This is a genomic window from Bacteriovorax sp. As-1, assembly GCF_058446905.1.
On the sequence record NZ_CP184341.1, the window covers coordinates 1,881,645 to 1,995,021 of the forward strand.

The 113,377-nt window shown below is 38.3% G+C and carries 115 protein-coding genes, 1 tRNA gene, 2 pseudogenes and 1 riboswitch (1 of these 119 running past the window's edge); of the genes and pseudogenes, 75 read left to right on the top strand and 43 right to left on the bottom strand.

The window, feature by feature from the left end; genetic code table 11:
• From ACN20O_RS09470 to ACN20O_RS09485, 4 genes are all read left to right on the top strand, one after another.
• Positions 1 to 2,759, top strand: partial view of a tetratricopeptide repeat protein gene (locus tag ACN20O_RS09470; RefSeq protein WP_491633719.1) — the 3' portion only. Its footprint begins 133 nt before the window's first position; only the last 2,759 of its 2,892 coding nucleotides appear in the window; the start codon falls outside the window, past its left edge; the stop codon is at positions 2,757 to 2,759.
• Positions 2,756 to 3,685: a tetratricopeptide repeat protein gene (locus ACN20O_RS09475; RefSeq protein WP_102242068.1), complete on the top strand. Its 930-nt coding sequence runs from the start codon at positions 2,756 to 2,758 to the stop codon at positions 3,683 to 3,685. Before ACN20O_RS09470 ends, ACN20O_RS09475 begins: the two co-directional genes overlap by 4 nt.
• A gap of 3 nt (positions 3,686 to 3,688) precedes the next feature.
• Positions 3,689 to 3,964, top strand: a complete 276-nt coding sequence (locus ACN20O_RS09480; protein WP_491633720.1) for a hypothetical protein — start codon at positions 3,689 to 3,691, stop codon at positions 3,962 to 3,964.
• A 113-nt stretch (positions 3,965 to 4,077) separates the two neighbouring features.
• Positions 4,078 to 4,524 (top strand): hypothetical protein, encoded by a 447-nt coding sequence (locus tag ACN20O_RS09485; RefSeq protein WP_133566672.1) that lies wholly within the window; start codon positions 4,078 to 4,080, stop codon positions 4,522 to 4,524.
• On the opposite strand, the gene gmhA is transcribed toward ACN20O_RS09485, so the two are convergent.
• Together gmhA and trxA are read right to left on the bottom strand one after the other, a co-directional pair.
• Positions 4,521 to 5,099 carry a D-sedoheptulose 7-phosphate isomerase gene (gene gmhA, locus ACN20O_RS09490; RefSeq protein WP_102242071.1) on the bottom strand — a complete coding sequence of 193 codons (579 nt, stop codon included), beginning with the start codon at positions 5,097 to 5,099 and terminating at the stop codon, positions 4,521 to 4,523. The genes ACN20O_RS09485 and gmhA overlap by 4 nt on opposite strands.
• 3 nt (positions 5,100 to 5,102) lie before the next feature.
• Positions 5,103 to 5,426, bottom strand: coding sequence for a thioredoxin (gene trxA / locus ACN20O_RS09495; protein ID WP_102242072.1), 324 nt, complete (start codon positions 5,424 to 5,426; stop codon positions 5,103 to 5,105).
• A gap of 166 nt (positions 5,427 to 5,592) precedes the next feature.
• On the opposite strand from trxA, the gene ACN20O_RS09500 reads away from it, so the two are divergent.
• Both ACN20O_RS09500 and polA read left to right on the top strand, forming a co-directional pair.
• Complete coding sequence (locus ACN20O_RS09500; protein WP_102242073.1) at positions 5,593 to 6,096, top strand: RDD family protein; 504 nt, start codon at positions 5,593 to 5,595, stop codon at positions 6,094 to 6,096.
• 29 nt (positions 6,097 to 6,125) lie between these two features.
• Entirely contained in the window at positions 6,126 to 8,786 is a 2,661-nt protein-coding gene (gene polA / locus ACN20O_RS09505) for a DNA polymerase I (protein WP_491633721.1), read from the top strand.
• Here the strand turns inward: polA and ACN20O_RS09510 are convergent.
• Positions 8,778 to 9,188, bottom strand: coding sequence for an OsmC family protein (locus tag ACN20O_RS09510; RefSeq protein WP_491633722.1), 411 nt, complete (start codon positions 9,186 to 9,188; stop codon positions 8,778 to 8,780). The two genes, polA and ACN20O_RS09510, sit on opposite strands and share 9 nt — an antisense overlap.
• 172 nt (positions 9,189 to 9,360) lie before the next feature.
• On the opposite strand from ACN20O_RS09510, the gene ACN20O_RS09515 reads away from it, so the two are divergent.
• The 5 genes from ACN20O_RS09515 to ACN20O_RS09535 all read left to right on the top strand — a co-directional run bounded on the left by ACN20O_RS09515 (position 9,361) and on the right by ACN20O_RS09535 (position 13,061).
• Positions 9,361 to 9,648, top strand: a complete 288-nt coding sequence (locus ACN20O_RS09515; RefSeq protein ID WP_491633723.1) for a co-chaperone GroES — start codon at positions 9,361 to 9,363, stop codon at positions 9,646 to 9,648.
• A 33-nt stretch (positions 9,649 to 9,681) separates the two neighbouring features.
• On the top strand, positions 9,682 to 11,325 hold the full coding sequence (gene groL, locus ACN20O_RS09520; RefSeq protein WP_491633724.1) for a chaperonin GroEL: 1,644 nt from the start codon (positions 9,682 to 9,684) through the stop codon (positions 11,323 to 11,325).
• A 186-nt stretch (positions 11,326 to 11,511) separates the two neighbouring features.
• Positions 11,512 to 11,946 carry a hypothetical protein gene (locus ACN20O_RS09525; protein ID WP_491633725.1) on the top strand — a complete coding sequence of 145 codons (435 nt, stop codon included), beginning with the start codon at positions 11,512 to 11,514 and terminating at the stop codon, positions 11,944 to 11,946.
• Between the two features lie 253 nt (positions 11,947 to 12,199).
• Positions 12,200 to 12,625 (top strand): hypothetical protein, encoded by a 426-nt coding sequence (locus ACN20O_RS09530; RefSeq protein WP_491633726.1) that lies wholly within the window; start codon positions 12,200 to 12,202, stop codon positions 12,623 to 12,625.
• Between the two features lies 1 nt (position 12,626).
• Positions 12,627 to 13,061 carry a hypothetical protein gene (locus tag ACN20O_RS09535; protein WP_491633727.1) on the top strand — a complete coding sequence of 145 codons (435 nt, stop codon included), beginning with the start codon at positions 12,627 to 12,629 and terminating at the stop codon, positions 13,059 to 13,061.
• On the opposite strand, the gene ACN20O_RS09540 is transcribed toward ACN20O_RS09535, so the two are convergent.
• Positions 13,051 to 13,968: an alpha/beta hydrolase gene (locus tag ACN20O_RS09540; RefSeq protein ID WP_491633728.1), complete on the bottom strand. Its 918-nt coding sequence runs from the start codon at positions 13,966 to 13,968 to the stop codon at positions 13,051 to 13,053. The genes ACN20O_RS09535 and ACN20O_RS09540 overlap by 11 nt on opposite strands.
• A gap of 284 nt (positions 13,969 to 14,252) precedes the next feature.
• Here ACN20O_RS09540 and ACN20O_RS09545 point away from each other — a divergent pair, with 284 nt between their 5' ends.
• The 9 genes from ACN20O_RS09545 to ACN20O_RS09585 all read left to right on the top strand — a co-directional run bounded on the left by ACN20O_RS09545 (position 14,253) and on the right by ACN20O_RS09585 (position 21,439).
• Positions 14,253 to 14,594, top strand: coding sequence for a hypothetical protein (locus ACN20O_RS09545; protein ID WP_491633729.1), 342 nt, complete (start codon positions 14,253 to 14,255; stop codon positions 14,592 to 14,594).
• A gap of 83 nt (positions 14,595 to 14,677) precedes the next feature.
• A complete protein-coding gene (locus tag ACN20O_RS09550) occupies positions 14,678 to 15,490 on the top strand; it encodes a matrixin family metalloprotease (RefSeq protein ID WP_491633730.1) in 813 nt (270 codons plus the stop codon).
• A gap of 41 nt (positions 15,491 to 15,531) precedes the next feature.
• Positions 15,532 to 16,002 carry a hypothetical protein gene (locus ACN20O_RS09555; protein ID WP_491633731.1) on the top strand — a complete coding sequence of 157 codons (471 nt, stop codon included), beginning with the start codon at positions 15,532 to 15,534 and terminating at the stop codon, positions 16,000 to 16,002.
• Between the two features lie 19 nt (positions 16,003 to 16,021).
• Positions 16,022 to 16,435 (top strand): hypothetical protein, encoded by a 414-nt coding sequence (locus ACN20O_RS09560; RefSeq protein ID WP_491633732.1) that lies wholly within the window; start codon positions 16,022 to 16,024, stop codon positions 16,433 to 16,435.
• Positions 16,419 to 16,931, top strand: coding sequence for a hypothetical protein (locus ACN20O_RS09565; RefSeq protein ID WP_491633733.1), 513 nt, complete (start codon positions 16,419 to 16,421; stop codon positions 16,929 to 16,931). The genes ACN20O_RS09560 and ACN20O_RS09565 overlap by 17 nt, the downstream gene beginning before the upstream one ends.
• Positions 16,932 to 17,000: 69 nt before the next feature.
• The gene (locus ACN20O_RS09570; RefSeq protein ID WP_491633734.1) at positions 17,001 to 17,690 is read left to right on the top strand and encodes a hypothetical protein; all 690 of its coding nucleotides are present in this window, start codon (positions 17,001 to 17,003) and stop codon (positions 17,688 to 17,690) included.
• A gap of 59 nt (positions 17,691 to 17,749) precedes the next feature.
• Complete coding sequence (locus tag ACN20O_RS09575; RefSeq protein WP_491633735.1) at positions 17,750 to 19,378, top strand: ABC transporter substrate-binding protein; 1,629 nt, start codon at positions 17,750 to 17,752, stop codon at positions 19,376 to 19,378.
• A gap of 13 nt (positions 19,379 to 19,391) precedes the next feature.
• Positions 19,392 to 20,423, top strand: coding sequence for an ABC transporter permease subunit (locus tag ACN20O_RS09580; RefSeq protein ID WP_491633736.1), 1,032 nt, complete (start codon positions 19,392 to 19,394; stop codon positions 20,421 to 20,423).
• On the top strand, positions 20,420 to 21,439 hold the full coding sequence (locus tag ACN20O_RS09585) for an ABC transporter permease subunit (protein ID WP_491633737.1): 1,020 nt from the start codon (positions 20,420 to 20,422) through the stop codon (positions 21,437 to 21,439). The genes ACN20O_RS09580 and ACN20O_RS09585 overlap by 4 nt, the downstream gene beginning before the upstream one ends.
• Here ACN20O_RS09585 and ACN20O_RS09590 read toward each other — a convergent pair.
• Positions 21,436 to 23,247: a TonB-dependent receptor plug domain-containing protein gene (locus ACN20O_RS09590; RefSeq protein WP_491633738.1), complete on the bottom strand. Its 1,812-nt coding sequence runs from the start codon at positions 23,245 to 23,247 to the stop codon at positions 21,436 to 21,438. The two genes, ACN20O_RS09585 and ACN20O_RS09590, sit on opposite strands and share 4 nt — an antisense overlap.
• 21 nt (positions 23,248 to 23,268) lie before the next feature.
• Positions 23,269 to 23,343: riboswitch (adenosylcobalamin-variant (AdoCbl-variant) riboswitch) on the bottom strand.
• A 73-nt stretch (positions 23,344 to 23,416) separates the two neighbouring features.
• On the opposite strand from ACN20O_RS09590, the gene ACN20O_RS09595 reads away from it, so the two are divergent.
• The 3 genes from ACN20O_RS09595 to ACN20O_RS09605 are packed head-to-tail and all read left to right on the top strand — an operon-like array spanning position 23,417 to position 26,150.
• Positions 23,417 to 24,484, top strand: a complete 1,068-nt coding sequence (locus ACN20O_RS09595) for an ABC transporter substrate-binding protein (RefSeq protein WP_491633739.1) — start codon at positions 23,417 to 23,419, stop codon at positions 24,482 to 24,484.
• A complete protein-coding gene (locus tag ACN20O_RS09600) occupies positions 24,481 to 25,440 on the top strand; it encodes a FecCD family ABC transporter permease (RefSeq protein WP_491633740.1) in 960 nt (319 codons plus the stop codon). Before ACN20O_RS09595 ends, ACN20O_RS09600 begins: the two co-directional genes overlap by 4 nt.
• Positions 25,437 to 26,150: an ABC transporter ATP-binding protein gene (locus ACN20O_RS09605; protein ID WP_491633741.1), complete on the top strand. Its 714-nt coding sequence runs from the start codon at positions 25,437 to 25,439 to the stop codon at positions 26,148 to 26,150. Before ACN20O_RS09600 ends, ACN20O_RS09605 begins: the two co-directional genes overlap by 4 nt.
• A gap of 1 nt (position 26,151) precedes the next feature.
• Here ACN20O_RS09605 and ACN20O_RS09610 read toward each other — a convergent pair whose 3' ends face one another.
• Complete coding sequence (locus tag ACN20O_RS09610; protein WP_491633742.1) at positions 26,152 to 27,219, bottom strand: S1C family serine protease; 1,068 nt, start codon at positions 27,217 to 27,219, stop codon at positions 26,152 to 26,154.
• 69 nt (positions 27,220 to 27,288) lie between these two features.
• Here ACN20O_RS09610 and ACN20O_RS09615 point away from each other — a divergent pair, with 69 nt between their 5' ends.
• Positions 27,289 to 28,197 carry a phosphatidylserine decarboxylase gene (locus ACN20O_RS09615; protein ID WP_491633743.1) on the top strand — a complete coding sequence of 303 codons (909 nt, stop codon included), beginning with the start codon at positions 27,289 to 27,291 and terminating at the stop codon, positions 28,195 to 28,197.
• Here ACN20O_RS09615 and ACN20O_RS09620 read toward each other — a convergent pair.
• Complete coding sequence (locus tag ACN20O_RS09620) at positions 28,168 to 28,947, bottom strand: endonuclease/exonuclease/phosphatase family protein (protein ID WP_491633744.1); 780 nt, start codon at positions 28,945 to 28,947, stop codon at positions 28,168 to 28,170. The genes ACN20O_RS09615 and ACN20O_RS09620 overlap by 30 nt on opposite strands.
• 150 nt (positions 28,948 to 29,097) lie before the next feature.
• On the opposite strand from ACN20O_RS09620, the gene ACN20O_RS09625 reads away from it, so the two are divergent.
• From ACN20O_RS09625 to ACN20O_RS09635, 3 genes are all read left to right on the top strand, one after another.
• Positions 29,098 to 29,433: a hypothetical protein gene (locus tag ACN20O_RS09625; RefSeq protein WP_491633745.1), complete on the top strand. Its 336-nt coding sequence runs from the start codon at positions 29,098 to 29,100 to the stop codon at positions 29,431 to 29,433.
• Between the two features lie 20 nt (positions 29,434 to 29,453).
• On the top strand, positions 29,454 to 29,975 hold the full coding sequence (locus ACN20O_RS09630) for a hypothetical protein (RefSeq protein ID WP_491633746.1): 522 nt from the start codon (positions 29,454 to 29,456) through the stop codon (positions 29,973 to 29,975).
• Positions 29,976 to 30,102: 127 nt separating this feature from the next.
• The gene (locus ACN20O_RS09635; RefSeq protein ID WP_158649518.1) at positions 30,103 to 30,315 is read left to right on the top strand and encodes a hypothetical protein; all 213 of its coding nucleotides are present in this window, start codon (positions 30,103 to 30,105) and stop codon (positions 30,313 to 30,315) included.
• Positions 30,316 to 30,411: 96 nt separating this feature from the next.
• Here the strand turns inward: ACN20O_RS09635 and ACN20O_RS09640 are convergent, their stop codons facing one another.
• From ACN20O_RS09640 to ACN20O_RS09655, 4 genes are read right to left on the bottom strand one after another with little or no spacing between them, the layout of a single operon-like run.
• A complete protein-coding gene (locus ACN20O_RS09640) occupies positions 30,412 to 30,879 on the bottom strand; it encodes a hypothetical protein (protein ID WP_491633747.1) in 468 nt (155 codons plus the stop codon).
• Entirely contained in the window at positions 30,866 to 34,549 is a 3,684-nt protein-coding gene (metH, locus tag ACN20O_RS09645) for a methionine synthase (RefSeq protein ID WP_491633748.1), read from the bottom strand. Before metH ends, ACN20O_RS09640 begins: the two co-directional genes overlap by 14 nt.
• A 3-nt stretch (positions 34,550 to 34,552) precedes the next feature.
• Positions 34,553 to 35,500, bottom strand: coding sequence for a methylenetetrahydrofolate reductase (locus tag ACN20O_RS09650; RefSeq protein WP_102242102.1), 948 nt, complete (start codon positions 35,498 to 35,500; stop codon positions 34,553 to 34,555).
• A gap of 35 nt (positions 35,501 to 35,535) precedes the next feature.
• Positions 35,536 to 36,870 (bottom strand): ATP-binding protein, encoded by a 1,335-nt coding sequence (locus tag ACN20O_RS09655; protein ID WP_491633749.1) that lies wholly within the window; start codon positions 36,868 to 36,870, stop codon positions 35,536 to 35,538.
• Positions 36,871 to 37,020: 150 nt separating this feature from the next.
• Between ACN20O_RS09655 and ACN20O_RS09660 the strand changes: the two genes are divergently transcribed.
• From ACN20O_RS09660 to ACN20O_RS09730, 15 genes are all read left to right on the top strand, one after another.
• A complete protein-coding gene (locus tag ACN20O_RS09660; protein ID WP_491633750.1) occupies positions 37,021 to 37,908 on the top strand; it encodes an aldose 1-epimerase family protein in 888 nt (295 codons plus the stop codon).
• Positions 37,905 to 38,612, top strand: coding sequence for a peptide arginase family protein (locus ACN20O_RS09665; RefSeq protein WP_491633751.1), 708 nt, complete (start codon positions 37,905 to 37,907; stop codon positions 38,610 to 38,612). Before ACN20O_RS09660 ends, ACN20O_RS09665 begins: the two co-directional genes overlap by 4 nt.
• A 109-nt stretch (positions 38,613 to 38,721) precedes the next feature.
• Positions 38,722 to 39,915 (top strand): O-antigen ligase family protein, encoded by a 1,194-nt coding sequence (locus ACN20O_RS09670; protein ID WP_491633752.1) that lies wholly within the window; start codon positions 38,722 to 38,724, stop codon positions 39,913 to 39,915.
• Positions 39,912 to 40,961: a dTDP-glucose 4,6-dehydratase gene (gene rfbB / locus ACN20O_RS09675; protein WP_491633753.1), complete on the top strand. Its 1,050-nt coding sequence runs from the start codon at positions 39,912 to 39,914 to the stop codon at positions 40,959 to 40,961. The genes ACN20O_RS09670 and rfbB overlap by 4 nt, the downstream gene beginning before the upstream one ends.
• Positions 40,962 to 41,058: 97 nt before the next feature.
• Positions 41,059 to 41,934 carry a glucose-1-phosphate thymidylyltransferase RfbA gene (gene rfbA, locus ACN20O_RS09680; RefSeq protein ID WP_491633754.1) on the top strand — a complete coding sequence of 292 codons (876 nt, stop codon included), beginning with the start codon at positions 41,059 to 41,061 and terminating at the stop codon, positions 41,932 to 41,934.
• Positions 41,927 to 42,919, top strand: coding sequence for a phosphoglycerate dehydrogenase (locus tag ACN20O_RS09685; RefSeq protein ID WP_491633755.1), 993 nt, complete (start codon positions 41,927 to 41,929; stop codon positions 42,917 to 42,919). Before rfbA ends, ACN20O_RS09685 begins: the two co-directional genes overlap by 8 nt.
• A gap of 4 nt (positions 42,920 to 42,923) precedes the next feature.
• Positions 42,924 to 43,697, top strand: coding sequence for an HpcH/HpaI aldolase family protein (locus tag ACN20O_RS09690; RefSeq protein WP_491633756.1), 774 nt, complete (start codon positions 42,924 to 42,926; stop codon positions 43,695 to 43,697).
• Positions 43,697 to 44,575: an NAD-dependent epimerase/dehydratase family protein gene (locus tag ACN20O_RS09695; RefSeq protein ID WP_491633757.1), complete on the top strand. Its 879-nt coding sequence runs from the start codon at positions 43,697 to 43,699 to the stop codon at positions 44,573 to 44,575. Before ACN20O_RS09690 ends, ACN20O_RS09695 begins: the two co-directional genes overlap by 1 nt.
• Positions 44,559 to 45,245 carry an HAD family hydrolase gene (locus ACN20O_RS09700; RefSeq protein ID WP_491633758.1) on the top strand — a complete coding sequence of 229 codons (687 nt, stop codon included), beginning with the start codon at positions 44,559 to 44,561 and terminating at the stop codon, positions 45,243 to 45,245. Before ACN20O_RS09695 ends, ACN20O_RS09700 begins: the two co-directional genes overlap by 17 nt.
• Before the next feature lie 66 nt (positions 45,246 to 45,311).
• Positions 45,312 to 46,022 (top strand): 3-deoxy-manno-octulosonate cytidylyltransferase, encoded by a 711-nt coding sequence (locus tag ACN20O_RS09705; RefSeq protein WP_491633759.1) that lies wholly within the window; start codon positions 45,312 to 45,314, stop codon positions 46,020 to 46,022.
• The gene (locus ACN20O_RS09710; RefSeq protein ID WP_491633760.1) at positions 46,022 to 46,684 is read left to right on the top strand and encodes a cyclase family protein; all 663 of its coding nucleotides are present in this window, start codon (positions 46,022 to 46,024) and stop codon (positions 46,682 to 46,684) included. Before ACN20O_RS09705 ends, ACN20O_RS09710 begins: the two co-directional genes overlap by 1 nt.
• A gap of 111 nt (positions 46,685 to 46,795) precedes the next feature.
• A complete protein-coding gene (gene rfbF / locus ACN20O_RS09715; protein WP_491633761.1) occupies positions 46,796 to 47,569 on the top strand; it encodes a glucose-1-phosphate cytidylyltransferase in 774 nt (257 codons plus the stop codon).
• Positions 47,570 to 47,572: 3 nt separating this feature from the next.
• The gene (gene rfbG, locus ACN20O_RS09720) at positions 47,573 to 48,679 is read left to right on the top strand and encodes a CDP-glucose 4,6-dehydratase (RefSeq protein ID WP_491633762.1); all 1,107 of its coding nucleotides are present in this window, start codon (positions 47,573 to 47,575) and stop codon (positions 48,677 to 48,679) included.
• A complete protein-coding gene (locus ACN20O_RS09725) occupies positions 48,664 to 49,104 on the top strand; it encodes a dTDP-4-dehydrorhamnose 3,5-epimerase family protein (RefSeq protein ID WP_491633763.1) in 441 nt (146 codons plus the stop codon). The genes rfbG and ACN20O_RS09725 overlap by 16 nt, the downstream gene beginning before the upstream one ends.
• Positions 49,094 to 50,218, top strand: coding sequence for a DegT/DnrJ/EryC1/StrS family aminotransferase (locus ACN20O_RS09730; RefSeq protein WP_491633764.1), 1,125 nt, complete (start codon positions 49,094 to 49,096; stop codon positions 50,216 to 50,218). Before ACN20O_RS09725 ends, ACN20O_RS09730 begins: the two co-directional genes overlap by 11 nt.
• On the opposite strand, the gene ACN20O_RS09735 is transcribed toward ACN20O_RS09730, so the two are convergent.
• The gene (locus ACN20O_RS09735) at positions 50,202 to 51,449 is read right to left on the bottom strand and encodes a hypothetical protein (protein WP_491633765.1); all 1,248 of its coding nucleotides are present in this window, start codon (positions 51,447 to 51,449) and stop codon (positions 50,202 to 50,204) included. The genes ACN20O_RS09730 and ACN20O_RS09735 overlap by 17 nt on opposite strands.
• Positions 51,450 to 51,542: 93 nt before the next feature.
• Here ACN20O_RS09735 and ACN20O_RS09740 point away from each other — a divergent pair, with 93 nt between their 5' ends.
• Genes ACN20O_RS09740 through ACN20O_RS09750 form a run of 3 tightly spaced genes read left to right on the top strand, consistent with a single transcriptional unit; the run spans position 51,543 to position 54,976 of the window.
• On the top strand, positions 51,543 to 52,469 hold the full coding sequence (locus ACN20O_RS09740; protein ID WP_491633766.1) for an NAD-dependent epimerase/dehydratase family protein: 927 nt from the start codon (positions 51,543 to 51,545) through the stop codon (positions 52,467 to 52,469).
• A 9-nt stretch (positions 52,470 to 52,478) separates the two neighbouring features.
• Positions 52,479 to 53,534: a sulfotransferase domain-containing protein gene (locus ACN20O_RS09745; RefSeq protein ID WP_491633767.1), complete on the top strand. Its 1,056-nt coding sequence runs from the start codon at positions 52,479 to 52,481 to the stop codon at positions 53,532 to 53,534.
• A 2-nt stretch (positions 53,535 to 53,536) separates the two neighbouring features.
• Positions 53,537 to 54,976 (top strand): lipopolysaccharide biosynthesis protein, encoded by a 1,440-nt coding sequence (locus ACN20O_RS09750; protein ID WP_491633768.1) that lies wholly within the window; start codon positions 53,537 to 53,539, stop codon positions 54,974 to 54,976.
• On the opposite strand, the gene ACN20O_RS09755 is transcribed toward ACN20O_RS09750, so the two are convergent.
• Genes ACN20O_RS09755 through ACN20O_RS09775 form a run of 5 tightly spaced genes read right to left on the bottom strand, consistent with a single transcriptional unit; the run spans position 54,960 to position 58,683 of the window.
• Positions 54,960 to 55,862, bottom strand: coding sequence for a glycosyltransferase family 2 protein (locus ACN20O_RS09755; RefSeq protein ID WP_491633769.1), 903 nt, complete (start codon positions 55,860 to 55,862; stop codon positions 54,960 to 54,962). The two genes, ACN20O_RS09750 and ACN20O_RS09755, sit on opposite strands and share 17 nt — an antisense overlap.
• On the bottom strand, positions 55,862 to 56,707 hold the full coding sequence (locus ACN20O_RS09760) for an FkbM family methyltransferase (RefSeq protein ID WP_491633770.1): 846 nt from the start codon (positions 56,705 to 56,707) through the stop codon (positions 55,862 to 55,864). Before ACN20O_RS09760 ends, ACN20O_RS09755 begins: the two co-directional genes overlap by 1 nt.
• Positions 56,708 to 56,721: 14 nt before the next feature.
• Entirely contained in the window at positions 56,722 to 57,819 is a 1,098-nt protein-coding gene (locus tag ACN20O_RS09765; RefSeq protein ID WP_491633771.1) for a DegT/DnrJ/EryC1/StrS family aminotransferase, read from the bottom strand.
• A gap of 2 nt (positions 57,820 to 57,821) precedes the next feature.
• Positions 57,822 to 58,289, bottom strand: a complete 468-nt coding sequence (locus ACN20O_RS09770; RefSeq protein WP_491633772.1) for an acyltransferase — start codon at positions 58,287 to 58,289, stop codon at positions 57,822 to 57,824.
• Complete coding sequence (locus tag ACN20O_RS09775) at positions 58,282 to 58,683, bottom strand: sugar 3,4-ketoisomerase (protein WP_491633773.1); 402 nt, start codon at positions 58,681 to 58,683, stop codon at positions 58,282 to 58,284. Before ACN20O_RS09775 ends, ACN20O_RS09770 begins: the two co-directional genes overlap by 8 nt.
• A gap of 122 nt (positions 58,684 to 58,805) precedes the next feature.
• On the opposite strand from ACN20O_RS09775, the gene ACN20O_RS09780 reads away from it, so the two are divergent.
• The 3 genes from ACN20O_RS09780 (at position 58,806) to ACN20O_RS09790 (ending at position 61,837) form a co-directional block, all read left to right on the top strand.
• On the top strand, positions 58,806 to 60,251 hold the full coding sequence (locus tag ACN20O_RS09780; protein WP_491633774.1) for an MBOAT family O-acyltransferase: 1,446 nt from the start codon (positions 58,806 to 58,808) through the stop codon (positions 60,249 to 60,251).
• 1 nt (position 60,252) lies between these two features.
• Complete coding sequence (locus tag ACN20O_RS09785) at positions 60,253 to 61,167, top strand: SGNH/GDSL hydrolase family protein (RefSeq protein WP_491633775.1); 915 nt, start codon at positions 60,253 to 60,255, stop codon at positions 61,165 to 61,167.
• A 64-nt stretch (positions 61,168 to 61,231) separates the two neighbouring features.
• Entirely contained in the window at positions 61,232 to 61,837 is a 606-nt protein-coding gene (locus ACN20O_RS09790) for a Wzz/FepE/Etk N-terminal domain-containing protein (RefSeq protein ID WP_491633776.1), read from the top strand.
• On the opposite strand, the gene ACN20O_RS09795 is transcribed toward ACN20O_RS09790, so the two are convergent.
• A complete protein-coding gene (locus ACN20O_RS09795; RefSeq protein ID WP_491633777.1) occupies positions 61,838 to 63,046 on the bottom strand; it encodes a glycosyltransferase in 1,209 nt (402 codons plus the stop codon).
• The gene (locus ACN20O_RS09800) at positions 62,974 to 64,152 is read right to left on the bottom strand and encodes an O-antigen polymerase (RefSeq protein ID WP_491633778.1); all 1,179 of its coding nucleotides are present in this window, start codon (positions 64,150 to 64,152) and stop codon (positions 62,974 to 62,976) included. The genes ACN20O_RS09795 and ACN20O_RS09800 overlap by 73 nt, the downstream gene beginning before the upstream one ends.
• A 194-nt stretch (positions 64,153 to 64,346) precedes the next feature.
• On the opposite strand from ACN20O_RS09800, the gene ACN20O_RS09805 reads away from it, so the two are divergent.
• The 5 genes from ACN20O_RS09805 to ACN20O_RS09825 are packed head-to-tail and all read left to right on the top strand — an operon-like array spanning position 64,347 to position 69,504.
• On the top strand, positions 64,347 to 65,204 hold the full coding sequence (locus ACN20O_RS09805) for a dTDP-4-dehydrorhamnose reductase family protein (protein ID WP_491633779.1): 858 nt from the start codon (positions 64,347 to 64,349) through the stop codon (positions 65,202 to 65,204).
• Positions 65,204 to 66,265 carry a polysaccharide biosynthesis protein gene (locus tag ACN20O_RS09810; protein WP_491633780.1) on the top strand — a complete coding sequence of 354 codons (1,062 nt, stop codon included), beginning with the start codon at positions 65,204 to 65,206 and terminating at the stop codon, positions 66,263 to 66,265. Before ACN20O_RS09805 ends, ACN20O_RS09810 begins: the two co-directional genes overlap by 1 nt.
• Positions 66,265 to 67,389: a non-hydrolyzing UDP-N-acetylglucosamine 2-epimerase gene (wecB, locus tag ACN20O_RS09815; RefSeq protein ID WP_491633781.1), complete on the top strand. Its 1,125-nt coding sequence runs from the start codon at positions 66,265 to 66,267 to the stop codon at positions 67,387 to 67,389. Before ACN20O_RS09810 ends, wecB begins: the two co-directional genes overlap by 1 nt.
• A gap of 4 nt (positions 67,390 to 67,393) precedes the next feature.
• On the top strand, positions 67,394 to 68,605 hold the full coding sequence (locus tag ACN20O_RS09820; protein ID WP_491633782.1) for a glycosyltransferase family 4 protein: 1,212 nt from the start codon (positions 67,394 to 67,396) through the stop codon (positions 68,603 to 68,605).
• Positions 68,606 to 68,616: 11 nt separating this feature from the next.
• Positions 68,617 to 69,504 carry a UDP-glucose 4-epimerase family protein gene (locus tag ACN20O_RS09825; protein ID WP_491633783.1) on the top strand — a complete coding sequence of 296 codons (888 nt, stop codon included), beginning with the start codon at positions 68,617 to 68,619 and terminating at the stop codon, positions 69,502 to 69,504.
• 1 nt (position 69,505) lies between these two features.
• Here the strand turns inward: ACN20O_RS09825 and ACN20O_RS09830 are convergent, their stop codons facing one another.
• Positions 69,506 to 70,069 carry a sugar transferase gene (locus tag ACN20O_RS09830; protein WP_491633784.1) on the bottom strand — a complete coding sequence of 188 codons (564 nt, stop codon included), beginning with the start codon at positions 70,067 to 70,069 and terminating at the stop codon, positions 69,506 to 69,508.
• Positions 70,070 to 70,210: 141 nt separating this feature from the next.
• Between ACN20O_RS09830 and ACN20O_RS09835 the strand changes: the two genes are divergently transcribed.
• The gene (locus ACN20O_RS09835) at positions 70,211 to 72,076 is read left to right on the top strand and encodes a polysaccharide biosynthesis protein (RefSeq protein ID WP_491633785.1); all 1,866 of its coding nucleotides are present in this window, start codon (positions 70,211 to 70,213) and stop codon (positions 72,074 to 72,076) included.
• Here the strand turns inward: ACN20O_RS09835 and ACN20O_RS09840 are convergent.
• The 3 genes from ACN20O_RS09840 to ACN20O_RS09850 form a co-directional block, all read right to left on the bottom strand.
• A complete protein-coding gene (locus ACN20O_RS09840; RefSeq protein ID WP_491639278.1) occupies positions 72,063 to 72,449 on the bottom strand; it encodes a 2'-5' RNA ligase family protein in 387 nt (128 codons plus the stop codon). The genes ACN20O_RS09835 and ACN20O_RS09840 overlap by 14 nt on opposite strands.
• Positions 72,350 to 72,571, bottom strand: coding sequence for a hypothetical protein (locus tag ACN20O_RS09845; protein WP_491633786.1), 222 nt, complete (start codon positions 72,569 to 72,571; stop codon positions 72,350 to 72,352). The genes ACN20O_RS09840 and ACN20O_RS09845 overlap by 100 nt, the downstream gene beginning before the upstream one ends.
• A gap of 166 nt (positions 72,572 to 72,737) precedes the next feature.
• Complete coding sequence (locus ACN20O_RS09850; protein ID WP_491633787.1) at positions 72,738 to 73,604, bottom strand: ImmA/IrrE family metallo-endopeptidase; 867 nt, start codon at positions 73,602 to 73,604, stop codon at positions 72,738 to 72,740.
• Between the two features lie 216 nt (positions 73,605 to 73,820).
• On the opposite strand from ACN20O_RS09850, the gene ACN20O_RS09855 reads away from it, so the two are divergent.
• Both ACN20O_RS09855 and ACN20O_RS09860 read left to right on the top strand, forming a co-directional pair.
• Positions 73,821 to 74,144, top strand: coding sequence for a hypothetical protein (locus ACN20O_RS09855; protein ID WP_491633788.1), 324 nt, complete (start codon positions 73,821 to 73,823; stop codon positions 74,142 to 74,144).
• A 343-nt stretch (positions 74,145 to 74,487) separates the two neighbouring features.
• Entirely contained in the window at positions 74,488 to 76,419 is a 1,932-nt protein-coding gene (locus ACN20O_RS09860) for a methyl-accepting chemotaxis protein (protein ID WP_491633789.1), read from the top strand.
• Here ACN20O_RS09860 and ACN20O_RS09865 read toward each other — a convergent pair.
• Positions 76,410 to 77,867 carry a sensor histidine kinase gene (locus tag ACN20O_RS09865; RefSeq protein WP_491633790.1) on the bottom strand — a complete coding sequence of 486 codons (1,458 nt, stop codon included), beginning with the start codon at positions 77,865 to 77,867 and terminating at the stop codon, positions 76,410 to 76,412. The two genes, ACN20O_RS09860 and ACN20O_RS09865, sit on opposite strands and share 10 nt — an antisense overlap.
• Before the next feature lie 75 nt (positions 77,868 to 77,942).
• Here ACN20O_RS09865 and ACN20O_RS09870 point away from each other — a divergent pair, with 75 nt between their 5' ends.
• From ACN20O_RS09870 to ACN20O_RS09880, 3 genes are read left to right on the top strand one after another with little or no spacing between them, the layout of a single operon-like run.
• Positions 77,943 to 78,128 (top strand): hypothetical protein, encoded by a 186-nt coding sequence (locus ACN20O_RS09870; RefSeq protein ID WP_491633791.1) that lies wholly within the window; start codon positions 77,943 to 77,945, stop codon positions 78,126 to 78,128.
• 58 nt (positions 78,129 to 78,186) lie between these two features.
• Positions 78,187 to 79,617, top strand: coding sequence for an ABC transporter substrate-binding protein (locus ACN20O_RS09875; protein ID WP_491633792.1), 1,431 nt, complete (start codon positions 78,187 to 78,189; stop codon positions 79,615 to 79,617).
• Between the two features lies 1 nt (position 79,618).
• Entirely contained in the window at positions 79,619 to 80,503 is an 885-nt protein-coding gene (locus ACN20O_RS09880; protein WP_491633793.1) for a hypothetical protein, read from the top strand.
• 17 nt (positions 80,504 to 80,520) lie between these two features.
• Here the strand turns inward: ACN20O_RS09880 and ACN20O_RS09885 are convergent, their stop codons facing one another.
• The 3 genes from ACN20O_RS09885 to ACN20O_RS09895 all read right to left on the bottom strand — a co-directional run bounded on the left by ACN20O_RS09885 (position 80,521) and on the right by ACN20O_RS09895 (position 81,621).
• Positions 80,521 to 80,823 carry a helix-turn-helix transcriptional regulator gene (locus ACN20O_RS09885; RefSeq protein WP_491633794.1) on the bottom strand — a complete coding sequence of 101 codons (303 nt, stop codon included), beginning with the start codon at positions 80,821 to 80,823 and terminating at the stop codon, positions 80,521 to 80,523.
• Positions 80,813 to 81,091 carry a type II toxin-antitoxin system RelE family toxin gene (locus tag ACN20O_RS09890; protein WP_491633795.1) on the bottom strand — a complete coding sequence of 93 codons (279 nt, stop codon included), beginning with the start codon at positions 81,089 to 81,091 and terminating at the stop codon, positions 80,813 to 80,815. The genes ACN20O_RS09885 and ACN20O_RS09890 overlap by 11 nt, the downstream gene beginning before the upstream one ends.
• A 122-nt stretch (positions 81,092 to 81,213) precedes the next feature.
• Entirely contained in the window at positions 81,214 to 81,621 is a 408-nt protein-coding gene (locus tag ACN20O_RS09895; protein ID WP_491633796.1) for a hypothetical protein, read from the bottom strand.
• Between the two features lie 182 nt (positions 81,622 to 81,803).
• On the opposite strand from ACN20O_RS09895, the gene ACN20O_RS09900 reads away from it, so the two are divergent.
• Entirely contained in the window at positions 81,804 to 82,226 is a 423-nt protein-coding gene (locus ACN20O_RS09900; protein WP_491633797.1) for a hypothetical protein, read from the top strand.
• Entirely contained in the window at positions 82,226 to 82,906 is a 681-nt protein-coding gene (ung, locus tag ACN20O_RS09905) for a uracil-DNA glycosylase (protein ID WP_491633798.1), read from the top strand. The genes ACN20O_RS09900 and ung overlap by 1 nt, the downstream gene beginning before the upstream one ends.
• 601 nt (positions 82,907 to 83,507) lie before the next feature.
• On the opposite strand, the gene ACN20O_RS09910 is transcribed toward ung, so the two are convergent.
• Positions 83,508 to 86,654: a DEAD/DEAH box helicase gene (locus tag ACN20O_RS09910; protein WP_491633799.1), complete on the bottom strand. Its 3,147-nt coding sequence runs from the start codon at positions 86,652 to 86,654 to the stop codon at positions 83,508 to 83,510.
• 332 nt (positions 86,655 to 86,986) lie between these two features.
• Here ACN20O_RS09910 and ACN20O_RS09915 point away from each other — a divergent pair, with 332 nt between their 5' ends.
• Together ACN20O_RS09915 and ACN20O_RS09920 are read left to right on the top strand one after the other, a co-directional pair.
• A complete protein-coding gene (locus ACN20O_RS09915; RefSeq protein WP_491633800.1) occupies positions 86,987 to 88,270 on the top strand; it encodes a sensor histidine kinase in 1,284 nt (427 codons plus the stop codon).
• A 197-nt stretch (positions 88,271 to 88,467) separates the two neighbouring features.
• A complete protein-coding gene (locus tag ACN20O_RS09920; protein ID WP_491633801.1) occupies positions 88,468 to 88,659 on the top strand; it encodes a hypothetical protein in 192 nt (63 codons plus the stop codon).
• A 179-nt stretch (positions 88,660 to 88,838) separates the two neighbouring features.
• Here the strand turns inward: ACN20O_RS09920 and rpoD are convergent, their stop codons facing one another.
• From rpoD to trmB, 4 genes and pseudogenes are all read right to left on the bottom strand, one after another.
• Positions 88,839 to 90,269: an RNA polymerase sigma factor RpoD gene (gene rpoD, locus ACN20O_RS09925; RefSeq protein ID WP_243733583.1), complete on the bottom strand. Its 1,431-nt coding sequence runs from the start codon at positions 90,267 to 90,269 to the stop codon at positions 88,839 to 88,841.
• A pseudogene (locus ACN20O_RS09930) lies at positions 90,243 to 90,605 on the bottom strand (RNA polymerase sigma factor region1.1 domain-containing protein); the annotation flags it as partial. The pseudogene ACN20O_RS09930 and the gene rpoD, both read right to left, overlap by 27 nt.
• 12 nt (positions 90,606 to 90,617) lie before the next feature.
• Positions 90,618 to 92,534, bottom strand: coding sequence for a DNA primase (gene dnaG, locus ACN20O_RS09935; protein WP_491633802.1), 1,917 nt, complete (start codon positions 92,532 to 92,534; stop codon positions 90,618 to 90,620).
• Entirely contained in the window at positions 92,534 to 93,226 is a 693-nt protein-coding gene (trmB, locus tag ACN20O_RS09940; RefSeq protein WP_102242160.1) for a tRNA (guanosine(46)-N7)-methyltransferase TrmB, read from the bottom strand. Before trmB ends, dnaG begins: the two co-directional genes overlap by 1 nt.
• Positions 93,227 to 93,397: 171 nt before the next feature.
• Between trmB and ACN20O_RS09945 the strand changes: the two genes are divergently transcribed.
• A complete protein-coding gene (locus ACN20O_RS09945) occupies positions 93,398 to 94,246 on the top strand; it encodes a hypothetical protein (protein ID WP_491633803.1) in 849 nt (282 codons plus the stop codon).
• A gap of 38 nt (positions 94,247 to 94,284) precedes the next feature.
• Here ACN20O_RS09945 and ACN20O_RS09950 read toward each other — a convergent pair whose 3' ends face one another.
• The 5 genes from ACN20O_RS09950 to ACN20O_RS09970 form a co-directional block, all read right to left on the bottom strand.
• Positions 94,285 to 94,476, bottom strand: coding sequence for a hypothetical protein (locus ACN20O_RS09950; protein ID WP_102242162.1), 192 nt, complete (start codon positions 94,474 to 94,476; stop codon positions 94,285 to 94,287).
• Positions 94,477 to 94,482: 6 nt separating this feature from the next.
• Positions 94,483 to 94,713, bottom strand: coding sequence for a hypothetical protein (locus tag ACN20O_RS09955; RefSeq protein WP_491633804.1), 231 nt, complete (start codon positions 94,711 to 94,713; stop codon positions 94,483 to 94,485).
• A gap of 141 nt (positions 94,714 to 94,854) precedes the next feature.
• Positions 94,855 to 95,832 (bottom strand): SH3 domain-containing protein, encoded by a 978-nt coding sequence (locus ACN20O_RS09960; RefSeq protein ID WP_491633805.1) that lies wholly within the window; start codon positions 95,830 to 95,832, stop codon positions 94,855 to 94,857.
• Entirely contained in the window at positions 95,829 to 96,704 is an 876-nt protein-coding gene (locus ACN20O_RS09965) for a hypothetical protein (protein WP_491633806.1), read from the bottom strand. Before ACN20O_RS09965 ends, ACN20O_RS09960 begins: the two co-directional genes overlap by 4 nt.
• Positions 96,704 to 97,129, bottom strand: a complete 426-nt coding sequence (locus tag ACN20O_RS09970; RefSeq protein WP_102242166.1) for an NUDIX domain-containing protein — start codon at positions 97,127 to 97,129, stop codon at positions 96,704 to 96,706. Before ACN20O_RS09970 ends, ACN20O_RS09965 begins: the two co-directional genes overlap by 1 nt.
• Before the next feature lie 123 nt (positions 97,130 to 97,252).
• On the opposite strand from ACN20O_RS09970, the gene ACN20O_RS09975 reads away from it, so the two are divergent.
• From ACN20O_RS09975 to ACN20O_RS09990, 4 genes are all read left to right on the top strand, one after another.
• Positions 97,253 to 97,912 (top strand): site-2 protease family protein, encoded by a 660-nt coding sequence (locus ACN20O_RS09975; protein ID WP_158649527.1) that lies wholly within the window; start codon positions 97,253 to 97,255, stop codon positions 97,910 to 97,912.
• Positions 97,912 to 98,982, top strand: a complete 1,071-nt coding sequence (locus tag ACN20O_RS09980; protein WP_491633807.1) for a segregation and condensation protein A — start codon at positions 97,912 to 97,914, stop codon at positions 98,980 to 98,982. Before ACN20O_RS09975 ends, ACN20O_RS09980 begins: the two co-directional genes overlap by 1 nt.
• A gap of 14 nt (positions 98,983 to 98,996) precedes the next feature.
• A complete protein-coding gene (gene scpB / locus ACN20O_RS09985) occupies positions 98,997 to 100,541 on the top strand; it encodes an SMC-Scp complex subunit ScpB (RefSeq protein ID WP_491633808.1) in 1,545 nt (514 codons plus the stop codon).
• A gap of 88 nt (positions 100,542 to 100,629) precedes the next feature.
• Complete coding sequence (locus ACN20O_RS09990) at positions 100,630 to 101,748, top strand: pseudouridine synthase (protein WP_491633809.1); 1,119 nt, start codon at positions 100,630 to 100,632, stop codon at positions 101,746 to 101,748.
• Between the two features lie 79 nt (positions 101,749 to 101,827).
• Here ACN20O_RS09990 and ACN20O_RS09995 read toward each other — a convergent pair whose 3' ends face one another.
• Complete coding sequence (locus tag ACN20O_RS09995; RefSeq protein ID WP_491633810.1) at positions 101,828 to 102,148, bottom strand: hypothetical protein; 321 nt, start codon at positions 102,146 to 102,148, stop codon at positions 101,828 to 101,830.
• 145 nt (positions 102,149 to 102,293) lie between these two features.
• On the opposite strand from ACN20O_RS09995, the gene ACN20O_RS10000 reads away from it, so the two are divergent.
• Positions 102,294 to 102,370: transfer RNA gene (locus ACN20O_RS10000), tRNA-Met, on the top strand.
• On the opposite strand, the gene ACN20O_RS10005 is transcribed toward ACN20O_RS10000, so the two are convergent.
• Together ACN20O_RS10005 and ACN20O_RS10010 are read right to left on the bottom strand one after the other, a co-directional pair.
• Complete coding sequence (locus ACN20O_RS10005; RefSeq protein ID WP_491633811.1) at positions 102,349 to 102,648, bottom strand: hypothetical protein; 300 nt, start codon at positions 102,646 to 102,648, stop codon at positions 102,349 to 102,351. The genes ACN20O_RS10000 and ACN20O_RS10005 overlap by 22 nt on opposite strands.
• 240 nt (positions 102,649 to 102,888) lie before the next feature.
• Complete coding sequence (locus ACN20O_RS10010) at positions 102,889 to 104,088, bottom strand: ISL3 family transposase (RefSeq protein ID WP_491633812.1); 1,200 nt, start codon at positions 104,086 to 104,088, stop codon at positions 102,889 to 102,891.
• Positions 104,089 to 104,224: 136 nt separating this feature from the next.
• On the opposite strand from ACN20O_RS10010, the gene ACN20O_RS10015 reads away from it, so the two are divergent.
• Positions 104,225 to 105,343, top strand: a complete 1,119-nt coding sequence (locus ACN20O_RS10015) for a transposase (RefSeq protein ID WP_491633813.1) — start codon at positions 104,225 to 104,227, stop codon at positions 105,341 to 105,343.
• A gap of 559 nt (positions 105,344 to 105,902) precedes the next feature.
• Here ACN20O_RS10015 and ACN20O_RS10020 read toward each other — a convergent pair.
• Together ACN20O_RS10020 and ACN20O_RS10025 are read right to left on the bottom strand one after the other, a co-directional pair.
• Positions 105,903 to 106,166 carry a hypothetical protein gene (locus ACN20O_RS10020; RefSeq protein WP_491633814.1) on the bottom strand — a complete coding sequence of 88 codons (264 nt, stop codon included), beginning with the start codon at positions 106,164 to 106,166 and terminating at the stop codon, positions 105,903 to 105,905.
• On the bottom strand, positions 106,163 to 106,615 hold the full coding sequence (locus tag ACN20O_RS10025) for a hypothetical protein (protein ID WP_491633815.1): 453 nt from the start codon (positions 106,613 to 106,615) through the stop codon (positions 106,163 to 106,165). The genes ACN20O_RS10020 and ACN20O_RS10025 overlap by 4 nt, the downstream gene beginning before the upstream one ends.
• A gap of 806 nt (positions 106,616 to 107,421) precedes the next feature.
• Between ACN20O_RS10025 and ACN20O_RS10030 the strand changes: the two genes are divergently transcribed.
• Positions 107,422 to 108,210 carry an aminoglycoside 6-adenylyltransferase gene (locus ACN20O_RS10030; protein ID WP_491633816.1) on the top strand — a complete coding sequence of 263 codons (789 nt, stop codon included), beginning with the start codon at positions 107,422 to 107,424 and terminating at the stop codon, positions 108,208 to 108,210.
• Here ACN20O_RS10030 and ACN20O_RS10035 read toward each other — a convergent pair.
• Positions 108,199 to 109,406, bottom strand: a protein-coding gene (locus tag ACN20O_RS10035; RefSeq protein ID WP_491639281.1) for an IS3 family transposase whose coding sequence is annotated in 2 segments (ribosomal slippage) — positions 108,199 to 109,082 and positions 109,082 to 109,406 — 1,209 coding nt in all. Because the reading frame shifts where the segments join, the coding sequence is not laid out codon by codon here. The two genes, ACN20O_RS10030 and ACN20O_RS10035, sit on opposite strands and share 12 nt — an antisense overlap.
• An 867-nt stretch (positions 109,407 to 110,273) precedes the next feature.
• Here ACN20O_RS10035 and cml point away from each other — a divergent pair.
• The 4 genes and pseudogenes from cml (at position 110,274) to catB (ending at position 113,361) form a co-directional block, all read left to right on the top strand.
• Positions 110,274 to 111,473 (top strand): CmlA/FloR family chloramphenicol efflux MFS transporter, encoded by a 1,200-nt coding sequence (gene cml / locus ACN20O_RS10040; RefSeq protein ID WP_491633817.1) that lies wholly within the window; start codon positions 110,274 to 110,276, stop codon positions 111,471 to 111,473.
• A gap of 117 nt (positions 111,474 to 111,590) precedes the next feature.
• Positions 111,591 to 112,142, top strand: coding sequence for a chloramphenicol phosphotransferase CPT family protein (locus tag ACN20O_RS10045; protein ID WP_491633818.1), 552 nt, complete (start codon positions 111,591 to 111,593; stop codon positions 112,140 to 112,142).
• A gap of 188 nt (positions 112,143 to 112,330) precedes the next feature.
• Positions 112,331 to 112,729 (top strand): annotated as a pseudogene (locus ACN20O_RS10050) (MFS transporter); the annotation flags it as partial.
• On the top strand, positions 112,726 to 113,361 hold the full coding sequence (gene catB / locus ACN20O_RS10055; protein WP_491633819.1) for a type B chloramphenicol O-acetyltransferase: 636 nt from the start codon (positions 112,726 to 112,728) through the stop codon (positions 113,359 to 113,361). The pseudogene ACN20O_RS10050 and the gene catB, both read left to right, overlap by 4 nt.
• Positions 113,362 to 113,377: the final 16 nt, after the last annotated feature.

Sequence of the window (113,377 nt, forward strand, 5' to 3'; positions counted from 1 at the left end):
GTGAGGTCACTCGTCTTAATAAACAAGTGGGTGCAAAAAGACCGGATCTAATGTTACGTATGGCCCAAGTTCTTTTAGAAAAGGCCCGTTTGCTAAAAGATCAGGAAAATCAAAAGTACCTTGAAGTTCCTGCGGCCCAAAGAGAGAAGGGCAGCAAAGATGAGTATTTTAAAGAATCGCGTCGTTATTTTGACCAAGCTCAAAAAACAGTTTTAGTTCTTTTAAAGAACTTTAAAAACTTTGATGAGAAAGGCGATGCATACTACATCCTGGCATATAATGCTAAAGAACTAAAACAAGAAGAGCAGTCGAGAAAGTTCTTCCAGAAAGCTTTGGAAGAATCAAAAAGTAATTCAGTGATTGCTGATAAATCGCGCATTGCTCTTGCTGAGATTTATTTCAACAAAGGATCATTTGATAAATCAATGAACCTTTATGAAACGGCACTTAAAACAAAAAGAGATAAGTGGTGGACGAAAGACGCTTTCAACCTAGCTTGGTCTTATTTCAAAATGGGTCGTCACGACAAAGCGATTGATGTCATGACAGAGTCATATGAACTCTCTAAAAATCCCAAATACATCGACATGACAAAAAGTATCGAACGCGACTTGGCCTTCTTTTATACAGAAGCTGGGAAATCGAATGAAGCGATAGCCTTCTACAAAAAGAACGGTAAATCAGTCTCAGACGTTATGTTAAAAGTTGGGAAGTACCTTAAGTCTCAAGGGAAATTCGCAGCAGCTGAAAAGACTTTAAGCGATGCTCTTCAATACAAAACCACGGAAAAGGAAGAAAACGATATCAATATTGAACTTATCAGTTTGTATGAAAAGTTCGGTCGCGATCAAAAGCATCTGGAAACCAGCCGCGCTTTAACTAGCCAATTCTCAAAAGGGAATTTAAGCCCGGATCAAATTGAGATCCTGAAATTTAACGTTGAAAAAATGTCAGCGCTTATCCAGCAGCAGCTGGTAGCCAAGACTTATGAAAATCAAAAAGAGATTCGCACGAAAAAAGCAGAAGCAGCCAATGAATATTTCATGATGAGTGCTCTTCTTTCTCCTGAAAAATCTCAGACGGCTTACTTCCATACGGGAGAGACATACTTCGCTATCGGCGAGTATGACAAAGCAGTTCCTCTTTATGCTGAATCAATTAAACGTTCACAGGCCAACAAAGATAAAAAGACTGAAGAGCTGGCGAGTAACGCTCTGATGGTTTCCCTTGGGAAAAACGTAAGCAAAAAAACCTCGGAAGACTACCTGATACCAGCTTATGAAGGATTCCTGGCCGTTAACCCAAAAGGTGAAAAGTCGAGTGTTGTTTACCAGCGTTTATTCTCAACTCAAATGGGGAAAAAGGATATTGCAGGGGCTGAAAAAACACTTATTAACTACAAGTCAAATTTTCCAGCAGAATCTGAAACTCAGGAAAAAATGCTGGCGCAGGTAATGGACTTCCATAAAGATACGGGCAACAAAGCTGCTCTTCTCGGATGGGCAAAACGAATTGAATCAAATGAATTCAAAGTTAACCCTGAGTACGGGCAAAAAGTTAAGACACTTATGCTGGGAATGCAGTTTGAGAAAGTTGAACAGGCGAGTATCAAAGGAGATAAGCGTGGAGCTCTAAAAGGCTACCTGCAAATTTATAAATCTCCAGAAACTGACAAGGAAGCAAAAAAGACAGCCGCTTACAATATCGCCGTTTTATTCTATGAAACAGGTGAGTGGAAGCAGATGTACGGATGGGCGGATCGCGCAGCTGTGATGATGGAGCCGGCTGAAATCGTGAAGTTTGAAAAAGATTTCATTCTTTTTACAACAGACCTTTTCCAAAGACGCCAGTTTGCTGAGTCAGCGGCTTTAAGTGAGAAGATCTTTGATAAAATTTGCACAACGAATTCAAAAAACATCAAAACGTACTTTAAGAATGCCAACGTTATTTACCTGGCCGATAGACAGTTTGATAAAAGCTTAAACCTGCTGGCAAAAGCTCCAAAGTGTGGCCTGGGAAATGATGTTGTTCTTCCCGGTTACCTTGATCATTTAAATGAGCTGGCAGCAGCGAGTAAGTGGGGATCATTTAATGAAGTGATCAAAAAACTGGAAGCGACAAAAGAAATGTGGCCTCAGTTGATTTATCCATCAAGCCTTCTTGCTAACGAGTTGGAAAATATCGGAAGAGTAGAAGATGCTGGAAAAGTAAGAAGTAAAATGCTGACTTATTTTGAAACAGCTAAAAAATCTAAAATGGATGTTCCACTTGAAGGTCTGGATGCGATTGCTCTTATTCGCTTAAACGCATTGGAAGACCAGGTGAAGAGATTAAATTCAGTGAGACTTGCTTTCCCGGAAGCTGAGTACAACAAGAATTTAAAAAATAAATTTGTGATGCTGGATAAAATTACGACTGAAGCGATTTCGATTGCTGAGCTTGGTTCAGGGATTGGTATCGTGAAAGCTTACCGCTACATCGTAGAGGCTCACGAAGGGCTACAAAAAGAAATCACAGAATTTACACCTCCAGGAAAATCCCCTGAGTACGTGTCGTCTTTCCAAAAAGGAATGCAGAAATTAGCAAGCCCACTGGATAAACAGGCGCAGGATTTCAGAGAAACAGCAATTAAGAAAATCGAAAAGGAAAATATCCTGTCTTCAGACAATGGATGGTTTCTGGTTAAAAATGATGCAATTATTCCAGAGTACTACAACGAAAAAGGCAATGCTCTGATGGATAAGGCAGGTGCGAAATGAAAAAACTACTACCATTACTTTTAATTCTTTCTGCGTGTTCGACAACATCGAATGTCTCCCGCGAAATCGCTTCCACTAAAAGAGGAGTGAGTTCAGCGGAAGAGGATTTTTCATGGGTAGAGCAGTTGGACTTCGATAAAAAGAAAGAAGAAAAATATAATGCTGATAAAGATGAATTTGATTTCTCTTCATCGGATGAGTCATCGTACGCTCTGGTCAAAGAATCTTTAGGTTCTTTGGCACCAGCGAAACTAGAAGAAGCGCTTAAAGGAAATGATGATCCTTTAACAGTGATGAATATCAAGTGTTATCAAGGCAAATACGACGAAGCTTTAAAGATTGCTGATGATCAGTATACAAAATTTAAAAACAACACAAGCTATTGGAACCAACTAGGGACTTGCTACTTTTTAAAATCTGATTACGCTAAAGCGATTCTCTTCTACAATAAGTCGCGCGACCTAGACAGCAAGTATATCCCTCCGGTCAATAACCTTGGTGTTGTTTACCAAAAGCAGGGGAAATACCAGAAAGCTCTTGCGGCCTTTAAACTGGCCTCAGACTTAAATACATTTGCGGTGACTCCAACTTACAACCTGGCACAGTTGTATCTGCGTTTTGGAACTGTTGGAAAAGCACTTCCTATTTTTCAAGGACTACAAAAGCGCAGCCCAAAAGATGTGGAGGTCGGATCAGCACTAGCGTCTGCTTATTTGATTAAAGGTGACTATCAGAGTGCTGTAGATATCTACGGCAAGTTTGATAAAGCAACGCTATCAACTCCATCAGTTGGTTTAAACTACGCTGTTGCACTAAAGTTACTAAATCGTCCGATTGATGCTCAGACTGTTTTATCAAACGTCTCAAGCCCATCGGGACCTATTAGTGAATATGCTCAAAAAGTAGAAAGATTTATCAGGAATTAAAATATGAAAACACTTGTTATCGCACTTCTTCTTTCATCAACGACTCTTTTTGCTCAGGACGATATCGCCGGAGAAGGAAAGAACGGAAACAAAAAAGTCATTTACACATACAAGCAGTATGAGAAATTTGATTTTGATGACCTGAACATTGAAGGGGACACGGGAGCGCCAAGCGATATCTCGATTTCACCTATTCATGAGAAACGTTTTACGAACCGTCTTCCTTACAGAAAGTCCTTCACAATGGAAATTAAGAAGGGAATCGAGCGCGTTCGCTAATCTATTTAGCTCTGACATCCTTTGTTGGCAGGGTCTTAGGTCCTGCCAAACCGTATTTCAAGGCTTTAGCCTAGTCTCAACGTAAAAAACAGATCATCAGTTATACTAGTCCCATGAACGTGTTAAAGAACATTTCAGGTTTACAATTGACCCGAGTGAAGATGGCATTACTTCTGGCTTTTAGCACTCTGTTACTATGCCAGCTTTTCATAGGGTTTAAGTCATTCGATGACTATCTCATCATCTTCGTTTACGTGCTTTTTTTAAACGATCTCTACATCAAATTGCGTAAGCCAGATCTGATCTTTTATCAGGATGAAAGAATCAAGCGCTCAATCATGTCGATTGTCTTCCTGGTGCTTTTTAGCTTACCTTTCTTACTCGATGTCTTTAATGTCAACGATGCCTTCCGCGGGTTTATTTACCGCGTAGGTTTTATGTTGTGGGCACAGGTGTTCTTGCTTGATGCTTTCATGAACTATCGCCAGACGCATTCAAAGCAGTGGCTGTTGATTACCAACATGGCCGCGCTGTTTATTGTGATGGGTGCGATCTATTAATTGTAGTTTTCAGGAAACAATGAGCGCTCAATACCTTCGATAAAGATATGGATGCACTTAATGTGAACTTCCTGAATGCGGTCGCTGACGTTTGATTCAACGATAAGTGGAACGTCGACCATGTCTTTTAGCTTTCCACCGCCTTTTCCAAGAAGGCCGATAACTTTCATGCCTTTTTTCTTAGCAGCTTCTACAGCAAGAAGAACGTTAGGTGAGTTTCCAGAAGTCGAGATTGCAAGTAAAACGTCGCCCTTATTTCCCCAAGCTTCTACGTAGCGAGAGAAAACGAAGTCGTACCCGTAATCGTTTGAAACACAAGTTAGGTGAGAAGGATCGTTGATGGCCATGGCCGCTAGAGGCTTTCTTTCTTTTCTAAATCTTCCAGTAAGCTCTTCAGCAAAGTGCATAGCATCGCACATAGAGCCGCCATTTCCACAACTAAACATTCTGCCGTCGTTTTTATAAGAATCAACCATTAGATTGATGGCCTTATTAATTAATTCAACGTTGCTTTTGTTATCAACAAACGCATTTAGAACTTTCTGTGCATCTTGTAGCGACTCTAGTGCAAACATAAATTATGCCATCTCTTCAAGTGATTTTTTGATTTCGTCTTTTGCTTGAACTCCAACTAGAGTTTTAGCTGCTTGACCATTCTTGAAGAAGATCATTGTTGGGATTCCGCGGATTCCATACTTTTGAGCTAGCTCAGGATTGTCATCAACGTTAACTTTTACGATCTGTGCTTTTTCGCCTAATTCTTTAGCAACGTCGTCAAGTATTGGTCCAAGTACACGACAAGGTCCACACCACTCGGCCCAGAAATCTACTAGAACTGGTTTATCTGCTTTTAATACATCTGACTCGAAGTGTGCTACGTCTGTTTTATTTACTGATCCCATGAGGAACTCCTTTTTGTTGTAAGATTCATTCTACATTAAGTCGTAAGGTGGTGAAAATGAAAAAATATCATGCCTCGCATACAGCATCGGTTTCACTTCTGTAACTGTTGGACGTAAACAAGGGTTTTCCTTTGCTTTTTCTTAGGTGTGTCACTAAGATTGATTTATGGATAGAAAATATCTATTGGAAAAAGCGATAAGAGTCGCCAAATTAACTCGTCTCATAGCCAAGGCCATCGACCTGTTTATCGTGGCCTGTTTTTCTATTTGGTTTTTTCCATTGGGTGTTGTTCTGGGAATTATCTACATGTCGCTGTGTGACGGTATGAGTAATGGACAGTCTGCTGGAAAGAAGTTCATGGGTTTTGCTGTGAAATCTTTGGAAGACGGCTCTCCTTGTTCGTACAAACAATCAGTCATTAGAAATTTGCCTTTTACATTGCCACTTTTAGTCGCTCTTTTACTTCCGGTTATCGGCTGGATTTTAGGAGTGATCCTTGCGGCCGTTCTTATTGGTTTTGAACTTTATCTTCTCTATAATCTCGACTCAGGACATCGTCTCGGCGACGTAATGGCAGACACTTCTGTCATGGCAAACGACGATAATTTTGCTGGGGTCAAAAATCGAAAGACAAGTTGGTTCACATCGAATACAACTGGTTCTATCTAGTTTTTTAGCCAATCATTCAGGATTAATTTATGTCGAAAAAACGTTTGATCATCGTCGACGTCTCAAATTTTATTTTCCGTGCGTTTTTTGCTATTCGTCCAATGCACTCACCGGAAGGCGTGCCGACAAATGCGGTGTACGGAATGTTCACGATGCTTTTAAAACTTCTGTCTGATCACAGACCGACACATGTTTTTCTTGCTCGCGATACCAAAGGTGGATCATTTAGAAATGAACTTTTTGATGGTTATAAGGCCAATAGGTCTGAGCCACCTGAGGACTTGATTCCGCAATTTGCTCTAATCGAAGAGCTGATTAAAAAAATGAACCTGCCAACTTTCAGCCACGACAACTTCGAGGCAGATGACATCATTGGTTCGGCAGTGGTTCAGTGGAAAGAGCAGTTTGATGAGATTTTTATCGCTTCAGGGGATAAGGATTTAATGCAATTTGTAGGCGGGAACGTAAAACTTCTCGATACGATGAAAGACAAACTTTATTCACCTGATGATGTTGAAGAAAAAATGGGTGTTCGCCCGGAACAGATCGTCGACTACCTTTCAATCGTAGGGGATACGTCTGATAACATTCCAGGGATGAAAGGAATTGGTGCTGTTGGTGCGGCTAAACTTTTAAAAGAGTACGGCACGCTGGAAAACATCATCGCCAATCGCGACCAATTGAAAGGAAAGAAAGTGATTGAAGCCTTCACTGATCATCTTGAGGCCGGTCTTCTTTCAAAAAAACTTGTTCAAATCGTTACCGATGTAGACCTAGGTCACACACCGGAACAAACAGCAGTCAGCTTCTATCCAACTAATGAGCTTTCTGATTTCTTAAAAGACCTGGGATTTAAATCAATCCTGGTTAAACTTCAGGAAATGAGATTCCAACATCACCTTGCCCGCGAAACAGATAAAAATACGGGTGGAACAACTGATAATGGACCAATTGAAAGCGCGCTCTTTAATCAAACAAAAGGTGCTTCAGTTACAGTCGTCGACTTAGATGAAAATAATTTCGATGAAATCCTGAATCAGGCAAAACAAGCTGAGAGTGTTGCGGTTTACAACCTGTTTGATAACGATGACATTTATGCGAGAAAAATCTCGCGCACTTATTTTTCATTCAATGAAACCCATACATATTCGGCTGACCAGAATCTAGTGGAGAGTGTACTTAAGGCCCTTTGGAACAACAAAGACCTTGAAGTGATTTCTGATAACTTAAAACGCGATTACGTTCATTCGGCCATCAACGGTTGGGGATTTGAAGCAAAACGTTTTGATGTGACTCTGGCGCATTTTAATATCAATGCAGGACTTCGCCATGACCTCGATGTCATTATGAAAGAATACCTGGATATGGAAGCTGGCCCTGATGAACATCAGGCAAATGGGGATCGCGCTTACGCGATTTTTGTTTTAGCGAGAATCTTTAAGCAAAAATTAAGTGACCTGAAATTGATGGATATTTTTAATAATATCGATCTTAATATTCTTTCAGTCCTGGGGAAAATGGAGAAAGAGGGAATCTCTCTTAATTCAAATTACCTGCGCGAACTTGAAGTTGAACTTTCGACTGAAATTAAAAAAGTTGAAGAGGAAATCTTTAAAATGGCCGGAGGGGAAATCAATTTAAATTCTCCAAAACAAGTGGGAGTTCTTCTTTTTGAAAAACTGAACCTTCCACCGGTGAAAAAAACAAAAACAGGTTATTCTACAGACGCTGAAGTACTAGAAGAACTTGATGGAATGAACATCAGTGAAGTCCCTGGTCTTCTTTTAACTTTTCGCGAGTATGGAAAAATTCTTTCAACTTATGTTAAGGCCCTTCCAGAACTGGTTAACCCACAGACAAAACGCATTCATACAAATTTCAATATGACTGTCGCGCAGACAGGACGTCTTTCATCGACGAACCCGAACCTGCAGAACATTCCGGTGCGAAGCCCGATGGGCGAGAAAGTGAGAAAGGCCTTTATCGCTAAGCCGGGAAAGATTCTGCTTTCTGCCGATTACTCTCAAGTAGAACTCCGTCTTCTTGCTCATTTTTCAGAAGACCCGACAATGTTAAAATCATTCCAGGATAATTTAGATATTCACGCTCAGACGGCCTCTGAGGTTTTAGATATTCCTATCACTCAAGTGACTAAAAATGACCGTTCGATGGCAAAGACAGTAAACTTCGGTTTAATGTATGGACAGTCTTCTTTTGGCCTGGCGGCGACTTTAAAAATTTCCCGCACAGAAGCTAAGCAATACATTGATAAATACTTTACTCGCTTCAGCTCGATTAAAACTTTCCTTGATACTCTAAAAGACAAGGCAGAGCAGACGGGATATGCGGAAACACTACACGGAAGAAAACGCCTTTTACCGGATATCCACTCACAAAATAGAACGATTAAGGCCCAGGCCGAAAGAATGGCCATCAACAGCCCGATTCAGGGGACAGCTGCCGATATCATTAAGCTGGCGATGATTAAGATCGACCATGAAATGGTGGCGAAAAACTTGAAATCAAGAATGCTCCTTCAGGTTCACGATGAACTTATTTTTGAAGTTGAAGAAGATGAATTAAATCTTATGAAAGAGCTGGTACGCGAAGGAATGGAAAATGTTGTCGATCTTCGCGTACCACTTAAAGTTGATATGGGTGTAGGAATCAACTGGTACGATTTAAAGTGATTGGTATGTGAATGTGACCGGAATCTTAACTTCTGAGTTTAAGCTTCTGGTTACAGGACACGTATGCGCAATCTCTTCCAGTGTTGGCCTCTGATCGGTCGTTAAGTGGGCCGGTAGGGTAATGGCCACTTCTAGTTCAGCAATCATCCTAGGTGAGAGCTTCATTTTTTTTATGACTTGAAAACTCGCCCCCTTAATATCAATTCCATTTTTTTCAGCGTAAATGGCCATTGTTGTCAGGATACAGCTTCCGAGCGCAGCACCCAATAGGTCTGTAGGGGAAAAGGCTTCACCGCGGCCATTGTTGTCCTTGGGCGCGTCAGTATGTATTTGGGTATTAGAGGGACCGTGGGTCAGTGTGCAGTGCTTGTCTCCTTCATAAATCCCAGTCATTGTGACCATATTTGTCTCCTTTTTAGTAGAAAATGTATGCCCAAAATAATGCTCTAATCCCCGTTAAAAAGCAAAAAATGACACTATTTGTTGTTTTAGGAAAAAATAATTTTTGGATCTAACCTTGACACCTATGAGGTCTGATACCACATTGATAGAGTTCAAATTATTAGGAGGACTTATGCAATTAAAGCCGTTACAAGACCGCGTTGTCGTTCAACGCTTAGACGAAGAAACAAAAACAGCTGGTGGAATTATTATTCCGGACAACCACACTGAGAAACCTTCTCAAGGTAAAATCGTTGCTGTCGGAACTGGCTATAGACTAACTGACGGAAGTGTTCGCAACCTAGACGTTAAAGTTGGTGATACAGTTCTTTTTGGAAAATACTCTGGAACATCTGTAAAAGTAGATGGGAAAGAAGTTCTTATCATGAAAGAAGAAGAGATTCTTGGAATCCTTCAATAATTTTTAAAGTAAAAAACCATTTAGGAGAAATATATGGCTAAGGAATTAAAATACTCAGAAGACGCAAGAACTCTGATTCTTAACGGTGTAAACGCTCTAGCAAACGCTGTAAAAGTTACTCTAGGACCAAAAGGTCGCAACGTTGTTATTCAAAAATCTTTCGGTGCTCCTCACATCACAAAAGACGGTGTGTCTGTAGCGAAAGAAATCGAACTTGAAAACAACTTCGAGAATATGGGCGCGCAAATGGTAAAAGAAGTTGCGCAAAAAACTAACGAAGATGCAGGGGACGGTACAACAACTGCAACTGTACTTGCTCAAGCAATCTACAAAGAAGGTGTTAAACTAGTTTCTGCTGGTCACAACCCAATGGATCTTAAGCGCGGGATCGATCTTGCGGTTACTAAAGTTATTGCTGAGCTTAAGACTATGTCTAAGCCAATCAAAACTTCTGAAGAAATCGCTCAAGTTGGAACGATCTCAGGAAACAACGATCACGATATCGGTAAAAAACTTGCTGAAGCTATGTCTACAGTAGGAAACAACGGTGTTATCACGATTGAAGAATCAAAAACTGCTGAAACAGAACTTAACGTAGTAAAAGGGATGCAGTTTGACCGTGGATACCTTTCTCCATATTTCGTAAACAACCCGGAAAAAATGGAAGTTGCTTTCGATAACTGCAACATCCTAATCACAGATAAAAAAATCTCTTCAATGAAAGAACTTCTTCCTCTTTTAGAGAAGACTGTTCAATCAGGAAGACAACTTCTAATCATCGCTGAAGATATCGATGGTGAAGCTCTAACTACTTTAGTTGTAAACAAACTTCGCGGAACACTTCAAGTTGCAGCTGTAAAGGCTCCAGGCTTCGGTGATAGAAGAAAAGAAATGCTAAAAGACATCGCTACACTTACAGGTGGTACAGTGGTTTCTGAAGAGCTAGGAATGTCACTTGAAACTTCAGGTGTAGACGTTCTTGGTTCAGCAAAACGCGTAACTATCGACAAAGAAAACACGACAATTGTTGATGGAAATGGAAACAAAGCAGAAGTTCAAAACAGAGTTGCAGCTATTAAAGCTCAAATCGCAGAAACAACTTCTGACTACGACAAAGAAAAACTAAAAGAAAGACTAGCTAAGATCGACGGCGGTGTTGCTGTTATTAAAGTTGGTGCTCCTTCAGAAGCAGAAATGAAAGAGAAAAAAGACAGATATGAAGATGCTCTACACGCTACACGTGCCGCTGTTGAAGAAGGTATCGTTGTTGGTGGAGGTTCAGCTCTTCTACACGCTTCAACTGTTCTAAACGATCTTAAAGGCCGTAACGAAGAAGAAAACTTCGGTATCAGAATTGTGAAACGTGCTCTTGAAGAACCTCTAAGACAAATCGCTACAAACGCAGGTCTTGAAGGATCAGTTGTTGTTAACGAAGTTAAGGCCAACAAAGACAAAACTTTCGGTTTCAACGCTCGCGATGAAAAATACGAAAACCTAGTTGCTGCCGGAATCATCGACCCAACTAAAGTTGTTCGTTCAGCTCTTCAAAACGCTGCTTCAGTTGCTGGTCTAATGCTGACAACTGAAACAATGATTGCTGACCTTCCAAAAACTGACGCTCCAGCAGGAATGCCAGGCGGAATGGGTGGAATGGGCGGAATGGGTGGAATGATGTAACCAAATAGGTTCATCAACCTCGATACAAAACCATCAAAGGGAGTCCTCGGACTCCCTTTTTTATTTCCATCATTAAACATCCCACGTCGCTGATTCTTATTTTTTCCTTAATTCAATTGGCCTCTCATTTACACTCATCACTTCCTCATGCCTAATCTTTCAATCGATAAATTTTAAGGAGGATTTATGAAAGTACTATTGGCCCTTTGTTTGTCTCTCTTTGCTTCGGCTGCTCTTGCGTGCACAGACTTCACTGGAAGGTATAAAAACGAACAGAATGAGATTTATACGGTCTCTCAAAGTGCTTGTGCGAGTGTGACCGTGACCGGTTCGGAGGGGTCAGATACTATTATTACTGATGGCCAGTTTAGACTGTCGGAAGAAAATGAGGACGTCAAAGTACTTACTGCGGCCGCTTTCATTGGGGCAAGCCTGACTCTTGATCACCGCATTCAATATAAAAAACCTTTACCTCCTGAAGTGCCACCAACATCTATCCCTTTAAAAATTTTAGAGGTCTATGTAAAAGACGCTCGTGGTAATGTCGTTTTGACCACAACAATTTTTAATTCGACAGGTGGCGTTCTAGCTTCAATGACTTCTTTGCACCAAAAAATCTAAATTTTGTCTTTATCTTACAATGGGCCCTTAGGGGCCCAAATAATTTGTCACAATCATGACTTGAATGCTTAAATACCTCTATAATCTATTGTAGCTGCATGTGAAGGATTTACGTGCAATAAGTCAAGGAGATGATTATGGAAATTATTCTAAGCGCAGGACTATGTGTTCTGATCGTTCTATGCCTCGTTGAAATTTCTTCAATGCAGTTAGCTGCATTCCGTGAAGAGATGCGCCTGAAGGTTAACCAATAATGAAGTTTTTAACTGCAGTGGCTGCGCTTGCCTTTTCTGCAAGCGCCCTTGCATGTCCTAATATCACTGGCTCTTTCTATGACAGTGATGAAGATCTCGTAAAAACAATCACTCAGGTAAAATGCGAAAGCACTACCTGGTCAGATGAAGAAAGCACCACCACATTACTTGCCGACAACGTTGAGAGAGTCCTGGAAACAGATGGAAAGATGACGGCCTATGCGACAGTTTCTTTCACTAATGATGACCTGATTATCGACATCCGCATGGACTGGGGTGGGAGCAATGAGTTCGATCTTCCTGTTCGCTGGATTACTTCGTACCACATCGATAAATTCAATAACCTGGTTGAAAAGATTCGTCCTTTTAAGGAAGATGGATCGGAGCTGGGAACCGACTACGTAACTTTTAGAAGAGTAAAATAAAATGAAAAAATTGATTCTGATTGCAGCTGGCTTTTTGTCGACAAACGCTTATGCTTGTCCTGATTTAACCGGTTCTTATATTGATAAAAATGGGGAGAGTATTATTCTTTCTCAAAAAGGCTGTGAAGAAGTTTCAGTTCTTTCAAGACCACTGACTCACACTTTACTTTTAGATAACCAATTTACTGTCGTTCAAGATGATCAGGAAGTGCGTGCTATGGGACGCGGAGCTTTTGCTGGAGAGGAACTTGTCCTGGAAGTTAAGGTTCAATACAAAAAAGACCCGGGCATTCCTTCGATCTTTTTACCAGTGAGGGCCGTGAATAAATACTCGCAGACATCATCTGGTGATCTGATGGAAAAGTCGACGATCTACAACGCATCTAATGGTGTTTTAACTAATACAAAAGCAACCTACAGAAGAGCTAATCAATAACGTAGAAGATATTGTCTTCTTCCTTCACACGCGCCTTTGTTAAATCCTTGGGAGCAAAGACTTCGCCATTTAACATGGGCGTGAAGAGTTTCTTCATAATCGGTTTATTAGATTCAAAATACCTGTGGTCTGTTTGCAGCGACTTTGAAAGGTCGATGTAAATAGCTTCAGGGTCCTGAAATTCAGCACGTCTCTTAGATGGAATTTTTCCAAATCCTAATCCCAGTTTATAAAGAAGTGGTTGTTTGGCCTTTAAGTCTAAGAGGTAAGACATAATCAGCATTAAATCACGGTTGTTCATTAATACATGCCTGTGGGCTGCAAAGTCTATTTTAGTAAGCCATGCTTTGTGGTCTGCAAGGCCGGTATCTGCGGCAGCGGAAATGTAGTTATCAAAAAGTGGTTTTCCATAAACTTCATTGAGATCGCGGGCGTAAATTTTTTCAGTGTACTCGCGCAAGACGATATGACCCATGCTGTGAGTGAGTAAAGTTATTTTCTTTCGTTCGAAAATTTCTGGATGCTCTTCCTTATATGTTTTGATTCCATGAAGAACCACTGAGAGATCTTTTGCCGAGGCTTTGGCATTTTCCACCGGTCGAGTTAAGAGAGATGACCACGACGGCCAGTGAAACATCGCCACTCTTACGTTGTGAACTTTTTCGAGGTTAGAAATCATCTGCCATTCTTCATCTACATGTCTTCCACGGCCGTGAATATAAAGGACAATATTTTTATCAGGGCTCTCTTCGTGGAATGTATTTAAGATTTCAGAGATTTTATTTACTGGCCTTAGGGCAAAAACGCTACTGGTGTAGAGTCCGACTGTTCCAGGATCTTCAGCGTGAACTGAGAATGAAAATGTACAAAAAAGGGCAACTATTAATGTCTTAATTGATGTTTTCATGTGACTTTAGTCGGACTTTCAAAAAGTTTACTTTAGTGATTTTCCCCTCTGTAAAAAGGTAATGAGGTCAAAATTTTGAAGTCTGACATTTTCTTTTGACACCTAAACAGTCTGTTTAGTGCCTTTTCGTCACTGATTAATTAGGAGGGTTTTAGGCTATCAAGATGTTATAAATTTCCCTCTTTTGGCATACAGCCTGCAATAGTAAAAGATAGGAGATCAAGGAAGATTTCCACCAAGGATTTGGAACCTCAAGGAAGAATATTTAAGTAGGGAGCTTTAGGATGAAGCAATTATTAAGACTAGGAAAGGTCGCTGTTACGCTTGTCGGTCTAGCTGGATCTCTTAGCGTAGAAAACGCACTGGCAACGTCGACTTTTAATCTTTCTTGTCCTGAAAAGTACATTGCTACAGTCACGAATGTAGAGGATGTTGAGTCCCAAGCTGCATTCCCTAAAGTCGAAGTTGATTTCCAGATTATTCAGACACTGAAAGGTGAAAAGGTCCTTTCGAAAAAAATCCAGGTAGTAAAAGATGGGCCTGTGAAATTCAAGAGCGGTGAGATTTACACTCTTGAATCCAACGATGTCTGGTTATGTTCGGCGACTCTTTTTTCAAAATTATAGTTATTAGATAGATATATATGTTTCCTAATGCTTTCCACGGACGGAAGGTTGTTACGAAGTGATAATTTTTACAAGGACGTAAAATGAAGCACACAAAAAAATTGGCCATTAGTATCCCCCTCTCGCTAATGGCCATTTTCTTGTTTCTGGGATTAAGTTCAAACGCACAAGCCTATACATTCACTTCTGATTTTAAGAATGGATTTTACTGGCGTGCCTTTCCTATAAAAATGGCAAAGTTCGCATCTGCCGCTGATTCTCAAAACCTTGAAACACTGGCCAATCAGGCAGTAGCTGAATGGGAATCGGTGATCGGTAAAGATATTTGGGAACTAAGTGCAGTTCAAAACTCAACTAGCTATTCAGGAAGCTACATCCGTTGGTCGGATAATTTCGGAGCTGAAACGGGATACGATCCTTCAAGAACTCTGGCGATTACGATTCGTTATAATAAAGGAACGTATTTCGAGCAGACTGTTATCATTCTTAACGGAAGCATCAGTACCCTTCGCCAAAACTGGGGTAACAATTTAAGAACAACAATCCTTCATGAGATCGGACACACACTTGGTCTTGATCACTCAGAAGATTCGGGTGCAGTCATGGCCGCAAGCCTTGGAACTGCGACATCTCTTAAGTCTGATGATATCCAGGGAGTGAACGCGGTTGTCGATGAAACATTAAAAAGACAATCGACTGGTTATGTTTCACCTCTTTCAACACAAGAAAAGAAAGTGGCGGCCTGTGGAACAATTGAAGATATATCAAAAAATTCAGGTGGTTCAGGCTTCGCTTTGGCAAACTTCTTAGGGTCCCTAATTATGGGTATGATGTTGATCGCTTTCATTGGGAAAATCGAGAAAAATAGAAGACAAAAGATTTTGATCAGGTATTAAAAAAAAGTAATTTTTTGCTGAGTTTCTCCGAATAGGAGAGCATGAGTGCAGAAAACCAAACCCACATTAATTACATTTTTTACCTTCAAACTAAACCCGAGCTAGATCATACGTATTATGTATTAGCAGAAGTACTAGGGAAGATTAATATAAGTTTACTTCCCATCGAATCTCACGACTTAAAAAACATGGATAAAAATAAAAAACATCATGTGATTGTAGTGAGAAATGATTTTTCTTCTGCCTTTGCATTTAACGATGCTAGAAAAAATTTTCTTGATAGTGCTATGGCCTCTGGTAAGCTTATGGTTTATGATATCAGTTCGTTTTCAGAGGTTGAAAACGCGATGAAGTTTGAAAATAAAAATGTCTACAGGTATTTCCAACTTCCACTGAACGTAAAACAAGTAGCGATGACGGTTGCAGTAGAATTTTACAAAGACCGCAATGCTCCTGTTGAATGGCCAGGCGGACGTAGAGCAAAATTGCCTTCTATGACTAATTCAAATTAAGTCGTAAAATAGAAACACTATGAAAGTAAAAATTAGTGAAGAAACGCAACGTATGCTCATGCTGCTAAAGCTTGATGCCAAAAGACTGTTTGAGAGAATCAAATTCAGGTCACCAGAATACATGTACGAGTTTTCACTAAAAAGAACCAGAGACCATTTCCCGGCGGTTTTCAACAACCGTTACGATTCAACAAGCATTAAAGAACTGATGCTTTGTGGAGAGGAAGTGCTTGTAGGGCTCGATTTGTTTTACAGCAAAGTCGATGAAATGCGCTGGTATCTTAATCACACACAGGACATGCCTAATCGAGTAGAAGATAGAGTGCATGCTTATGTGCGAGAGCTGGAAAAGCATTTCGAAACTCTGAATCTGTATATTGACGTTGAAATGGGACTTATTAAAGAACAAGCAGAACATGAAACAGACAATTAATATCGCCGCATTTTTTTTCGTACTCGCAATTCCGTTTGCACTATCTTCGCAGACGAGAAAAGCTATTCCTGCGGGAAGATATGAAGCGCTTTCTGGTGTGAAGAACTCAAGAAGCGTAAAGAGTACAGAAGCTCCTGCTGGAGAGAGAAAAGATTCGACCGCATTGTTCTGGAATGAAGTGCTTAAACATATGCCAGAGAACTCTCAGGAACTTTCATATTTCTCAACAGGGAAGATGGACGAGTTTTCTACAAACCTTTTGGCAACAAAAGGATTAAAAACGGTAAAGAAGCTTAACGAAAAAACCAACATTGTTTTCAGCGATGACCTAAAACGCGACCGCGAAGTTCTTAAAGGACTTAAAAACAAAAGCAGCCTGGTTGTTCTAAAAGACTCACAAGAGTTAAAAGACGTCATGGCCACACTTGGGCAGTTTGAAGTTCTGCTTTACCAAGCAGAAGATCAATCAAACTATTTCCTTCTGAAGCTTAGATAGTTAATCAAAAGACTCAAGTATAATCTTCCTCATCTGGACGAAAATCCAATAGCTTTGGATAATAAGAGAATGAAGTTATTGCGTTCATTTATTCCATTTTTGGGGCTGCTCTTTACTGCTAGTACAGTAAACGCCCAGCTTTCAGAAGAGGGGATTTTTTCAGGGCGCATTTCTAAAATTAGCCGCGATATTTCTATCGTCAGAGTGAAAGTCGATTTCGACAATGTTAAATACATCAATGTCAAAGATAAGATTGAATTCTGGGATGAGAAGAACTCCACACTTAAGTGCAAAGCTTATGTCATGGGGAGAACTGCTGATTATATTCTTTTAAAAATTCCAGACATGAAGTTCTGTGAAAAGAATCTTTATTTTACGGCCGGGGCTTACTTTAAGTTTTTTAGTGAGGATCTTCAGAATAACGTGAAGATGGGCCGTGAAGTGGTAGGTATACTTATTAAAAAACGCATGGCAGTTAAAGGCCAAATGGAGATGAAAAATAAAGAGATCCAAAGCCATGTTGAGAGAATCAACACCATCAATGCACGTTACCAGACGTTGCGCGACAAGTTGGAACAAGAATGGCAGAAGGAGCTCCATGCCCTGGATGAAGATAGAACGTACTCGCTAAGGTCTTATAAAGATTTAGAACGCCGTTTGGATGAAATCGACCAAAAGCTCGAGCAGTATAAGATTAAAGACGAGAATCTTACACTCGATAGATGGTCTCTCGACTCTAATCTCTATTTCAAAAAATAATTGAACTCTGCACACTTCTATTCTAAGCTGTATTAATTTTTTAAAAAGGTGGAAATACAATGAAAAAGTGTGTGATTGCTCTATCATTGACGCTTGGCGTGATGAACACTGCCTTCGCTGTCGGAAATGCAAAAGCTCCATTCGGTGGAGAGTTTAAAATCAACCTAGGTCAAGCGCCTACAACTTTAAATGCTCTGTCATCATCTGATGCTTACGCAAGTGAAGTTCAATCGATGATCATGGAAGGATTACTAACAAGAAACCCTGACACAAGAGAGTGGGAACCTGCTCTTGCAAAGTCGTGGACGATTTCAAAAGACGGAAAGACTTTTGAATTCACACTAAGAGACGGAGTTAAGTGGCACGACGGAAAACCGCTTACAGTTGAAGATGTTAAGTTTTCTTTTGATGCTATCATGGATCCAAAAGACACTTACAAAACGGCTCACTTAAAGCCTTACTACGAAAACATCAAGTCTGCTGAAATCGTAGCTCCAAACAAAATCAAGTTCACAGTTGGAACTCCATACTTTAACAACTTCACAGTTGCAGCTGGGTTAACAGTTGTTCCAATGCACTTATACAAGAACCCGAGCAAAGAGCAGGAAAAAATCCTGAACAAAACTCTAGTGGGAACTGGCCCTTACATGCTTAAGGAATTCGACCGCGCGAAGAGAATCGTGCTTACATCTAACCCTAATTGGTGGGGAAGAAGTGAACCGTCACTAAAAGGAATTCACAACTTCCAGACGATTACAATGAGATTTATCCAGGACTCAACGATCTCAATCCGTTCAATTGAAAACGGAGATATCGATTACCTAGCTCTTCAACCAGAAGAGTACGCTCAAAAAACTAACGGCCCTAAATGGGGTAAGTCTGTTCATAAGATCAAAACTCAAAACAAACAAGTATCAGGTTACGCTTTCGTAGGTTTCAACCTGACAAACCCAATGTTCAAGTCTGTTAAAACAAGAGAAGCAATGGTTCACTTGTTTGATAGAAAGAAGATGATTGAGAAACTTCTTTTCAACTTCTCTCTTCCGGCAACTGGACCTCTATACCAACAATCTGATTATGCTGATCCAACAGTTAAAGCTCTTGAATTCGATCCAAAGTTAGCTCTTAAGAAGTTAACTGAAGACGGATGGAAAGATACAGACGGGGATAGAATCCTTGATAAGATGATCGATGGTAAGAAGGTTAAGCTTTCATTCACAATCCTTGAGCCACTTCCAGACTTCGTAAAATTCCTGACAACGTTCCAGGAAGACGCTAAGAAAGTTGGTGTTGATGTTCAGGTAAAAGTTGTTGAGTGGAACGCCTTCATTAAACTTCTTGATGAAAGAAAATTCGAAGCAGTTCGTTTAGCATGGGGTGGTGGAGACCTTGATTGGGATCCAAAACAAATCTGGCACTCAGAGTCTATTGCTAACGCTGGATCAAACTTTGTTCAATACAACAATCCAAAAGTAGACAAGCTTATTGATGAGTCTCGATTAATTATGGATAAAGCGACAAGAGTTAAAAAACTTCGCGAAGTTTATAGAACAATTGCAGCAGACGTTCCTTATATCTTCCTATTTAACGGAAAGTTTAAGTTCTACGCTCATACAGACCGTATCGGTAAAGAAAAAGATACATACACTTACTCTATCGGGTCTGATTACTGGTGGATTGCTAAATAACTAGAGGTTTTTCTTGTTTACTTATATCTTAAAAAGATTACTGATCATGATCCCGACTTTGCTCGGGATCACTCTGGTCACATTCGTTATCATTAACCTTGCTCCTGGTAGCCCGATCGAGCAGCGAATTCAGCAAATGAAATTCGGTGGAATGGGCAATGAGGGCAGAAGTAACGTCGACAACTCAAAGAGTAGTGCTGTTTCTGAAGAAGTTATTGAGGCCCTTAAAAAACAATATGGATTCGACAAGCCGGTACATATCCGTTACTGGATTTGGCTGAAGAATATCGCCAAGCTTGATTTCGGTGAGAGTTTTACTTACGAAGAGCCGGTTCTTGATGTTATTACCAGTAAGCTTCCCGTGTCTCTACAGTTCGGAGTTGTCTCCCTGATCATGTCGTATCTGGTGTGTGTGGTCTTAGGGGTTATTAAGGCAGTAAAACACGGAACAACGTTTGATTATGTGTCCAGTTTTCTTCTCTTTGTTTTCTATTCGATCCCGGGCTTTATGTTGGCCATTCTCCTCATCGTTTATTTTGCGGGTGGAGGATTCTACAACTGGTTCCCGATGGGCGAACTTTACTCTGACAATTACTACGATCTGACTCTTTGGGGGAAAATCGTCGACCGCGTTCACCATTTCATCCTTCCGCTTATTTGTTACATGATTGGATCTTTCACAGTTCTAACCATGCTAATGAAGAACTCACTTCTGGATGAAATTAAAAAGGACTACATTCGTACTGCTCGCGCAAAAGGTGTTCCTGAGAAAGTGGTCTTCCTGAAACACGCTCTAAGAAATGCACTGATCCCAATCGTAACGGGTATCGGTGGATTTATTTCAGTTTTCTTCGTTGGTTCTCTTCTTCTGGAAAGCATTTTCCAATTAGATGGGATGGGGCTTCTAAGTTATAAATCGATCCTTCAGAGAGATTATAACGTTATCATGGGTCTGATTTTTATTCAGAGTGTGCTCATGTTAGTTGGAAACCTGATCAGCGATTTAGCTTACATTGCTGTTGACCCAAGGATTGATTTCAAATGATCGAACGTTACATAACTAATGAATTAACTCGTAAGCGTTGGAAGATTTTCAAAAAGAGTAAATCAGCGATGATCTCATCGTTTGTTTTAGTGTTTTTAATTCTAGCGACTTTCCTTTCACCATTCATCGCTAATAGCCGCCCATTGATTATTAGTTATCATGGGACGACTTATTTCCCGATTTTCAAGGACTACAATGCCTCTGACTTCGGGATCACAGATGCTCTGGACGTGGATTACCGTGCCCTGCAAATGGGGAAAGGCGATTATGCTTTATGGCCAATCGTTCAATGGGACCCGTTTGAAAGTAACTCAAAAGTAGATTCTTATCCGTCAGCTCCCTCTGAAACAAATATCTTTGGTACAGACGACCGCGGCCGTGACGTGTTTACTCGACTGCTTTATGGATTCAAATACAGTATCTCTTATGCTGTTGCTGTTTGGTTTATCTCACTTTCTATCGGGACTATTCTTGGTGGAGTGATGGGATTCTTCGGTGGGAAAGTGGATTTCATTGGGCAGAGGATTGTTGAGGTCCTAAGCACTGTGCCTCAGTTCTTCCTTCTTATCATTCTTATCTCGATCTTCACTCCTTCGTTGGGAATGCTGATTCTGATTTCATGCGTGTTCGCCTGGATTAACATTTCATACTACGTGCGTGGTGAGTTCTTAAAAAATAGAAACCGCGAATTCGTTGAAGCGGCCAAGTCTCTTGGGGCTTCAAATATGAAGATCATCTTTAAGCATATTCTGCCGAACTCATTAACTCCGATTATCACGTTTGCGCCGTTTACAATCGCAGCGGAAATCGTAGGTCTTGCAGCTCTTGATTACCTGGGCTTTGGCCTTCAGGTTCCAACGCCAAGTTGGGGAGAGCTTCTGGCCCAGGCCCAGAAAAACTATACCATCGCATGGTGGTTAGCATTCTACCCGTCACTGGCGCTGTTCATTGTTCTTACACTTTTAAACCTTATCGGTCAGGGAGTAAGAGATGCAATGGACCCGAACATGACCTAGAAAACGTATCTAAGTCCAACAGAAGCCATTCTTCCACCTGTTCCATAGCCGTAGACTTCTTCATAGTCTCTATCGAGCAGGTTTTTTACTTTCAGGTAAATAGAAGTGTTTTCTCTGAATTCTCTTTCGTATCGCAAATTAAAGATCAGGTACGATGGCATGTGAACAGTGTTGCCAAGGTTGTCGACATCGTTTCTTTTCCCCGTAAAATCTCCTTCAACACTGACTAGTTCTTTATTAGAAGGAGTGAAATCGACTGAAGTTTTAACATTGATATTCGGGCGTCTGGCGAGCTTTTGTTTGGCCGTCATGTCGCGAGCAGAAAGCCAGGTGGCGGACGTGTTAGAGCTAAAATCATCCGTTAGTTTTGCCGCAAAAGAATTTTCAATTCCGATGATTCTGGCGCTTCCTCTGTTTTGGTTGACGAAAGTGACCGGATCATAGCTTAAACGGTTTTGAATATCAGTATAAAAAAGTGTCCCGATATATTTGCCATTTTCAGTCACTGGAACTTCAAATCCAATTTCCGCAGTCTGGCTGTCTTCTGGTTTTAAGTTTTTATTACCGTAAGTCGGATCGTGCAGTTGATTTAAGCTTGGCGCCCTAAAGCCAGTTGAATACGCCATCTTCAAATTAAAATGAGTGAAAAAATGCATCAGAGCAATTTTATAAGTGATGTGTTCACCAAAGGATTGGTTGCTGTCTAATCTGACTCCGGCATTGGCCACTGCTGGTCCAAACTCGAGACGATTGTATAAGAAAAAACTGAAATTTTCGTTGGTGTTTTTCTTTTGGTCTTCTTCGTGTTGGTAATCGAAGTTGTAGTTTTGAGTGAAGAAATCATTAAGGTATTGAGTGTGGTTGAGCGCTACACCGTTTATTTCACCTTTATTTGTCGTTGAGGAAGCCGTGGTGTTTTTATTATCACTTCTGACGTTTAAGGTGCGATGGTGTTCAGAACGAGTCAAGTTTAGAGTTGTTTCTCCTGTTGACCAGGCCTGAGTGTATCCGGCCTTCATAAATTTCTGTTCAGTAAATTGTGAGTCGTTTGGATCGTCTTCGCCGGCCCCGCCTCCTTTATCCAAATCGACTTCATCATTCACATAACGGTAGTTGATGTTGAATTCTCCACTGGAAATACTTTGAGCAAGAGCGGCCGAAAGAGTGCTTCTTTTTTCGCCGTCCTTTTCAGCGTTAGGATTGCGGGAGTCATTAGCGGCTGAAAAACCTGTTGTTTTTAAGTGGTCAGCCCCAAAACTCATTGATGTATGGTTAAATTTTTTCTGAGCATTAACTCCGGCATTGAGAGTGTTGTGAGTTCCGTAATCAACAAAACCAGATCCGCTAAGTTTGTCGGAACCTTTTTTCGTTGTAATAACGAGAACACCACCAATAGCATTTGATCCGTAAAGAAGGCCTTGTGATCCCTTAAGAATTTCTACACGCTCAATGTTATTTAAACTAAGTCTTCCTAAATCAAACTGGCGAGTAGGGTTACTTGGGTCATTCATCACAATGCCGTCAATAACTACTAAAACTTGAGAAGATTCAGTTCCGCGCAGAAATAGACTGGTGTTCCCACCCATTGGCCCTGATTGTGATAGTGTCAGGTCCGACTCTCTTGCGAGAAGTTCAATCATTGAAGATGACTTTTTAATGTCATCCTGTTCAAACACTTTAATGTCTGAAGGCGACTTTTCAAGAGTGCTTTTGATTCTGTCTGCAGTCACGATGATATCATCATTCGCAAGTACTGTTTGTGAAGTTAAAAAGGCAATAAGAGATACGTGCGTGATTTTTCCAAGCATGGTTCCTCCACGGGTGAATAGGGAATAAAAAGGGATCGGGCTTTACCGTTGCGGGACAGCGTTGGAATCTCACCAAACTTCACTGCTTTTTATTCGTAGTTGAGCTTGCCTCTATTATAGAGAAAGCGGGACACTTTACAATAAAAATGAGGGGCCTTAGACTTTTTAAATGAAGTTTTATTGTTTCATTTTTATTCTGGCCCTTTCATTGAAGGCCCACGCAGCAGATTGTGAAGCCGCTAAACCAATTAGTGTTTATAAACCGACCTATGCTGAATATTTCACTATTTCTTATTACGATAATTACAAAATCATAGATGCCGGAAAAGCTCCTTCGCTTGAGCGCTACATCGTCGCAGATGGAGCACTTAAATGCGAAACGAGTCTGGCCGTCCTTACCTCCAAAACAAAAAGATTTGTTTCTTCATCTACGACTCATTTATATTTCCTCTCGGCCTTTAATCTGGAACACACTCTAGTTGGCTTTCAGGGAACTCGCTATATTTTTAATGAGAAAATCAGAGCGCAGAAAATGAAAGAGATCAATTACCAGATGAATGCTGAAGAGCTTTTTGCTCTTAGGCCAGACCTGGTTATGGCCTACTCTGCAAATGCAGGAGCGGAAAGAGCAAAACAATTAAGGAAGTTAAAAATTCCAATTGTTCTTAACTATGACTTTGAAGAAAGACACCCATTGGCGAGAGCAGAGTGGATTGTTTTTGAAGCAGTCTTTTTTGGTAAAGATAAAGAGGCCCAAGAACTCTTTAATAAAATCAAGTTAAGCTACAACGAATTTAAGCATCGAGCAGCTGGACTTAAAAAATCCAAAGTTCTAGTTGGCGATATTCAACGAGGCAAGTGGTCTACTTGTGGAGGGACAAGTGACCTGGCGATTATTATCAATGATGCTGGAGGAGAGCTCCTTTTAAAAAGCCAAAGTAATCAGACTCAGTATGTATCTCTGGAAAAAGTTTTAAAGATCAATGAAAGGCCAGACGTCTGGTTTTCACAAAACACTTGGGAAGATGCTAAAGCGATGGGCAAGGACTCTCGCTATAAAAAATTTCAATCGGTGCCTTTATTTAATAATACTAAGCTTATTAACAAAGATGGCTTTAGTGATTTCTGGGAAACAGGTGTTGCCCGCCCGGATCTTTTAATTAAGGATTTCTTTGCGATAATGCATCCTTCTCAATTTCCCAATGAAAAAACAATCTGGTATAAGGAGCTGAAATGAACAACAGACCCTTAGTCACCATTTTTAGTTTCGTTATGATCACTGCACTTTTAGCGGCGATTCTTCTGGTTTATGGAGACGCAGGCTTTAACGTTCAGGACGACTTGCTTTTATGGCAACTGCGTTTTCCTAAAATCATTGTAGCTCTAATGGCCGGTGGAATGTTGGCTGGCTCAGGACTTCTCTTACAAGTTTTTTTCCAAAACCCATTGGCAGGACCAGATCTTCTGGGAATTAATGCTGGCTCGTGCTTAGGTGTGGCCATCGCCATTATGGGGGCTTCATTTTTACCAGCGGGCATCGCTCCTTTTGGCCAGACATTGATGGCGATGTTAGGAGCTCTCGGTGTTTTTCTTCTGTTAACTTTTTTAGTTAGAAAGAATATCAACCGCATTAGCCTTTTAATCCTGGGGCTTTTAATTGCGAGTTTTACTGCAAGTTTTATCAGCGTTCTGGTGAATATGACCCCAAGTCTTCAGGTGAAGAACTTCTTAATGTGGTCAATGGGAAGTTTCCAGGGAGTCACGATTGAAGAGCTTCCCTACTTTGTAGGTTTTGGACTTTTAGGATTAATTTTCCTGGCCATCCTTCCAAAAGGACTCAACCAATTTATCATCGGTGAAAACTACGCCCGTAGCATGGGAGTAGATGTAAAACGTTTTAAAACCATTCTTATTCTTGTTTGTTCATTTTTAGTGGCAATCGTGACAGCTTACTGCGGTCCAATTGGGTTTATTGGGATTATCGCGCCTCATATTGCCCGCACGTTTATGAAGAGAAGTGATATCCGTCTGGTGATGCCGGCAGTGTTTTTCGTCGGAAGCTCACTGGCCCTTTTCACTGAACTCATTTTAATTTTTACCAGTGAATACTCGCTGGCGACCAATTCGATTCTTGGATTAATTGGAGCTCCGGTGATCGCTCTTTACTTATATCGCGACAGGAGAGTTGTATGATTACATTTAACAATCTCTCTGTTGGTTTTAACCATAAAACGGTTCTTTCTGGTCTCACAGGAGAGCTTCGAAAAGGCGATTTGATTGCTTTAATGGGGATCAACGGCGTAGGGAAGAGCTGCTTTTTAAAAACGATAACAGGACTTAATCCGCTCATTAAAGGCGAGCTAGCTTTAGATGAGAGTCCTTATTCAACTTATTCTGAATTAGACCTGGCAAAAAAAATCTCTGTGGTCTTAACCGATAGAGTGCAAGTGGATTACCTGCGCGTTTTTGAGCTTATTATGCTGGGAAGATCTCCTTATACAAACTTCTGGGGTGAAGTCTCGCCAGAAGATATGAGAGCAGTAAACGACATCATTAAAATGCTCAATATTGAATCTATCACTGAGAGATTTTTTTCTGATCTAAGTGACGGGCAAAAACAAAGAGCGCTGCTTGCGCGTGCACTCGTGCAATCGCCAGATTATTTATTCCTAGATGAACCAACAACGTATTTAGATATTCCTTCAAAGATCGAATTAATGAAAATCCTAAGATCAGTGAGCCAGGATAAATGTGTCGGTGTGCTTTTTAGCACTCACGATTTAAGCCTGGTAGAGAACGTAGTCGATCAGATCTGGCTGGTAGATTCCGAAGGTCTGCTCCATAAAAAAAGCCCCGAGGAAATGAATCGCTCGGGGCTCTTAGCTAAAAACTTTAATCTTTAATTTAGATTTGAACTAGAGTGACATCAACGGTTCTTTCTTTTCCATCTCTGACGATTTTAACTTTTACTTTATCGCCAATCTTGTACTTGTTTACTGTCGAATAAAGATCGTCATAGTTTTTTACTGAATCAGAGTTGATTCCTACGATGATATCGCCGATGTAGTATTGGCCGAAACGATCGCGGGTAATTCCTTGAAGACCTGCTTTTGAAGCGGGGCCTTTTGGATCGACAAACTTCACCATAACACCTTCGCGCAGTCCAAAGCGGGCAGCGTAGTAGTCTTCAAGAATCGCCACTCCAAGACCTGGACGTATCACACGTCCGTATTGAATGATTTGAGGAACGATGTCTTTAATGATTGCGACAGGAATTGCAAACCCAAGACCAGCAGAAGCACCAGCTCCACCAGCATTGTAAATCATAGCGTTCATTCCGATTAGTCTTCCTTGAGAATCAAGGAGCGCTCCACCTGAGTTACCCGGGTTGATTGAGGCATCAGTTTGGATCATTCCATTGATAGAAACTCCACCAAATCCTTTAATCTTTCTTCCCAGAGCAGAAACTGACCCTGTGGTTAAAGTGTGATCAAGTCCAAGCGGGTTTCCGATCGCTAGAGTCTTTTGTCCAACTAATAGCGTTCTTGAATTCCCTGGAACAATCGGTTTTAAATTTTTTGGAAGCTCTAACAGTTTTAAAACAGCGATGTCGTTTTTTGGATCACCACCAATAAGCTTCGCTTTGTATTGTTTTTGGTCTTCCCTGAAAGCAACCGTGAAAGAGTCACCACCATCGACAACATGGTAGTTGGTGATGATATGACCAGTGGTATCCCACACTAAACCAGAACCCATCCCGGCCTGAACTTCTGTGGCATCCATATCGAACATTCCCTTCGACTTGCGAAGGTTAGAAACGTTGACGACAGAATCGGCCGTATTTTGGAAAACACTAATAGAATTTTTTTCGTTATCCAGAAGCATGGCCGCTTCTTTTTTGGCATTTTGCTGTGAATACGTAGGGACAGCTAAAGCCATAGTTAGAACAACCAAAAGACTTAACTTACGCATGAACTCCTCCTTGCATGGAATGTACTCTATAGATATAATCCCGGAAGGCATTTTGAGCAAGGGGTTAAGGTGGAAATTAAATTTTACAACCGCGTAACGGGCAAAATAGATCACGAGATGGTTTATGGAGATAAATTTATTGAGTGGCTTTACGAATCTCCAAGTGGAAAAGGGCTTTCTCACCTTATTTGCAAAGCGCCAATCAGCAAATTTTATGGGGCCCTACAAGACTTACCTCTAAGTCAGCAAAAAGTTGCGCCATTTATTAAAAAATTCCAGATTCAAATGGATGATTATCTTCCTGAAGAGGGAAGAACTGAACAATCTCCGTATTCAACTTTTAATCAGTTTTTTATCCGCCGTTTCCGCCCGGGAAAACGTCCCATTGTTGAAAGCCCATCTGAGATGGCAGCTTTCAGTGAAGCTCGTTATTATGGCTATGAGAGCGTTCTGGATAACGAAACTGTGCCAGTCAAAGGTCACAACTTAAAACCAAAAGCGCTAATTGCTAATAGCAAATGGGAATCGACTTTTGAAGACGGGCCACTGTTGCTTGCAAGGCTTTGCCCGGTGGATTATCACCGCTACCATTTCCCAGACGATGGAAAAATCGTCGACGACTACCGCGTCTCTGGGCTTTACCATTCAGTGAACCCATTAGCTCTTAAGTCAAAAGAAGATATTCTGATCACGAATGAAAGACACGTCACCATTCTTGAAACAAAGAACTTTGGCAAGCTTGCTTACATCGAAGTGGGAGCAATCTGTGTTGGGAAAATCATCCAGTCAAAACCTTTAGATAAAGGTAGAGAGTTTGCTCGTGGAGAAGAAAAAGGCTATTTCCTTTTTGGTGGATCAACAGTGATCGTGATTGGTGAAAAAGGTAAATGGAAGCCAAGCGCAGACATTCTGATGAATACTAAAAAAGGAATGGAGACTTATCTTCACTTAGGAATGAGTGTCGCTGACCGTTGCTAAAAGCGGGTAGTGGTCAGAAGGAAAAAGTCCTTCAGTGCTTGTCATTTTTACCAGATGGATATCTTCGCAATTAAAACTCTTCGGAATTAAAATCCAATCAATGCGATCGCCTTCAGACATTTTATCACCGAGGAAACTATGATGACTGGTTTCCTCGGGAAGTTTCTTTTCTTTCCACGGGTCTTTTAAATCAAAATTATTAACCAGAGTTTCCATAAGTGTTGTCGTTGGTGACTCATTAAAGTCGCCCATGATGATCACGTCGCGCGAGCTTAATGATTTGATCTCTTTGATCAGGACTTCAATTTGCTTTTGTCTGGTTTCGCTCTTCACGTGATCCAGGTGAGTATTGATAATGGTCATCTGGCGGCCACTCTGAATAAAAGTCACATCCGCCCAGGTACAAAGCCTGGGGAACATGCTGAGAAAAGAACTCGAGCCCGGGATGAGGGGAGTTTCCGAAAGCCAAATGTCTCCGGATTTTTCAACTTTCACCGTTTTGGGGTTAACAAACAAACATGGGTACATGCGCTCATCAATCCAGCTTCGGTGGGAGTCCACCAAAACGAGTTCGGGAAGGGCATCGTCTAATTCTTTTAGTTGCCCGATTCTTCCTTCCTGAGTTCCTAAAATATCCGGCCCGAAATCCTGGAAGAGTTTTACCAAAAGAGGCATGCGGGCTTCCCAGTTGTGGATGCCGTCAGCTGGATTGGAAAAACGAATATTGGACGAAAGGATTTTTAGCTTCATAAATTGTTCTTATTTTAGAACAGAACATTCTTATCTGAGAACATGATTCTCTCTGCAGAGTTCTCTTTAGGGCCTGATTTCATAGCGTTACCCGACATAAGACCTTGGCATACCTTCTGCTTTAGGGCTCAGACCAAAAAGGGAGGGACAATGGACTTACAAAAAACGATTTTAAATCAGTATGTGCTCTTAAACGGCAAACCTACTTTAAAGAAAATTTCAGAAGACACTGGGATTCAAATCACCCGCGTTTTCAGGCTTTTTAACGGCAGCACAATGAAGCTCTCGGAGTACCAGATTTTTAATAAAAAAGTGAAAGAGAAAATGGGATTAACTGATGGAATTGAGGCGATTGCCTTTGAATGTTCACTCCGCTTAAGCCCGGAAGCAATCAAAGATTTGGAGCAATTTCTAAAGCGAAAACTCGAGACCTGGAAATTGATCCAAGTTCAGAAATCGGCCACTTCTGGCACATTAACCGCTTAATTAACGCAAAGAGGAATACAATGAACGACGGACTTTTGATGATTGAAAGAATGGTGATTGAATCGCTTTCTAAGAAAGAAAAGAACATCCAAGAGATTGAAATTGATACGAATTTAAGTCATGGGTTGTTGTTAAATATCCTGCCCAATTTGCTCATGAGGAATATGGTTCGCTATCGAAGTGGGATCTATTCCATCGATAAAGACCATTGTTTCGAATGGTTAAGTGAAGTGAACAAAAAAGAAAACGTCAAAGAAGAGGCCCGAGAAATCTTCTCTTCTTTGGTGAATCAGTATTTTAAAAAAGAAACTCACCAAGTTTCCCAAAATGGGCCGCAACTTAAAATCCAAAAGGTCTGGTTGACCAGAGAGGAAGAGTTAATTCTAAAATCTCACATGGCAACTCTGGAAGGTTTTTTCAGTGGAATAAAAGAGGCGAGAAAATACCATCCTCAGAGGGAAAAAACCTGTGAACAGCGTGTGGTGATTTGGGGATTGTCTCACTACTCGGATTTAATTGAGGGAGTTTTGCAGGCAGTTTAGGTTAAAATATTTTTAACTTTTTTAAGAAAGACAGTTGACTTCGATACAGCAAAAGTAATATAAATTTAGTAATCATTATTGTGCACGGTAACACGTCATCATCTAAACGAAACTTAGGAGATTTGAGATGAAAAAATTATTAGTTCTTGCTCTTGTTGTATCTGCTGTATCTTTCGGTTGCTCAAAAAAAGAAGAAGCAACTACTACTGAAACTGCACCAGCTGCTACTACTGAAGCTGCTCCAGCTACTGAAGCTCCAGCTACAGAAGCTGCTCCAACTGCAGAAGCTGCTCCAGCTGCAGAAGCTGCTCCAGCTGCAGAAGCTGCTCCAGCTCACTAATTAGTTATTAACCACTCGTAAGAGTGTTTTACTAATATAAAAAAGGCTCCGAAAGGGGCCTTTTTTATTTCTACCGAAGCAAATTTTTTTTAAAAGCTATCCTAAGTATCCATGCGTTTTCAGCATTTCTTCTACTAAGTCCAAAAACCTATGATCGATGTCTTTGTTCTCAGGGGATTCTTCACAGCATTGAAGATAGCCGAGCATTTTTTGAAATGAGGTTGTGCGGTTTTGTTCTGTAAGCCAGTCATTGAAAAAAGTAATGGCCACGAGCCATGCACCCAGAGAGTAATTAGAGTGGTCGACCACTTTGAAAAAAAGATCAATTCCAGGGACACCTACCGGACGCTCTTTGCTGTCTTGGTATAAAAGCTTCACCATGAGTTCCGTCTGAGGAATGGTTGCTGCTCCTTTAGTCAGGCGAATCAGGTTTCTGTCTGAGAGAAATTTTTCTGGAACAGTTTGGCGGGCGTGATCGAGTGTCTTTCGCCAGTCTTCACCTTTTTCAGTGATAACGTCTTCCAAAGTCCTGAATATTTTTTTCGGCGGATTATTTTGGTTCATATCCTAAATTGGGCGCAAGCCACTTCTCGACATAAGTGCGAGATTCATTTTTTCTTTTTGCGTAGTCTTCACTCTGATCTTCACCAATGCTTCCTACGTTGAAGTAGCGGGCTTCCGGGTGATTGAAGTAAAAACCAGAAACAGAACTTGGCGGGTTCATCGCAAAGTTTTCAGTTAAGGTAACACCAGTAAGTTCGTTGGCGTTTAAAAGCTTCCATAAGATTTCTTTTTCCGTGTGATCCGGACAGGCCGGGTAACCAGGTGCCGGTCGGACTCCACGGTACTTTTCTTTGATCAAGTCTTCGTTGGATAAATTTTCATTTAACCCGTAGCCGAAGATGTCGCGGACTTTTTTGTGCGCGAGCTCTGCCAGTGCCTCAGCTAAGCGATCGCCAATGGCCTTGACCATAATTGATGAGTAGTCGTCTTGCTTCTCCTGGAAGGTTTTAGCAAAGGCCTCAACTTCATGACCTGCAGTCACCACAAAACCGCCAAAATAGTCGTTGTGGCCTTCTGGTGCGATAAAATCAGACAGGCAGTAGTAGACTCCATCGTCGCCGATTTTTTCTTTCTGCTGGCGCAGAAAGTGAAGGGTTGTGTTGTTATTCACAATCACATCATCACCTTGTGAATAGGCCGGGAAAATACCGATCGCTACTTTTGGTGAGAAGATTTTTTCTTTTACGATTTTGTTGAGCAGAACTTGAGCATCATGGAAAAGTTTTTGAGCCTCTTGTCCATAAGTCGCATGACCCAGGATTTTTGGGTAAGTCCCTTTTAATTCCCATGTCCAGAAAAACGGAGACCAGTCGATATAAGGGACAACTTCTTCCAGTGCAATATCCAGAGTGAAGACACCAACGCGAGAAGGTTTTGCAATCTCAACTTGTTCCCAGTTTGTTTTAAATGAATGGGCGCGCGCTTCTTCTAAAGAGATCAGTTCATTATCTTGAGACTGGTTGGCATGTCTCTCTCTGATTTTTTGGAAGCTTTCGTTTAGGTTTTTAACATATTCACCACGGCGCTCTGGGGACAGGAGATTAGTACACACTTCAATAACTAGTGAAGCATCACCAACGTGAGCGATGGGAGAGTTATAGTGTGGAGAGATCTTAATAGCCGTGTGGGCCTTCGAGGTTGTCGCTCCCCCAATAAGTAGTGGCGTTTTAAATCCCTGGCGTTCCATTTCTTTTGCCACATGGATCATTTCATCAAGAGATGGAGTGATTAACCCTGAAAGACCGATGATATCAGCTTTATTCTCAATTGCTACATCGAGAATTTTTTGAGCAGAAACCATAACTCCTAAATCGATAACTTTATAACCGTTACACGCTAGAACAACACCGACAATGTTTTTTCCGATATCGTGAACGTCGCCTTTAACTGTCGCGATAACAAAGACACCTTGTTCGCGTACATTTTTATTTTCGAGCTTTTCTTGCTCCATGAATGGTTCAAGATAGGCCACGGCTTTTTTCATAACGCGCGCCGATTTAACAACTTGAGGAAGGAACATTTTCCCCGCCCCAAAAAGTTCACCGACAACTTTCATACCGTCCATTAAAGGACCTTCGATAACATTCAGTGGACGCCCAAGTTTTTTGCGCGCCTCTTCTGTGTCTTCTTCAATGTATTGGTCTAGGCCTTTGACCATCGAATAAGAAATGCGCTCTTCTAAAGGAAAGTTGCGCCATTCATCTACTTTGGTTTCAGTTTTATCAGATTTTTGATTTTTTAGTTTTTCTGCCAGCTCCAGAAGTTCTTCTGTGGCATGTGGGTGAAGGTTTAATACAACCGCTTCACATTTTGCTTTGAGTTCCGGTTCGATTTCGTCGTACACGGCCAGCATTCCGGCGTTGACAATCCCCATGTCTAATCCAGCTTTGATAGCGTGAAATAAGAAGACAGAGTGGATGGCCTCGCGGACGATATTGTTTCCTCTAAAAGAGAAAGACAGGTTAGAAACCCCACCGCTGGTTAAAGCACCTGGGCAAACTTTTTTAATTTCTCTTACGGCTTCAATGAAATTCACCCCGTAAGAGTTGTGCTCTTCAATTCCAGTGGCCACCGTTAAGATGTTGGCGTCGAAGATAATATCGCACGGATCGAAATCCAGTTTAGTGACAAGTAAATCATAGGCGCGTTTACAGATGCTGATTTTTTCTTCTTTTGTTGCAGCCTGGCCTTTTTCATCGAAGGCCATGATAACAACAGCAGCACCATAGCGTTGGATAAGGCGAGCTTGCTCTAAAAACTTAACTTCACCTTCTTTAAGTGAAATCGAGTTAACGATCGCTTTTCCTTGAAGGCATTTTAATCCTGCTTCAAGAACTTCCCATTTTGAAGAGTCGATCATGATTGGAACGCGGGCAATGTCCGGTTCGCTGGCCACAAGATTCAAAAAGTGAGTCATGCATGCTTTTGAATCAAGGAGGCCTTCATCAAAGTTGATATCGATAATGTTCGCGCCGTTTTCCACCTGCTGGCGGGCCACTGAAAGACCTTCGTCGAAATTTCCTGCTTTGATAAGTTTGGCGAATAAAGGGGAGCCGGTGACGTTTGTGCGTTCACCGACCATATAAAAGGGATTGTTGTGTGTAAGTTCAATTGTAAATGGTTCTAACCCAGAAAGCCTAGTGGCTTTTTTGATTTCTGCTCTTTTTCTTGGTTTTTTCGCCTGACATTTATTAACAATGGCAGCGATGTGATCTGGAGTTGTTCCACAACATCCACCAAGGATATTGATGAATCCACTATCGACGAATTCACCAACGAACTTCGCTGTCATCAGAGGAGTCTCGTCGTAACCAGTAGGAGAAAGTGGGTTAGGAAGACCGGCATTTGGGTAACAGCTCACAAAGCAGTCAGCAATGTTTGAAAGCTCTTCCAGGTAAGGGCGCATTTCTTTAGCACCAAGAGCACAATTGAGTCCCACTGAAAGAGGTCTCGCGTGACGAACTGAGTTCCAGAAAGCTTCTACCGTTTGTCCCGAAAGAGTCCTTCCGCTGGCGTCAGTGATTGTTACCGATAACATGAGAGGAAGTTTCGTCTGGATCTCTTCCTGGTATTTTTCAATGGCAAAGATCGCCGCTTTTAAGTTGAGTGTATCGAAAGTTGTTTCCGGCAGAAGAATGTCTGCTCCACCTTCAATTAATGCTTTTGCTTGTTCGTAGTAGTCTTGGACTAACTCATCAAAAGTGACAGCACGGAAGGCCGGATTGTTAACATCCGGAGAAAGAGAGAGTGTTCTGTTGGTTGGCCCTAGAGCACCAGCCACGTAACATTTCTTTCCGGGATTTTTGGCCATGAAATCGTCGCAAGCTTTTTTGGCCAGCTTGGCCGATTCATAGTTAAGCTTGTAGACGATATATTCAAGATCGTAATCTTTCTGTGCGATCTTTGTTCCTGAGAAAGTATTGGTTTCGATAATATCGGCCCCACCTTCCAGGTATTTCATGTGAATGGCGTAAATGACATCTGGGCGAGTTAAGCTTAAAAGATCGTTGTTTCCTTTTAAGTCACCAGCGTGGTCTTCGAAGTGACCTTTTCTAAAGTCTTCTTCTTTTAATTTGTAAGTTTGGATCATGGTCCCCATAGCGCCATCGAGAAATAGAATTCTCTCTTGCAGGGTCTTCTCAAGTTCAATCAGCGTAGGGTGTTTTTTCATAACTTACTTTTGGAATTTTTTAACGATATCTACAACAGTGTTAGTGTCATTCATAATGTAGAAGTGAACGCACGGGGCGCCTCCCTCTAAAAGACCTTGAACTTGTTTTGTGGCCCATTCTTTTCCGATGTGGGTGACGTTCTTCTGGTCTTTGGTGACAGCTTCTACCAGTTCATCAGGTAAATCAATGTAGAAGTTCTTCGGGATGCTCACCAGTTGAGTCGTGTTCTTTAGAACTTTAATTCCCGGGATGATGGGCACAGTAATGCCAGCGGCACGGGCCTCTTTAACAAACTCAAAGTAGTGTTTGTTATCAAAGAACATCTGAGTCACAACGTAGTCAGCACCAGCATCAACTTTTCTTTTTAGGTTGATTAAATCGAGTTTTAGGTTTGGAGCTTCGAAGTGTTTTTCCGGATAGCCAGCGACACCGACACAAAAATCGAACTTTGAACCACCTTCGATTTCGTCTAGGAACTTACCACTATTAAGGGCCTTGACTTGCTCGACCAAATCAGAAGCGTAATAGTTAGCACTTCGGCTTTTAGAAATTTCTTTTTTATAGTTTGGTCCATCGCCGCGAAGAGCGAGGATGTTATGAATACCCAAGAAATTTAGTTCAAGAAGAGCATCTTCTGTCTCTTCCTTTGAAAATCCCAGGCAAAGAAGATGAACGACAGTGTCAATCTGAAAACGGTTTTGAATGATCCCGCAAATGCCGATTGTCCCAGGGCGCTTCTTGTAAATCTTTCTTTCAATCGTTCCGTCTTCTTTTTCATTGTAATAAGCAGAAGAGGAATGAGCCGTTACATCGATCCATGCAGGATGAACTGGTTTTAATGCTTCAACGATATCGATGATATCTTGAACCGATCTTCCTCTCGGTGGAGGAACGATTTCATAACTAAACAATGGGTTTTTTGCGCGCTCTAAGTGTTCAGTGACTTTCATAGCACTAGTGTAACACAAGAGTTGTTATTTCACTGCTAAATTTTCCCTGCAAGATAGATTGGCATCGTAAGCATTTTTCTGTTTGGGTCATAACCCCTATTTCCTGCTGTGAGTTTTAGAGCAAGGTTTGGCTTATACCTGTCTATGTATGAATCCAGGCTTTTTGCCCGAGAGCTTCTTTCTGCAGATTTGACTTCTATGGGAATAATATCCTTTCCTTGAATCCATAAAAATTCCAATTCGGCCCTAGATTCCATCCATGAGTATAGGGTTCCTTTATTTTTAGCAAAAAGCTCCTGCGCCACGAAGTTTTCGGCCATATACCCTTTATAACTTCCCAATTCATTAGCGAGGGTGGCTTCAATTGGAATTTCCAGGGCAGCATTGAGAAGACCCACGTCCATGAAATAAAGTTTAAAGCGATTGTCTTCTATTTGGCCTTTTAAGGGATGCTCGGCCTTATTGTTAATCATGACTTTGATGACTAATCGAGCTTTCTCCAACCATGTTAGAGGACCTCGAACTCTTTCGAACCCTTTTTGATTGGGAATAACTCCGGTAAATTTAAATTTCTGAGTACTTTCATTATGTGCCTTTGCCAATTGGGAACTAACTGCTTCAAAGACGCTTAATATATGTGCAGAATTTACGGTTCCCGAGTGTTTGGAAAAATCCGCTTTGTAACCGGTGAGAAGCTGATTTTGTATCTCTCTCGCACGCAAAATAGACTTGAGTTCGCTGTGAGATTTTTTATATTCAATATAATTTTTAATAACTTCAGGCATACCACCTATCGTTTGATAGCGCTTCCATGATTCCAGGAGTTCTTTGTGAATGAGGGCACTGATAGTAGAATGATCTGCAATCTGAATATTTTCGTATTCTTCAAAAAGTTTTGGATCACTTGCCTCTAGAAATTCTTGATACGTCATCGGATTCATATTTTGAAAATCAACTTTTCCTACAGGAAATGAATCTTCATTGCTCATGATTCCTAAATAACTTCCAGCCGCAATGATTGCTAGCTCTGGCATTTCTTCCTGAAAAAATTTTAAAGAAGTAAGTGCACCGGCACACTCTTGAATCTCATCAAAAAAGAGCAGAGTGTTTTTTGGATCAAGCTCGGTTTTTGAAAGAAAACTTATGTCGCGAAGGATTCTTTTTGGCACAAGTGAACTTTTATCAGCAAATATTAAATGAGCCTCTTTTTGAGAAAGGAAATCAATTCGAATGAATTGCTGGAAGTTTGTCAGTCCAAAATCGCGCACGATATATGATTTACCAACCTGACGGGCTCCTTGTAATATTAAAGGCTTACGAGAAGGGGAGTTTTTCCATTTTAAAAGGTCTAATGAGATACGTCTTTTCATATATTTATCTCTCTTTTTATCAAAAAAGTCTATTCTTGATAAAATTATAGTATCAAAAAATACAAAAAATGGGAAATTTTGTAGGGGTATTTTAATCTTAATGAGGATAAATAGACGAAAAATTGAGATGGTTTTATACTTAAATTAAGTATGAGTGATTGGTATCAAATCGAAAGTAATTCTTTAATCGTCCAAGTGACGAGTCTTGGCGCAGAAATGAAGCGTCTTTTCTCCAGAGATTGGCATCGCGAGCTTTTATGGCTTGGTGATGAAAGAACCTGGAAGCGTTCGGCTCCTGTCTTATTTCCCATTGTCGGCAAACTTAAGGATGACGAGTATCATCTTCAAGGTAAGACCTTTAAAATGTCTCAGCATGGTTTTGCCAGAGATTACGAGTTTAAGTGCACTGAATGCGGAGCTTCGGAAATTGAATTTCTTCTGGTGGCCACGCAAGAAACATTTAATCAGTACCCCTTCTGTTTTGAATTGCGCGTTCGCTATAAAGTCGAAGGTTCAAAAGTCATTATTTCTTATTTTGTTAAAAACGATGACCGCCAGGATATTTATTTTTCTATTGGGGCGCATCCTGCTTTTGAAACGAACGTATTAACAAACTATGAAATCCGCTTTGAAAAAGAAGAAAAAGAGTATTTTCGAGTCGATAATGGCCTGGTGAATTGGACGAGACCTTTTCAATTGAATGCTCAAAACATGGAATTGGAAAAAAGCTTATTTGCAGACGATGCATTGATCTTTAAAAAAATGAAATCAAAATATGTTGAGCTAATAGATAAGAAACGAAATGAAATTATCCGTGTCCATTCTCACACGCCTTTTTTAGGCATTTGGGGGAAAGGTGATGTGCCATTCGTCTGTATCGAACCTTGGTACGGTGTTAGTGACTCGATTGATAGCGATAAGAATTTTGAATCTAAAAATGGCCTTATTACACTTGGCGCTGGGGAAATTTTTGGTTTTTCTTACTCTATTGAGATGGCCTACCTGGAAGAGACAGATCCTTTAAGGAAGAAGAAATGAGTTTTCTTATTCCATTGGTTAAGCGAGGAGCTTCAGCTTCTTCTGAGGACAATGTCCTTTGGAACGAAGGCAAAGTGTATGTCATGGATAACCATAGACTTGCCCTTTGGTGCTGGTTTCAAAAGATGAAAAAAGGACAGAGATATAATCTGCTTCACATTGATGCGCACCCGGATTTAAGTGAGTCGGCACTACCGCATTTTAATCATGATCTTTGGTCTATGAGTCTAGAAGACTATCGCACTGCTTGGCAGGACGATATCAATATGCCGCTTTTTAGGTGGGATAATTATATTGAAGTCCTTTTAAAAAAATATCCGGAACAAGTGGGAATGACCGTTTCGGCAACTCATCATTTGGGGTCTTCTAAGGAGCTTTCGCTAGAAGTTAAGCCCTATGATTTGGTGAAGTATGTGAATGGGGTTTTTTCGGGGGCAGCCTATGTTAATGAGCTTCCTTGGATTGTGAACTTGGATTTGGATTATTTTTATTCGGCGGCGCCGGAGAAGGTGCAGCTTTTTAGTGATGAGTATTTGGGGAGTTTGGCGGCTGCGATTGAATTGGGGATGGAGAGTGGGATGGTTGAGTGTTTGACGATTTCATTAAGTCCTGAGTGTTGTGGGGGGTGGGGGAAGGCGGAGAGGATAATGTCCCAGCTAAGTAGAAGTACTCAACTAACGCTGTTGGACTTAAAAGGATATTGAATTATTAAAAACATTTGTCGTTATTTTTGCTACGAATATTCAGTTAAATAATTCCAAAGTCATCGCAATAAAATTAGACATATATTAGAGAGTTTTTTAGAATTCCCGAATGGAAAAAATTAACTCTAAAGTGGAAGGAATTCTAAGCCAAATGACTTTTGGATCATTAATGATTCTAGCATTAGGACTTTTGACTTCGACGACACTTTTATCATTGTCGCATATTCTCATAGCGCTTCCGGCTTTATTTTTTCTCCTCAAAGGAGATTACAAGAATTTTTCGAAGAGTTCTTGGTCTCTTCTTATTTTTATAGTTTTAATTATTCTGTCTATTCTTGTGAATCAAGATATCTCAATAAAAGGGTATAAAACAATTCAAAAGTCAAAATACTTTATTATTGCCTTGACCTCAGTTGCGCCGATGGCTTGGCTTTTTAAGAAGTATTTAAGAACTAATGAAAATAAAGTTTCTTGGTTGTTGTATTGTTTTTGTATTGCAACTTCTTTAGCAACTCTTTCTGGTTTAATTGGATTATTGACAGGATTTAATCCTTTGTTGATTAAGAAAGTACTTCAGTTTAGAAACAGTGGATTGTTTGGAATGATAATGAATTATGCGCATAACATGTCGTATTTTTTAATTATTATTTCAGGTTTAGTAATTTATAAAAATGAAACAAAAAAATATATAAATACTAAATTTTTAATCTGCGTTTTGATAATAAATTTTGTAGGGATTTATTTTTCATATACCAGAGGCGCATGGTTAGCATTGTTAATGGGATTACCTTTTTATTTTTTTAAAGATCATAAAAAACTATTCCTAGGTGTAATGTGCGTGCTCTTGATGCTAGGAGGAGCCGCATTTTACGTTGCTGGAGAAAAAGTTGTTAGACCCAAGTCAGAAATGGAACGTGTTGGACAATGGAAAGCAGCTTTTTATGCGTTTAAAGAACGACCAATTTTAGGCTACGGTTATTTGAATTTCGAACCGCATTCTGGTGAAATCAAAAAAAAGTATAATTTAGGTTCTGTTGACTTTGTGAGTCATGCTCATAACAATTTTTTAGAAGTGCTAGGGGGAGTAGGTGCTCTTGGATTTTTAGCATATATTTCTTGGCTTATTTTTTGGTTTTATGAAGTATTTACAAGGGATGACTTGGTCGCCAAAATTTGCTTACCATTCATAATTGTTTTTGTTGTGGGGGGATTAACCCAATCAACAATTAGTCTTGGGATTAATTTGTTTTTTATTATGGCAGTTTGGTCGATTTCAACTGCATTTGAACGGAGTAAAGAATGATCCTAGTAACAGGTGGGGCAGGGTTTATTGGCTCAGCACTCATTAGATTTTTACTTAAACATACAAATGAATCTGTCGTTAATGTAGATGTCCTAACTTATTCTGGAAATTTAGAAAATTTAAGAGAAGTCGAAGGAAGTGACAGATATTTTTTTGAAAAGGCTAATATATGTGATGAAGCAGCCATTAGGGAAATTTTTGTAAAATATAAACCTAAAAAAGTAATTCATCTGGCAGCTGAGAGTCATGTAGATAGATCTATTGATGGGCCTAAAGAATTTATTCAAACCAATATTTTTGGAACTTATAACTTGTTAGAAGTCTCTAGAGAATATTTTTCAACATTAAAAGAAGAGTTTAGAAACGAGTTCCTATTTCACCATGTTTCTACAGATGAGGTTTATGGTGATCTTCATGGTACTAATGATCTTTTTACCGAATCAACTTCATACAATCCAAGTAGTCCATATTCGGCTTCCAAGGCATCAAGTGATCACCTTGTGAAGGCTTGGTATAGAACGTTTGGATTACCCGTGGTAATAACAAATTGTTCCAATAATTACGGACCGTACCATTTTCCAGAAAAGCTAATTCCTTTAATTATTCTTAATGCACTTGAAGGTAAAAAGCTACCAGTGTATGGAGACGGGTGTCAGATAAGAGACTGGCTGTATGTGGATGATCATGCCAAGGCACTTTACGAAGTTGCTACACGAGGAGTGGTTGGAGAAACTTATAATATTGGCGGATTTAATGAGAAAAAAAATATTGATGTAGTAAGAGCGATTTGCTCAGTTCTGGACACTAAGATGCCAAACAAAATTGGTCTAAAAAGTTATAGTGATTTAATTACTTTTGTAAAGGATCGTCCAGGTCATGATCATAGATATGCAATCGATGCTAGTAAGATCAATAAAGACTTAGGATGGTTTCCAAGTGAAACTTTTGAAACAGGATTGGAAAAAACAATTGATTGGTTTTTAAGTAATCAGGAATGGATATCTCATGTCAAAGATGGATCATATAGAGAGAGAAGAGGATTATAGTATTTTTGCTCTAGGTTTGAATCTGTAAAAATGAGTTTTAATTTTAAGGTTTTTTAAATTTAAATGTACTGATCAAAACGAGAATAAGGAAAATGGAATGAAAGGTATAATTTTAGCTGGGGGAAGTGGAACAAGGCTATATCCAGCGACATTGGCAATTTCAAAGCAGTTGTTACCTATTTATGATAAACCGATGATTTACTATCCTTTATCAACTCTGATGTTGTCTGGAATTAAGGATATTTTAATTATTTCATCGCCTGAACATCTAGATCTATACAAAGAATTACTAAAAGACGGATCAGATCTTGGTATAAAAATTTCTTATAAAGTACAACCAAGACCGGAAGGGTTGGCACAAGCCTTCATTTTAGGTGAAGATTTTATCGGAAACGATAATGTATGTTTGATCTTGGGCGATAATATTTTTTATGGAGTGGGTTTTGTATCAATGTTAGAGCGAAGTGCTGCCTTGAAAAATGGAGCTACTGTATTTGGGTATTATGTAAAAGATCCTGAGAGATACGGTGTTGCTGGATTTGATGAAAATAAAAAAGTGACTAGCATTGAGGAGAAACCAAAGAACCCAAAATCAAATTATGCTGTAACTGGATTATATTTTTATGACAATAGGGTTGTTGAGATTGCCAAAAAAGTAAAACCTTCTGATAGAGGCGAGCTGGAAATCACAGCAGTTAATAACGAATATCTAAAAAGTGGTGAATTGAATTTAGAAATCATGGGAAGAGGAATGGCCTGGCTAGATACAGGAACTCATGATAGTCTTCTAGAAGCTTCAAACTTCATTGCTATTATTGAAAAACGCCAAGGCTTAAAGATTGCCTGTCTGGAAGAAATTGCTTTTAACAAAGGCTGGATCTCAAAAGAAAAAGTAGAGTTCATCGCAAAGCAATTAAAGAAAAACGATTACGGTGCTTATTTGTATAACTTAATAGGTCAAAAACATGAATAAGGTTTTTGTTTCAACATATCCATTTTCAAGAGCTTCAAGTGAGCCTCTGGAAATTTTAAAATCGAGTGGATTTGAATATTCAATGAACCCATTAGGGAAAAAACTCACAGGGCAGGAACTTTACGATTTTGCTGGAGACGCGACGGCAATTATAGCAGGAACCGAAGACTTGTCTGTTCTTATTGAAAAAAGTAAATCTCTAAAACTGATTGCCAGAATTGGAATCGGTCTTGACTCTGTTCCACTTCAGATTTGTAAAGATAAAGGCATCAAGGTTTGTTACACGCCTGATGCAGTAACAGATGCTGTCGCAGAAATGGCATTGGGAATGATCATTAGCTTAAATCGTAAGTTTATCACTGCTGACCATTCCATTAGAAATGGAGGGTGGGAGAGATTTGAAGGAAAGGCCATCAAGGAACAAACAATCGGTCTGATTGGTTTTGGAAGAATTGGAAAACGACTTACGGAATTGCTTGCGCCTTTTAAACCTGGAAAAATATTAGTGTGTGATGTTTTGAATAAATCAGTAATGATAGAAAGCTTTAAAACACTTGGTGTAAATATTTCTCAAGTAAGCTTAGAAGAGTTGATAGCAACATCTGACACAATTTCTGTGCATACACCAAAAACTCCGTTAACAAACAATTTGATCAATAGAGAAATATTTCAAAAAATGAAAGATGGAGTTGTGATTATTAATACTGCAAGAGGTGGAATTATCAATGAACCAGACTTGATTGAATTTCTTGATAATAAAAAAATTATGGCAGCAGGACTCGATGTATTTAGTAAAGAACCATATAAAGGTGAACTTAATAATTATACACAAGTTCTACTAACTCAGCATATGGGATCTTGTTCGTTTGAGGCCCGTAGAAGAATGGAAAAAGAAGCAGCAGAAGATGTGATTAGATTTTTTAAAGGGGAAAAATTAATTTCTCCAGTGGACCTAGATAAAGAAATTGAATTAATTCGGAATTAAAAATATGAACTTAGTTGAAGCAAAAAAAATTAAACATAAAATCCGCAACAACGAACTTTCAGTTGGAACATGGATGCAAATCTCAAGTCCGTCTATTGGCGAGATTTTGGCCAGAGCTGGTTATGACTGGGTGGCTGTAGATATGGAGCATGGGGCTTTTGCTACATCTGAGCTTCCAAATATTTTCAGAGGTATTGAACTAGGAGGATCCCAGCCATTTGTTCGTTTAGCCGTTGGACTAAGGAAAGATATTAAGTCAGCACTTGATTCCGGTGCAACTGGGATAATTATTCCGATGATTGAATCAGCTGCACAAGTCAGAGAAATTATTTCTGAAATCTACTACCCACCAAAGGGAATAAGAGGTGTAGGATTTTCAAGAGCTAATACTTATGGAAAAAATTTTGAAGAATACTATGTTTCAATTAATAATTCTTTAACAATTGTTGCTCAGATTGAACATATTAAAGCGATTCGCAATTTAGATGATATTTTAAAAGTAGAAGAGCTTGATGCGCTAATGATAGGGCCTTATGACTTATCGGCTTCAATGGGGATCGCTGGACAATTTGATAATCCTGACTTTTTAGTAGCTTTAAATGAATTTAAAAATAAGTGTAAAAAAGCAAATAAAACCATTGGTTTTCATGTTGTAAAGCCAGAAATAAATCAACTAAAAGCAAAAATAAAGGAAGAATATAAATTCTTAGCTTATTCCCTGGATGGAACATTTTTAACTTTTGGTTCTGATTTTAAATCTGAATTAGGGGAATTGTAATGAAGGTTGTCGTTTTTGGGGGCTCAGGATTTTTAGGATCACACGTTGTAGATAAACTTCAACAAGCTGGTTATCAAGTCGTAATCTTTGATGTTAAGGACTCAAAGTGGAGACAAGAAGGTCAGGAAATTATTATTGGGGACATTCTGCAGTTTGACCAGGTTCTGGCAGCAGTAACAGGTGCGACTGCAGTTTTTAACTTTGCCGGGATCGCTGATATTGATGAAGCGAAAAATCTTCCAATTGAAACTGTAAAATTCAACATTCTTGGGAATGTAAATGTTCTTGAAGCATGTAAGCAAGCAAAGGTTAAGAGATTTGTTTTTGCATCGAGTGTATATGTTTATAGTAAATCAGGATCTTTCTACCGCGTAAGTAAACAAGCGAGTGAAGAGTACATTGAAACCTATAGTCAGGCTTATGGATTAGAGTACACAATCCTGCGCTATGGATCGTTATATGGAGGAAGAGCTGATAAGAGAAATGGTGTCTACCGTTTCGTCGAAAGTGCTATTAACAACAAGAAGATTATTTATAAAGGCGATCTTCAGGCGAGAAGAGATTATATCCATGTTGAAGATGCAGCGTTAGCTTCAGTAGAAGTTTTAAAACCTGAATATGTAAATCAGCACATTATTTTAACAGGATCTCAAACTTTCCATGTTGGAGATGTTTTAAAGATGATTAAAGAAATGCTCCATGGCGATGTTGATATAGTAAGTGAAAATCCAGGACCAGGCTCTGCGCACTACTTGATGACACCCTATAGTTTCAACCCAAAGCCAGGAAGAAAAATGGTTCCTCAGCTTCAAGTTGATTTTGGACAAGGTTTATTAGGGGTAATGGAAGAGATTTATCATAATGGCAAACCAGAATAAGTTAGAGTTTGATTTTGTCGTTTTTGACTTTGATGGAGTACTAGTAGATTCAACTGGTATGAAAACCAATGTCTTTCAGCAAGTGATTCAGGCATACCCTAAAGAGCACCAGGAAGCTTTTATTACTTTTCATAAGCTTCATGGTGGTGTTTCAAGATGGGAAAAATTTGAATATTTTTCAAGAACGATCTTAAAAATTACAGAACAAGAAAAAATTAAAGAGAATGTAAAGAATTTGGCTGATAGTTTTACTGTGATTTTGCAGGAAAAATTAGCAACTTTAAAACTTACTAATGGCTCTAATGAACTTTTAGAGTTTTTAAAAAAGAAAGATAAAAGATGTTATATCGCTTCTGGGGCTGCAGAAAATGAAGTAAGGCAGATCGCTAAATTAAACAATATTCAAAACTATTTTAAATTTATTCTAGGATCACCAAAGAGTAAGTCAGATAACTTAAATTTCTTAAAAGAGAACGGAGAGTTTAAAGGACGTGGCCTTTTTATCGGTGATTCTTTTACTGACTATAAATGTGCCAAAGACTTCGGCATTGATTTTATCTACATGAGTAATTTCTCTGAATGGACAGAATGGAAAAAGTACGAACAAGATTTTTTTCTGAGAGTAAGTGATTTAAACGAATTGGCTAATTATTTAAAAAAGGACGCATAAATGAAAAAGAAAGTTGTAACTATTATTCCAGCACGTATGGGGAGTTCTCGTTTTCCTGGAAAACCAATGGCTGAAATATTAGGAATGCCAATGATCGGACACGTTTACTCAAGAAGTAAAATGTGTGAATTATCTGATGAAGTTTACGTTGCGACTTGTGATGACGTTATTTTTGATTACATCACATCTATTGGTGGAAAAGCTGTCATGACTAAGGACACTCATGAAAGATGTACCGATAGAACATACGAGGCTCTACTTAAAATCGAACAACAAAATAACTGTAAATACGATGCAATTATAATGGTCCAAGGTGATGAACCTATGGTTTTACCTTCAATGCTTGAAGCTTCTGTTTCTCCAATAGTAAACAGGACTGATATTTCGTTAGTTAACCTCTACAGTGAAATTAAAACTAGACAAGAGCACGAAGATCCAAACTGCGTGAAGGTTGTTATTGATGCAGCATTTAATGCCCTATATTTTTCAAGAGAGCCTATTCCTTCTTGGAAAAAAGGAGGTAAGAACTTTCCTATGTATAAACAAGTTTGCGTGATTTCATTCACTAGAGATTATCTGATTCGTTATTCTGCATTAGCTCCAACAGTGCTGGAAGAGGTAGAGTCTGTAGACATGAACCGCGTTCTAGAAAATGGAGAAAAAGTGCATATGGTGAAAATTGAAAATGAAAGCCAGGCAGTAGACACTCCTGCAGATTTGACAAAAGCTTCAGAGGCAATGCGCAATGACCCTCTTCTAAAAAGGTATATGAAATAATGTCAAATATTATCTTCTTAAGTCATTTCCTAGATGATTCCACACCTGGTTATGGCGGAGTGAAGTCTTTTGAGAAAGTTCACGTTAGTGAAATAGCTAAAGGTGCAACATCGAATTCACAGAAATGGACACTTTCCAATCATGTTGGAACTCATATTGATCTGCCTTCTCATTTCGATGATCAAGGGCCTAGGTTAGAAGGTTTTTTGGCCACTGATTGGGTAATGGTTAAACCGTTTCTTCTGAATTTAGATGTGGTAGAAAATCAGATTATTGAACACTCTGCTATTTTTGATTCTATCCCAACTGATTGCGACATACTGCTAATAAAAACTAAGTATCAGGACTATCGCGACCAATCTAAATATTGGTCAAGTGGTCCTGGCTTATCTCCCAATCTAGCCGAATGGATTAGAAAAAATAGGCCGAGTATTAAAATTTTAGGATTTGATTTCATTTCTATTACATCATTTTCTAATCGCCCACTTGGTCGCATTGCACATCGTAAGTTCCTAGGCATTGAGGGGGAGAATTCGCCTCTGAGAGTCATTGAAGACATGAAGTTGGATCAGTTAACTGTTTCGCCACAAAGAATCACAGTGGCCCCTTTTTTAGTGAGAACAGCAGATGGGACACCTGTTACTGTTATTGCAGAATTCTAAAGTGTGACAAACTATTAAACAGATTGACTGCCTCCTCCCCAATGATTTAACCTTTTTCAATTATAAAAACATAGATTTTACCTTTCTCTATTAAAGTGAGTGTGAGCAGATATGAAAACTGTAATTTTAGCTGGCGGCCTAGGAACAAGGCTTAGTGAAGAAACAAGTGTTAAACCAAAGCCAATGGTAGAAATCGGTGGAATGCCGATTTTGTGGCATATCATGAAAACATATTCTCATTTCGGTTATAAAGAATTTTATCCGGCATTAGGTTATAAGGGGGAAGTGATTAAAGATTATTTCATGAATTATTTAAATCGCAGTAGTGATACTTCGATCAATTTAAAAACAGGAGTAATCGATTATCACAATACGCATTCTGAAGACTGGATTCTAAATTTGTACGATACAGGTAAGGATACATTGACTGGTGGAAGACTTCACCGTCTACACAAGTATTTGGAAGGCGAAGAAACGTTCATGCTAACTTACGGCGACGGGGTTGCGAACGTTGATATCGAAGCATTAGTAAAATTCCATAGGTCACACGGAAAGATTGCAACTGTAACAGCTGTAAGACCTCCAGCGAGATTTGGTGCATTGATTATTGAAAATAACGCTGTAACAGATTTCAGAGAAAAACCACAAGTTGGTGAAGGCTGGATTAATGGTGGATACTTTGTTTTCAACAAAGAAGTTTTTAACTATCTAAATGGTGACATGACTATTTTAGAAAAAGAACCTCTGGAAAATTTAGCTAAAGATGGTCAGTTAATGGCATATGAACACGAAGGATTCTGGCATCCGATGGATACAGTTAGAGACCGCGATTATTTAAATACACTTTGGGATAAAAAAGAATCACCTTGGAAAGTTTGGAATTAAATTATGTTTTCTAATATCTACGCTGGGAAAAAAGTATTGGTTACAGGGCACACTGGATTTAAAGGAACATGGCTTACATGTTGGCTTTTAGAATTAGGTGCTAAAGTTGTAGGTATTTCTAAAGATATTCCTACTGAACCTTCAATGTTCACTGAATTAGGTCTGGAATCTAAAATTAAACACTATGTTTTAGATGTTCGTGATCAAAAAGATATCGAAGAAGTTTTCGTTAAAGAAAAACCTGATTTCGTTTTTCATTTAGCAGCTCAAGCTATCGTTTCAACTTCATACTCTAATCCTTTAGAAACAATTCAGACAAATGTAATGGGTACTGCCAATGTTATGGAGTCTCTACGTAAGTTAAATAATAAATGTACAGCAATCATCGTTACTTCTGACAAATGTTACGAAAACGTTGAGTGGTGCTGGGGTTATAAAGAAACAGACGATATGGGGGGAAAGGATATTTACAGTGCTTCTAAAGGAGCTGCTGAACTTATTTTTCACTCTTACCAAATGTCGTTTTTTAATTCACCAGATTCAAAAATTCGCATTGCTTCTGCTCGCGCCGGAAATGTTATCGGTGGTGGGGACTGGGCACAGGATAGAATCGTTGCTGACTGTGTGAGGTCATGGTCGCAAAATAAAGTTGTTGAAATCAGAAGTCCATTGGCAACTCGTCCATGGCAACACGTTTTAGAACCTCTTAGTGGTTACCTTGCTCTAGGTGAAGCTCTTGATCAGAATAGCAGCTTCCACGGAGAGTCTTACAATTTTGGTCCAAGAGCAGAACAGAATCACACTGTAGAGCAACTAATTCGTGATTTATCAGTTTACTGGGATTTCAAGTCTCCATCAGAGTGTTACCAGGTTGTAGAAAACCGCCCTTTCAATGAAGCAGGTCTGTTGAAGCTTAACTGTGACAAAGCACTTTTCTTTATGAAATGGCAAGCAACTCTGAACTATAGCAAAACAGTTAAATTTGTTAGTGAGTGGTATTATAAATTCTATCGTCATAAAAATGAGAACATTTATAATTTTACTCTTGAGCAGATCAGACAGTATGAAAACTTTGCAAAAGAAGAGGGAGTGAAGTGGGCACAGCTTTAATCGAAGGTGTTACTCTTACTCCACTAAAAAGAATTCATCATCCCCAAGGTGATATTTATCACGCCATGAAGGCATCAGAAGCTACTTTTGATAAATTCGGCGAAGCTTATTTTTCTACTGTTATTTCCGGGCAGATCAAGGGCTGGAAACAACATACAGAAATGATTTTAAATCTTATCGTACCTGTCGGTGCTATTCGTTTTGTTGTCTATGATGACCGCACAGACTCTTCGACAAAGGGACGATTTTTTGATGTCACTTTATCTAAAGATAATTATCAACGCTTAACCGTGGCCCCTGGCTTATGGATGGCCTTTCAAGGCGCTGGGCCTGATTTCAACTTACTTTTAAATCTTGCAAGCCTTGAGCATAATCCCTCAGAGGCGACTTCAGTAACATTGGATAAAATAAATTATGACTGGTAACAAACGCAACATCAGATTATCAAAGTGCTCAATCGGTAATGAAGAGCGTGAAGCAGTCATGAGAGTTTTTGATAATGAATATTTTGGTATGGGAAAAGAAGTACAAGCATTTGAACAAGAGCTTAAAACTTATCTCGATACTCCCAATGAAGTTATTTGTGTAAACACAGGAACAGCGGCTTTGCACTTGGCACTACTTTGTTTAGACATTGGTGAAGGTGACGAAGTTTTAGTGCCATCATTAACTTATGTAGCCTCTTATCAGGCCATCTCGGCAACGGGAGCAATTCCTGTTTCGTGCGACGTTTTAGAAGACTGTGTCTTTTTAGATTTAGAAGATGCGAAAAAAAGAATTACGAAAAAAACAAAGGCAATCATGCCAGTTCACTACGCTAGTAACAGCAATCAAATTGCAAGCGTCTATGCTTTTGCCAAAGAGTTTTCGTTAAGAGTGATTGAAGATGCAGCTCATTCTATTGGATCTATGAGAAACGGTGAGAAAGTTGGAAAGACTGGAGATGTTATCTGCTTTAGTTTTGATGGAATAAAGAATATTACTTCAGGCGAAGGTGGAGCGATCATTACGTCTGACCTGGAATTAGCTCAAAGAATTAAGGATGCTCGACTTTTAGGAGTAGAGAAAGATACAGAAAAGAGATACCAAGGGCAAAGATCTTGGGTTTTCGACGTGAAATACCAAGGTTTTCGTTACCACATGAGTGATATTATGGCCGCTATCGGTAGAGCTCAATTATCTAAAATTGATAAACTTGCCTCTAGAAGAAAAGAAATTGCTCAGAAATATGTTAAAGGATTAAAAGACAATAAATCTTTAAAGCTTTTAGATTTCGATTTTTCTGCTATTGCTCCACATATTTTTGCAGTCAATGTAATGAATAATAAGAGAGATACTTTTTTAAAAGAATTAAATGAAAGAGGGATTGCATGTGGAATGCACTATTATCCAAATCATTTTTTAACAAAATATAAGACTAATTATTCTCTACCTGTAACTGAGAAATTATCAAACTCGTTAATGACACTTCCAATGCATCCAGATTTAACAAACGAAGATATTGATTATGTAATTGCTGAACTTAACGCAATCTCTTAATTAGTGCCCATAGCTTATAGAAATAAGGTTTTTCAATCAGGCTACTTTTCATAAGTTGGTTATAAGTAAGAGTACTGGCGCTCGCTTTTTCGCAAATGATCGGAATCCATGAACGAGAGTCATGATTTTTTAAAAAATACGTTAGAGTCTTTTCTGAAATAACTTCATAGTTATTTTTTAAATCTACAAGAATCTTATCCATTTTATTTCCATCATGAATATTTTCAGGTGTGATAAGTTCTCCAAGGTTAAACCACTTGCTTTCATATAGAAATTTATATCTATATTCACTTGAAACATGTGAGTAAGAAAAGTTCAGCAGGATAGTAGGAATACCTAGCTTAGCGCCTTCCAGCGCTGATGTTCCCATGGCAAACAATAGGGAAACTTTTGAAGTTAAGATGTCATTAATTTCGGTAGGAGTAGCGTAGGAGATATGCTCAATTTTAAAAAAATCATTTTGATGTTTCAAAAGTTGAGTTATGTCATACCCAGGACTATCGCCGATAATGATAAACTTGATAGGCTCTTCTTTATTAAGAGAAGTCATGGATAGATCTTCGAGAACTCTCTCCAGGATAAAGGTTTTAAAATCTCCAAGGCGCCCAATCCAGCACATTGTAAGATCATTATGTTTTGTAAGTTTAGTCGGATTAGCAGGTGAAGGGACAATCACTGGGATATAAATAGGTTCTGGAACTTTCTGGTCTAGGTAATACTCCACTGAATTTACATTGGCCTTATCCATAAAACACACAGCAGAATTCTTTAATAAAAGATTTACAAAACTTCTTGTTTTAATCTTTGATGGAAGTAGCAAGGTGTTTAGCAGAAGTTTAGCCCTCAGTGGAGTTTCAGACATCCATACTTTTAACTTACCTGGAAGAACTGGGACGAAATTAAAGGGATAGCAAGTCCAGAAAAAAACTGTTGTGTCGTTCAAAACATTAAGATTTCTAGGGAGTCCCCATGGTAAATCACTTTGTAAAATCAGTATAGAATTTGGCGGAATAGTAATTGAATTGTCGACGCCATATTCAATAAGTTCAATATCCCCAAACTTGGCCCTGTTCAATGCCATGTACCCATCTTGAAAGTCGATAACATGAGTTTTACAGTTTAAATCTTGTTTTATTGCTGCGGCCATACGAAGAAAAAGTATAGGAATTCCACCTACAGCATGTGAGGGAAAGAAGAAAATATAGTTAAAATCTTGAGGCATTTTTTTCATAAAAAAATTCAATATTTAAAAGGCATTTATAACTTAATATGATTATATTTTATAAATTTTATCAAGTATAATTAAATGCTAACGTGAGGGCTTATGAAAAATTATTTAGTGACTGGAGGGGCTGGCTTCATTGGTGCCAATCTCGCAAATAAGTTAATTGAAGACGGAAACTCAGTTTACATAATTGATAATTTATCAACAGGATTTATGAAAAATGTTAATCCAAAAGCGACATTCATAGAAGGGTGTGTTTCTGGTGACGATATACAAAAATTTTCTAATGTAAAATTTGATGCAATTTTTCACCTTGCTGGGCAGTCTTCTGGCGAGATTAGCTTTTCAGATCCGCTATACGATTTGAGAACAAATACTCAATCGACTTTAAATCTTCTAGAATTCAGCAAACAAGTTGGTTGCAAAAAGTTTATCTACGCAAGCACTATGTCTGTATATGGTGAGCCATCAATTCAACAAGTTAGTGAAGAGATGAATTGCATTCCAAAATCTTTTTATGGTGTTGGTAAATTAGCAAGTGAGCATTATTTAAGAATCTGTTCAAACAATTCAGACATTAAAACTGTAGCATTGAGACTTTTCTCAGTATACGGACCAGGTCAGAATTTAACGAATATGAAACAGGGGATTTTATCAATTTACTTGTCATTTCTTTTAAACAAAGAAGAAATTCACGTTAAAGGAAGTGGAGAAAGATTTAGAGATTTAATTTATGTTGATGATGTTGTATCGGCATTTATTAAAGCGCTTGATTCAAAAGATAATTTCAATATTTACAATGTTGGTACTTCTAAAAAGACAACGATTTTTGAAATGCTCGATCTATTAAAAAATAAAATGGGACAACCTGATTATCCAGTTAGATTCGATGGATCTACGAGTGGTGATGTATTTGGTATTCATGCATCGATTGATAAAATTGTTAAAGGTCTTAACTGGGAGCCAAAGGTGTCTATTGCAGACGGGGTGAGCAAGTTTGTCGACTGGGCATTACTGAATAAATAAGGGTAGAGAATGAAATATATTGATGTGTCGGGTTTAGGGAATTCAGGTAAGTCGGTTATTGTTGATTTTTTAAGAGAATTCGAAAATGTTCATGCTCCTCATAACTTATTCGAGTTTGATATCTTCAGACGACCATATGGGATTTTTGATTTACATCACCACATCTCTGAGAACTGGAGTTTGATCAGGTCTAATCAGGCCGTAATTGATTTCAAAAGGTTCACAAAAAGCATCGGTGGATACGGAAAAAGAAAAAGTGTTCGCTCTATTTTATTTTCTTCAGGAACTGAATTTGATCTATATTTTGGTCATAAATTTAATTCACTGTCGCGTGAATACGTAGATAGTTTTGTTATTAAAGATTATGAAACATTCTGGCCTTATTATCTGGACACAGATTCAGTATGGGTACGCTTTTCAAAAAAAATTAGATTAAAATTTTTCAAGAGCAACCCTCCATTATCAAAAGTTAACATTGTTGATGGGGTGGACTTTAAGAAAAAAACAAAAAACTATCTGGATAACCTGTATAAAACAGTTACAACAAGCAAAACTGAATATGTGGTTATGAACAATGCTTTTGATGCCTTTAATCCAGTTTATGGATTAGATATACTTGAAAATTCACAAAGTATTATTGTTATTAGAGATCCTAGAGATATTTATGTTTCTGCACTAAGTAAAGATAAGGTTTCATCACAAACAAAAAGTCTTTTGCCTCAGGAAAACAGTCAGATTAATAAAGCTTTCGTTGGTACAAATAATATTGATGAATTTATTTTGAGACAAAAAATTCTTTTCCAAAAATTATATAGGGGAAAAGACAGCAAAGTATTAGTTTTAAAATTTGAAGATATAATCTTGAATTATGAGGGCACTCGTTCAAAAGTAATGAGTTTCTTGAAAGTTGATGAGAGTAAACAAACTAAAAAATATCAATTCTTTAATCCTGAATTTTCAAAAAAGAATGTTCAGATTTACGAAAAATATGAAAACAAAGCAGAGATTGAATATATTGAAAAAGGTCTTAAAGAATACTTAATTGAATTTGGTTATAAGTTATAAGCGTGAATTTTTTTAGTAAATTAAAACATTTTCTTTTTTACGGACTTGGAAGTGCATCTCAGTCTTTGTCAGGTATTTTAATCCTTCCTATTCTTACTAAGAACTTAAGTATTGAGACCTTTGGTGTGTACTCTATGGTTACTCTATGTGGATCAATGGCGAGTTCTATATTTTATCTAGGGATTACTTCGGCCCTGCCACGTTTTTATTTTGATTCTAATAAAATCGAAGATCAACGTAGAATTCTTTCTAATGCTACATCAGTTATTTTGATTGGGGCTGCTCTCCAGATTATGTTTGGTTATGTTTTTTCTTCAGAAATTTCGCTACGCTTGTTTGCCACATATGACTATGCCTTGGTTTTGAGTCTGACTTTTTTAGGGTATGCACTACTATTTTTGAATCAATACATTTTGGCATATTGGAGATTGTTAAATTTATCTTCAAGAGTTTTTGCCTGGGCGATTATTAACATCTTTATAAATTTCATTGGAATTTATTACGGTATTAATTATGTGGCCCATTCAATATATGTTCCAGTGATTGTTTTTCTAATCGCTCAGGTTGTTCAGCTTTCAATTTCTTTAATTCAGACAAGAGAACTCGTTTCATTGAAGGCTGAAATGGGGCTACTTAAATCATTAACAAAATTTGGATTCGGAGCCGTTATCATTGCGATGGGGACTCTCGCGATTGATTGGTTTGATCGTTTTGTAGTTAATGATCAGCTAACATTGAAGGATGTTGCTGTTTATTCATTCGCTTATAAGGTTGGAACATTGATTAATATCGCATTAATCGTTCCCTTTGTGAGCGTATGGAATCCGATCATGATGGAAAAGAGAAATGATCCTAACGTACATTCAATATTTACGAATGTTACAAATATTTATTTTGTACTAGGTTGCTGCTGTACAATGTTTGCAACTCTTTTCTTTCAGGATGTTGTTTTTCTTTTTATTCCCCAGCGTAGCTATTCTGACATCGTAAACTATTTCCCAATTATCATGTTTGGAACTTTGATTTATGGTCTTTCAAATATTTTTTCTGCTGGATATTTATACGACAAAAAGATCTACGGTTTGACAAAACTCTATATCGCATTTGCACTAATCAACGTAGGGATGACTTTTGTGTTTGTAAAATACTGGAAACTTAATGGGGCAATGTGGAGTAGTTTTTTGACTTACGCTATGATTTCAACGGCCATCTTAATTGGAAGCAGAAGATATTTCTACTTTAGTATCAATGTGAAAAAAATTGCCCTTTATTCTGCAATTGTTTTTTTTACAGTTTTTCTAAGAAACTCTTTTTTTCAGGATTTAAGCTTGATGAACTTCTCGCTTAAAGTAAGTCTTTTTGCTTTATTCTTAGCTGTTGTTTATGGGCTTGAATTTAATTTTAAATTAAACAATATTAAGAAAATTATTGCTTCAAAGTAATCAAAAATGATTTTAAGAAATGAGCAAGGTGAGATACTGAATTACACGCTAAAGCTGCTTTTATCTTCAAGCTTTTAGCAACACGCTTTTGTTCCATATAATAACTGCTCAAGTGCATCAGAATATGGCTTCGTACGAATTCTCTTTTAAATTGTTTGTCCATTAATGGGTAAAGGTCACGGTAGCAAATCTTAGCTTCCTTGAGCCATCCAATACTGCTCTTTCGACTTAATTGTTTTTCATGAACTCGTGATAGAGATGTTACTTTTGAAAGGTAATAAGGCTTGATCTTATGGCTCAATAACACTTTTAAAAAGAAGTTAAAATCACCATAGAGATTAAGTTTTTCATTGAAGATAAAATTTTGAATGATTTCTTTTTTGACGAGTACAGTCTGCAAATTAATATCGTAATTTTTTGCCAGCTGGCTTGTTTGAACAAATTTGCTAGGTCGAAAATACAGATTAATTTTCAACAGGCCGAGATAAGTCTGGGCAATAAATTTCTTCAATGGAGACTTTTGTTCAATGATATTATTGTAATTAGAGTAAATGAAATTAATCTCCGGGTCTTTCATCACTTCTAATTGAGCAGTAAGTTTATCTGAAAGCCAAATATCATCAGAATCCAAAAATGCCAGATAGTCACCAGTCATATACTTTATGCCGACATTTCTGGCAGCATAAAGAGGGATGAGTTGATCTGTTTTTGTGTAGATAAGTCTTGAGTCGTATTCTTTAGCGATAGCAGCAGTACTATCAGTAGAGCAGTTATCAACTAAGATGATCTCAAAGTTTTGAAACGTACCCTGATAAATACTATCAAGCGCTTGCCTTAGATAGGCTTCTGAATTGTAGCAATTTACAAGTATAGAGACCTTTTTCATTAGCGACGAAAAATATAGTTTAAAATGTAGGGATAGTTGGTATCTGTTGGAACGTGCCTCGTGTAAGTAAAACCTAAGCCTTCCAGTGTGTTTACAATGTCATTTTCTGAAGTCTCACGCTCATTTATTTCAATTAAAAGACTTTTGATTCTTTTGTCTGCTAAAGTTTTAAGGGCACCTTTAATGATTAATGGTTCGACACCATCTACGTCAATTTTAATGTGATTTGGAAATTGAATATCTAGTTCAGTAATTGCCTCATCAACTGTGTAACAAATTGCGCCTTGGTTAAATACTACTTTGCGATTGCCAAGACCTGAATAATTAAAAGTTTCTGTAGCACTTCCGATTTGGTTACATGCACCACCTTCTTCAGTGTCACCCATGTTGAAATATGTAGCGATTTTTTGATCAGAGAAAGCAAGGTTGTAAGCAAGTACATTTTTATCAATTTTGTTGGTAAGTAAGTTACGATTTAGCAGTGAATAGTTAGCAAAAGAAGGTTCAAAGGCAATTACATTAATGCCCTTTTTGGCAGCATAAAGAGTATAGATGCCAATATTAGCTCCAATATCCCATAATACTTCATTTTTATTAAAACTGTTAATCCACTCTAAGGTTTCTGGTTCTTTTGATAAAAAAGTATCAGCCCTAAATATGCTATCGACAGATGTCAAATTGAATTCTATAAATTGATCGGGATTGATCTTTACGTGCTGGGTAATTTTGAGTTTGCTCAGTATGTCGATTAGTACGGTCTTTTGATTTTTGATTGGCACTATGTTGGCCAGGATTTTTACCATATTAATGATTAGCTTGAGATAAATTTCATAAAATTTGCGCATATGTTCCTTTTTTTTTAGTAGCTGTTCAAAGCTTCAATTATAGTGTCAATTTCTTTTGGTTCGAGCATTCCATTTAGTGGGATGCTGAGAATTTCGTTATGAATTTTTGTTGTAATTGGCAAATCCAAGTTCTCATATTCACTAAGCGCACTCTGATGATGAGGGGGAATGGGGTAATGTACAAGAGTTTGAATTCCTTTTTCTAGCAAGTAGTTTTGCAAATGAATGCGGTTTGCTGTTCTTACTGGGAAAATATGCCAAACATTTTTATTTCGTTCGTCAATTTTTGGTAAAATAATTTTGTCGTTTTTTATTTTATGTAAATACGTTTCAGCGATATCTTGTCTTTGCGCAGTTTCTTTAACCAGATAACGAAGCTTAACCCTAAGAAATGCAGCTTGAATTTCATCAAGTCTACTGTTAAGTCCACGAACTTCATTTTTATATTTTACTTTTGATCCGTAGTTTCGGAGTGTCATCATCATCTCGGCAAGATTGTCGTCATTAGTAGTAATGGCTCCAGCATCACCAAGTGCCCCTAGATTTTTACCAGGATAAAAACTGAAGGCAGAGGCATTAGATAGGTTCCCAGATCTTCTTCCGTTTAGCTCAGCACCATGAGATTGAGCAGAATCTTCTATAGTTATAAGATTGTGTGCCTTTGCAATTTTGTTAATCGTATCCATTTCAGCAATTCTGCCATAAAGGTGAACTGCTAAAATTGCTTTGGTTTTACTCGTAATGTTTGCACTGATAAGCTTTGGATCGATATTGTAAGTCTCTAGCTCTGGTTCAATTAAAATTGGAATTAAATCATTTTCGAGAATGGCTAAGATGGTAGCGATGTATGTATTGGCCGGAACTATTATTTCATCGCCATCTTTAAATAAGCCTAATTCTTTATATGCCCTTATGATAATTATGAGTGCATCAAGTCCATTTGCTACACCAATGCAATGTTTTGTCCCGCAAAAATTAGCAAACTCTTCTTCAAAAGAGTTTAATTCTTTTCCCATTATGTACCAACCGGAAGCAATCACTCTAAGTGCGGCCTCATTTAGGTCATTAGAATATTTTTCGTTCAATTTTTTTAAGCTTAAGTATTCGATCATGTTTAGACTCTGTTGTTAAAGATTCTTGCTGGATTTCCCAATACCGTTGCGTTGTCTGGAACATCTTTAGTTACGACTGCGCCAGCGCCAACCATTGCATTTTCACCTATAGTTAAACCCGGCAAAATTATAGCGCCAGCACCAATTGATGCTCCTTTTTTTACAACGGTTTTTAAAAAAGCTTCAGGGTATACTTTAGATCTAGGTTTTTTATCGTTGGTAAATGTAACGTTAGGCCCCAGAAAGACGTTATCTTCGATGACAATTCCATCCCATAAATAAACTCCACATTTTACTGTGACGTTGTCTCCAATTAGGACATCATTCTCAATAAGGCAGTGTGCGTTAATGTTGCAATTTTTTCCAATCTTAGATTTTGCTAAAATGACGCAAAATTGCCAAATTTGCGTACCTTCGCCAATGTTTTGCGTCTGAACATCCGACATAGGGTGAATCTTAGGATTATTCAAGTTTTCTTCCTTTAGCTATTTTTAAAAATTCATCATAATTACGAATGTAATCAGATTCATCGTATAATTCATCGGCCAAGATTAGCAAAACGCAATCATCTGAAAAATTATACATCTCACGCCATATAAAAGATTCGATCAAGATACCTTCATTTGGCCTGTTTAAATCTACTTCTTTTGAATTTGTTCCATCATCAAGCTTGACGGTACATGACCCACTGACACAAATCAAAAATTGCTTGAGTTTGTGGTGTGCATGAAAACCGCGACGTTCTTCATTAAGATGGTAAAGATAATAGACCCTTTTAATGTTGAAGGGAATGTTTTTTCCACTTTCCAGTGAAATCAAATTACCGCGATGGTCGCTTATAATGCTTACAATAGTTTTTTCCATGTGAATTTTTATACCATTTTATACTCTAAGAGTCTCTGCTAAGTTTCCGAATTTGACATATTCATACAGTATAGATTTAATATTCGTTATTTAACTGAATTTGGTTCCAGGTCATTTATTAAATGCTTTTTAATTCTGTTGGCTTTTTCTTGTTTTTACCCCTTGTTTTCACTTTGCATTGGGCATTTAAAAAAAAATTAATATTTCAAAATTTGATACTCATGGTGGCAAGCTACTTTTTTTACGCCTGCTGGGATTATCGCTTTCTTTTTCTTTTGGTTTTTTCGACTTTTTTAGATTATTTCACTGGTATAAAAATGTACGAGTCTAAAACCTTAAAAGCGAAACGAGTTTGGTTTTGGATCAGTGTCTGTATTAATTTAGGTGTCTTAATAGTCTTTAAATATTTTAATTTTTTTGTAGATTCCTTTGCAGAATTTTTTTCATTATTCGGCTACAAGGCAAATCCTTGGGTATTGAAAGTTATACTTCCCGTAGGGATTTCATTTTATACATTTCATGGCCTGTCTTACGTAATTGATATTTATAAAGATAGAGTTAAGCCTGAAAAGAATTTTGTTATTTATTCCTTATTTGTAAGTTTTTTCCCTTTGCTTGTTGCCGGTCCCATAGAGCGTGCAACGCACCTACTTCCACAGCTTTCGAGAAAGAGAGAATTTAACTACTCGCTGGCCGTCGAGGGATTAAGGCAGATGCTTTGGGGTTTATTTAAGAAAGTCGTGATCGCTGATAGTTGCGCAAAGTTTGCAGACGTAATTTTCAACAATTCAAGTTCGTATTCAGGTAGTACTCATGTTTTGGGAGCTCTTTTCTTTGCAGTGCAAATTTATTGTGATTTTTCTGGATATTCAGATATTGCACTGGGGGTTGCTAAGCTCTTTGGTATAGATTTACTACGTAATTTTGCTTATCCGTATTTTTCTAGAGATATTGCTGAGTTTTGGAGACGTTGGCATATTTCTCTTTCTTCATGGTTTAAGGATTACCTTTACATACCACTGGGGGGCAGTAGTGGTGGGTCATGGTCAAAAGTAAGAAATACATTTATCATTTTTTTAGTTAGCGGGTTTTGGCATGGAGCTAACTGGACTTTTATTGTGTGGGGATTTTTGAATGCACTATATATTACCCCTTCAATTTTTTTTAGTACGAATCGAAAAAATCTCAATATCGTAGCAGAGGGAAAAATACTTCCTACATCTAAAGAAATGGTGTCTATTTTTATTACTTTTTGCCTTACGGTTTTTGCATGGATTTTCTTTAGGGCCAATAATGTTAAACATGCATTAAGTTTTATTAGAGAAATTTTTTCAAAATCACTTTTTACCAAACCATCCTTTGAGGGGAGTGAGCAGGTTAAATTGATTGCTATTTTAACGATGATTTTATTCGTTACTGAGTGGCTAGGCAGAGAAAAAAAACACCCGCTTCAGGGTATTGAAAATATACTTCCAAAGTTTATTCGATATGGTGTTTATTACGCTTTAATAATTGCAATATGTTTCTTCGCAGGTGAAGAACAACAGTTTATATATTTCCAATTTTAATATGAAACATTTTTTAAAAAAATTGTGTATTTTTCTATTACCTGTTGTGATTTCGGGTTTGATTGTTGAGTATGCAATTAGAAAAATCCCCAACGATTACTCATATAAGAATAGTTATTTAAAAGCACATTCACGCGAAATAGAATCTATTTTTTTAGGAAGTTCTCATAGCTTTTATGGGATTAATCCAGAATATTTCCCAGGGAACTCATTTAATGCAAGTCATGTTTCTCAGTCTTTAGATTATGATTATGCAATTTTAAATATCTATAAAAATAAATGGGATAAGTTAAGATTTATATATATTCCAATTTCTTATTTCACTATGTATACAACACTTAACTCTGGTGCATCAACCTGGAGAACAAAGAGTTATAATATTTATTATGGTCTTTGGAAGACTACGAAGTTTTCTAATTACTTCGAAATTTTTAATCAAAAATTAAAAATCAATGTGACTCGACTGCGTTCTTATTATCGCTTGGGACAGACTGAAATTAGTTGTTCAAAGTTAGGTTGGGGGACTAGTTTTAGCTCTAAAATAAAAAATGATTTACAGGTTTTTGGAGAATATAAAGCGAAAGAACATACGGCAAAAAGTGATGAACTAGTTGAAGAAAATACACAGACGTTAAAAAAGTTAATTGAATTTGCAAAAGATCGAGGTATTTACGTTGTTCTTTTTACACCGCCAGCTTTCCATACTTATTATGAAAATTTAAATGTAAACCAGTTAAATAAAAGTTTGGAAGCAGTTAAGGAAATTACCAAATCTTGCACGAATTGCACATATATTAACTTTCTGAAGGACGATCGTTTTTTCGCTGAAGATTTTTATGATAGTGACCATTTGAATGAAATAGGAGCGAAAAAATTTACGGAGATTTTAGCAGAAGTGCTCAAAATTAAGCGATAGCATTTACATGTGGTTTTTTGCAACTTAGAATCAAATTTTGAGTTTGCTAAATTGAGGAGATTAAATGAACGGGTTTGAAACTAAGATGCAAAACGAACTGGATCTGCGGGATGTTTTAGCAGCTTTAATTAAACAAAAGTGGATTTTAATTGTCTCTATACTTGTTTCACTTGTTTTGGGTATTATCTATTGTTCTTTTGCCAAGAAGATTTATTTAGGGAAAGGATTAGTTGAAGTTGGAGAAATCGTATATAAGCGACCAGAGAGAGATAATGTAGTTATTTCTATTCAGCCAATCGAGCAGGTTGGTGATCTGGCCGAGTATTTATCACATCTAAAAAAGACAAATTTGGTTCAAGTCGAATTGGCGAGAGGAAGTTCTAAATTTATAAGTATCAAGTTTGAGAATGAAGATCCTAAAGTAATTAAAAATGCAATTCAGGACATGATACAAATTGTAATTGAAAGACATAAGGAAATGTTGGATTTTTACAAAGCTTCTGGTGCGGCCGGGAAGCCCACTGTGACCACTGGAGAAATTATTATTGGGACAGATCCATTAAGGCCAAATTTTAGATCGATTGTGACAGGTAGTGCTTTAGCAGGATTTCTATTTGGATTATTTCTAATCTTTATTATTGAATTTGTACCATATTCTAGAAAAAAATAATTATTTTTTATTTTCAATCCTTAGTACATCTTTAAAAATTTCAATAATGGAATTAATTTTTGTATTTTCACTTAATTTTAAATCATTTTGATTTTTGGAAATAATAGATTGAATTTCACTGTTGTCCATTCTCAGAATTTTATAGATGAGATCAACCAAAGACTCTGGAGTTTTTGTATTAAATCTTAAAATATCCTTTCCATAAACGCTGGTGGAGTAAAGTTCATTGGGGGCGATGGCTAAGCAGCCATTTTTAATTGTTTCAACTACGTGCAGCCCAAGTGTTTCTATGATTGATGTTGAAACTAGAATCGTGTTGTTCTTAAAATATGATTTTAACGTATCCTGCGAAGTATAGCCCAGAAATGTAGTTGAATCATTCAGGTTAGCATTCCACAATTTACTATTGTTTAATTGTTCTTTTGACAGAGTGATAACAATCTTAAAATCAATATTATTTTTTTTCAGCAAAATCATTGCATCTGTAAAAACTTCAAAGTTTTTATGGGGCATCTCAAAGTGTGGTCCAATTATGTAAATGAAGGTGGCTGGTGATGTTAAATTGTACTGCTTGGCGGGTGAGAATTCACCAGGAGATACGCTAATGTCGCTTTTGATGTAAAAAAATCTTTTTGCCTCTTTGGCAAACTCTAAAAAATAAGTTTTAACATGAGAAGATTGAATTTCAAAATATTTTTTAGAGCGATAAAGTTGTAAGAAAACAAATCGTTTAATGTAAATTTGCTTTATCCAACTCTTAAGAAAACCATTTTCCCTATAGTGATTATCCAGACTTCTAGAGTAAAACATTAAGTTTTGAAGTTTGATTACTTGTGGTACTGGTAGAAATTGAGCAGAGCCTGAAAGATTGTAAATCAACTGAATATTAAATTTTTTAATTAAATTATTAAATTCAATATGCTCGATCCATAAACGATGTAATAAGCCCTTTCTTTTAATTGAAATAAAAATAAAATTTTTATTTTTATTGAATTGTTCAACTACTTTTTGGGTGAGTGAATTTTCGTTATAACAAATCACGGATTGTATGTTTTCAAGTGAAAGTTCTTCTAGATACTTTATTAGAATGGTAATTCCGCCAGAGTCGGATATCCCTAAGGCATTAGTTAGAATTATCATTTCACTAAGGCCTTTTTTGTTTTCAAAATAAGATAAAAAAGAACTGTGGGGATCAAGATCGCATTCCAAACCAGAAGTTTAAAAAATGAATAAAGAAATTGATTGTAGAATTGAAAAATTATAAGAGGGATCGCCGAGAAGTAAATTGTTCTGTAAAAAACAGAAGAATTTGCTTTTCGGTATAAGTATCCAAATAATGCTCCAAGGGACATTATGTATGCAAAGTAAAATGATCCGAAATTAGAATAAAGGGCCACAAGAATGGAGGAAGCTCCAAATGGAGAAAATCGTTGGATGTTGCCCATAAATTGATTCAGTAAAGAGACTTTGCCTGGAAAAACGAATGTGGGAACAAAGTTAATTACTGATAGGAAAATTTCTTTAGGGAAGTGAAAAAATGGCCTAAAAATAATATTTTCTAAGTATAGTGAGGCGCTAGATAAAACAAAGATTGGCTCTGCGAATAATATTCCGAAAATGGTCGTGATTTTTAATTCAAAACCTGTGCGCCAGACACCAATAAAAAGTATCAATACTGCAAATGAAAACAAGAAAGCATAAAATTTAAAAGAAAATATTAGTTTTTTATTGAAGTAAATTAGACCGAGTAGTGCAGTAATGGTCCCATTCATTACAATATTTCGAGTTCCCAGTCCAAGAAGGACGGAAGATTCAAAAAGTATTAAAGCAAAAAATAAGATTTTAATTTTTGTTTTTTTAAAAAAATTTAAAAAGAAAAATGAAAGAAAGGTTATTGTAGAAAGTTGTCCCAGAAATGAGATATCAAATTGTTGGTAACCACTAAATAATATCCCTCCTTTTCTTCTGAAATTAAAGATTAAAATAGCATTTATAATAACCAGCAATCCTAAAAGAGATAAGGCTATAAAATTTGACTCACTCAATTTATCAAACTGACAATCTTGTTTCTTTATAGCAAAGCAAAGCGAGAGTTTGTATCCAGCGAAAAAGGCCAACAGAATAGATGCAATATCTACAAAATAATAAGCATTAAAAAAAGACGTATTTAAGTATGGGAGGACGTCTGACACCGGAGCTAATTCATATACGTCGAGATAATTTAAAACAATAAAGGGAACAATTAGGTAGTATATAAATCCCAAAGAAAAAAAAGTAACAGGCGAAAGTAAAAAATATTCTTTAGTTTTCATCATTTAGGCATGTATAGAAGATTGCAATTCTGTGATTAGGCGCACTGTTAATAAGGAATTATGATACTTAATTCAAAGTTACATGCCAAGATGTTAGTGTGTTGCGCTGCGCCCATGTCGTCTTTGCTCACATACCATTAAAGCTTTTTTCTATTAACTGTTTTGCTCTTCTAGGAATGAAACTGTAGAATTCTCGAATGAAAATTTTAGTATTTGGGGCCAGCGGGATGCTAGGTCATGTTCTTTATACAGAACTAAAAAAAAATCACGAAGTCTATGGAACTGTACGCTCAAAGAAGTGGAGTCCTGAGTTGTATGAGGGTTATGATACAAGTAATCTTCAAAAAATTGATCAATTAATTAGTTTGATTAAACCTGACTATGTAATTAACTGCATTGGTATCATAAAACAGCTCAAAGAAAGCAAGAATAAGATTGCTTCAATTGAGATAAATTCTTTATGGCCTCATAGGCTAGCGGAGTTGTGTGAAAAACATAATTCGAAGATGATTCACTTTAGTACAGATTGTGTTTTTTCAGGGAGTAAGGGGAACTATAAAGAAAGCGATTTGGCAGATGCCCGTGATACATATGGTCTAACAAAGTATTTAGGTGAATCTGACGCTAATAATGTTTTAACTCTTAGGACTTCGATTATTGGACATGAGCTTGATTCTAATGTCAGTTTAGTTGATTGGTTTTTAAGTCAAAAAAATGAATGTAAAGGATATACTCACGCGATCTATACTGGATTTCCGACGGTGGTTGTCGCAAAGTTTTTAAATGATTATGTTTTTCATAATTTCAAACACGGAGTTTATCAATTCTCATCAGAGCCAATTAATAAGTTTGAACTTATTAAGTTGATAGCTAAAGTATATGATAAAAAAATAACGATTCACCCAAGCGAAGAAGTTGTTATAGATAGAAGTTTAAACTCTGCTCGCTTAAGAGAGAGTTTTAATTTTAAGCCTCAATCTTGGGAAGAAATGATCATTCAAATGCATAATCACTACATAGAATCAGGATTATATAAAAATAAGGGAATAAATTAATGAAATTATTTGAAGGTAAAACAATAGTAATTACAGGTGGAACAGGATCTCTAGGAAAGGTTCTAACTAGAAGAATTCTAGAAGGAAAAAATGGAACACCTAAAAAAGTAATTATTTTTTCTCGCGATGAAGCTAAACAGCACTATATGCGCCTAGAGTTTTTGCAAAAAAAGGCTGCCACTGATGAAGTCATTTTCAAAAATTTCCAGTCACTTTTAGAGTTTAGAATTGGAGACGTGAGAGATTACTCTTCAGTTGTTTCTGTTCTAAAAAATGCTGATATTTGCATTAATGCTGCAGCTTTGAAACAAGTTCCTTCATGCGAATATTTCCCATATGAAGCAGTTAGAACAAATATCGAAGGTGCAGAAAATATCGTTCGCGCTATTCGTGAGCACGATATGAAGATTGAAACAGTTGTAGGTGTTTCAACAGATAAAGCTTGTAAGCCAGTAAACGTAATGGGGATGACGAAATCTATTCAAGAAAAAGTTTTCATTGCTGCTAACGTTACTTGCCCAAAAACAAGATTCATCTGCGTTCGTTACGGAAACGTACTAGCAAGCCGTGGATCAGTTATTCCATTATTCCACGATCAAATTAAGAGCGGTGGACCACTTACGATCACAACAAAAGATATGACTCGCTTTCTTCTACCACTTAACCGTGCAGTAGATACGATCTTCAATGCGCTTGAAAGAGCTCTTCCTGGTGAAACTTTTGTTCCAAGAGTTCCTGCTTGTAATATGGTAACTCTTGCTCAGGCGCTAATCGGTGATCGCAAAATTGAAATTAAATACACTGGAATTCGCCCGGGTGAAAAAATTGATGAGATCATGCTTTCAGATGAAGAAGCTCCCAGAGCTTATGAGTCTGGAGAATACTACTCAGTTCAACCAATGCTTCCAGAGCTAATAAAAGAATTTAAACAAGGACCTTTAACTAAAGAATACTCATCAGGAGATGAGTTAATGAATTTAGCAGAGACAACAGCATATCTTAAAGAGCACAATCTGCTTATTGATCAAAACTTTGTAGAAGATGGGGAGTTCTTAAGATAATGACGACTAAGAAGCTAAAAGTTTTAACAATCGTAGGAACGCGACCGGAGATTATTAAATTAAGTCTTATTATGGCCGAACTCGAAAAACATGTTGATCATGTCCTTGTTCATACAGGTCAGAATTTTGATTATGAACTTAATGAAATCTTTTTTAACGATTTAAAAATTAAAAAACCAAATCATTTTTTAAATGCAGTTGGTAGTACTGCCGCTGAAACAATTGGAAATGTCATTTCTAAGATTGACCCGATTCTAGATTCTGAAAAACCAGATGCAGTATTGTTATACGGTGATACGAATTCGTGTTTATCTGTAATAGCAGCAAAAAGAAAAAAGATTCCAGTATTTCACATGGAAGCAGGAAATCGCTGTTTTGATCAGAGGGTACCAGAAGAAATTAACCGTAAAATCGTTGATCACTTAAGTGATATTAACATGGTTCACTCTGAACATGCTCGCAGGTACTTAATTGCTGAAGGCCTAAGACCTGAGACAATTATAAAGTCGGGAAGTCCGATGAGGGAAGTGCTGGAGCACTATAAAGGTGATATCGAGCGTTCTGATGTATTAAAGCGCCTAGGGCTTTCAGCAAAGAATTTCTTTGTGGTTAGTACACACCGTGAAGAAAATGTAGACTCAGAAGAAAACTTCAAAAATTTATTAGAAACTCTTGAAGAGTTAACTAAGGTTTATAATAAGAAAATCATCGTTTCAACTCATCCTCGCACTAAGAAAAAACTTGAGGCGATGAACTATGAAACAAAAAATCCTTTAATTGAATTCATGAAGCCATTAGGCTTCTTTGATTATATTAAACTTCAGCAATCGGCTTTTTGTACTCTGTCAGATAGTGGAACAATTACAGAAGAGTCTTCAATATTAAACTTCCCAGCATTAATGATTAGACAAGCTCACGAAAGACCAGAGGGGATGGATCGTGCAAGCGTAGTTATGACTGATTTATATGCTGATAGCGTCTTAAGATCGGTCGAACTAGTGACTTCTCAAACAGGGCACATGCAACCAATTTCTGATTATGATGCTGACGATGTGTCAAAGAAAGTTATCAGAATCATTTATAGTTATACAGATTTCGTTAATCGCACAGTCTGGAAAAAATAATTAGATGAAAATTCTTGTTGTAACTCAGTATTTCTGGCCCGAGAATTTTCGAATTAATGACTTGTGCGATGGTTTGGTTGAACGTGGTCATGAAGTCACAGTCTATACTGGTTTACCTAATTACCCAGATGGTGAGTTTTTTAAAGGATATTCTATCTTTGGTCCATACAAGGAAACAAAAGGAAATATCACCGTTATTCGCTCTCCACTAGTGGCCAGAGGAAAAAACAAAAGTTTAAGACTTGCTCTTAATTATTTTTCTTTTTTCTTTTTCGCTTCAATCCTTGCACCTTTTTTAGTACGTGGAAAATTTGATAAAATATTTGTCTACGAACCTTCGCCTATAACTGTGGCCATTCCCGGGATTGTTTTAAAATATTTAAAAAGAGCACCGATGTTTTTTTGGGTCACTGATTTGTGGCCGGAGAGCTTAGAGGCAACTGGCGTAGTTAAAAACAAAAAAATATTAAATGCTGTAGCTGCCATGATTAGAGTTTTGTATAAGCATTCAGATAAAATCCTAGTAACATCGAAAGGATTTATTCCCAGAGTTAAAAACTTAGGAGGGAAAGACTCTCAGATTATTTATTTTCCTCAGTGGGCCGAAGCTTTATTTAAAAGAGATCCTGTTGCAGGTTTTGCTGATCCATTAATTCCTAAAGATGGTTTTAAAATCATGTTTGCCGGTAATATTGGCTCATCTCAAGATTTTGAGACAATTGTGAAGGCAGGGAATATTTTAAAAGAAAATAAAAACATTTATTTTCTCATCTTGGGCGACGGCCTAATGAGAAAGTCAGCGGAAGAAGAAACTAAACGTTTAGGAATTGAGAAAAATTTCATTTTTCTTGGTAGAAAGCCTGTTGATCTAATGCCCGAATATTACTCTCAAGCAGATGTTATGCTAATGAGTCTTACCAACACAGATTTATTCTCTATTACTGTTCCTTCTAAGCTTCAATCATATTTAGCAAGTAGAAAACCAATTTTAGCTTCGATGAACGGAGAAGGAGCTGAGATTGTTAGTGAGGCAAAGGCTGGTCTTACATGCTCTGCTGGTAATCCTATAGCTCTTGCAGAAACTATTTTAAAGATGTCACAATTGGAAAAATCTGAGCTTGAAAAAATGGCAATTAATTCAGCAAAATGTTACGCAGATCAGTTTGAGCGTGAAAAATTAATCTCTTTTCTATTAGAAGAATTTAATAAAGTTTAATAGGCATACCCATGAAAGTATTTGTTACCGGAGCTAATGGTTTTGTTGGGAAAGCGTTAGTCCAAATGCTAGAGAATAAAAATATTTCTTTTACAAAGGGCGAACGATCTTTGTATGGAGATTTTTATGACCAAAAAAAATGGAAGGAGTTTTTAATTGGGCACGATACAATAGTACACCTCGCAGCACGTGTTCATGTGATGAATGAAACTGAAATGGATCCTCTAAATGCTTTTAGGAAGATGAATGTTGAAGCAACGATTAAGCTTGCAAAAGCGGCAAAAGAAATTGGCTTAAGAAGATTTATTTTTGTAAGTTCCGTAAAAGTAAACGGGGAAGAAACAAATGAGAATCCCTTTAAAGAATCTGATTTACCAGCCCCTCTTGACCCTTACGGGATTTCCAAAATGGAAGCTGAGATTGAACTTATGAAGCTCCACGAAACTGGAATTTTTGAAGTTGTGATTATTAGACCCCCACTTATTTATGGGCCAGGAGTAAAAGCAAATTTTGAAAAATTATTTTGGTTGGTAAATAAAGACCTACCATTACCATTTGGTGCAGTTAAAAATAAAAGAAGTATGGTTTCTGTTTTTAACCTCTGTGATTTAATTGTAACATGCTTAAAACATCCTAAGGCTTCAGGAGAAGTTTTTCTTGTTTCAGACGCAGTCGATTACAGCTTAAAAGATCTTATTGTTAATATGGGAAAAGCTTTAGGGAAACACCCACACTTGCTTTATGTTCCAGTGAAGTTAATGACCTTTGGTGCAACCATATTAGGAAAGAGAGCTTACGTTCAAAGATTGTTTGGGAATTTACATGTTGAAATAACGAAGGCCCAAAAAATCCTCGGATGGAATCCGCCTTTTACTTTCGAGCAGACTTTTAAAAAATAATTTAATGTTGAATGTCTGCCCGAGCAATAACCTTGTAAACTGTAAGAGCAATGATTTTAATATCAAAGATTAATGACCTGTGATCCAAATAATATTTATCAAATTTAACTTTTTCTGGAATTGAAAGTTCATCACGACCGTTAACCTGTGCCCAGCCAGTGACTCCAGGTGGAATAGAATGAACATTAAAACTTGTTCTTAATTCTTTTAAATCATCTTGATTAAACAGAGCAGGCCTTGGCCCAACCAAGCTCATGTCCCCGTTAAAGACTGACCAGAGCTGTGGAAGCTCATCCAGGCTACTTTTTCTCAGAAATGAACCAATAGGAGTTAGGTAATTTTTCCCGTCTCCTAGTAAGTGAGTCGCGAGTTGCGGCGTGTCTATCCTCATTGTTCTAAATTTCGGCATTAGGAAAATTTGATTTTCTCTGCCAATTCTCTTGGACCAATGAATTGCAGGTCCTGGACTAGTTAATCTAACTAGTAACCAAACAATGCAGAATGGGATGCTAAAAATTAGCATTAAAACGAAACTCACCAATAAATTGAAAACGCGTATAGTCATCAAATCTCACATGACATCAATAAAATGGAATTATAAGATAAATTCTCAAAATTTACGAAGGGAAAGTGCTTAGATAATGCACAAATAACCTAAGGATGAATAATGTCTAATTTGTTCTCAAATTTTAGAAATCCTCGAGTCATGATGGCATTTTTTTTTGATTTGCTAATTGCTGTATTATCTTTTTGGTGCGCGCTTTATCTTCGATTTGATACTTTAGATATTTCATTAGTTCAGGACTTAGCATTTAATCGCTTTTTCTTCATCGCCATGTTTATTCAAGCGGGAAGCTTTATATTAAACGGTCTCTATAAAGGTGTATGGCGATTTAGTAGTATGCACGATTTAGTTAGAGTCGTTAAAGCTTCTGCTATTGGGATAATGGCTTCTCTTGTTGTTTGCTTTTTCATGACAAGATTAAATGGTGTTCCTCGCTCAATGTTCTTGATCGAATTCCTTCTCCTTGTCACTGGTCTTGGCGGAGGCCGCTTCGTTTACCGCTTTCTTAAAGACCAAACATCACTAAGCTCAGTGATCGGCGGAGCAGACGCCGAAGTTAAAAACGTCATCATTGTAGGAGCCGGTCGCGCCGGTGAAAAACTCCTTCGCGATATCAACGCGACACCAGCTCTAAAACTAAAAGTCGTAGGTTTCCTCGACGACGACAAATTCAAACGAAACGCTCTAATTCATAACGTAAAAGTTTTCGGCGACATCACTCTAATTCCAAAAATGGTAAAAGACTTCGCAGTTGATAAAATCTTCATCGCAATCCCATCAGCAAATGGTGACGACGTTAAAAGAATCGTAGGCTATTGCAACGAAACTAAAGCAGAAATTAAAATTTTACCAAAGATGGACCAACTTCTCTCAACTCAAGTTGGAATATCATTACTCAGAAATCTAAACATCGAAGACCTCTTAGGCCGCGACGAAGTAAAGCTCGACACCTGCCACTTAAGCAGTATGATCTCAAATAAAATAGTAATGGTCACCGGTGCCGGCGGATCAATTGGAAGTGAACTATGTATGCAAATTGCAAAGTTCAATCCCGCAATGATCGTCATGGCCGATTACTGTGAACTTTTCATGTACGAACTAGAAATGAGATTTAAGGATGAGTATCCAAATATTTCATTTTTTCCAAAAATTTTAGATGTGAGAAATGCAGAGAAAGTTGAAGCTGTATTCGCTGAATATCATCCTCATCTCGTTTTCCACGCCGCCGCTTACAAACACGTCCCAATGATGGAGCACAATCCGATGGAGGCCATCGAGACAAACATCAAAGGAACAAAAATTGTTGGTGAAGCAGCTTTAAAATATGGCGCTGAAAAATTTGTTATGATTTCAACTGATAAAGCGGTTAACCCAACAAACGTCATGGGTGCAAGTAAGCGCATCGCTGAGATGGTCATCACTGATCTATCGAAAAAAAGCACAACCACAAAATTTATCTCAGTTCGTTTTGGAAACGTTCTTGGAAGTAACGGATCAGTAATCCCACTCTTTAGAAAACAAATCGAAGATAGAAAAGACATCACCGTTACCCATCCAGATATCATTCGTTACTTCATGTCTATCCCGGAAGCTTGTCAGCTTGTCCTACAAGCGGGATCAATGGGAGAAGGTGGAGAGATTTTCGTTCTGGATATGGGAGCTCCTGTGAAGATCGTCGATCTTGCTCGCGAGATGATTCGTCTGGCAGGTATGGTTGAAGGTCGTGACATCAAGATCATCTATTCAGGCTTAAGACCTGGAGAGAAGTTATATGAAGAGCTTTTCAGTGATAAAGAAGCTTACGAGCTTACTCACCACGGGAAAATCAGAAAGGCCCTATTTAGATCGCTGGAAAATAGCTTCCATTCAAAACTGCAGCACCTGCTTGAGCTTCAAAGTCCAGAGCCAGATACTGTCGTCTATATGATCAAAGATCTAGTTCCTGAGTTCACTCACTTCCGTCTAAAAAAGGAAGTAGCTCAAGATCAAGACACTACTCACCAGTAAGAGAAAATTCCAAAAGGCGCTTAATCGTCGGATAGGCACCTCCAGATGCCATCTCATAAAGCACAACCATATTCGCATTTAAAACAGGAAATTTAGTCGATTTATAAGGCGAGAGAGCATCGGCCACATTGTGATGATTCCTCATTCTCACCAGTGGGAGAGTTGGTTTATATTCTTGCTCACTCTCTGGATAAAAGAGCGCTTCCAGTCTGCTTTGAAGCTCTCTTAATTCCTTTGTATTTTGCACTCCGATCCATATCATTCGCCCTTGAATTAAATCAGGATAGGCTGAAAGCCCTGAGAGTTTGAGATCAAAAGGGGGAGTGCCTTGAGCGATGGAATGTATTTTATCTTTGAAAGGGTCAATATGCAGAGCTTATCCATGTCGACAAACTTAAACTCATCTGTTTTCTTTTTCAGGCTGACCCTAAGTTTAGCAAAAGTGCTTTTATCAAAGTTCAACGACTGAGCATCAAGGGCCAGAAATAGTTTCATTTCAATACTACTTTAAAGGTTGTTCTTTCTCAGGAAAAAGATTTCTCTTCTTCGGTTTCTGATTATCATACTTGTTCTTTTCTGTAGGGTGAAAAAGTTTTTTGATGTAGTTCCAGATTTTCATGGGTCCTCCTGGTCATCAAAAAATAGTGCATAAGAGGTGCCACTATGAACAAATATCACCAATCGTTTTTCTATGTTGCTCTAAAATGCTCTTGTGCTTAAGAAAATCATTCTTGTGAGTCTCTTTAAACTCCATTGGTTCAATCGAATAAAAGTACTCAAGCACCTCAATCGCAAGATTCATTTTATCCTTCGCACTCGTACAATTCTTCCCAATATACCAAAAACTCCTCTTGTACGTATGTGAATCAAGCCTCAACCCAGGTTCATTCTCATAAAGACCAATAAGATATTTCTCAATGCGAACCTCTTCCAGCTCATAGGTGTAAAGCATATCAAGCATCAAACTCGTCCAAACTTGAATCGACTGAAGGGCCCTTTGCATATAAGACTGACCAGGAAAAAAACCAAGATTGCGATAAAGGTTCATAATTTCTTCGTAATCTTCTTTGGCGTTTCGAAGGCGCTCAATGTCTGCCCCTTCATCTTTTTTCATTTGCAACGGTCTATTTTTATCTATGAGCGCATGCCCCATTTCATGAGCAATCGTCCAGCGGTCAGCTTCACTTGAAAAGAGAATCGTGTCACTTTCAAGATCAATGCTTGAGTTGTGTTTAGAAAAATACACTCCCAATGTTGAACCCGTGAAAATTTCCTTATACGGCCCAAAAAGCTCCTGATCGACTTCTGGCAAACTTGCTAGAAAGGCATGGGCAATATCTTTTGATTGAGAGGGGATAGGGTCACTAAATTTAAAGAGTTCAATTTCTTTTTTATGAGCAAATTGCTTAATCTGACCGGGTGTCATGAGGAGAATGCTTCTGACTTCAGCTTCAGGGAAAGCAATAAATTGCGCCGACACAGGAAGGCTAATCTGAAGAGAGAGGGCAATCGCGATATATGTTTTCATCTATGTATAGTACTGCGGAATAGGCCAGCTATGTCCTTAGGTTATAAGATTTATGGGGGTGTCTAAAATATGGTCAAATCGACGGTTTTCTATTGGTAATAACTGTTATTTATGAGAGATAAAAGGCTTTACACCCACCTGTAAAATTTACAAGGCCCCTATCATTGGGCCTTAAAAGGAGTATGATGCCCCTAAATCTTTAACCAAGGAGACCCAATGAAGTCATTCATCGCTATCGTAAGTTTATTCGCCTTAATCACAGCTCAAGCTGCAACAGTTTCAGCTAAAGCTCTACTAGGAATCGAATCTAGAATTGAAATGCAAAGAGAAGCACTAAAAGAAAAACTTAATAACTTCGAGACAGACGATATTACTGAAGGAAAAATTGTAGCTGCAATCGTTTACTCAGTTGAAGAAAAACTTGCTAGAGCTGAAGAAGGTTTAAACTCAATCGCTTCTGAAGAGCAATTAACGGAAGAGAACGTAGATGCTATTAATAAGATTCTTGATGAATCAGAGAGATTAATCGAAGAAATCTAGTTAGTAACCAAATTGATAAGAATAGAAGGCCCTATCCCTAGTAGGGCCTTTTTTTTGCCAGACTTTGGAGATAGAGTCTTTAGAAATACTAAGCTTCAAAAAGCGCTTAGATAATAATCCAAGCTTCTCTATTCCAATCATTGAGAAGCTTATCAAGTCTGCTTAATTTTCATTATTATCTAATCTTCGTCAGCCTTTTACGAAAATGCCCTATCCCTTTAGGGCATTCTTGTTTTCTCCTCTGACAAAACCACTCAGCTACTCATTAAACCAATTAAGTATTTTTAAAGATTTTATATCTAACTTACGATAAACAGAGAGTTTCTTAACTAAGAGGTTTTGTTTGTTCAATCGTCTTTCTATGAAGTGGAGGGTTTTCCTTCCGATTATTATTCTGGTCGCTGTTGCTTTCACAGCTTTTAGCGTTCTTAACTTTCTCAACACTAAATCCACGCTCGAGAAAATGACTTATACGTCTTTGGAGCAGGAGTCGATTAAGACTTCAACTGATATCCTCACAGAGGTGAATAAGGCCTCTATCGAAGTCGATAACATGGCCAAGATGGTTCAGGCGTGGGTAGATCAAAAGAAACTTAATCGCGACGATTTCAGTGTTCATTTCAATTACTGGGTTAGTTCAAATAAATTTCTTAAAGGAGCTTGGGCAGACTGGGTTCCAGGAAAATTCGGTGATGATGAAGTAAAGAATGGCCGCTTCACATTATTTTGGGCACGCGATGATAAAGGAGTGCCTGTTCTCCAAGACCCATATAAATGGGAAGACGTCATGAATGAACCTTACTTCGCGAGACCTCAAGAAGTGAAGGACTTAATCATGATTGACCCTTACCTCGATGATGTAAACGGGAAGAAACAACTTCTCACTTCAATTAGTATTCCGATTTACGACAAGGGAGACTTCCTTGGTGTTGTCGGTTGTGATTTTGGAATCAGCTCCATTCAGGAAACATTTGAGAAGTCGCGCCCCTTTGAAAAAGGCCTTTCTCGCCTTATCACGAGCAGTGGAAAGATTGCCGCAGATATCGATTCAGGCAATTTGAATAAGCCGTGGCCAATCGAAAAAGAAGCGATCGAAATTCAAGAGAAGATGAAAAGGGGTGAACCTTTTTATATTCAGTCTTACGAGCCATTCTTAAAAGAAGAAGCCGTGAAGTATTTCCGCCCGGTAAAAATGGGGCGCTCTCCTGAACTTTGGTACTATGCGAGTGTAGTTCCGATGAGTGCCCTGAAAAAAGAATCAAACAATCTCTTCCTTTATCAAGTCGGTGGTGCGGTACTTGTAACGATCGTTATTGCTGCCCTTGTGTGGATGATGATTTCATCAATCAGTAAAAAGATTGAAGTGATCACTGAAAATGTTGCTTCCGGTGCAACTGAAGTGACGAAAGTATCGCAGGTCATCGCCGAAGCTCAAAAAGATTTAAATGCTGTCAGCCAGGAGCAAGCGGCTCTCTTGACTCAAACAACTGAATCCGTAAATCAAATTTCTGTCTCAATTACTGAGAACTCAAATAAGGCCAATGAATCAAATCAACTTCTGACAGAATGTCATGAAAAGGGAGAGCGCGGTTCGGCCATTGTGTCTGAGATGGTTGATTCCATCGTGCAGATCAAAGACAGCAACATATCGATGCTAAAGAAAATGGAAGAGAACTTTGAAGAGATCAACAGCATCATTCAGGTTATCAACGTCATTCAAGATAAAACCAACGTAATTAACGATATCGTTTTCCAGACAAAACTTCTGGCCTTTAACGCCTCTGTAGAAGCGGCGAGAGCAGGAGAGCTTGGAAAAGGGTTTTCGGTTGTTGCTGAAGAGGTTGGGAACCTTGCTAATATGTCAGGAAAGGCCTCAAAAGAAATCACAGACATTATCCTTGATGGTTCGAATCAAATTAACCGCATTATTGCCCAGACGAAAACATCGAATGAAAAAATGTCAGCGGATAACATGATTATTGTAGAGAAAGGAACTGTGGCCGCACAGAGGTGTGGAGAGGTTCTTTCAGAAATTATTTCTGGCGTGCAATTGGCCTCGACTAAGGCGACTGAGATTAAAGAAGGAACGAATGCTCAGGATCGTGAGGCGAAAGAGATTAATCAGGCCATGAAGATTCTGGAAGAGGCTTCTGAGAAGAATATGAATGTGTCTGGGAGAATTTCGCAGACGGTGGTAGTGCTTGGGGAGCAGTCAAGTGGGTTGAATGAGCAGGTGGATGAGTTGAATAGGATTGTGAGGGGGGGCTATTTATAACTTTTCCAAGGGGGAGACTTATCCCTGACCCCTTTAAGAAAAATAAATTCATGAAAATGTTCTTTGGGATGGCCAGAAGTAATATATAAATTAGAAAACCCTTTTTCGAATAATTCTAGGGCCAAGAGTTCACCTTTTTTATTATTTCCAAGATGTGAATCTATATAGAAAGTGGTTTTTATTGGTGATAATGTAGTAATTATTTCGAATAGTTGCTCTGGATTTGAAATTGTAATTAATTCTTGACCATTCTTTTTAGCGGAAGACTCCCACGTAAGCCTAACTAGTTCATCATCATCAAGTAAAATAGTTAAATCGTTGTCAGGTTCTAGCATCGGTAGAGAAATTAAAATTTGAGTCCCTTGATTTAACTTAGATGTAACACTGATCTCTCCATTCCAACTATTAATGCTCTCAAAGGCGTGAATAAGGCCAATACCATTGCCAAATTTTTTATTTGTAAATTCTTTTTTTCCTAAAATTGATAAAAATTTTGAAGGTATTCCTTTACCGTTATCTTCGATTTTGATCTGAATAAACCCTTTTTGAATAATAGTGAGACTGCAATGTATGTTGATTGGCGAGTTTGCAATTCGTGCCTCTATGGAATTATTGATGAGATTGGAAATAATTCGTTGCAACTCTGAATGATCTAATTCTGCCCAAAGTTGATAAGGAGGCAGGCTAAAATTTATATTTATATATGGTAGTGAAGAGTATTCAATTATTTTTTCATTAATAATATCTAGGACTGTTTCATTGATATTTTTTAGATGAAGCTTAGGAGGCTCTCGCGATATATGATTAGAGTCTTTTTTGCTTATGTTTAAGAGATTGTTCGCAATGTCGTTCATGCGTTGAATGGCGCTATTTAAAAGATTTTTGTCGTTCATGAGATCATCAGTGCTGCTAATAACAGTATTGATAGTTGCTAATGGAGATCGAATATCATGAAACATTTGTCTAGCAAGCTTATTAATTCTTACTTCATTTTGTCTTTTTTCTTCTTCTGATTTTTTTATTGAATAGATAATTGCAGCAATTAATACTGTTTGAAGAAAAATAAAAACAAAAAATAAATGTTCAATTTCTTGTGAAAGACGGGTTGTAAAAATAATCTGGATATCATTAGCTTGCGGGATTGTGATCATTTGCTTTTGTTGAAGGAGATTTGTTTTACAATTTCCCTTTTCCATTTTGAAAAAAGATTTCTTTGCGACATTTCCTTCTAAGCAAACCCAGTTAATTACAGTAGAGAGAGAGCTTAAGCGAGAAGAGATCTTAACGGTATCAGCAGAATAAAGTTCTTTATAGTTTTGATTTTTAAATTCTCTAATGAGTTGCTTAGAATTTGCATATAAATAATAGCGAAAAAGAGAGCTAACTATTAGTAATGACAGGGCTGCAAGAAAAAGCGGATTGAGAATAACGATAAATAATTTTTTCATGGGTACAAATCTTGAATTGATTAAAAATAAATTAATAGTATTTTATTCTAAAGTGAATAACAAGGGAGATGTATTGTGAAGAAAGCAATTTATTCTATTATTGTAATTATTTTGTCAGCTATTGGTGCCCAGGCAATGGCGGCAAAGTTTGATGCAAACGTTGAGAAAATTTCAATTGAATCAAGTGATGATACCGGTCAAACCAATGGACATGGAATAGGTGGAAATACTGGCGGTCCTTGTGTTACTCGTGAAAGATAATAAAATTAAAATAATTCTCTTGTTGATAACTGGGATGGCATTAGGACTAATGATGTATATGAATAACTTTGATGATAAACGTGAAGAGATCATATTTGGATCAACTAGCTTTCCTTTTTCCAGTGATCCAATAGATTTTGATTATTATATTCATCATTATTCTTTTTCTTCGGTATATGCACGCTTAATTTCTTCTGGCAAAAGAGGTGAATATTTCCCGATGATTTCTAGCGAATGGAGTCATTCTGCTGATTTCAAAATCTGGAAATTTAAGATTCGAAAAGATTTACAGTATTCTAATGGAGAAATTATTTTATCCAAAGATGTTCTTTTGAACCTTAAAAGAGTTGCGTTTTTAAATAAAAAAAATAAATCAGAATCTGGCTTAACTGAGTTTTTAATAGATATTGAACAAGAAAAAAAAATTATAGATGAATGGAATAGTCTTTATTTAGATGATGATTGGCTAATACTAAAATTCTCTAAGTCAATAAACAATTTACTAGAGATTATATCGTTTGGTTTTTATGGTATAGCTCACCCGTCGTTATTTTCACACGATACAGGTGAATGGAAAGATAAGAGTAAGGTGATTTCATCTGGGCCTTATGAGGTTGCGCAGTGGAATGAAAATAAATTTCAACTTATCTATAGGAAGGGAAGCCGTTTTGTTGATGATACAAAAAGAATTGCGCGAGTGACTTTTAGAAATTTTTTAAATGATCAAACAGCAGCGGATATAGAAAAGAACGATTTGTTAATCGCTGATAAAGAAAATTTAATGGTTAGCAAGAATTTCGATTTTATTGGACCAACTACAAATCTTAAAATAGCTTACGCGCAGTGTTCTTCTTGGAATAGAGCAGGGAGTCCTTTAAATGATATTGCGATCAGACGCTGGCTTAGGCATAAATTTTACAATGGAATTAAAAGTCTAAATTATCCACTCACATTTTCTTTTTTTCCTCAAACACTAAATAATGTTCAACCACTAAATGTAAGCGATGAAGCAAAGAAACCTGTACATAAAAAAATAGATTTAATAACTCATCCAATTTTAATTTCAGGAAAAATTAAAGAAAATATAGAAAAAAGAAGCATCGCTGACGTTTATTCTGTAGCTTTAAAATCTATGGGAGATGACAAGGATATTAATTTTGTTCAAAAGCTTGGAACCGATGAAGTATTAGATATAAATACAAAATCAACAGGGATTGAATATGACGATTATATCGATACAGTTAGATTTATGTTTCTTTCAAAAGATGGCATTCAATTGCCTGATGCTAGTGGAAAGATTTTAAAAGAATTAAAAAAAGAGAATCCAGACATTAATTTTATTAATCGTGAAATTTGGGAGCAATCCTTAATTTGGCCAATAAGACATTATACTTCAGGATTTTGGTTTAACAAAAGATCAAACATCAATTATGACGAAATTAATGTTGATTCTCCATCTGTTGACTTTCAATTTTTAAGTTGGAAGTAGTATGTTGAATTTAGCACCTTGGTACTATAGAAATTTATTAGGAAAAAATAATATCCTAGAATGTCCTGAATTTTTTGAGATCAATCTACTTAATGGTCAGCGTAACTATGAAGCGGTAGTTTCTTTAAAAGAAAATTTGCGGCCCAAGTGGGTTCCAATTTCAAAAATTTATCGGAATAGTGATGGATCGGGTACTTCAAAGTATAAAAACATTGCTGTTTACAAAAGCATATCTGAGGCACTTGAACGCTTAGCTTTTTATGAATTGGTAGATCAACAGAAAGCAGAATATTGTTTCGATTTAAACCCAACGACAACTGGCATGGCAGCATATCCTTCAATTTTTTCATCACAAGCTAGAATTCATGCCAAGCAAGAAGCTGTTGAAAGATGGGCAATACATCAATTCAACTTAAATCATCTCCCTCTTAAAAAATATGCATCTGAGATCGTGAACTTGACTCACTATGAAATTATTGTGCCTTTCAATGATGTCAAAGTTAGCTTGCTATCATTCATGTGCAATGATTTTTATGTATATGGATTTGCAGGAGGACAGAATCTAAAACAAAGTTTTGATAAGGCACTTATTGAACTAGATAGAAATATTCGAGTTCTGAAAAAGGCTTATTCGCTAGACCATAAAGAATCAGATTATAAATTGGCGACAGATAAAACGATATTGTTTTTTGCCAGTGAAGAAGGATATTTGCTATTTAAAGATAAAGTCATGCAAGCGCCCCGAAAGATATTTAACAAGGAACCAAAGGTTTTGTGTGATGTGGAATTAAAAGGAGAATGGTCAAAATATACAAGAGTATGGCGTTATCTACTTGAAGATTCGTATTTTAATTGTGCGTCTGATCGAAAATTTTTCATGTTTTAAAATTTTCAATATAATTGTTAAGAAATTTTGACTTTCACACTATAACCTAAATTCGACCTCCTTAACTGATCCACAAAACAAGCCTCAACCGCCATTACGTTTGAAAGCCCAGCTTTCTTCGCTACTTTACTCGCAAACTCTACACTCACAAACTGACGTCCTTTTTCAATGTCACACAATGTACCTTTTGCAATCCCTAAAAGATCTGCCATCTCTTGTTGTGTATGCCCTAAAGAATTTCTTGAAACTCTCATAAACATTCCAAAACCTAATGGACCTAATTCAGACTCTAGTTTTTTAGATAATAATTTAGTAGTCATGTTTATTAACCTCAATGATTGAAATAAGTGTTAGTGACTCATTTTCCTTTTCTTCATAAATTGCACGATAGGCTTTATTTAATCGTATAGATCTTTGCCCTGATCGTGCACCTTTGAGTGGCTCATCATGATATCCCTTAAGTTTTCTCGTTTCTTGTATTCCAACTTTTTCAATTGTTTTAACCCAAAGATAAAGTGCTTCTTTGATATGATGAGGAAGCTTTGTTAGTTGTTTTCCTGCAAACTTTGAATATGTGACTTTAATCACAGAGTATTCCTTTTTATTGTAAGGTATTTTGCCTTACCTGTAAAGAAGTGGGATATTCTCGTGTAGAGGCTTAATTTCAATAGGATAAAGGCTCCCGTAAGAGAGCCTTTTTGTAAAAAGAACTAAATTCGAACTTTTGTCAGGGCATAATCTTTCAAGATCTTTTTCTTATTAAAAACCAGCGTAAGCGTTACCGTTTTCGAAGCGGATTCGTTTTTCTCACCATCTAAAAAGCCCCCAACAACAGACAATGGGCCAGGGAGAAAAGCTAAGGCGCCTGCACCATATCCATTCGTTTCAGAGGCAGTATTATGCTTGCTGTAGACCCAGACATCTTGCTTCGTTTTGTCTTCAGTCGTAATATCTGGAGCCCCAAAGATTTTTAAGACTTCTGCTTGAGAGGTGATGCCTTCTTTTAGAGTTTCTTTTAGAGTCAAAGCGTCGAACGGGTTCTTTTCTTCTTTTTTGCTATTGCTCGCGCATGAGACTGTAATAAGAGCGATAGAGATCATTGTCATAAAAGTTTTCATTGGTCCTCCTGTGTTTAGACATGAGGTTTATTACGCTGATCAAAATTGTTTTGATATTTTCAGCAATTATCACAAGAAATTTTTTTCATTAATGAAGAGAGAGTCATTTTCTAACTTGAAAAAGGAGTAATTTATCTATAAAACTCCTCCAGAATAATTTAATTAATTCAGGAGCCTACCCAGTGCTACTAATCAAAAAAATCATCCTAGCAGTCGTTGCAGTTATCGCCCTATATTCCGCTGAAACAAACGCAGCCACAATCTCAGCTAACCAATGCACCCTAGGTCTGCTTCCATTCGGTTCGACAATGAATGAAGACACAAAAAAAGAAGAGATCATCAAGGCTTACGAGCAAAAAGGATATTTCGTTACAGTTCTTTCTCATCCATCAGAAGTTTCTTCTGTTGAATTCATCAGCGATGCTTCTGTTGAATGTACATCGACATATTTTGGAATTATGGCAAAGACATCTGTTCGTTTGGTTGAAACATCGACAAACAAAATCATCTCGACAACATCATCACCCGCAGTGATGGAATTATTTAACTGCAAGATCGATTTAGGATCAGCTATCAGCGCACTTCCTGATTGCAGAATTAAGTAATGAAACTTTCTCAGTATATTGAAGACCCGTCTTGGCTTGAAGTTCTAAAAGATGAATTTGAGGCGCCGTATTTTAAGGCGATGGAAGAGACGCTTCAGAAAGCTTATGCAGAAGAAACTGTTTACCCGCCAAAAAAAGAACTCTTCACAGCACTAAACCTGACTCCCTTTTCAAAAGTTAAAGTTGTCATTATTGGCCAGGACCCGTATCACGGACCAGGGCAAGCTCATGGGCTTAGTTTTTCGGTTAAGCCGGGGATTAAGGTTCCGCCCTCATTGGTGAATATCTACAAAGAACTTGTGAGTGATATGGACGTAAAAAAGCCCTCTAATGGCGACTTGGAGAAGTGGGCGAGGCAAGGTGTACTTCTTTTAAACAATCAGCTGACGGTCTTAGAGGGAAAGCCAATGTCTCACAAGGATATTGGGTGGAATGAGTTCACAGATAAGATTATTGAAGTGCTAAACGAAAAACGTGAGCATTTAGTTTTTGTTTTATGGGGATGTCCTGCTCAGAAGAAAGCGAAAGCTGTAAGCACTAAAAAACATCACATTATTAAATCGGTGCATCCGTCACCACTTTCTGCGCACAGAGGGTTTCTGGGGAGCAAGCCGTTTTCTCAAACGAATGCTTATCTTGAATCAAAAAGTATTAAGCCGATTGATTGGAAGCTGGACTAGGGAAACATCAAAATCTTGATGCAGAACCCGGCACAAATGCTCAACACCAATTTAAATGACCAACCAATGAGTTTTTCGAATGACATTTATTAACCCTCAAAGAGGCCTAAGTATCGAACGAAGGGCCAAAAACATTGAGGACTATTTTCAACAAATTCATAAGCTAGTGTAACGACAACACTGTAAAAAATTTGAACACCTCCGTAAAATTTTCACTTCTTTTAAGGCATTATTATTTTGGTGCTATGATTAGGGGGATTTATGTTTAAAAAGACATTATTTTAAATGATTTTAGGGTTAAGTTTTTCAGCGACATTACCAGCGCAGGATTTGGTTTCAAACCTTAAATTAGCCGTAGAAAAGTCTCAAGGCTCTAAATGTTAAATCAATCCATCTGAAGAAGATATCATCGCCATTTATTGCACTAATTCATCAAGCTACAGTGTTTTTAAATTAACGGTAGAAAACGATGTCGTCGCGGGTATTGGACAGTCGTGGCCTAAGTCAGGTGGTGAATCTGAGTGCTCAGTTGATGGTAAAGTTAAAGCGGATGGGAAAGCGAAGCTATCGATTCGTTGTAATGCTCTTTTTTAAAAACAGACTAAGAAAATAGCATCTCAAAATCTTTCATCGTCAATCGACCCGAGAACACTTGATCATCATCCGTAGAAAGAAGATCAGAGAAGAGTTGTTTCTTCTCTTCCTGAAGCTTTAAAACCTTCTCTTCAACCGAGTTCTTGATGATCGGACGATAAACCGTCAGCGTGTTTTTCTGCCCGATTCTGTGCGCTCTATCGATGGCCTGTGATTCAACAGCTGGGTTCCACCATGGGTCCATAATGAAGACATAGCTTGCCGCTGTTAAGTTAAGCCCCACACCCCCGGCCTTAAGTGAGATAAGGAAGATTGGAGTTTTTCCCGACTGGAACTGGTCAACTTGTTCCTGGCGTTTATTGATGCTTTGAGAACCGTCGATGCGCGAGAACTTCCAGTGTTTTTCTCTAAAGAAGTGCTGGATGATATCCAGGTAAGTCGTAAACTGAGAGAAGATGATGGCCTGTTGGCCTTCTTCTAAAATCGTTTCCAGTGTTTCTAGAAGGAAGTCGATCTTAGTTGAATCAATGTGCTTGTAGTTGTTATCTCCAGCGCGATTCTGCCATAAGCAGCTTTGTCTTAGTTGGAGTAGTCCGCGCAGGATTTCCCCGTATTTTGCGGAAGTCGTCGAGCTTTGAATGCGCGCGCGGATCGAAACGATGTTTTGCTGGTAGAACTTGTTTTCTTCCTCGTTCAATTCCAGGTAGACGTTGTTTTCGATTTTCGGTGGAAGATCGTGGAGAACCTGGGCCTTTGTGCGTCTTAAAATGAACGGGCTGGCCGTTCTTCTGGCGATCCCTCTGGTCTTTGTATTTGAAACAGCTCTAACGAATTGAAGATCTCCCCAAATACCAGGGATACTTAAATCGAGAATATTGTAGAACTCAGAAAGGTCGTTTTCCACAGGCGTACCTGTTAAACAGATTCTGAAATCAGCGTTGATCTTTCTTGCTGAGAAAGCACCAAGGGACCTGACGTTCTTTAAGTGCTGAACTTCATCCAGAACAAGAATGTCGAAGTTGATATTCGAGAAAACGGCTTCTGATTCTTTTTTCATCACCCCGTAAGAAGTCAGGATGATCTTTTTATCACTAGGGATTTCTCGCGAGCCTCCGTGATAGATGTGCATGCTCATCTTCGAGAATTTCTGGATTTCTTTTTCCCAGTTCAAGAGGATGGTCACTGGACACACGACAAGGACGCGGTCAATTTTATCGTAAATAGATTGTAGGAACGTAATTGTCTGCAGAGTCTTACCAAGACCCATATCATCAGCAAGACAGGCACCAAGCTTGTGCTCGTGCAGGAATCTTAGCCAATTGTATCCAACTTGCTGGTACGGACGTAACACGCCATCCAGCTCTTGTGGAAGAGGGTAGCTCGGCATTTCAGTTAGGTTAGAAAGTCTCTCGCAAAGAGCGATATCTTCTTCTGAAAGGGCCCCTTCAATTCCAAGTTTTCTAAGTTCGAATAATTCAAAAATTCTGGCGCGGTTAAACGGCAGGATGAATTTTTTAAACGACTGGCTTCCATCAATTTTTGTCTGAGTGTCAGTCGCTTCGTATTTTGTATACTTCTGCATGAAGCGGATCAGGTCTTTTTGTTCCTTCGTTAAAAGGATCAGACCTTTTTTGGTGATAACCATTCCGGCCTCAAGATCAGCTTCCTGAATAACAGCTAAGTCATCCTGGTCGATATTGAGTTCGAGGTCAAACCACTTCGTGCTCGAAGAACGGCGCTCGAATCTGATGCGCGAGTTCCATTTAGAAATCTCGTGGCGGTCGTAATAGATTTCAATGTTCAGAAGTGAGATCACGCGATGAAATTCTGATAATCCCTGGAAGACAACTCCAGGTTGAACATCATATTTCACTTTCTTTTCTTCACCGTCGAGGTGAGCGTATCTAAAGAACTGATCCCCAAAGTGCTCGATCATCGCCAGGAAAAGTTCGCGGATCGTTTGGTTTTCGTACAGGCAAACAAGGTGGTTTGTCTGGTCGTAAACAATAGTGTCGCGGTTTTTAGTGATCTCGCTGATTAAGCTTTGGGCCTTTACTTTCTTGTTGGCCGAGACAATAAATTTTTTATAGCTTTCGTTTCCGTTTACTAAGCTGTCTTTTACAGCAAGAACGAAATCGTAAGCTTCTTGTTTCTTTTTAAAGTGTCCTAAGATTCCGTGATTGAAAGTAAAGAACGACATGAACTCGTTTGGAGCGACAAGTAGTTCTGATTCATCAAAGAATTCTAAAGAGGCATGAAGCAGTCCTTTCTTTTCTGCCGGAGCTAAAGTTACACGGCATTTTGGTCTGCTCGTTCTAATTTCTTCCAGTGCTACGTTCTCGATAAAGATTTCTACTTGTGGGAAGAGGTCCAGCTCTTGAATGTTCGTCAGGATATCGTTGATCGTGTAGTTAAAAAGATTCAGTCTGATTCTTTGGATAAGAATCTTCAGGTCATTTGGTATGTGGAGAACTGTTCCATCTCTCCAATTGAAGATGTAAAGGTTTTCAAAAATCGAAACTTCAGAAATGGCCTTGTTACTTTCCGGAGAACGGTATTTAAAACGTACCTTTTCATCGTGGAAAAGGTGCAGTTGCAATTTCCCTCTGAATGTTTCAGGCATTGGGAAAGGAACGATTTTTTTATTGTGAAGAAGATACTGAAGTGAAGAGTAGGTAGGAGCTGCTGGGGCACCGATAAGCTGGTGAGGCCCACCGATAATAGTTCCGTACTCTGCGACGTTAACCCCGAAGCTTGAGTTGATAACAATTGGTGGAAGTCCACTCTCATTGTCATCAGCGCTTTCTTCGCCTTGCTCTTCTAAATACTGCTGAACTTGATAAGTGAGAAACAGTGCCACGACGTGCTGGCAGTGCGAGCCTTCTTTCCAGTGATGGCAATCACAGTTTGAAGAGAAAGGTCCCTCAGGCGTGTCTTCAAGACGTTTTTTATAGACGATCTTTGTTTCGTGAGCGCGGTCATCACGCACGATACCACTTACGATGTAGTACGTATCAGGTGAACCTTTTTTAAACGAAATAGAGACGCGTGAGAGTTTAAAAAATCTCAAGCCGTTTTGAATTAAAGCGGGCGTAAAAAAACGCTTACATTCTTCGTTAATTGTTTCAGGAATGTTCCAGGTGCGATCGTTCATGGGCCTTCTTTAGTAAGTAAATCAAAAGATAATTATACGCTATTTTTCGTCGATAGCGACTGTTAAATCAGAGGGAAATTCACATCAAAGGCCTTAAATTTCCTTGACAAAAAAAGAAAATTCAGTGTCAAAAAATAGGTAAAGTATTCTGCTCAGGTATGATGACCAATTTATAAATATAGACAGTGTGCAATCCGGCGTGAACTGCCCAATGCACAAGCAATTAAAGACAACGTTTGGCACGTTAAGCGTCCTATGAGTTGCTCCCTTTTATTTGCTGTCGAAGGGCCGTTTTATTGCTTTAATAAGTGTTCTTTCATACACTGCAGACGATGAAGTTTATAAGCCCTACACTTTCAAAACAATCAGAATTAGCGAAGGCACGTTATGTACTCCCTTTTACGTACTGCTTTGTTGCATTAGGGATATATTTTTTTCTCACTTACTATTTTAGATATGAGTCCAAGATTCTGGCGTTTAGTTGCCTGGCAGCTTCATTCGCAGTTATGTTTTTACCTTTTATTATGAAGACTTTTAAGTCTTATCTGTTAACAGCAAATTACATTATTCTCGTCTATTTTATCACGATCGAGATGCTCACCCTTTATACAGGTGGCATCAAGGCCAGCTCCATTTGGTGGATTGGTATTGTGCCTGTCTTGGCCGCCTTTTTACTGAATGCTTTCTACAGTATTATTTGGTTTATCATTATTGCTTTAAATATCGTTTTAATCAGCCAGCTTAAAAGACTGGATATGCTGCCGCTCAATGTGGTGCCGGCCCAGGGAATGGATCAATTCCTGGTAACTTCTACAGTGTTTGGAATCATCCTTATTACGGCCTTATGTATTCTGGCAGACATTCTAAGAGAGAAGACGACATCGGAAAAAGAAGAACTGCAAAATAAGTCATTCAGGCTCACGCAGCTGGCTTCCCTTGGTAACCTGGCCACCGGAGTTGCTCACGAAATCAACAATCCGTTATCTGTCATCAAAGGCTGTCAGTATAAGATCCGAAGAATGATTGAAGGTGAGAAGCCCATTGATAAGAAGGCCCTTGAAAGCTACATGGATAAAATCGAAAGAAATGTGAAACGCATCCAGGATGTGACATTTTCGATGAGAAGTATCTCCGATAAAAGCAATCGAAAAATCTCTCCTATTAATATGCAGGAGCTTTTGATGTCAGTTGCTGCCATGGCAAAGGATAGAGTTGGAAATCGTGATATTCAAATACACACTCACTTCAAACAAACCGAATTATATTTCTCCGGAATTTATAACGAAATTTTCAGGGCCATCTATATCATCGTTGAGAACTCTCTGGATGAGCTCATTGATCTCAACCGTGGAAATGGCCAGGTTGAAATCTCTTTAGATGACTATGGCCCAAACATGGTGATCTTTATCAGAGATAATGGGCGTGGGATTCCTGAGGAATTTACTAAAAATATTTTTGATCCATTCTTCACTACAAAAAGTATTGGTCAGGCGACAGGACTAGGACTCACATACTCAGCAAATATCATCACCTTTAATGGTGGGACATTGGAGTTTATCCCGACACCGGGAAAAGGTGCATGTTTTAAAGTTGTTCTTCCAAAACAAGCAATTTAATTCCATTGAAAAAGATACGGGTTCTAATAAAATCTAATTTAAATGAAGATTAGATTATCCAAACACTCGGAACGAGCTAAGGCCAAGTACATCATTCCTTATCAAGTATCAAGCAACAACGCTAGCGATCTCTTGTGCCCTGGCTTCAGCAACAGCTTGTTTTATTCCAGTTGTAAAAAAAATTCACTAAATCTCATTTGATCACGGTACTTTGTGTTCTTTCTGACTTGCTTAGAGAAAAGACTTCACTAGAAAAAGAAGAGCTACAAAAGAAATCATTCCTTCTTTCCCAATTTGCTTCACTTGGAAAACTTTCATTGGGTGTTGCCCACGAGATTAATAACCCACTAGCGGTTATCAGGTGTGGAGGATGGGATGACGACGTTTAAGGTGATGTTGCCTAGTGAGGTTCGAGAAGAGTAAAAAAAAGGGCCCTGAACGGGCCCTTTTTTATTTTTGATTACTGACTGCTTTCGCAGTGGCTAGCTCGAACTCTTGAAAAAGGCGTGAGCCTTTTCTTTTGCTCTGCTAGCGAAGTTGAAATGCTCCACTGGAGCATTTCATCGAGCTAGTTATCTACGTAAGACTTTAATAGTTTTGCGCGCGATGGATGACGAAGCTTTCTAAGTGCTTTCGCCTCGATCTGACGAATACGCTCTCTTGTTACGAAGAAGTCTTGTCCTACTTCCTCAAGAGTGTGATCCGATTTTTCACCAATACCAAATCTCATACGAAGAACTTTTTCTTCTCTTGGAGTAAGAGTTGAAAGAACTGCTCTCGTTTGCTCAGAAAGTGTAATCGACATTACAGCGTCTGCTGGAGAAATGATTTTCTTATCTTCAATGAAGTCCCCAAGAGATGAATCTTCTTCTTCCCCGATTGGAGTTTCAAGAGAGATTGGCTCCTTCGAGATTTTTTGAACTTTCTTAACTTTATCAACAGGAAGTTCCATTTTCTCTGCAATCTCTTCCGGAGTTGGTTCGCGACCAAGTTCCTGGATAAGTTGACGAGATGTTCTTACCATCTTGTTGATTGTTTCGATCATGTGAACCGGGATACGGATTGTACGGGCCTGGTCAGCGATAGCTCTTGTAATCGCCTGACGGATCCACCAAGTCGCGTATGTCGAGAACTTGTATCCACGACGGTACTCGAATTTATCTACGGCCTTCATCAAACCGATGTTTCCTTCCTGAATCAGATCCAGGAACTGAAGACCGCGGTTAGTGTATTTCTTCGCGATAGAAACAACGAGACGTAGGTTAGCTTCTACAAGCTGTGCCTTCGCTTTATCGGCCTTTGTTTCACCTTCGATGATGATCTTGTAAACTTTTTCAATTTCTACGAATTCCATACCAGCATCAATCGTTAAACGACGAAGCTTTCTCAGGATGTCTTCCTGGTTACGGATAAGTTGTTCGATTTTTGCGTCAGTCGTGAAAAGGTCTTTTGCCAGCTTTCTCTTGAACGCATCGTCTTCCATTACTCTGTCGTAAAGGATTTTGTAGTCTTCAGCATTTCCTACTTCAAGGAACTTGAAGATACGATCTTGTTGGTCGAACATTTCAGTAAACTGAAGGTAGTATTTCTTAACTGGCTCTACGAAAGAGTTGATGATTTTTCTGTTGAAAGTTAAATCAGCAAGTTCAGCTGAGATTTCATCCATTAGTTTTTTCTGAGCAACGTCTAGGGCCTTTAGAGTCCCGTCAGCTTTTTCAGTTTCCTGAAGGATGACTGCGATTTGGTCGATAACCGCGTAAATTCTGTCTTTAACTTTTTTAATGTCAGCTGGAGATGATTCGTCATCAAGTCCACGTACAAGTTCTTTAACGAATTCTTGTGGGTTTTCTTGAGTCTCGATCTTCTCGCGAAGCTTTCCAACTTCTTTTAGAGCGTGAGTTGAAGATAGGGCAGAAAGGATAATCTCTCTTTCTCCTTCTTCGATTTCTTTTGCGATCACAACTTCGCCTTCACGAGTTAGAAGGGCAACTGAACCCATGCGCTTTAAATATAGTTTTACTGGGTCTGTAGATGCTGAACGAAGTTCAGCCTTTTCTTCACGTGATAATGCTTCTTCGATGATTTCGGTACCGTCTAAACGGATCCCTTCTTCGTCTTCATCTTCTTCCGCAGCTGAGTCCATAACCTCGATCTTAAGCTCAAGGATGCGGCCCATGATTTCATCGATGTCTGATGCCAGGACAATGCCGGCAGGAAGTGCGTCGTTGATTTCTTCAGCTGTAATAAAGTTTTGGTCTTTTCCTTTCGTCAAAAGACGACTGAACTCTTTTGAGTTCAGGAATTGAGCCACTGCTGGTGAAATTGGGTTACTCATTAATCGTTCTCCCTAACTAATTTTTTCGGGTTTTGAATTCTTTAATTGTTGAATATTTTTTTCAACTTCAAGTAACCGGGTCAGGAGGTTTGTCATCTCTTCTTCTGACTCGCATGTTTGTTGAAGTCTTTTAATTTCGTCTTTCTTATTTTTTAACTGCTCCATGTGCAGTTTAATTTTTAGGTCAAAGAGTAGTCGCTGTTTTGTTTTGTTGTCAGCGTCTTTAGGTTTGTAATTATAGAATGCAGAAGTTACTACTTCTCTTAAATCAATCGAGTACTCTGGACTATTCGTCACATTGAGCACCACTGATTCGTATTCGCTATCATCAACTTCCATTGTGATTTTACGAATTTTTCCAATGTATTTTTTTACCTCATCATTGCCAACTAAATCAAGGATTTCATTCATTTTATCCATGTTTAATAGAGAGGGAAGTTGGACTACTTCTTGCACTAGGAGCTTCTCCATCTTCGAGAGGAAAATCTGAGGAGGAGAAATTTCAGCATCAAAGTGGAATTCTTCATTCGCATCAGGGATAAAATCACTGTCAGTGTAAGCAGGTTCTTCCGTAGGTTGTTCTTTTTTTGGTTGGATAAATTTCGGCTTTTCAGTCATTTTACTTAAGTGATCTTGATAACTTTTAACGATTTGAGCGCTATCGGCTTTTAAACCCAGACGCTTAGCAAAGCTTACAACTCGCTCAGTCGCAGACAGTTCCATTTTCAGAGGGGCCAGGACTTCGAAAGCTTTGTTTAGGATCTCTAGCTTTCTATCCAGAACCTCTGGGAGCTTCTCTGGGATCAGTGCGCCAAGCAAAATATCAAAGGCAGGAATGGCATTATCGAGCTTTTCCTGCATTGCAAGTGCACCGTTGGCCTTTAAGTAATCATCCGGGTCCTTTTGAGGGGAAAACTCGATGTATTTGGCCACTAAACCTTTTTCAGCGAGCTGTTTATTGATCCTTTCCATGGCAATAAAGCCGGCCTTATCGCTATCCAGGGCAAGGTAAACATTTTTTGTAAGACCAACTATTCTCTCAAGTGAGTTAGTACCCAAAGCTACACCCATAACTGCCACGGTGTTTTTAAAGCCATTGTTGTACATTGCGATTTGGTCCATGTTTCCTTCAACCAGGATGACAGCATCCTTTTCCCTGATGGCATTTTTAGCAAGATGGAAGCCATAAAGGATGTTGCTCTTGATGAAGATGAAAGACTCCACCGAATTCATGTATTTAGCTTTCTGATCGTCTCTGATTGCCCTTGATGTGAAGCCTACAACCTGGCCGAATTGATCCCAGATAGGGAAGATGATTCGGTCTCTAAAGGTGTCATATTGGGCATTAGGATCGTTTTTGTCTCTTCTGATAAGTCCAATATCCAGAGCTGTGCTAATAGCGAAATCGCGGTCTTTAGGATCGGGAATTGATTTTAAATAATCGGTAATCGAATTTCTATTGGGAGCAAACCCAAGCGAGTAGGTCGTCGCGATCTCTTCATTGAGTCCACGGTTTTTAATGAATGATGTGTATGGTGCAAACGCTCCTGATGAAGCTGTTTTGCGGTAGAGGAGAGCTGTTCTCGTCAGGATTTTTTTGGCCATCTCCACTTTGGGATTGGTTTTTTTTTCTTCCTGATAAGAATCGAAATTAATTCCCTGTTTGTTGCAAATTTCTTTAAGAGCTTCAACGTAATCCAGGTTTCTGTATTTCATCACGAAAGTGATGGCGTCTCCGGCAGCTCCACAGGCAAAACACTTGAAGATTTTTTTAGAGTCGTTGATGTTCATCGACGGTTTTGTATCGCCGTGAAATGGACATAGGGAAACCTGCGCTGAACCTGAGCGCTTGATCGCAAGATAATTGCCGATCACAGATGAAATCGGAATTTCTTCTTTAATCTTTTGTTTTAAGTCGTCTAATGACATTACTTTTTTGATCTCAATACGAACGCTTTGATCTTGATTCCCTGGCTAAGGAAAATCTTCTCGAAGCCCGTAGTATATTTTGCCAGCATATGATCTGGATATTCAGCTCTTAAATCCTTACTTTCTAGGATGACTTCAAAGAGATCGCTCTGAGCTTTGATCTCTCTTTCCATCCACGCTGCGTAATCATCGTGGTCAGTTTTAATATAGAAAATCCCACCCGGCTTAAGCGATTTATGCGCCGATTTCAGGAATGGCTCCTGAATCAAACGCTTCTTGTGATGCTTGGTTTTTGGCCATGGGTCAGGGAAGAAATAGAAAATTCCATCGAGTTCATTTTCCTCAAACATAAATTCCACTCTCTCACCTTTAGCGCGAAGATAGCGGAAGTTTGTAAACTCAAGAGTCGAAAGTTTTTTTGCCAGAGCAAAACTTCTTTTGAATCGGTAATCAAGACCTACGAAGTGGTGGTGTGGATGATCGGCACAATAATCAATCATGAAGTGACCAGCACCAGTTCCGATTTCTAAAAAGAGCTCGCCGTCTCTTTTAAAAATTTCTTTGTTCCACTTACCTTTGAATGCCTCCGCTTCGTTATCTCTTAAAACGAAATCAGAAAACGCACCCAACCTTTCATGATAAGGGTTCTCATGTTTGTACTTGAAATCTTCTTTGAAAGAATAATCAACCATAGTCTAAAGCCTTTTAATTTTAAAGGGTTTAGTTACCATCTAGGGGACCTCCTAGCAAGAGATGTCCTATAAAGATTTCATGCTCAATTGCACTATTTCTGCATTGCGATACGATTCCTCTACTTACAACGACAACGTAACAAAAAACGGCCTATCCCCGGAGGCAACTTTATGAAATCGACTATTTTGGCCCTTTTGGCCTTTGCTAGCATGAGCGCTATGGCGGCGACAACTACACCTTCCCAATCAGAAGATCAATTTTGCGCAGACCGTGATTCATCATCATTTGCCAAAGACCTAACTAAAAGTTCTTCAAATCTAATGGCCTTTCAAAACCGTGGTGGTCTGGCAAATGGTGGAGTTTGTTGGTGGCACTCGCGTTTTCAAAGAAATGCTCTCTATCTGACGATTTATAAACCGGCCGAACAAAAACCAACAATCAAGGATGCTGAAAAAATCATTGGGAAAATTCGTGAAGGAAAAGACATTGTCGAAATCCCTGGATTCAGCAATTTTTCTGAATTCTCTGGTGCTTATAAAATTTTAATCCAGCGCGAACTTGAAAAGTGGCAGAAGTCAGATGGTATCGTGAAATTCAACTGGGTTGTCGGTTTATCTGGTAGCAACGAAGTTGAGGCCCCAAAGTTAAAGGAAATGATGGATGAGCTTTATGACTATGTTGAAGTTCAAGGAAACATCGCTTACGAAAAACTTCAAATCAAAGGTGTAACCGCTCACGCTTGGTTAGTTGTTAACATGAAGCAAGTTGATGGTGGATATGACCTGGAAGTCATCGACAGTAACTTCCAACACCAGACGACGATTTACAAATACCGTGACGGGATGACGAGCTTCAACCACTACTATTACGGAAACTTTGTTCCATACCTGGAAAGAAAAGGGGAGATGGATCAACTGTCGATGGCGATTTTAAAGAAGTGTAAGCCGGAAGAGTACAAAGAGAGAAAGAAAAAAGAGACAGCTAACAATAACTCTAATAACGAATACTCTGGATCTTAAAGAAGAAAAGCCCTCGTAAGAGGGCTTTTTTATTTCAGCTATTTCTTATCTAACATTTCGGTGATGATCATCGCCGCTTTTTTCGCCAGCGCCGGATCTTTAATCTTTTCGGTAATCAGCTTTTTCATGCGTTCAATTTCAGCTTTCTGGACGATATTATCATCAACTACTTTCAGTTGTGTTTTCGCCTTTGGTGTTGAATCGCATTGAGGTTTTTTTAGAGCACCCATAATTTTTTATGCAGCCACTTCTGGCTTTCTCCCGCTTGAATAGTGTTTAGATACTTTTTGCATATGGTTTTCGATCACTTCGAATAGCTCAAGATTTGTCGTGTGTGGATCCATTCCGTACGGAAGAGCAGAATAAACCATATCTCCAGATACTTCTGTGAAGACGTACCAAGTGTTTCCTAATTTTTGAAAAAGAACTTCAGATGTTGCTTGTGTGTTTGATTTTGATGCTTTCATAATTTCCTCCGTGAAATTGTGATTACCTTTGTCTCTTGCATTACTTTTCGTGTGTGGGCCGTCAAAACTTTAGACATTTTTTTAATTTTTTTTATTATTTTTTAGACATTAATCTCTGAGTTTTTCACTCGGAGATCAGGTCTAATATCTTACCTGTACTCCTACAAAAACCGAGGCTTGCGCCTTAAGCCTGCTCGAGATCTGGTCTTCACTCCAGAGTTCTGGGTAAGTAGGTTGGTCGGTTGTTTTAACCGAGTGGGGAAGAAATAAACTTAGATCCACTCCACCGATTAAATCCGTGTTGGGAAACACTTCAGTGATTTGTAATGAGGTGCTGGTCATTGGAGAAAGAGAGAATCCAGAAAAGATTCTCTCTTCTCCAATAGAGGCGTTATCGATAAAAAGAGTAGAGCGGTGATAGTTAAAAGTGAATCCCGTCCCAATGGCCAGGCGGTATTTGTCGCTCTTGTAAGCATCGTAAGTAAACCAAGGGCCGACGCGAATCAGGTCTCGGCTTTCTTCAGCCACATTGTCATTTTTAAATTCAACAGTGTTTTTTGAAGAAGTGATGAAGCCAATCATCCCGAAATAAAAACGATCGTATTTATCGTAGCTGATTTTATGAGAGATCACTAACCGCCCACCCATCTCTGCACGGTATTTCTGCTTATCAAAAGAAGAGATATACGAGTAAGGAGAAGTCGTGTTGTTTCCAACAATAAAAGAAATAGAAGCGCGAAGAAAAGAGCGGTCTTCAAAAGGATAAGTCGAAGGAATGGGCTCTTCAATGCGATAATCAGTTGGATCGTGTGCCAGCCTGATCGGTTGTTTGCTTTCATTATCGGTTCCGGATATCACTTTGACGTATTTTGCCGGAATAAAAGCAGGATTTCCTGCGCGGTCAAATGTCGGAACAAAGTCGGGGAGAGTTCCATCTACATAGTATTCTCTGGGAATAAAAACGCGTTCACCTTTTCTAATTGTCTGAAGCACTGTTGAACTCAATGAAGGCCCTTTTAAAAGAGGAGCTTCCAATACGATCACCACGCCGTCATAGGCCAGTGCCGATTGAGTTGAAAGAGCTAAAAATGTGAATAAGTGGAAAAAATATTTTCTCATAGATCCCATTCATATTTGTAACCGACCATTGCGCCGATTGAATTGATAACGAGTTCTTCCGGAACTGGATTTGATCCAGGTCTGGTTGTCGAAGTAAGTGTTAAATCGTGTCTGCGAAAGTGTGTTCCGAGCGTCCATTTGCCATAGCCAGAATCCCACAGCGCTTCTAATCCCAGATCGAATAAAATCGCCTGGTACTTTTCTTTTGAAGTGCCTGATGTCGTTGCGTAGAGCGGAGCGAATTCTCCTCCCAGATGTAGCGACAATGCCGTTGTTTCACCTTGATAAATGTAGCGCTGGATTTGCGGTCCGAAACTTAGTATTGAAAGCTTCACTTCATCAATATCATTTTCCCAGGTCGCTGTTTGGTAATTGATCCCTAGACCAAAATTAACTGGAAGAGTAGAGACGTAAAGTGTCCTGATTTCCCAGCGATTTCCAACAGCAGAGGTGAGTTCCTGGTTGTAGATTGAGTTAAGGGGAGACATTCCCAAGCGATCTAAGTGCAGATTGAATTGCGTATCAAAAAAAGCATATTTATTGTTAGCTTTTAACTGCGAAGGAGGAGGATAACTGATTTCTGCATCGACATTAGGAAGAACCTGAACATCTTTTTCAATTTCAACGACTCCATCGGCCAGAGTATCGTAGATCGCTTTGCCGTTTTTATCATAGACTAAAAAATGGTCCCTTTTTGAAGTATTGGTTTCCAGGACATTGGCGTAAATTCCTTTTTCAATGGCAAAACTTTTTTTGTCTGAAAGGCGAGTGAGAATAGTGCCTGGTTTTAAATAAACGCGGTAAGGTTTTAATTCGGCGGCAGTGCTGGCTAAAGCAAAGAAAGCGAGAAATAAAACGAGTACCTGCTTCATTATTTTTTCCCCTCGAGGTATTTTTTCGCCATCACAAAAGCTTCGTAATTTGTCGGGAAGGTATAGTCTTTAGGGTTGACCTCATTGAAGGGAACCCATTTAAAAAAAAGATGTTCTTCATTGAGAGTGATCTCAGGTTTTTCATCTAAGTGACAAAGATAAACCTGCTCAACACACTGTTTTTTCCAGCGATCAAAGAACTCATATCTTAAATTGAGATCAATCACGGAAGCCTTAAGACCTGCCTCTTCCCAAAGCTCGCGCTTGGCCGCTTCTTCGTAACTTTCATCTCCCTCAACTCCACCAGTGATATTTTGAAATCCGACGTAGTTATTAGGGATTTGATTATTGAATTCAAACAATAAAAGGTGATTGTCGGCGATGACCACCACTTGGACTTTTTTCTTTAGATCTTGATCATTCATATTTTAAAATTTTAACATAATCTGACATTTTAATATTTGAGTCATAAAAATTGCCTAATTAGGAGGTTTCTTGCCCCCATAATTCGTTGCTACATGTTGACCAAAATGATATGTTTTCCGCTTATGGAAGATTTTATTTATAGAGTAGCAATTTCACTCCCTGCTTTCCTTCTGGCCATTGTGTGCCACGAGGCAGCGCATGCGTGGATGGCCAAGCGTTTTGGTGATACAACTGGTGAGCAATTAGGGCGACTTAGCCTAAACCCATTAGTGCACTACGATCCGATTGGAACAGTCATTTTCCCGTTAATCGGGGCCATGCTTGGTGGAACGATGTTCGGATGGGCAAAACCAGTTCCAGTCGACACAAGAAGATTCAAAAATATTCGCTCAGGTATTTTCTGGGTGAGTTTCGCTGGGCCTTTGGCAAACATCATCCTGATGTTCATCTCGGCTATCCTGCTTGCTTTCATGTTCACAAAAGTTTCTCCAGACTTCTCATACTTTCAGGTTTTCACTGAAATGCTTAAGAGTGCTGTAACTATCAACGTTCTGCTGGCCGTATTCAACCTGATTCCCTTTCCACCACTTGATGGATCGAAAATGGTTTCTTCAATGCTTGATTACAATGCCGCTCGCAAGTTTGAAGATCTTCAACGTTACAGTTTTGTCTTTTTAATTATTTTGATTATGACTCCAGTGCTGAGTTGGATTATGTCTCCAGCACTATGGGCAAGTAACCTTATCGTTAATATTTTTATTAACATCTTTGCAGGTTTTTAATGTTAGATACATCTATTCAGGTAAAGACAGATCATTTTGACGGACCTCTCGGGCTCTTGCTTCTTCTTGTTGAAAAAGAAGAAATGAACATCCGCGAACTGGACCTGACAAAGATTACAAAACAATACTTAGATTACTTAGCTCAGATGCGCGATCTGAACTTCGATGTGGCAGGAGATTACCTTTTCCTTGCTTCAACACTTCTGCTTTTAAAATCAAAAGTGTGTATCGCTGAAGAAGAAATGAAGTCACTTGAGTCTGAATTCGGTGTGGAAGGATTAAACATCACTTCTCAGTCGGAACTTATCAGACGCCTTGAAGAGCTTCAATTATACCAAAAAATGTCTAAGAAACTTTGGGACCTGGAAAAGAAAGGTCACGAAATCTTCGTAAAGCCAAAAGTAGATAGAAAGGCCATCGTTAATTCGATTTTAACTCCAATGGATTTAAACTCGCTGACTATGACAATGGTTGATTTCTTATTCAGACAAAGAAGAAAGTACACAGTCGTAAAACGCGATCGTCTATCCATTAAAGAAAAACTGAAATTCTTAAAGAGCAATCTTAAATTGGGTGAACAGACAACGTTTGACACTCTTTTAGAGCAGGATGGAAACGCACTTATCGGTGACGACCAAAATCCTGAGAACTTAAAGAAAGACAAAATTGATAACATCGTTATCACTTTCATCTCTCTTTTAGAGCTTGCTCGTCTAAAGCGCATCAATGTTTTCCAAAATGAAGACAGAAGCACAATTTATGTCAATGTAGTCAGATCACTTGAAGATTTCGATGTTGATCAGGCAAACGGATTTGAAGATGAGCAGCCAACACCGGCGCCTAAAGATGATGATGTGTTAGAAGTTAAAGCGGCCAATCCGGATGAAAAACTAATCATTGAAGACCTGGGCGACTACGTAGCAGAAGAAGAAACAAAAGAAGCTTCTGCCGACGAAGAAATTCCTTCAGAGCTTACAGAGACTGGTTTATCAAAAGAGCAGGAAGATGAGTTTATGGATCTTCTGACAACTCCAGAGAGTCCTGATAGCGGATCTAAATTAATTCAATAAGGGTAAGGGGATATATGGATAACGTTAACAATAATTCAGACGTACACATGGATGATATTGAACTTCCAGCTAAGTTTCCTTCTGAGGAAGATTTAGAAATGCCGATTTTCGAAATGGCCGAACTGGATGAGAACATTGAGATCTCTGCTGCTGCAACAGAAGTTAAAACCGAGATCGAAAATGAAATCGAAAGTGAGATCGAAAGTGAGATCATTGATGAGAGCTTCTCTGATAGCATCGTTTCAGATGAAGTCCTATGGCAGGCCCGCACAGGTTTAAACCTGGACACTCTTTGTGGTGCTATTGAAACAATCATCTTCATGAGCGATAAACCGGTTTCAATCCAAAAGATTAAGTCGCTCATAGACGCTGAAATGCCGCTTAAAGTAGTTCACGAAGCTCTTCAAAGACTTCAAGCTGAATACGAGCAAAAACACCATGGTCTTCGCCTTCTTGAAGTTGCCGAAGGATACCAATACCGTACAAAAGCGACGTACTCTAAGTACGTGCAAGATATTTTCAAAATCAATTCACTGGTACTTTCTCCAACTGCGCTGGAAGTTTTAGCGATCATCGCTTACAAGCAACCATGTTCAAAAGTTGAAGTCGATAAGATCAGAGGAGTAGATAGCGGACACATCGTTCGTGCCCTTATGGATAAACGTTTAGTAAAAGTAACTGGTAGATCAGATGAATTAGGTCGTCCGGTTCTTTATGGAACAACTCCAGAGTTCCTGGAAGTGTTTAACCTTGCGGACCTGGCAGCTCTTCCACCTGAGCATGAGCTGGATGAAATGTCTCGAGCTTCTTCAGTTGGTAAAATCGCTGATATTAAAACTCTGGTTAATGATGGAGCTGATAAAGCGAGATTCAAGTTCGACGAAATCGAAGAGCTTGATATGCTTTCTGAGTCTATTAAAAACATCTCAAGTGAAACTGATTTTACCGCTTCACTTAAAGTTGAAGAAAAGAAACGTATGTCAGAAGAGGGAGTGGAGGTTAAATCTGCTTTCGATCTTCTTGAAGAGTTTGTTAACAAGAGACTTATCTCTGAGCAAAACAAGCAGGCGATCGAATCTCTTCTTACAACTAACGTAATTGATCCAAGAATTATCGACGACCTTGAAGCTGGCCCATTCAACGTTCCTCAAGAAGACGAAGAAGAGTTCCAGATGATCGATCTTGATACTGGATTACCTATCGAGTACGACGCTGAATTTGACGGTGAAATCGATGAAAACGGAAACTATGAAAGTGGTTTAGATGAGAGCGAATTCGATATCATCGTTGACCTTGATTTCGATAAAGAAGAAAGCGAAGAAGAGGCCCTTTCAAAGGCCCTTGATGCAGCTTTTGAAAACCTGACTGGCGAATCACTTGATAGCCGCCTTTCAGACGAAGAGTTTGCTTTTGGTGGAGAGCTTGAAGAAAGAAGCCAAAGCATTGATGACATCACTAACGGCATGATCGAAAAGGCCCAGGATTTAGACCTAGACCTGTCTTTCTTAAAAGACCCAAGTGCTGAAAATGACGATTCAGACGATCGTTCTCAAGACTAATTTGACATTCATCGGACCATAGCGTAAAACTCTGGTCCGATTACATATTTAACCAAAAAACGGCCGTGATGGCAGATTGGAGGACCCGATGACTAAGTCAAAGACTAAAAAAGCCGCGCTCGCAAAAGCAAAAATCGCAGAAACAAATAACGAATTAAATGTCCGCCTTCAGAAATTTATCGCTGATTGTGGAGTTACGTCTCGTCGTAAAGCAGAAATGATGATCCGTGAAGGACGTGTCACTGTTAACGGTGAAGTGGTGACGGAGCTTGGAACGAAAGTAGATCCATATAATGATGTTGTTATGGTTGATGGTGCTCTTGCAGATTTAAATGCAGTTGAACCGATCTATTTAATGCTTCATAAGCCAAGAGGTTATGTAACCACTCTAAACGATCCGGAAGGACGTGAGACAGTTATGGACCTGGTAAAAGAAATCCCAGAAAGAATTTATCCAGTAGGTCGTCTCGATTACCTTTCAGAAGGTCTTCTTCTTATGACCAACGATGGTGAGTTCGCCAACATGGTAATGCACCCGAAATACAATGTAACAAAAGTTTACGAAGTAAAAGTATTCGGATCAGTCACTGAAACAATTCTAAACAAACTTAAGGCCGGAGCTTACCTTGATGAAGGTCTGGTGAAGCCGACTTCAGTTCGTGTTATTAAGCAGCTTCCTACTAAGACATGGATTGAATTCCGTCTTAACGAAGGAAAGAATAGAGAGATCAGACGTCTATGTGAAGCCGTAGGTCTGACAGTAGATAAACTTAAACGTCTTGCTATCGGTAACCTTTCGGTTGAAGGTGTTGCTCCAGGGAAGTTCCGTGTAATGAGCAAAGAGCAAATGCTTGGGTTTATCGGAATCAATGAAGATGGTTCAATGAGAAAAGTATTGAATCAAGAAGGGTTCATCTCTGCTAAGAAGACAATCGATCTTAAGAAAAAACGTCCTCAGCCAGGTACTGTTGCTGATGATGAGGCTTTCAAGAAGTTTAGAAGAGAGACATACTTCGATTCTCTAAAACAAATCGCTGAGCAAAAAGCGAAAGTTTCTGAAAAAATTCAGTCTCTTTCTGATCAAGTTTACGTTGAAGAGCAAAAATCTTACGTGGAAAGAAGAAAGAAGGTTGATGCGGTTAAGGCGATCATTAAAAATAACAACCTGAAGAAAACCAGCTTCAGAGTTCCAAAAGATCAAAGATAATAAAAAAAGCCCTCGAAAGAGGGCTTTTTTTTACTACAGGTAAGTCTGATTTGACCTCTTAGAACGTAATAAGACCAAATCAGTTATCGTACGACACGACTTTTGAAGCAGTCACGTATTCTTGTAAAACATCTACTGAGTATTCAAGTGCCTGTTGAGCATAAGGGATGTTGCTCTGGTCTTTAAGCTCTTCTGTGAAGCGAGCTTGTTTAATAAGAGCAGCACACATTCTCATGAACTCAGCGCTCCCTTCGAAATACTCTTCTTCATTCTCAGTTAATAGCACATGCGTGAGCATCGTATTAAGTGATTTAATGAGTCTCACTTGCTGTGGTGTTAGCTCGCTTCCATCAATCTCGATTTTGATCATGCTGTTTTTTAATGAAGTCTGGGCTGACATAAAAAGAATCCTCTCTCTAAATAGGGTTCAAAAGGGTCACTAAACTATTTATCGCCATATTTACGAAGGAATTTAGAACTTTATGTTGGAGCGAATAATTCGATTTCTTACTGGACAAACAGGCTCCGGCAATCTAATATCACCCTGCGGGATGGAGCAGTCTGGTAGCTCGTCGGGCTCATAACCCGAAGGTCATAGGTTCAAATCCTATTCCCGCAACCATTTTTTCCAATATACCACCCTTGGTCCATTGGATTATGGGATGACTTTCTAAATAATTCCAAAGACATATGAAACGCATCGCCACTGGCTTCTACTGAAGCTTGGGATTGGTGTTTTACGTTCATTTTCGTGGATTCTCGTTTTTCCGATAGATTCACTACCTTATTTTTTGATTTCCCATCGTCAGACCCTTGATTGATCTGACGATAAAAAACTTGAGCCTGACCTTCTTTAAAAATCAGCTTATCAACAACAACTCGTAACAAAGCCTTTCTCATTTTAGGATTTGCCTTGGCCCACGCCAATTGCAACCGCTTCAGACTATCCTAGGTTGGCAGTGGATGAATCAAAAAACTTTAATCATATCAAACTAGTAAAAGCTTTTTTCATTTAAAACTTTTTTACTTATCGTTGTAAATAGCTAAAAGTTTAATCGTATTTTTTAGTTTCAAAAATAGCCTTCCATTCAATTTTAAAAAATTGATATACAAGAATATTTTTTGGATAACAAATCTACTTTATCGGCAAGAATAGAGAAGTTTCAGCCTGTAATTTTTGAAGCTTCTAAATCCATACGCACATCTTTGAATCAACTTTGCCTTTCGATTGTATCCTTCTGTTCTTCCATTCGTCAGATTGGTAGAAAAATAATTTAATATTTCGTTAGCCCATAAACGCAATGTTCGTCTTAAACTTTGTATTTCTGGTATATTTGAATTGGCCATGGAATCAAGTATTTCAATCCAAATCTTTCTAGCCTTTTTTTGTCCTTTTATTCGATAAAATCTGTAAATCCTTTCTTTGAACCAGTAAATTTCTTTAAGGTCTGAAGAAAATTCTAAAAAACGATCAATAGTATTTTTAGTTTTCCATTGAAGTTTTGACCTATTACAAATAAGTAGTCTTCCAATAGGATTTCTAAAGCCAGCATTAAATCCTTCTTTCTCGATAAGATCTTTTCTGTACTTATGAATGATAGGATGAATCAGTTTAATAACATGAAACTTATCAGCGATAAGACGCGCTTCTGGAAAAAATTCTTGAGCAAAACTTCTAAAAGTTGGAGACAAGTCAAGGATGACATTTTTTACATTTTCACGTCCTGGGATGTCTTTAATATGTGATTGAGTTAAATCGCCTATGGCTTTACCGAGTACAACTTCTTTCATTCGCTTATTTGTATAGTCAATAAAAACGGTCACAAAATCTGTTTTATGTTTTTTTGCACTCCGAAGAAAACTATGTTCATCAATTCCAATTGTTTTAGGCCATGGAGATTTGTATTCACGAAGAACAAGTTCAACTTGTTGATAAAATGATTTATAGACTAGCCAACTTGAGGCATTGGTATATTTTGATACGCGCTTTAAATCAGAATAATTTTCAGAGGCCCACCGTATGTGAGATCTAAGTCTTTGAGTCGTTCTAAAGCCTTTAAAAACGCCTTGAACAGGTTCTCTGAAGGGCTTTTTACAAGTCTTACATAGAAATCTTCTTTTTTTGATTTTTAAAATGACATGTCTTTGTCTGATGGGAGCATCTCTTATAGTTACAAATACATGGTCATAAATAGTAGAGCATTTTGATGCACATTTTGGACAAACTTCAAATTCGGATTGCTTCTCACAGTAAAAATAGCGTTTGTCTTTTACGATTATTTCTTTAATAAATTTAAGTTCAGGAAGCAAAATACTTCGTGTTACACTTTCATTGAGCATAAGAATTCTCCTTAAAATTTGATTCGCAATTTAATTTTAAACGAAAAATTCTTATGCTTATTTGTTGATTAAAATACTATTGATTCGCAGCCATCCACTGCAAACCGAGAAGACCGCGAGTTGCACTGGCAGACGCATGTCGGATACGGCTAAACATTTAATTGAAGAAGTGATTCCGGAAGTACCGACAAGGCAATGGGTATTAAGCATGCCCTATGTTCATAGATTTTTGCTCGCGCGAAATCCTGATTTCTTAAGAAAGGCCTTGGCGATTTTTCACCGGACACTTAGTCGCCATTATGAATACAAGGCCAGAATCCACAATCTGAAAAATCCCAAAGCTGGAGCGATTACAGTCGTTCAGCGTTTTGGAGGAGCACTTAATCTAAACGTGCATTTCCATACGATCTATATCGATGGAGTATTCTATGAAAATAATTTTGGCGATGAAGTCTTTTTTGAAATTGTTCCAACGCATGAAGAAGTCGTTCAACTCAATGGCACATTGAAGAAACGCTTAATGAGACTACTGGAAAAATTTGAGCAAGTTGAAAATGACTATAACGATCAATCCGACTTTCAGGCCCAGAGTGTACAAAACCGAGATGAGAATTTTCAGCTCCCACTTAAGATCGGCAAGGTCTGGGACCCGCCATTCAGAGAATTTGTAGGGAAGCGTTGCTCCTACGATGATGGGTTCAGTCTGCATGCGAATGTAAAAATCTTGGCACATCAACGGGCCGAATTGGAGAGACTTTGTCGCTACATTCTGCGAGGTCCCATTGCAAAAGAGAGGATTACTTATGAGGCATCTGGAAAAGTAAGGCTACAGCTAAAAACACCTTACTCCGACGGGACAACTCATCTGCAATTCACTCCAGATCAATTCATCAAAAGGATTATTGCTCTTATACCGCCACCGAGACAAAACCTTATTCGCTATATTGGAGTTTTTGGGGCCCGTCATAAGAAGAGATCTAAAATAACGAGTTTGGCGTGTCCTAAGAAAGTGAAGACCAAGAAGAAAGTTTACCGCACGCCATGGAGCGAATTGTTAAAATACGTTTTTAAATATGAAGTTAGTAATTGTGATCACTGTGGCACCAAGCTAACTTTGGTAGCCACGATAACTTCCCAGAATATCTGCCAAAAAATATTGAATCATCTTGGCCAGCCGGCAAATGAAGTGATTATCAGGTCTCCGAGAGCACCTCCTGAGGCAGACTACTTTGATCAAGCAGTGGGCGATTTTTAAGCAAAATTAGTTGAGCAAGGGCAGGGGTGCGCCTAATTTCGGTCTTAAATAAGACCGTCCCGTAAATTTCAGCCGAATCCGACAAAAAGGCGTGAAGATTTCCTTTAAATAGAGAGACCGAAGGTCATCCTTTTCCTAAAAAAGGGGGGGGCCATGGTTCCAAGATGTAAAATCGAGGGCTAATTCAGGCTATACTTTTTGCTTCTGGTTTCTTTCTTAATGTAAAAGGGTTTGGTTCTATGGATATTTCATTTCGAGTTAAAGATAAAGAAGGAAAAGAAATTTGTATCTTAAAGCCAGCACTGAATTTTGGAGTCCAATTCCAGGAATTAAAAGTCGCTCAATAGTTTATAGTTTTCTTTATAATAATTTGTAATAATCATCTGTGGGAGTAAATTACGGTTACAAATGGTTAAGGGTTCATAACTAAAAGTAGTTCTGCTAATAATTGAGCTAAATTTATCCTTACGTAATTAAGCATGGGTCAAAGTTCGATGATTCAGCCAATACTTATATTTTTCTATTCTTAATTTTTAGAAGAAATCTAAATGTAAACTTCCTATTTAGTTTTATTCTCTTCGACTGATTTTTCTAATCTAGTTGCTTTAAGTTTCTGTAGAATAAGGATGTAATCTTCTGAACTTTTTATGTTAGAAATTCGAAGAAGGGTAGCGCTCTCTTCTTGAGGGGTTAGCAATGGAGCAGTTGTACGAAAAGCCATGTTTAGAGTTGAAGCATCTGCTTTAGCAGCAATATTCATTAATAACAAGGTGAAGTTATATAACGTAAATATTAATACGAAAGGAGTTAAAAGGTACTTCATCTGCTTCTTACTTGATTGGAGATTTTTTTAAACCTTTGTATATTATCCAATGAAATAATTCTCAATTTATTTTTAATTTCCAACAATTGTTCTTTACTCATTTGATCGTATGTCGCTAGTTCTTCATGTTCCTCTATCTTGTCATTTCCCTTCCTTATTAGACTTCTTAATCTAAAGTATAAAGTAATCAATACGGTATTTAAAAAGATGACCACCAAGACTTCGCTAAGACCTTCTGATGGAGAAAAAAATATTCTGACAACTGGAGTATAGTATTTAGTTTGCAAAAAGCTAGAGCTTGAAATAATCCAGGAAGCAATATTTTTCCAAACGAATGGGTAGCTATACTTAACGATGTCATAGATAAAATTAAGTAAAAGTGAACTACCAATGACATACCCAATTCTCTTTAGTTTTTCGTTGTCATAACTTGCTGAATCTTTCTTCATAAATCCCTCGAAATATAGCTCTAACTTGAACTATATCACTAATACAAAATCCGACACTGCAGGACGGATAATACTTAATGAAATTTTTGATCAAGTTTTTTTGATGCTTGGAACATTATTAGGATAAAAAAAATTGATAATAAAAAAATGATCTTATCAAAGCTTAGAATTTTGTGTTGGAGATTATTTTAGATTAAATTGAAAATGAACTCAAGCTGAACCTCAGCGGTAATGGTAATTGAGCGCATAGTAAGTGTATTGAAGGAAAATAAAAAAAAAGCCCCGTGGGTTAAACGGGGCTTTTAGTATAATTCACTCATTGCTGAGATCGTTATGAATTTAATGGGGTCGTGTTCATAAGTGTACACACTCATTAGCAGAAATCCATTTTCACCACGGACTTTCTAATTTTAAACTCCATAATTCATTTAAGAGAATTGAAAGAGATGAAGGGATTCAGAGATTTAATTTCTTAGGTTGCTTATGATATTTGGGCCAGAAAACATCCTAAGAATTTAGGGAAGGTTTCTGGTGGAGAGAACCTGTCGCGGGGTTTATTAAACCCTCCACCAGTTTTTATATTCTACCAAATACTGAAATCCAAGCAAGTTCAAAAAAAACACATAAGATTCAGCTGCTTAAGTTGCTGAAATCCCAGCGGTTTGATTATATTTAGGGTTAAGCATATAATGAATTTCTATCCTTGAAATAAACCACTTGAAAGGGGACTCCTAGAATGTGTGCAGTAACTAATAAGTAATCATAAATTTTGTCTATTGATTAATAACTACAATTTTTGAGGTCTTATGAGACAGTTGGCCATGATTAGTCAGGTGAAGGAATCTTCTTTGCTTGATCCTAACATCCGTTCAGTTTTTATGTATGGTTCTTTTATCAAAGGTGAAGGAGACAAATATTCCGACATCGAGTTCTATATTTTTTTAACTGATACAGAAAATTTTGATGAGAAACATTGGGTTGCTCAATTGGGTAAAGTCGATTTGTTCTTTAAAAATGAGTTTGGTACTAAAGTTGCGATCTATGATGACTTGATTCGTGCCGAGTTTCATTTTCTTGATATTAAAGAAATAGGAATTATCAAAAGCTGGGAGGGATTAGTTTCTTTTGAACTCAAAGATAAAATGATTCAGGTCGATAAAGATGGATTATTGAAGAATACACTAGATTCTATTTCCGTTATTTCACCAACAAGAAATTCTAAAGAATCAATTGAGTGGTTAGCACAGTCCTTAGTGAACTCTCTGGTATACACATCACATTTGATTGGAAGAAAAGAGTGGGCCCATGCACATATGACATTCTCATATATTCAAAAATTTACTTTATGGTTAATGAGGGTAGAAGCCTTAGCATTTGATCATTGGGAGAGTCCTTCTAAGAGTATCGAAAAAGATATTCCTAAGAAGATGTATGAGAAATATGAAAAAGTTTGTCCAGCTCTCGATCCGGAAGCGGTAACTGCCAGCTTTAGAAGCTCTGTCGAAATTGCAGGAGAATTATTCTTGAATCTCGAAGTTAATCAAGAGATTACTTTTGGAGTTGCCCCTGTCAAACCGGACCACCTAGCTAGCTAATGTTTTCTCATTCTCACGTCTAAATTGTCTCGGACTTTTCATCTTAAGCCCCTTGTGAGGAGCATTTTCATTATAATCCTCAAACCATTTTTCAAGTTGCCCCATTACTGTGGCCGCATCTTTTAAATCACCAAACCAAACATAGTCGCGTTTAAAAGTCTTCACGAGTGCTTCTGCCATTCCATTTGATTCTGGACTGTATGCAGGTGTCGTTCGCACATCAAAACCGATTGAGCGGGCAAATTTGACTGTCTCGTGACTAGTGTATTGAGGACCGTTATCCGAAAGCCATTGCACACGATGAGGTAGATAATCTATTTTTCCAAATCGAGTCTCAAGGCAATCAACCATAAGATCTCTAATTGCGGCACCATCAATTCCAATTGTCGAAGCAACGTAACTCATAACTTCACGATCACAAGTATCAAGAGCAAAAGCAACATGCACTCTATCACCATTAAAACATTGGATCGTAAAACAATCAGAGCACCAACGAGTATTACTTTTAAGAGTGATTACTTGTCCGTCATGAGTTTGTGTTTTCTTTTTATCGTAGCGAGCGAGAAGCATATCGTTTGTTTTCATAATTCTATAAACTCTCTTGTGATTCACTCTGTTTTTCCCAATAGAAAGCAGTTCTGAGCAAAGCAACGCTGTTACTCTTCGATATCCATAAGTTGGTCTTTCAGCGACAATAGCCTTTATCTTTGAAAGTAAAAACTCATCTTCGTAATTTTCTTTTTTGGGTTGATCAATCTCTTTTTTCATTTGCTCCGTGAGATTGCTTCTCGCGACTTCCAGTGTCTCGGCTATCTGCCTCACTGAAAATCGTCCATGCCGAGCAATGGTGCGCGCGAGATCAGTTTTTTTTCGCGTCCAATGCGTACTGCTTCTTTGAGGATCTCATTTTTAAGAGTAGCTTTACCAAGAGCACGTTCAAGTTCTCTGATTCTAGCAAGGGCCTTTTTATATTCTGATTCAGAAACAACTTCCTCTTCAGCTCTTACTGCTGTAACAGCACCATTCTCCATACATCTCCTCCAATAAAATAATTGTGAAGGAGAAATTCCGTTTTGTCTCGCAACTGATGATACAGATTGCCCTGGTTTAAAAGTTTCTTCGATCAAGCTCATTTTCAATTCCTCTGACCATTTTCGGCGTTTCTGAACACCGATGATGACCTTAGGACTAGTCATACTACTAGTCGTACTCATAGTCGTTAACCTCCGTTATGAAGCTAACTTAGTGGTCCGGTTCTATGAGGGGCTATCACAACTTTGATGTTAGAGAAAATCCGTAGAAGGATAGATTACTGATTTATTGCTTAATAATAAAAAAGCCCCGTGGGTTAAACGGGGCTTAATATAATTTCACTCATTGCTGAGATCATTACCAAAATAATGGGGTCGTGTTCGTAAGCGGACACACTCATTTATAGAGCAGTATTTCTGCCCCAGCGAAAAAAGTAATTGACCTTCTTAGTGTAAAAAATCCAATGAGTCGCTACTGAGTCTATAATTACTATGAGTTACTATCAAAGAAGAAGGTAAATACAACAACAATGGGGAGAACAGTAAGTTTTAGCCAACTTTTATTAAACGAAAGTCTCTTAACCCAAAAGGTAACTTTCTCAATCTTTTCTTTTCTCTTAATATCCTCAATGGATACAGTCCTGTCACCACTCAAATAAAGAGAGAGAAGTTCATGCGAAGTCTAAATAAGACCGTCCCGTAAATTTCAGCCGAATCCGACAAAAAGGCGTGAAGATTTCCTTTAAATAGAGAGACCGAGGGTCATCCTTTTCCTAAAAAAGGGGGGGGCCATGGTTCCAAGATGTAAAATCGAGGGCTAATTCAGGCTATACTTGTTTGAGAGTTGGTTTTAAACTTTACCAGTGCTTGACAACAATCAGGAATGTTGTTACGCTATATTAATTATGAATAGTGATCCCTCCTCAGATAAGTAAGCCGCAGCAATATTCTCTATTGTTGCGGCGATAATCCCACAGGCATTGTTCTCGGAAATATCGCCGGCGAAGTTTATTCCTTTTTTTAGGAGTTCTTATGTCAGGCAAATTGTCTAATGACTGGAATTATTCTCTTTCTTCGGCCCTATTGTTAATGGCGCCTTTTGATCTTTTAGCTTCTCTTGCTATGGACGTTTACCTCCCAGCTATCCCGAAAATGCCGGAAGCTCTTAACACATCACCATCAGTGATCCAGCTAACTCTTAGTCTCTATATGGTCACACTTGGACTGGGGCAGTTATTCTTTGGTCCTTTGTCTGATCGTACCGGGCGCAGAAAAGTGGTGCTAATAGGTGCTTTGCTTTTCACAATTTCCTCCTTCGTTCTAGTTTTCACGAGCAATGGTTATCTTTTTTTAGGAGCACGAGTTTTTCAGGCATTGGGTTCTTCAGCTGCTCTTGTGGCAACCTTCGCTACAGTCAGAGATGTCTATGCAGATAAACCGGAAGGAAATGTCATATATAGTCTCTTTAGTTCAATGCTTGCTTTTGTTCCAGCTCTAGGACCAATCTTGGGAGCCATCCTTGCCTATCTATATGGCTGGAGAATGATATTTATTTTCCTTGGAGGAATTGGTTTGATGGCGTTTATCCATGCTCTACTTCGATGGCGTGAAACGAAGCCTTCGTCTGTGACGAAGGAAAATATCTCGGTACCAGTGATTTTTAAAAGTATGTCCTTTTGGATTTATACATTAGGTTTTAGTACAGCAATGGGGTCTTATTTTGTTTTCTTTTCTACAGCGCCCAAGGTTTTGATGGAAAAAGTTGGACTGTCTCAAATGCATTTCAGTTTTGTATTTGCTTCGGTCGCAATCGTCATGATTGTAGTTTCACATTTTGCCAAATCTTTCGTCACAAAGTGGGGAACAAAGGGGAGTCTCATCAGGGGACTCATAATAATCCTCATGGGATCAATTATCCTTACCGGATGTAATAACTTGATGGATCTTTCTATCGCCTCTTTTGTTTTGCCTATGTGGGTGATCGCTGTTGGAATGATCTTTATTGTTTCCGTTACCGCAAACGGTGCACTTGAAGAGTTCCCGCATATGGCGGGAACAGCTGTGGCTTTTTATTATTGTCTTCAAAGTCTGATTGTATCTGTAGTAGGAACCGCAGTAACCTTACTTTTGCCTGGAGATAGCGCCTGGCCCCTCATCGCGTTTACCTCTGTATTACCGGTGTGTACTTTTATGTTAATGGGCGTGGAATATTTAATGAGAAAATCCATATGAAAAACCAGGCACTCGGAGCTATCCAGGTTTCGAGTGCCTGGTTCTGTGACTGAAGTTTGATATCGATATAAAAAGCAGGTAGATTTATAAAAGACGTGAACCAATAAGGAATACGACATGGATGCTTTAAATCACGACGGAAGTATTATTTTACTCAATGGTGCTTCTAGTGCAGGGAAAACAACTTTATGTAAAAACATCCGGGATGTTATTCCGGCGCCTTTCATTCACTTCTCGCTGGATTTTATTATGTTTGATGCAGATGTACTTCCAAAAAACAGAAATGTGCCAGAACTTGGTATTACATGGAAGCAAATGCGGCCAAAGATCTTTGAAGGATTTTATCGATGTCTTCCAGCCTTCTTGTCCGCTGGGAATAATCTTTTAGTTGATATAATCATCGAAGATGAAAATCAAAAAAAGCGCCTGCTTGAGCTACTTTCACCTTACGACGCGTTCTACGTGGGTGTTCATTGTGGCCTTGAAGTTCTACAAGAGAGGGAGAAACTCAGAGGAGATCGAAGAGTAGGTGATGCCGAACAGGATTTCAAAACAGTTCATTCATTTCTAAAGTATGATATGGAAGTTAATTCTGAGGAATCGGCGGAGATAAATAGTCGTAAAATAGTTGAGGCATGGCTTAAAAGAAAAAGCTTAAAGGTTAAGTAGAGCTTCTATATATTTAAATGATAAAAAGTTACTTGGACTTAAATAAGACCGTCCCGTAAATTTCAGCCGAATCCGACAAAAAGGCGTGAAGATTTCCTTTAAATAGAGAGACCGAAGGTCATCCTTTTCCTAAAAAAGGGGGGGGCCATGGTTCCAAGATGTAAAATCGAGGGCTAATTCAGGCTATACTTGGAGCGGTTGCATTAGGGACATTTGCAGGTGGACCAATAGGGGATCGTCTTGGAAGAAAAATGATCATTTGGATTTCATTTTTAGGTGTGGCACCTTTTTCGTTACTTCTTCCTCATATGGATCTTTTTTGGACATGCTTCTTAGCTGTTCTAATTGGTTTAATTATGTCTTCAGCATTTGCAGCACTTGTTGTCTATGCTCAAGAGATTATTCCTGGACGAGTAGGGACTGTGTCTGGTATAATGTTTGGACTTATGTTTGGCATTGGTGGAATTGGGGCCGCAGCACTTGGAAATCTTGCTGATGTATACGGTGTGATATGGGTTTATAAAGCAGTTTCTTTTTTACCTTTATTAGGATTTGCGACTGCTTTTCTGCCGAAAGTGAAAATATGAAGAATTTTTTTGAAAGTCCTTTTAGAGGAAAACTTTTATCTGATCAAGTAACGAACCCCAATATTATTGTGGGGAAGTATAGTTATTACTCAGGATACTATCATGGACACTCATTTGATGATTGTGCAAGATACCTTATGCCTGATAGGAGTGATGTTGATAAACTCATCATTGGCAGCTTCTGTTCTATAGGTTCTGGAGTTTCATTTATTATGGCCGGAAATCAAGGTCATCAATCAGAATGGATTTCAACTTTTCCTTTTCACTTCATGCCTGAGTTTGAAATCTTTCAAGATGCTAAGAATGGTTACGAAGCCGCTGGCGATACTGTTGTTGGAAATGATGTTTGGATTGGATCGGAAGCTATGATTATGGCCGGAGTAAAGATCGGTCATGGTGCGATCATTGGTAGTCGTGCCCTTGTGACAAAAGATGTCGAGCCTTACACCATTGTTGGTGGAAGTCCTGCAAAGCCCATTCGTAAAAGATTTTCAGAGGAAGAAATAGCATGGCTTCTCGAAATGAATTGGTGGGACTGGTCAGATGAAATGCTTAAAGAGGCCATGCCACTCATGACGGAGAAGAGCGTGAAAGATCTTTATTCGTTTTGGAAGAGTAAGAAAAATTCTTAGTCTTACTATTTCGGAC

Bases quoted from the DNA above. Each gene is read 5' to 3' on its own strand.
- ACN20O_RS09555 (WP_491633731.1), top strand. From the start codon at position 15,532: ATGAGTGCAGAAAACCAAACCCACATTAATTACATTTTTTACCTTCAA.
- rfbF (WP_491633761.1), top strand. From the start codon at position 46,796: ATGAAAACTGTAATTTTAGCTGGCGGCCTAGGAACAAGGCTTAGTGAA.
- ACN20O_RS09570 (WP_491633734.1), top strand. From the start codon at position 17,001: ATGAAGTTATTGCGTTCATTTATTCCATTTTTGGGGCTGCTCTTTACT.
- polA (WP_491633721.1), top strand. From the start codon at position 6,126: ATGTCGAAAAAACGTTTGATCATCGTCGACGTCTCAAATTTTATTTTC.
- ACN20O_RS09820 (WP_491633782.1), top strand. From the start codon at position 67,394: ATGAAAATTCTTGTTGTAACTCAGTATTTCTGGCCCGAGAATTTTCGA.
- ACN20O_RS09875 (WP_491633792.1), top strand. From the start codon at position 78,187: ATGAATAACTTTGATGATAAACGTGAAGAGATCATATTTGGATCAACT.
- ACN20O_RS09990 (WP_491633809.1), top strand. From the start codon at position 100,630: ATGACTAAGTCAAAGACTAAAAAAGCCGCGCTCGCAAAAGCAAAAATC.
- ACN20O_RS09865 (WP_491633790.1), bottom strand. From the start codon at position 77,867: ATGAAAAAATTATTTATCGTTATTCTCAATCCGCTTTTTCTTGCAGCC.
- rfbA (WP_491633754.1), top strand. From the start codon at position 41,059: ATGAAAGGTATAATTTTAGCTGGGGGAAGTGGAACAAGGCTATATCCA.
- dnaG (WP_491633802.1), bottom strand. From the start codon at position 92,534: ATGTCATTAGACGACTTAAAACAAAAGATTAAAGAAGAAATTCCGATT.
- ACN20O_RS10020 (WP_491633814.1), bottom strand. From the start codon at position 106,166: ATGAAGTACCTTTTAACTCCTTTCGTATTAATATTTACGTTATATAAC.
- ACN20O_RS09825 (WP_491633783.1), top strand. From the start codon at position 68,617: ATGAAAGTATTTGTTACCGGAGCTAATGGTTTTGTTGGGAAAGCGTTA.
- ACN20O_RS09835 (WP_491633785.1), top strand. From the start codon at position 70,211: ATGATGGCATTTTTTTTTGATTTGCTAATTGCTGTATTATCTTTTTGG.
- ACN20O_RS09550 (WP_491633730.1), top strand. From the start codon at position 14,678: ATGAAGCACACAAAAAAATTGGCCATTAGTATCCCCCTCTCGCTAATG.
- ACN20O_RS09775 (WP_491633773.1), bottom strand. From the start codon at position 58,683: ATGGAAAAAACTATTGTAAGCATTATAAGCGACCATCGCGGTAATTTG.
- ACN20O_RS09850 (WP_491633787.1), bottom strand. From the start codon at position 73,604: ATGAAAACATATATCGCGATTGCCCTCTCTCTTCAGATTAGCCTTCCT.
- ACN20O_RS09595 (WP_491633739.1), top strand. From the start codon at position 23,417: ATGAAGTTTTATTGTTTCATTTTTATTCTGGCCCTTTCATTGAAGGCC.
- ACN20O_RS10010 (WP_491633812.1), bottom strand. From the start codon at position 104,088: ATGCTCAATGAAAGTGTAACACGAAGTATTTTGCTTCCTGAACTTAAA.
- ACN20O_RS09810 (WP_491633780.1), top strand. From the start codon at position 65,204: ATGAAATTATTTGAAGGTAAAACAATAGTAATTACAGGTGGAACAGGA.
- ACN20O_RS09760 (WP_491633770.1), bottom strand. From the start codon at position 56,707: ATGCGCAAATTTTATGAAATTTATCTCAAGCTAATCATTAATATGGTA.
- ACN20O_RS09695 (WP_491633757.1), top strand. From the start codon at position 43,697: ATGAAGGTTGTCGTTTTTGGGGGCTCAGGATTTTTAGGATCACACGTT.
- ACN20O_RS09545 (WP_491633729.1), top strand. From the start codon at position 14,253: ATGAAGCAATTATTAAGACTAGGAAAGGTCGCTGTTACGCTTGTCGGT.
- ACN20O_RS09950 (WP_102242162.1), bottom strand. From the start codon at position 94,476: ATGGGTGCTCTAAAAAAACCTCAATGCGATTCAACACCAAAGGCGAAA.
- ACN20O_RS09970 (WP_102242166.1), bottom strand. From the start codon at position 97,129: ATGAATGATCAAGATCTAAAGAAAAAAGTCCAAGTGGTGGTCATCGCC.
- ACN20O_RS09785 (WP_491633775.1), top strand. From the start codon at position 60,253: ATGAAACATTTTTTAAAAAAATTGTGTATTTTTCTATTACCTGTTGTG.
- ACN20O_RS09610 (WP_491633742.1), bottom strand. From the start codon at position 27,219: ATGCGTAAGTTAAGTCTTTTGGTTGTTCTAACTATGGCTTTAGCTGTC.
- ACN20O_RS09575 (WP_491633735.1), top strand. From the start codon at position 17,750: ATGAAAAAGTGTGTGATTGCTCTATCATTGACGCTTGGCGTGATGAAC.
- ACN20O_RS10005 (WP_491633811.1), bottom strand. From the start codon at position 102,648: ATGAGAAAGGCTTTGTTACGAGTTGTTGTTGATAAGCTGATTTTTAAA.
- ACN20O_RS09880 (WP_491633793.1), top strand. From the start codon at position 79,619: ATGTTGAATTTAGCACCTTGGTACTATAGAAATTTATTAGGAAAAAAT.
- ACN20O_RS09700 (WP_491633758.1), top strand. From the start codon at position 44,559: ATGGCAAACCAGAATAAGTTAGAGTTTGATTTTGTCGTTTTTGACTTT.
- scpB (WP_491633808.1), top strand. From the start codon at position 98,997: ATGGATAACGTTAACAATAATTCAGACGTACACATGGATGATATTGAA.
- ACN20O_RS09745 (WP_491633767.1), top strand. From the start codon at position 52,479: ATGAAATATATTGATGTGTCGGGTTTAGGGAATTCAGGTAAGTCGGTT.
- ACN20O_RS09705 (WP_491633759.1), top strand. From the start codon at position 45,312: ATGGCTGAAATATTAGGAATGCCAATGATCGGACACGTTTACTCAAGA.
- ACN20O_RS09530 (WP_491633726.1), top strand. From the start codon at position 12,200: ATGAAGTTTTTAACTGCAGTGGCTGCGCTTGCCTTTTCTGCAAGCGCC.
- ung (WP_491633798.1), top strand. From the start codon at position 82,226: ATGAAACTTTCTCAGTATATTGAAGACCCGTCTTGGCTTGAAGTTCTA.
- ACN20O_RS09480 (WP_491633720.1), top strand. From the start codon at position 3,689: ATGAAAACACTTGTTATCGCACTTCTTCTTTCATCAACGACTCTTTTT.
- trmB (WP_102242160.1), bottom strand. From the start codon at position 93,226: ATGGTTGATTATTCTTTCAAAGAAGATTTCAAGTACAAACATGAGAAC.
- ACN20O_RS09535 (WP_491633727.1), top strand. From the start codon at position 12,627: ATGAAAAAATTGATTCTGATTGCAGCTGGCTTTTTGTCGACAAACGCT.
- ACN20O_RS09525 (WP_491633725.1), top strand. From the start codon at position 11,512: ATGAAAGTACTATTGGCCCTTTGTTTGTCTCTCTTTGCTTCGGCTGCT.
- ACN20O_RS09660 (WP_491633750.1), top strand. From the start codon at position 37,021: ATGAGTGATTGGTATCAAATCGAAAGTAATTCTTTAATCGTCCAAGTG.
- ACN20O_RS09515 (WP_491633723.1), top strand. From the start codon at position 9,361: ATGCAATTAAAGCCGTTACAAGACCGCGTTGTCGTTCAACGCTTAGAC.
- rfbB (WP_491633753.1), top strand. From the start codon at position 39,912: ATGATCCTAGTAACAGGTGGGGCAGGGTTTATTGGCTCAGCACTCATT.
- ACN20O_RS10025 (WP_491633815.1), bottom strand. From the start codon at position 106,615: ATGAAGAAAGATTCAGCAAGTTATGACAACGAAAAACTAAAGAGAATT.
- ACN20O_RS09735 (WP_491633765.1), bottom strand. From the start codon at position 51,449: ATGAAAAAAATGCCTCAAGATTTTAACTATATTTTCTTCTTTCCCTCA.
- ACN20O_RS09590 (WP_491633738.1), bottom strand. From the start codon at position 23,247: ATGCTTGGAAAAATCACGCACGTATCTCTTATTGCCTTTTTAACTTCA.
- ACN20O_RS09755 (WP_491633769.1), bottom strand. From the start codon at position 55,862: ATGAAAAAGGTCTCTATACTTGTAAATTGCTACAATTCAGAAGCCTAT.
- metH (WP_491633748.1), bottom strand. From the start codon at position 34,549: ATGAAAAAACACCCTACGCTGATTGAACTTGAGAAGACCCTGCAAGAG.
- ACN20O_RS09640 (WP_491633747.1), bottom strand. From the start codon at position 30,879: ATGAACCAAAATAATCCGCCGAAAAAAATATTCAGGACTTTGGAAGAC.
- ACN20O_RS10015 (WP_491633813.1), top strand. From the start codon at position 104,225: ATGTCGGATACGGCTAAACATTTAATTGAAGAAGTGATTCCGGAAGTA.
- ACN20O_RS09855 (WP_491633788.1), top strand. From the start codon at position 73,821: ATGAAGTCATTCATCGCTATCGTAAGTTTATTCGCCTTAATCACAGCT.
- ACN20O_RS09915 (WP_491633800.1), top strand. From the start codon at position 86,987: ATGAAGTTTATAAGCCCTACACTTTCAAAACAATCAGAATTAGCGAAG.
- ACN20O_RS09690 (WP_491633756.1), top strand. From the start codon at position 42,924: ATGAACTTAGTTGAAGCAAAAAAAATTAAACATAAAATCCGCAACAAC.
- gmhA (WP_102242071.1), bottom strand. From the start codon at position 5,099: ATGTTTGCACTAGAGTCGCTACAAGATGCACAGAAAGTTCTAAATGCG.
- ACN20O_RS09475 (WP_102242068.1), top strand. From the start codon at position 2,756: ATGAAAAAACTACTACCATTACTTTTAATTCTTTCTGCGTGTTCGACA.
- trxA (WP_102242072.1), bottom strand. From the start codon at position 5,426: ATGGGATCAGTAAATAAAACAGACGTAGCACACTTCGAGTCAGATGTA.
- ACN20O_RS09665 (WP_491633751.1), top strand. From the start codon at position 37,905: ATGAGTTTTCTTATTCCATTGGTTAAGCGAGGAGCTTCAGCTTCTTCT.
- ACN20O_RS09805 (WP_491633779.1), top strand. From the start codon at position 64,347: ATGAAAATTTTAGTATTTGGGGCCAGCGGGATGCTAGGTCATGTTCTT.
- ACN20O_RS09845 (WP_491633786.1), bottom strand. From the start codon at position 72,571: ATGAAACTATTTCTGGCCCTTGATGCTCAGTCGTTGAACTTTGATAAA.
- ACN20O_RS10030 (WP_491633816.1), top strand. From the start codon at position 107,422: ATGAGACAGTTGGCCATGATTAGTCAGGTGAAGGAATCTTCTTTGCTT.
- catB (WP_491633819.1), top strand. From the start codon at position 112,726: ATGAAGAATTTTTTTGAAAGTCCTTTTAGAGGAAAACTTTTATCTGAT.
- rfbG (WP_491633762.1), top strand. From the start codon at position 47,573: ATGTTTTCTAATATCTACGCTGGGAAAAAAGTATTGGTTACAGGGCAC.
- ACN20O_RS10045 (WP_491633818.1), top strand. From the start codon at position 111,591: ATGGATGCTTTAAATCACGACGGAAGTATTATTTTACTCAATGGTGCT.
- ACN20O_RS09955 (WP_491633804.1), bottom strand. From the start codon at position 94,713: ATGAAAGCATCAAAATCAAACACACAAGCAACATCTGAAGTTCTTTTT.
- ACN20O_RS09685 (WP_491633755.1), top strand. From the start codon at position 41,927: ATGAATAAGGTTTTTGTTTCAACATATCCATTTTCAAGAGCTTCAAGT.
- ACN20O_RS09965 (WP_491633806.1), bottom strand. From the start codon at position 96,704: ATGAAGCAGGTACTCGTTTTATTTCTCGCTTTCTTTGCTTTAGCCAGC.
- ACN20O_RS09565 (WP_491633733.1), top strand. From the start codon at position 16,419: ATGAAACAGACAATTAATATCGCCGCATTTTTTTTCGTACTCGCAATT.
- ACN20O_RS09730 (WP_491633764.1), top strand. From the start codon at position 49,094: ATGACTGGTAACAAACGCAACATCAGATTATCAAAGTGCTCAATCGGT.
- ACN20O_RS09975 (WP_158649527.1), top strand. From the start codon at position 97,253: ATGGAAGATTTTATTTATAGAGTAGCAATTTCACTCCCTGCTTTCCTT.
- rpoD (WP_243733583.1), bottom strand. From the start codon at position 90,269: ATGGGTTCAGTTGCCCTTCTAACTCGTGAAGGCGAAGTTGTGATCGCA.
- ACN20O_RS09485 (WP_133566672.1), top strand. From the start codon at position 4,078: ATGAACGTGTTAAAGAACATTTCAGGTTTACAATTGACCCGAGTGAAG.
- ACN20O_RS09995 (WP_491633810.1), bottom strand. From the start codon at position 102,148: ATGTCAGCCCAGACTTCATTAAAAAACAGCATGATCAAAATCGAGATT.
- ACN20O_RS09710 (WP_491633760.1), top strand. From the start codon at position 46,022: ATGTCAAATATTATCTTCTTAAGTCATTTCCTAGATGATTCCACACCT.
- ACN20O_RS09605 (WP_491633741.1), top strand. From the start codon at position 25,437: ATGATTACATTTAACAATCTCTCTGTTGGTTTTAACCATAAAACGGTT.
- ACN20O_RS09600 (WP_491633740.1), top strand. From the start codon at position 24,481: ATGAACAACAGACCCTTAGTCACCATTTTTAGTTTCGTTATGATCACT.
- ACN20O_RS09960 (WP_491633805.1), bottom strand. From the start codon at position 95,832: ATGAGAAAATATTTTTTCCACTTATTCACATTTTTAGCTCTTTCAACT.
- ACN20O_RS09500 (WP_102242073.1), top strand. From the start codon at position 5,593: ATGGATAGAAAATATCTATTGGAAAAAGCGATAAGAGTCGCCAAATTA.
- wecB (WP_491633781.1), top strand. From the start codon at position 66,265: ATGACGACTAAGAAGCTAAAAGTTTTAACAATCGTAGGAACGCGACCG.
- ACN20O_RS09635 (WP_158649518.1), top strand. From the start codon at position 30,103: ATGAAAAAATTATTAGTTCTTGCTCTTGTTGTATCTGCTGTATCTTTC.
- ACN20O_RS09540 (WP_491633728.1), bottom strand. From the start codon at position 13,968: ATGAAAACATCAATTAAGACATTAATAGTTGCCCTTTTTTGTACATTT.
- ACN20O_RS09630 (WP_491633746.1), top strand. From the start codon at position 29,454: ATGAACGACGGACTTTTGATGATTGAAAGAATGGTGATTGAATCGCTT.
- ACN20O_RS09740 (WP_491633766.1), top strand. From the start codon at position 51,543: ATGAAAAATTATTTAGTGACTGGAGGGGCTGGCTTCATTGGTGCCAAT.
- ACN20O_RS09650 (WP_102242102.1), bottom strand. From the start codon at position 35,500: ATGAAAGTCACTGAACACTTAGAGCGCGCAAAAAACCCATTGTTTAGT.
- ACN20O_RS09910 (WP_491633799.1), bottom strand. From the start codon at position 86,654: ATGAACGATCGCACCTGGAACATTCCTGAAACAATTAACGAAGAATGT.
- groL (WP_491633724.1), top strand. From the start codon at position 9,682: ATGGCTAAGGAATTAAAATACTCAGAAGACGCAAGAACTCTGATTCTT.
- ACN20O_RS09560 (WP_491633732.1), top strand. From the start codon at position 16,022: ATGAAAGTAAAAATTAGTGAAGAAACGCAACGTATGCTCATGCTGCTA.
- ACN20O_RS09945 (WP_491633803.1), top strand. From the start codon at position 93,398: ATGAAATCGACTATTTTGGCCCTTTTGGCCTTTGCTAGCATGAGCGCT.
- ACN20O_RS09800 (WP_491633778.1), bottom strand. From the start codon at position 64,152: ATGATGAAAACTAAAGAATATTTTTTACTTTCGCCTGTTACTTTTTTT.
- ACN20O_RS09620 (WP_491633744.1), bottom strand. From the start codon at position 28,947: ATGAAGCTAAAAATCCTTTCGTCCAATATTCGTTTTTCCAATCCAGCT.
- ACN20O_RS09780 (WP_491633774.1), top strand. From the start codon at position 58,806: ATGCTTTTTAATTCTGTTGGCTTTTTCTTGTTTTTACCCCTTGTTTTC.
- ACN20O_RS09625 (WP_491633745.1), top strand. From the start codon at position 29,098: ATGGACTTACAAAAAACGATTTTAAATCAGTATGTGCTCTTAAACGGC.
- cml (WP_491633817.1), top strand. From the start codon at position 110,274: ATGTCAGGCAAATTGTCTAATGACTGGAATTATTCTCTTTCTTCGGCC.
- ACN20O_RS09885 (WP_491633794.1), bottom strand. From the start codon at position 80,823: ATGACTACTAAATTATTATCTAAAAAACTAGAGTCTGAATTAGGTCCA.
- ACN20O_RS09765 (WP_491633771.1), bottom strand. From the start codon at position 57,819: ATGATCGAATACTTAAGCTTAAAAAAATTGAACGAAAAATATTCTAAT.
- ACN20O_RS09830 (WP_491633784.1), bottom strand. From the start codon at position 70,069: ATGACTATACGCGTTTTCAATTTATTGGTGAGTTTCGTTTTAATGCTA.
- ACN20O_RS09895 (WP_491633796.1), bottom strand. From the start codon at position 81,621: ATGAAAACTTTTATGACAATGATCTCTATCGCTCTTATTACAGTCTCA.
- ACN20O_RS09670 (WP_491633752.1), top strand. From the start codon at position 38,722: ATGGAAAAAATTAACTCTAAAGTGGAAGGAATTCTAAGCCAAATGACT.
- ACN20O_RS09510 (WP_491633722.1), bottom strand. From the start codon at position 9,188: ATGGTCACAATGACTGGGATTTATGAAGGAGACAAGCACTGCACACTG.
- ACN20O_RS09980 (WP_491633807.1), top strand. From the start codon at position 97,912: ATGTTAGATACATCTATTCAGGTAAAGACAGATCATTTTGACGGACCT.
- ACN20O_RS09790 (WP_491633776.1), top strand. From the start codon at position 61,232: ATGAACGGGTTTGAAACTAAGATGCAAAACGAACTGGATCTGCGGGAT.
- ACN20O_RS09585 (WP_491633737.1), top strand. From the start codon at position 20,420: ATGATCGAACGTTACATAACTAATGAATTAACTCGTAAGCGTTGGAAG.
- ACN20O_RS09655 (WP_491633749.1), bottom strand. From the start codon at position 36,870: ATGAAAAGACGTATCTCATTAGACCTTTTAAAATGGAAAAACTCCCCT.